This is a genomic window from Streptomyces sp. NPDC001709, assembly GCF_053596375.1.
The window spans coordinates 342,389-442,298 of the sequence record NZ_JBSFGB010000003.1 but is presented as its reverse complement, the minus strand read 5'-3'; the positions used below and the strand labels follow the sequence as shown (position 1 = coordinate 442,298).

The 99,910-nt window shown below is 71.3% G+C and carries 94 protein-coding genes, 2 tRNA genes, 1 pseudogene and 1 riboswitch (1 of these 98 only partly in view); of the genes and pseudogenes, 56 read left to right on the top strand and 41 right to left on the bottom strand.

Annotated features, from left to right (window positions below; all coding sequences use genetic code 11):
- Positions 1 to 154: 154 nt before the first annotated feature.
- The 3 genes from ACWC0C_RS07135 to ACWC0C_RS07125 all read left to right on the top strand — a co-directional run bounded on the left by ACWC0C_RS07135 (position 155) and on the right by ACWC0C_RS07125 (position 2,267).
- The gene (locus tag ACWC0C_RS07135; RefSeq protein ID WP_450862257.1) at positions 155 to 1,132 is read left to right on the top strand and encodes a tyrosine-type recombinase/integrase; all 978 of its coding nucleotides are present in this window, start codon (positions 155 to 157) and stop codon (positions 1,130 to 1,132) included.
- A gap of 89 nt (positions 1,133 to 1,221) precedes the next feature.
- Positions 1,222 to 1,830: a hypothetical protein gene (locus ACWC0C_RS07130; RefSeq protein WP_450862256.1), complete on the top strand. Its 609-nt coding sequence runs from the start codon at positions 1,222 to 1,224 to the stop codon at positions 1,828 to 1,830.
- Positions 1,827 to 2,267, top strand: coding sequence for a type II toxin-antitoxin system VapC family toxin (locus ACWC0C_RS07125; RefSeq protein ID WP_450862255.1), 441 nt, complete (start codon positions 1,827 to 1,829; stop codon positions 2,265 to 2,267). Before ACWC0C_RS07130 ends, ACWC0C_RS07125 begins: the two co-directional genes overlap by 4 nt.
- 478 nt (positions 2,268 to 2,745) lie before the next feature.
- Here ACWC0C_RS07125 and ACWC0C_RS07120 read toward each other — a convergent pair whose 3' ends face one another.
- The 10 genes from ACWC0C_RS07120 to ACWC0C_RS07075 all read right to left on the bottom strand — a co-directional run bounded on the left by ACWC0C_RS07120 (position 2,746) and on the right by ACWC0C_RS07075 (position 14,499).
- Positions 2,746 to 2,904, bottom strand: a complete 159-nt coding sequence (locus tag ACWC0C_RS07120; protein ID WP_450862254.1) for a hypothetical protein — start codon at positions 2,902 to 2,904, stop codon at positions 2,746 to 2,748.
- 91 nt (positions 2,905 to 2,995) lie between these two features.
- Complete coding sequence (locus ACWC0C_RS07115; RefSeq protein WP_450862252.1) at positions 2,996 to 3,235, bottom strand: hypothetical protein; 240 nt, start codon at positions 3,233 to 3,235, stop codon at positions 2,996 to 2,998.
- A gap of 98 nt (positions 3,236 to 3,333) precedes the next feature.
- The gene (locus tag ACWC0C_RS07110) at positions 3,334 to 5,022 is read right to left on the bottom strand and encodes a hypothetical protein (RefSeq protein ID WP_450862250.1); all 1,689 of its coding nucleotides are present in this window, start codon (positions 5,020 to 5,022) and stop codon (positions 3,334 to 3,336) included.
- Positions 5,023 to 5,103: 81 nt separating this feature from the next.
- Positions 5,104 to 5,442 (bottom strand): hypothetical protein, encoded by a 339-nt coding sequence (locus ACWC0C_RS07105; protein WP_450862248.1) that lies wholly within the window; start codon positions 5,440 to 5,442, stop codon positions 5,104 to 5,106.
- A gap of 80 nt (positions 5,443 to 5,522) precedes the next feature.
- Positions 5,523 to 6,134, bottom strand: a complete 612-nt coding sequence (locus ACWC0C_RS07100) for a hypothetical protein (RefSeq protein WP_450862246.1) — start codon at positions 6,132 to 6,134, stop codon at positions 5,523 to 5,525.
- Between the two features lie 66 nt (positions 6,135 to 6,200).
- Positions 6,201 to 7,247 (bottom strand): hypothetical protein, encoded by a 1,047-nt coding sequence (locus tag ACWC0C_RS07095; RefSeq protein ID WP_450862244.1) that lies wholly within the window; start codon positions 7,245 to 7,247, stop codon positions 6,201 to 6,203.
- Between the two features lie 229 nt (positions 7,248 to 7,476).
- Positions 7,477 to 13,383: a hypothetical protein gene (locus ACWC0C_RS07090; RefSeq protein WP_450862242.1), complete on the bottom strand. Its 5,907-nt coding sequence runs from the start codon at positions 13,381 to 13,383 to the stop codon at positions 7,477 to 7,479.
- Entirely contained in the window at positions 13,380 to 13,547 is a 168-nt protein-coding gene (locus ACWC0C_RS07085) for a hypothetical protein (protein ID WP_450862240.1), read from the bottom strand. The genes ACWC0C_RS07090 and ACWC0C_RS07085 overlap by 4 nt, the downstream gene beginning before the upstream one ends.
- Positions 13,544 to 13,855, bottom strand: a complete 312-nt coding sequence (locus ACWC0C_RS07080) for a hypothetical protein (RefSeq protein ID WP_450862238.1) — start codon at positions 13,853 to 13,855, stop codon at positions 13,544 to 13,546. Before ACWC0C_RS07080 ends, ACWC0C_RS07085 begins: the two co-directional genes overlap by 4 nt.
- Positions 13,856 to 14,157: 302 nt before the next feature.
- The gene (locus tag ACWC0C_RS07075; RefSeq protein ID WP_450862236.1) at positions 14,158 to 14,499 is read right to left on the bottom strand and encodes a hypothetical protein; all 342 of its coding nucleotides are present in this window, start codon (positions 14,497 to 14,499) and stop codon (positions 14,158 to 14,160) included.
- Positions 14,500 to 14,717: 218 nt separating this feature from the next.
- Here ACWC0C_RS07075 and ACWC0C_RS07070 point away from each other — a divergent pair, with 218 nt between their 5' ends.
- The 4 genes from ACWC0C_RS07070 to ACWC0C_RS07055 all read left to right on the top strand — a co-directional run bounded on the left by ACWC0C_RS07070 (position 14,718) and on the right by ACWC0C_RS07055 (position 18,455).
- A complete protein-coding gene (locus ACWC0C_RS07070) occupies positions 14,718 to 15,881 on the top strand; it encodes a tyrosine-type recombinase/integrase (protein ID WP_450862234.1) in 1,164 nt (387 codons plus the stop codon).
- 218 nt (positions 15,882 to 16,099) lie between these two features.
- A complete protein-coding gene (locus ACWC0C_RS07065; protein ID WP_450862232.1) occupies positions 16,100 to 16,477 on the top strand; it encodes a hypothetical protein in 378 nt (125 codons plus the stop codon).
- A complete protein-coding gene (locus ACWC0C_RS07060; RefSeq protein WP_450862230.1) occupies positions 16,470 to 17,318 on the top strand; it encodes a terminase large subunit domain-containing protein in 849 nt (282 codons plus the stop codon). Before ACWC0C_RS07065 ends, ACWC0C_RS07060 begins: the two co-directional genes overlap by 8 nt.
- 3 nt (positions 17,319 to 17,321) lie before the next feature.
- Positions 17,322 to 18,455 (top strand): hypothetical protein, encoded by a 1,134-nt coding sequence (locus ACWC0C_RS07055; RefSeq protein ID WP_450862228.1) that lies wholly within the window; start codon positions 17,322 to 17,324, stop codon positions 18,453 to 18,455.
- Between the two features lie 233 nt (positions 18,456 to 18,688).
- Here ACWC0C_RS07055 and ACWC0C_RS07050 read toward each other — a convergent pair whose 3' ends face one another.
- The 12 genes from ACWC0C_RS07050 to ACWC0C_RS06995 all read right to left on the bottom strand — a co-directional run bounded on the left by ACWC0C_RS07050 (position 18,689) and on the right by ACWC0C_RS06995 (position 24,306).
- Positions 18,689 to 18,844, bottom strand: a complete 156-nt coding sequence (locus tag ACWC0C_RS07050) for a DUF6953 family protein (RefSeq protein ID WP_450862283.1) — start codon at positions 18,842 to 18,844, stop codon at positions 18,689 to 18,691.
- Positions 18,841 to 18,966 (bottom strand): hypothetical protein, encoded by a 126-nt coding sequence (locus ACWC0C_RS07045; protein ID WP_450862286.1) that lies wholly within the window; start codon positions 18,964 to 18,966, stop codon positions 18,841 to 18,843. The genes ACWC0C_RS07050 and ACWC0C_RS07045 overlap by 4 nt, the downstream gene beginning before the upstream one ends.
- Before the next feature lie 108 nt (positions 18,967 to 19,074).
- A complete protein-coding gene (locus ACWC0C_RS07040; protein WP_450862226.1) occupies positions 19,075 to 19,362 on the bottom strand; it encodes a hypothetical protein in 288 nt (95 codons plus the stop codon).
- Positions 19,363 to 19,483: 121 nt separating this feature from the next.
- Positions 19,484 to 19,675: a hypothetical protein gene (locus ACWC0C_RS07035; protein ID WP_450862224.1), complete on the bottom strand. Its 192-nt coding sequence runs from the start codon at positions 19,673 to 19,675 to the stop codon at positions 19,484 to 19,486.
- Positions 19,676 to 19,771: 96 nt separating this feature from the next.
- Positions 19,772 to 20,107 carry a hypothetical protein gene (locus ACWC0C_RS07030; RefSeq protein ID WP_450862222.1) on the bottom strand — a complete coding sequence of 112 codons (336 nt, stop codon included), beginning with the start codon at positions 20,105 to 20,107 and terminating at the stop codon, positions 19,772 to 19,774.
- Positions 20,108 to 20,259: 152 nt separating this feature from the next.
- Positions 20,260 to 21,054 carry a hypothetical protein gene (locus tag ACWC0C_RS07025; protein ID WP_450862220.1) on the bottom strand — a complete coding sequence of 265 codons (795 nt, stop codon included), beginning with the start codon at positions 21,052 to 21,054 and terminating at the stop codon, positions 20,260 to 20,262.
- Positions 21,044 to 21,544 (bottom strand): hypothetical protein, encoded by a 501-nt coding sequence (locus ACWC0C_RS07020; protein WP_450862218.1) that lies wholly within the window; start codon positions 21,542 to 21,544, stop codon positions 21,044 to 21,046. Before ACWC0C_RS07020 ends, ACWC0C_RS07025 begins: the two co-directional genes overlap by 11 nt.
- On the bottom strand, positions 21,544 to 22,038 hold the full coding sequence (locus ACWC0C_RS07015; protein WP_450862216.1) for a hypothetical protein: 495 nt from the start codon (positions 22,036 to 22,038) through the stop codon (positions 21,544 to 21,546). The genes ACWC0C_RS07020 and ACWC0C_RS07015 overlap by 1 nt, the downstream gene beginning before the upstream one ends.
- Before the next feature lie 317 nt (positions 22,039 to 22,355).
- Complete coding sequence (locus ACWC0C_RS07010; protein WP_450862281.1) at positions 22,356 to 23,822, bottom strand: DUF2637 domain-containing protein; 1,467 nt, start codon at positions 23,820 to 23,822, stop codon at positions 22,356 to 22,358.
- A gap of 75 nt (positions 23,823 to 23,897) precedes the next feature.
- Positions 23,898 to 23,975 (bottom strand) — tRNA-Leu (locus ACWC0C_RS07005).
- Positions 23,976 to 24,022: 47 nt separating this feature from the next.
- Entirely contained in the window at positions 24,023 to 24,175 is a 153-nt protein-coding gene (locus ACWC0C_RS07000) for a hypothetical protein (protein ID WP_450862215.1), read from the bottom strand.
- On the bottom strand, positions 24,175 to 24,306 hold the full coding sequence (locus tag ACWC0C_RS06995; RefSeq protein WP_450862214.1) for a hypothetical protein: 132 nt from the start codon (positions 24,304 to 24,306) through the stop codon (positions 24,175 to 24,177). The genes ACWC0C_RS07000 and ACWC0C_RS06995 overlap by 1 nt, the downstream gene beginning before the upstream one ends.
- A 513-nt stretch (positions 24,307 to 24,819) precedes the next feature.
- On the opposite strand from ACWC0C_RS06995, the gene ACWC0C_RS06990 reads away from it, so the two are divergent.
- Positions 24,820 to 25,227, top strand: a complete 408-nt coding sequence (locus tag ACWC0C_RS06990) for a hypothetical protein (RefSeq protein WP_450862213.1) — start codon at positions 24,820 to 24,822, stop codon at positions 25,225 to 25,227.
- A gap of 67 nt (positions 25,228 to 25,294) precedes the next feature.
- Here the strand turns inward: ACWC0C_RS06990 and ACWC0C_RS06985 are convergent, their stop codons facing one another.
- The 3 genes from ACWC0C_RS06985 to ACWC0C_RS06975 are packed head-to-tail and all read right to left on the bottom strand — an operon-like array spanning position 25,295 to position 27,585.
- The gene (locus tag ACWC0C_RS06985; protein ID WP_450862212.1) at positions 25,295 to 25,564 is read right to left on the bottom strand and encodes a hypothetical protein; all 270 of its coding nucleotides are present in this window, start codon (positions 25,562 to 25,564) and stop codon (positions 25,295 to 25,297) included.
- Between the two features lie 19 nt (positions 25,565 to 25,583).
- A complete protein-coding gene (locus tag ACWC0C_RS06980; protein WP_450862210.1) occupies positions 25,584 to 25,835 on the bottom strand; it encodes a hypothetical protein in 252 nt (83 codons plus the stop codon).
- A gap of 19 nt (positions 25,836 to 25,854) precedes the next feature.
- Positions 25,855 to 27,585, bottom strand: coding sequence for a hypothetical protein (locus ACWC0C_RS06975; protein WP_450862208.1), 1,731 nt, complete (start codon positions 27,583 to 27,585; stop codon positions 25,855 to 25,857).
- 561 nt (positions 27,586 to 28,146) lie between these two features.
- Between ACWC0C_RS06975 and ACWC0C_RS06970 the strand changes: the two genes are divergently transcribed.
- The 3 genes from ACWC0C_RS06970 to ACWC0C_RS06960 are packed head-to-tail and all read left to right on the top strand — an operon-like array spanning position 28,147 to position 31,077.
- Positions 28,147 to 29,622: an amino acid permease gene (locus tag ACWC0C_RS06970; protein ID WP_450862206.1), complete on the top strand. Its 1,476-nt coding sequence runs from the start codon at positions 28,147 to 28,149 to the stop codon at positions 29,620 to 29,622.
- 52 nt (positions 29,623 to 29,674) lie between these two features.
- Complete coding sequence (locus ACWC0C_RS06965) at positions 29,675 to 30,163, top strand: macro domain-containing protein (RefSeq protein WP_450862205.1); 489 nt, start codon at positions 29,675 to 29,677, stop codon at positions 30,161 to 30,163.
- The gene (locus ACWC0C_RS06960) at positions 30,160 to 31,077 is read left to right on the top strand and encodes an adenosine kinase (protein WP_450862203.1); all 918 of its coding nucleotides are present in this window, start codon (positions 30,160 to 30,162) and stop codon (positions 31,075 to 31,077) included. Before ACWC0C_RS06965 ends, ACWC0C_RS06960 begins: the two co-directional genes overlap by 4 nt.
- Positions 31,078 to 31,089: 12 nt before the next feature.
- On the opposite strand, the gene ACWC0C_RS06955 is transcribed toward ACWC0C_RS06960, so the two are convergent.
- Positions 31,090 to 32,592 (bottom strand): M1 family metallopeptidase, encoded by a 1,503-nt coding sequence (locus ACWC0C_RS06955; RefSeq protein ID WP_450862201.1) that lies wholly within the window; start codon positions 32,590 to 32,592, stop codon positions 31,090 to 31,092.
- A 198-nt stretch (positions 32,593 to 32,790) separates the two neighbouring features.
- On the opposite strand from ACWC0C_RS06955, the gene ACWC0C_RS06950 reads away from it, so the two are divergent.
- A complete protein-coding gene (locus tag ACWC0C_RS06950; protein WP_450862200.1) occupies positions 32,791 to 34,770 on the top strand; it encodes a Xaa-Pro dipeptidyl-peptidase in 1,980 nt (659 codons plus the stop codon).
- Positions 34,771 to 34,917: 147 nt separating this feature from the next.
- On the opposite strand, the gene ACWC0C_RS06945 is transcribed toward ACWC0C_RS06950, so the two are convergent.
- Positions 34,918 to 35,832, bottom strand: coding sequence for an FAD-dependent oxidoreductase (locus tag ACWC0C_RS06945; RefSeq protein WP_450862279.1), 915 nt, complete (start codon positions 35,830 to 35,832; stop codon positions 34,918 to 34,920).
- Positions 35,833 to 35,933: 101 nt separating this feature from the next.
- Here ACWC0C_RS06945 and ACWC0C_RS06940 point away from each other — a divergent pair, with 101 nt between their 5' ends.
- Entirely contained in the window at positions 35,934 to 36,965 is a 1,032-nt protein-coding gene (locus ACWC0C_RS06940) for an oxidoreductase (protein WP_450862198.1), read from the top strand.
- Positions 36,966 to 37,000: 35 nt separating this feature from the next.
- Positions 37,001 to 38,641, top strand: coding sequence for an ABC-F family ATP-binding cassette domain-containing protein (locus tag ACWC0C_RS06935; RefSeq protein WP_450862196.1), 1,641 nt, complete (start codon positions 37,001 to 37,003; stop codon positions 38,639 to 38,641).
- 132 nt (positions 38,642 to 38,773) lie between these two features.
- On the opposite strand, the gene ACWC0C_RS06930 is transcribed toward ACWC0C_RS06935, so the two are convergent.
- A complete protein-coding gene (locus ACWC0C_RS06930; RefSeq protein WP_450862194.1) occupies positions 38,774 to 41,179 on the bottom strand; it encodes a Tex family protein in 2,406 nt (801 codons plus the stop codon).
- A gap of 219 nt (positions 41,180 to 41,398) precedes the next feature.
- Between ACWC0C_RS06930 and ACWC0C_RS06925 the strand changes: the two genes are divergently transcribed.
- Complete coding sequence (locus ACWC0C_RS06925) at positions 41,399 to 42,358, top strand: GlxA family transcriptional regulator (protein WP_450862192.1); 960 nt, start codon at positions 41,399 to 41,401, stop codon at positions 42,356 to 42,358.
- A gap of 625 nt (positions 42,359 to 42,983) precedes the next feature.
- On the top strand, positions 42,984 to 43,619 hold the full coding sequence (locus ACWC0C_RS06920) for a DJ-1/PfpI family protein (RefSeq protein WP_450862277.1): 636 nt from the start codon (positions 42,984 to 42,986) through the stop codon (positions 43,617 to 43,619).
- Here ACWC0C_RS06920 and ACWC0C_RS06915 read toward each other — a convergent pair.
- The gene (locus tag ACWC0C_RS06915) at positions 43,606 to 44,361 is read right to left on the bottom strand and encodes an enoyl-CoA hydratase/isomerase family protein (protein ID WP_450862190.1); all 756 of its coding nucleotides are present in this window, start codon (positions 44,359 to 44,361) and stop codon (positions 43,606 to 43,608) included. The genes ACWC0C_RS06920 and ACWC0C_RS06915 overlap by 14 nt on opposite strands.
- 131 nt (positions 44,362 to 44,492) lie before the next feature.
- Between ACWC0C_RS06915 and ACWC0C_RS06910 the strand changes: the two genes are divergently transcribed.
- Together ACWC0C_RS06910 and ACWC0C_RS06905 are read left to right on the top strand one after the other, a co-directional pair.
- Positions 44,493 to 45,092, top strand: coding sequence for an HdeD family acid-resistance protein (locus ACWC0C_RS06910; RefSeq protein WP_450862188.1), 600 nt, complete (start codon positions 44,493 to 44,495; stop codon positions 45,090 to 45,092).
- A 174-nt stretch (positions 45,093 to 45,266) separates the two neighbouring features.
- Positions 45,267 to 45,761: an ATP-binding protein gene (locus tag ACWC0C_RS06905; RefSeq protein WP_449199627.1), complete on the top strand. Its 495-nt coding sequence runs from the start codon at positions 45,267 to 45,269 to the stop codon at positions 45,759 to 45,761.
- Between the two features lie 267 nt (positions 45,762 to 46,028).
- On the opposite strand, the gene idi is transcribed toward ACWC0C_RS06905, so the two are convergent.
- From idi to galE, 3 genes are all read right to left on the bottom strand, one after another.
- Positions 46,029 to 46,622: an isopentenyl-diphosphate Delta-isomerase gene (idi, locus tag ACWC0C_RS06900; protein ID WP_449199606.1), complete on the bottom strand. Its 594-nt coding sequence runs from the start codon at positions 46,620 to 46,622 to the stop codon at positions 46,029 to 46,031.
- A 183-nt stretch (positions 46,623 to 46,805) separates the two neighbouring features.
- Entirely contained in the window at positions 46,806 to 47,747 is a 942-nt protein-coding gene (locus tag ACWC0C_RS06895) for a cation diffusion facilitator family transporter (RefSeq protein ID WP_450862186.1), read from the bottom strand.
- A 384-nt stretch (positions 47,748 to 48,131) separates the two neighbouring features.
- A complete protein-coding gene (gene galE / locus ACWC0C_RS06890) occupies positions 48,132 to 49,103 on the bottom strand; it encodes a UDP-glucose 4-epimerase GalE (RefSeq protein ID WP_450862185.1) in 972 nt (323 codons plus the stop codon).
- Positions 49,104 to 49,470: 367 nt separating this feature from the next.
- On the opposite strand from galE, the gene ACWC0C_RS06885 reads away from it, so the two are divergent.
- The 18 genes from ACWC0C_RS06885 to ACWC0C_RS06800 all read left to right on the top strand — a co-directional run bounded on the left by ACWC0C_RS06885 (position 49,471) and on the right by ACWC0C_RS06800 (position 69,780).
- Complete coding sequence (locus ACWC0C_RS06885) at positions 49,471 to 51,276, top strand: DUF5941 domain-containing protein (protein WP_450862183.1); 1,806 nt, start codon at positions 49,471 to 49,473, stop codon at positions 51,274 to 51,276.
- On the top strand, positions 51,273 to 52,025 hold the full coding sequence (locus ACWC0C_RS06880) for a phosphocholine cytidylyltransferase family protein (RefSeq protein ID WP_449199610.1): 753 nt from the start codon (positions 51,273 to 51,275) through the stop codon (positions 52,023 to 52,025). The genes ACWC0C_RS06885 and ACWC0C_RS06880 overlap by 4 nt, the downstream gene beginning before the upstream one ends.
- The gene (locus ACWC0C_RS06875) at positions 52,013 to 53,074 is read left to right on the top strand and encodes an iron-containing alcohol dehydrogenase family protein (RefSeq protein ID WP_449199611.1); all 1,062 of its coding nucleotides are present in this window, start codon (positions 52,013 to 52,015) and stop codon (positions 53,072 to 53,074) included. Before ACWC0C_RS06880 ends, ACWC0C_RS06875 begins: the two co-directional genes overlap by 13 nt.
- A complete protein-coding gene (locus ACWC0C_RS06870) occupies positions 53,052 to 53,831 on the top strand; it encodes a CDP-alcohol phosphatidyltransferase family protein (protein ID WP_449199612.1) in 780 nt (259 codons plus the stop codon). Before ACWC0C_RS06875 ends, ACWC0C_RS06870 begins: the two co-directional genes overlap by 23 nt.
- A 5-nt stretch (positions 53,832 to 53,836) precedes the next feature.
- On the top strand, positions 53,837 to 54,709 hold the full coding sequence (locus ACWC0C_RS06865; RefSeq protein WP_450862274.1) for a glycosyltransferase family 2 protein: 873 nt from the start codon (positions 53,837 to 53,839) through the stop codon (positions 54,707 to 54,709).
- A gap of 61 nt (positions 54,710 to 54,770) precedes the next feature.
- Positions 54,771 to 55,700, top strand: coding sequence for an ABC transporter permease (locus ACWC0C_RS06860; protein WP_449199613.1), 930 nt, complete (start codon positions 54,771 to 54,773; stop codon positions 55,698 to 55,700).
- A complete protein-coding gene (locus tag ACWC0C_RS06855; RefSeq protein WP_449199614.1) occupies positions 55,693 to 56,502 on the top strand; it encodes an ABC transporter ATP-binding protein in 810 nt (269 codons plus the stop codon). The genes ACWC0C_RS06860 and ACWC0C_RS06855 overlap by 8 nt, the downstream gene beginning before the upstream one ends.
- Positions 56,503 to 56,861: 359 nt before the next feature.
- Positions 56,862 to 57,758 carry a squalene synthase HpnC gene (gene hpnC, locus ACWC0C_RS06850; protein ID WP_450862181.1) on the top strand — a complete coding sequence of 299 codons (897 nt, stop codon included), beginning with the start codon at positions 56,862 to 56,864 and terminating at the stop codon, positions 57,756 to 57,758.
- Positions 57,755 to 58,717, top strand: coding sequence for a presqualene diphosphate synthase HpnD (hpnD, locus tag ACWC0C_RS06845; RefSeq protein ID WP_449199616.1), 963 nt, complete (start codon positions 57,755 to 57,757; stop codon positions 58,715 to 58,717). The genes hpnC and hpnD overlap by 4 nt, the downstream gene beginning before the upstream one ends.
- Positions 58,717 to 58,944: a DUF6380 family protein gene (locus tag ACWC0C_RS06840; protein WP_450862179.1), complete on the top strand. Its 228-nt coding sequence runs from the start codon at positions 58,717 to 58,719 to the stop codon at positions 58,942 to 58,944. The genes hpnD and ACWC0C_RS06840 overlap by 1 nt, the downstream gene beginning before the upstream one ends.
- Positions 58,941 to 60,374 carry a hydroxysqualene dehydroxylase HpnE gene (gene hpnE, locus ACWC0C_RS06835; protein ID WP_450862177.1) on the top strand — a complete coding sequence of 478 codons (1,434 nt, stop codon included), beginning with the start codon at positions 58,941 to 58,943 and terminating at the stop codon, positions 60,372 to 60,374. The genes ACWC0C_RS06840 and hpnE overlap by 4 nt, the downstream gene beginning before the upstream one ends.
- 68 nt (positions 60,375 to 60,442) lie before the next feature.
- On the top strand, positions 60,443 to 61,507 hold the full coding sequence (locus ACWC0C_RS06830) for a polyprenyl synthetase family protein (protein ID WP_450862273.1): 1,065 nt from the start codon (positions 60,443 to 60,445) through the stop codon (positions 61,505 to 61,507).
- 121 nt (positions 61,508 to 61,628) lie between these two features.
- Positions 61,629 to 63,653, top strand: coding sequence for a squalene--hopene cyclase (gene shc / locus ACWC0C_RS06825; protein ID WP_450862175.1), 2,025 nt, complete (start codon positions 61,629 to 61,631; stop codon positions 63,651 to 63,653).
- A 1-nt stretch (position 63,654) separates the two neighbouring features.
- Positions 63,655 to 64,296: a phosphorylase family protein gene (locus ACWC0C_RS06820; RefSeq protein WP_449199620.1), complete on the top strand. Its 642-nt coding sequence runs from the start codon at positions 63,655 to 63,657 to the stop codon at positions 64,294 to 64,296.
- Between the two features lie 5 nt (positions 64,297 to 64,301).
- Positions 64,302 to 65,327: an adenosyl-hopene transferase HpnH gene (hpnH, locus tag ACWC0C_RS06815; protein WP_450862172.1), complete on the top strand. Its 1,026-nt coding sequence runs from the start codon at positions 64,302 to 64,304 to the stop codon at positions 65,325 to 65,327.
- A 4-nt stretch (positions 65,328 to 65,331) separates the two neighbouring features.
- The gene (gene ispG / locus ACWC0C_RS06810; RefSeq protein WP_450862170.1) at positions 65,332 to 66,465 is read left to right on the top strand and encodes a flavodoxin-dependent (E)-4-hydroxy-3-methylbut-2-enyl-diphosphate synthase; all 1,134 of its coding nucleotides are present in this window, start codon (positions 65,332 to 65,334) and stop codon (positions 66,463 to 66,465) included.
- Positions 66,466 to 66,499: 34 nt separating this feature from the next.
- The gene (gene dxs / locus ACWC0C_RS06805; RefSeq protein ID WP_450862168.1) at positions 66,500 to 68,398 is read left to right on the top strand and encodes a 1-deoxy-D-xylulose-5-phosphate synthase; all 1,899 of its coding nucleotides are present in this window, start codon (positions 66,500 to 66,502) and stop codon (positions 68,396 to 68,398) included.
- Positions 68,395 to 69,780, top strand: a complete 1,386-nt coding sequence (locus ACWC0C_RS06800; protein ID WP_450862166.1) for an aspartate aminotransferase family protein — start codon at positions 68,395 to 68,397, stop codon at positions 69,778 to 69,780. Before dxs ends, ACWC0C_RS06800 begins: the two co-directional genes overlap by 4 nt.
- Before the next feature lie 7 nt (positions 69,781 to 69,787).
- On the opposite strand, the gene ACWC0C_RS06795 is transcribed toward ACWC0C_RS06800, so the two are convergent.
- Complete coding sequence (locus ACWC0C_RS06795) at positions 69,788 to 70,075, bottom strand: hypothetical protein (protein ID WP_449202204.1); 288 nt, start codon at positions 70,073 to 70,075, stop codon at positions 69,788 to 69,790.
- Between the two features lie 155 nt (positions 70,076 to 70,230).
- On the opposite strand from ACWC0C_RS06795, the gene ACWC0C_RS06790 reads away from it, so the two are divergent.
- Both ACWC0C_RS06790 and ACWC0C_RS06785 read left to right on the top strand, forming a co-directional pair.
- Positions 70,231 to 70,854, top strand: coding sequence for a helix-turn-helix domain-containing protein (locus tag ACWC0C_RS06790; RefSeq protein ID WP_450862164.1), 624 nt, complete (start codon positions 70,231 to 70,233; stop codon positions 70,852 to 70,854).
- Positions 70,851 to 70,973, top strand: coding sequence for a DUF6126 family protein (locus ACWC0C_RS06785; protein ID WP_450862162.1), 123 nt, complete (start codon positions 70,851 to 70,853; stop codon positions 70,971 to 70,973). The genes ACWC0C_RS06790 and ACWC0C_RS06785 overlap by 4 nt, the downstream gene beginning before the upstream one ends.
- Positions 70,974 to 71,011: 38 nt before the next feature.
- On the opposite strand, the gene ACWC0C_RS06780 is transcribed toward ACWC0C_RS06785, so the two are convergent.
- Positions 71,012 to 71,809: a tyrosine-protein phosphatase gene (locus ACWC0C_RS06780; protein ID WP_450862160.1), complete on the bottom strand. Its 798-nt coding sequence runs from the start codon at positions 71,807 to 71,809 to the stop codon at positions 71,012 to 71,014.
- A gap of 174 nt (positions 71,810 to 71,983) precedes the next feature.
- On the opposite strand from ACWC0C_RS06780, the gene ACWC0C_RS06775 reads away from it, so the two are divergent.
- The 3 genes from ACWC0C_RS06775 (at position 71,984) to ACWC0C_RS06765 (ending at position 76,371) form a co-directional block, all read left to right on the top strand.
- Positions 71,984 to 74,056, top strand: a complete 2,073-nt coding sequence (locus ACWC0C_RS06775; protein ID WP_450862158.1) for an alpha-galactosidase — start codon at positions 71,984 to 71,986, stop codon at positions 74,054 to 74,056.
- Between the two features lie 309 nt (positions 74,057 to 74,365).
- A riboswitch (cyclic di-AMP (ydaO/yuaA leader) is annotated at positions 74,366 to 74,518 on the top strand.
- 3 nt (positions 74,519 to 74,521) lie between these two features.
- A complete protein-coding gene (locus ACWC0C_RS06770; protein ID WP_450862156.1) occupies positions 74,522 to 75,418 on the top strand; it encodes a M23 family metallopeptidase in 897 nt (298 codons plus the stop codon).
- Between the two features lie 167 nt (positions 75,419 to 75,585).
- Positions 75,586 to 76,371: an SGNH/GDSL hydrolase family protein gene (locus ACWC0C_RS06765; RefSeq protein WP_449202208.1), complete on the top strand. Its 786-nt coding sequence runs from the start codon at positions 75,586 to 75,588 to the stop codon at positions 76,369 to 76,371.
- 397 nt (positions 76,372 to 76,768) lie between these two features.
- Here ACWC0C_RS06765 and ACWC0C_RS06760 read toward each other — a convergent pair whose 3' ends face one another.
- Together ACWC0C_RS06760 and ACWC0C_RS06755 are read right to left on the bottom strand one after the other, a co-directional pair.
- On the bottom strand, positions 76,769 to 77,383 hold the full coding sequence (locus ACWC0C_RS06760; protein WP_449199073.1) for a TetR/AcrR family transcriptional regulator: 615 nt from the start codon (positions 77,381 to 77,383) through the stop codon (positions 76,769 to 76,771).
- Positions 77,384 to 77,464: 81 nt separating this feature from the next.
- Positions 77,465 to 78,649 (bottom strand): Glu/Leu/Phe/Val dehydrogenase dimerization domain-containing protein, encoded by a 1,185-nt coding sequence (locus ACWC0C_RS06755; RefSeq protein WP_450862154.1) that lies wholly within the window; start codon positions 78,647 to 78,649, stop codon positions 77,465 to 77,467.
- A gap of 234 nt (positions 78,650 to 78,883) precedes the next feature.
- On the opposite strand from ACWC0C_RS06755, the gene ACWC0C_RS06750 reads away from it, so the two are divergent.
- Complete coding sequence (locus ACWC0C_RS06750; protein ID WP_449199075.1) at positions 78,884 to 80,068, top strand: MBL fold metallo-hydrolase; 1,185 nt, start codon at positions 78,884 to 78,886, stop codon at positions 80,066 to 80,068.
- Between the two features lie 27 nt (positions 80,069 to 80,095).
- On the opposite strand, the gene ACWC0C_RS06745 is transcribed toward ACWC0C_RS06750, so the two are convergent.
- Positions 80,096 to 80,629: an NTPase gene (locus ACWC0C_RS06745; protein WP_450862152.1), complete on the bottom strand. Its 534-nt coding sequence runs from the start codon at positions 80,627 to 80,629 to the stop codon at positions 80,096 to 80,098.
- Positions 80,630 to 80,818: 189 nt separating this feature from the next.
- Positions 80,819 to 83,395 carry a hypothetical protein gene (locus ACWC0C_RS06740; protein ID WP_450862150.1) on the bottom strand — a complete coding sequence of 859 codons (2,577 nt, stop codon included), beginning with the start codon at positions 83,393 to 83,395 and terminating at the stop codon, positions 80,819 to 80,821.
- 801 nt (positions 83,396 to 84,196) lie between these two features.
- On the opposite strand from ACWC0C_RS06740, the gene ACWC0C_RS06735 reads away from it, so the two are divergent.
- The 13 genes and pseudogenes from ACWC0C_RS06735 to ACWC0C_RS06675 all read left to right on the top strand — a co-directional run bounded on the left by ACWC0C_RS06735 (position 84,197) and on the right by ACWC0C_RS06675 (position 97,141).
- Positions 84,197 to 85,807, top strand: a complete 1,611-nt coding sequence (locus tag ACWC0C_RS06735) for an alpha/beta hydrolase (RefSeq protein WP_450862148.1) — start codon at positions 84,197 to 84,199, stop codon at positions 85,805 to 85,807.
- Positions 85,808 to 86,324: 517 nt separating this feature from the next.
- Positions 86,325 to 88,724: pseudogene (locus ACWC0C_RS06730) on the top strand (ATP-binding protein); the annotation flags it as partial.
- Between the two features lie 87 nt (positions 88,725 to 88,811).
- Positions 88,812 to 89,246, top strand: a complete 435-nt coding sequence (locus ACWC0C_RS06725; RefSeq protein WP_449199080.1) for a roadblock/LC7 domain-containing protein — start codon at positions 88,812 to 88,814, stop codon at positions 89,244 to 89,246.
- Positions 89,247 to 89,248: 2 nt separating this feature from the next.
- A complete protein-coding gene (locus ACWC0C_RS06720; RefSeq protein WP_449199081.1) occupies positions 89,249 to 89,620 on the top strand; it encodes a DUF742 domain-containing protein in 372 nt (123 codons plus the stop codon).
- Positions 89,598 to 90,197: a GTP-binding protein gene (locus ACWC0C_RS06715; protein ID WP_449199082.1), complete on the top strand. Its 600-nt coding sequence runs from the start codon at positions 89,598 to 89,600 to the stop codon at positions 90,195 to 90,197. Before ACWC0C_RS06720 ends, ACWC0C_RS06715 begins: the two co-directional genes overlap by 23 nt.
- A 61-nt stretch (positions 90,198 to 90,258) precedes the next feature.
- The gene (locus ACWC0C_RS06710; protein ID WP_449199083.1) at positions 90,259 to 90,834 is read left to right on the top strand and encodes a GAF domain-containing protein; all 576 of its coding nucleotides are present in this window, start codon (positions 90,259 to 90,261) and stop codon (positions 90,832 to 90,834) included.
- A 190-nt stretch (positions 90,835 to 91,024) separates the two neighbouring features.
- Entirely contained in the window at positions 91,025 to 92,053 is a 1,029-nt protein-coding gene (gene tdh, locus ACWC0C_RS06705) for an L-threonine 3-dehydrogenase (protein WP_450862145.1), read from the top strand.
- A gap of 54 nt (positions 92,054 to 92,107) precedes the next feature.
- Complete coding sequence (locus ACWC0C_RS06700; protein WP_450862143.1) at positions 92,108 to 93,301, top strand: glycine C-acetyltransferase; 1,194 nt, start codon at positions 92,108 to 92,110, stop codon at positions 93,299 to 93,301.
- Between the two features lie 31 nt (positions 93,302 to 93,332).
- The gene (locus tag ACWC0C_RS06695) at positions 93,333 to 94,238 is read left to right on the top strand and encodes a LysR family transcriptional regulator (protein WP_450862141.1); all 906 of its coding nucleotides are present in this window, start codon (positions 93,333 to 93,335) and stop codon (positions 94,236 to 94,238) included.
- Positions 94,239 to 94,284: 46 nt separating this feature from the next.
- The gene (locus ACWC0C_RS06690; protein WP_450862139.1) at positions 94,285 to 94,854 is read left to right on the top strand and encodes a helix-turn-helix domain-containing protein; all 570 of its coding nucleotides are present in this window, start codon (positions 94,285 to 94,287) and stop codon (positions 94,852 to 94,854) included.
- Positions 94,855 to 94,856: 2 nt separating this feature from the next.
- Positions 94,857 to 95,372, top strand: a complete 516-nt coding sequence (locus ACWC0C_RS06685) for an N-acetyltransferase family protein (RefSeq protein WP_450862271.1) — start codon at positions 94,857 to 94,859, stop codon at positions 95,370 to 95,372.
- A 30-nt stretch (positions 95,373 to 95,402) separates the two neighbouring features.
- Entirely contained in the window at positions 95,403 to 95,762 is a 360-nt protein-coding gene (locus ACWC0C_RS06680; RefSeq protein ID WP_449199088.1) for an MmcQ/YjbR family DNA-binding protein, read from the top strand.
- Positions 95,763 to 95,857: 95 nt separating this feature from the next.
- On the top strand, positions 95,858 to 97,141 hold the full coding sequence (locus tag ACWC0C_RS06675; protein WP_450862137.1) for an MFS transporter: 1,284 nt from the start codon (positions 95,858 to 95,860) through the stop codon (positions 97,139 to 97,141).
- A gap of 56 nt (positions 97,142 to 97,197) precedes the next feature.
- Here the strand turns inward: ACWC0C_RS06675 and ACWC0C_RS06670 are convergent, their stop codons facing one another.
- Together ACWC0C_RS06670 and ACWC0C_RS06665 are read right to left on the bottom strand one after the other, a co-directional pair.
- Complete coding sequence (locus tag ACWC0C_RS06670; protein WP_450862136.1) at positions 97,198 to 98,112, bottom strand: transketolase family protein; 915 nt, start codon at positions 98,110 to 98,112, stop codon at positions 97,198 to 97,200.
- Between the two features lie 31 nt (positions 98,113 to 98,143).
- Positions 98,144 to 98,851, bottom strand: a complete 708-nt coding sequence (locus ACWC0C_RS06665) for a transketolase (RefSeq protein ID WP_450862135.1) — start codon at positions 98,849 to 98,851, stop codon at positions 98,144 to 98,146.
- A gap of 125 nt (positions 98,852 to 98,976) precedes the next feature.
- Here ACWC0C_RS06665 and ACWC0C_RS06660 point away from each other — a divergent pair.
- A tRNA-Pro gene (locus ACWC0C_RS06660) sits at positions 98,977 to 99,053 on the top strand.
- 28 nt (positions 99,054 to 99,081) lie between these two features.
- Here the strand turns inward: ACWC0C_RS06660 and ACWC0C_RS06655 are convergent.
- Positions 99,082 to 99,910: the 3' portion of an MASE1 domain-containing protein gene (locus tag ACWC0C_RS06655; protein ID WP_450862133.1), read on the bottom strand. The gene runs 194 nt beyond the window's last position; the window shows 829 of its 1,023 coding nt (coding positions 195-1,023); its start codon lies off the right edge, out of view; it ends in the stop codon at positions 99,082 to 99,084.

Genomic DNA, 99,910 nt, shown 5'->3' with positions numbered 1-99,910 from the left:
GAAAGGGCCAGAAAGAAAGCCGTCAGTAGTGGCCATCCGACGCCCTACGCCAACTACCAGTGTGAATGTGGCGCCAAAAAGCTCTGAAGGTCACAGCCACGCCAGCGCGGCCGGTACGCGAAGCGTGCTTGTTATCTGTAGCAAGGGGGATCCCGTGTCCGTCGTCACCGAACTGCGGCCCAGAACCGGCGGAACGGTTCACACCGTCCGGGGTGCCGCTGACTCGTTCCTCGACGCCCAGCGCAACGCCAACACCCGCCGGAACTACGGCTATGCCCTCGAAAAGGTTTCCGCCGTTCTCGGCGACGATCGGCCGCTTCACGCCGTCGAAGACGACGAGATCGGCCAGGCCCTAGAGCAGTCGTGGGGCGAGTCGGCGAACGGCACATGGAACGCCCGCCGCGGCGCCGTCGGCGGCTGGCTCAACTGGTGCGCCGAACACGGCATCGACCACCCGTCCATCCCGCCATGGTGCAAGGCCGCGCCCGCCACGCCGTCCGAGACGCCTGTACGATCCCGGTCCGCGATCGACCGGCTCATCCGCCGGCGTGACGTCGACCTGAGAGAGAAGACGTTCTATCGGATGCTCTACGAGACGTCGGCCCGCGCTGACGAGATCCTCGGCGTGAACATCGAGGAGTTGGACCAGCCCGGCCGTACCTGCTGGGTGCGCGCCAAGGGTGCCCAGCCTAAGACCCGTCGTCGCGGCGCAACCCGCGCTGAATACGCGCTCGAACAGGTCTGGTGGGACGCTGGTACCGCCCGACTCCTGCCCCGCCTGATCGGCGACCGCACCAGCGGACCACTGTTCATCACCCACCGTCGACCGGGCCCCGGGAAGAAGGTCGACGCCTGCGACGTATGCCCCGACACCGGACTAGCGCGTCTCGGCTACGGCCAGGCACGCGCCCTGCTCGACCGGCACACCTGCATCGGTGGCGAGGAAGGAACCGGCTGGGACCTCCACGAGTTCCGGCACTCCAGCCTCACGCACCTTGGAGAGTCCGGCGTCTCCGAAATGCTGTTCATGGCCAAGTCACGCCACAAGAACCCCCGCCACGCCCGCCGCTACTTCAAGCCCAGCGCCACCACCATGCGCGAGGTGACCGCTCGCCTGGGGCCCGAGGCCTGACCGGTGCCCGCTTCGAGCCCCGCCTTCGTCCGGCGGGGCGTCCCTTTCTCCAGATGTATCACCCATTGGTACATGTGTATGGTTGGTACATGGCGATGAAGCGAACGAATGTGTACGCCGACCCGGAAGACCTCGAACTGATCAAGAAGGGCGCCGAGCGTCTCGGTGTGCCGGAGGCGGAGATCATCCGGCGCGGGATTCACATGGCGGCGCTGTCGGTGCAGACCTGGGACACCCCTGCGGTGTCCCGCAAGTTCCGCGGTAGCGGGAAGACCGTTACCAGGGACCAGGTACGCAGGGCCGTCGCTGGGGAAGCGCCCGAGAGCGGCTCAGGCAATGACGCCACCGTGCCGGCTGTGGACGCGGCGATCCGGGATGGGTGGCTTGCGGCAGTAGTCGAGCGCGGCCGTTCGGTGAGGGAGGGTATCTCGGGCCGGGACCTGTGGCTTGACGCGCTGCACCGACGTCCTCTCGATGAGGCGTCGTCTGCTGCTTTGGGGCTGGTGGCCGTCCTGGAGGAGGCCCACGCGTGCAGGGCAACGGATGCGGCACAGGTGCGCCGGGAGCAGCGGCGGGCGCTGCTGGAGTTCCTCAATGGTCGGCGGGCGCCTTCCGAGGAGACTGTCAGGGGGCTCGTGGAGATGCTGGCCGAAGCGGCGGAAGACGCTGTTGCCAGCAGGGGAGGGACGCAGGCTTGAGCTTGATCGTCGTTGCTGACACATGCGCCGTCATTGCGGCGTACGACGAGACGCACCCCGAGGGGGAAGCCTGTTCCAAGGTGCTCGACTCCGCCGCCGTCGTGATCTTCTCGCCGCTGGTCCTGGACGAGGTCGACCACATCGCGCGCGGCGAGTTCGGGTATGAGGCATCGTGTGTCATCGCCGACGAGATCCGCGGCCATGTAGCGTCACAGCGGTACGTGGTCCCTGAGATCACGAGCGAGATCCTCGGGCAGGCCGGTTACCTGCGTAAGCGCTATGCGGCGCAGAGACTGGATCTGTCGGATGCGGTCACCATGGCTTTGGCGAATCAGTACGCAACGGATGCGATCCTGACGCTTGACCGGCGCGACTTCCGGGCGGTCAGTCCGCTGTCCAGTCACCCCGCGTTCCGGCTGCTCCCCGACGACCTGTAGCGTCCCCTCGCTCTACCCGCGCCCCGCTCGTCTCCGGACTGGCGGGGCGCCGTCCTACGCACAGCCCGCGCCCGGGTGCGATCCGCCGGCGGAACCGCGGTCGTCTTCACGGGCATCACCGTCCTGGTACCGGTGATCGACGCGCCCGCGCTACCCGCGCTCCCCGGCCCCGGTGTCCTCTGACCCACGGTGCAAAGTAGCCACCCGCGGTGTCTCTCCCGCTGCGCTGCTTGAGCAGCGGAGTCAGTGCCGATTTTCGAGCCGTCCGATAGGTGCGACGCGCAGCCACCCGCGCGTTCGCTCTTCTGCGCCCGTACGACAGTCGCGCAGCAGCAACCTTCGGGCGGGCCCGCTTTCCTCGATGTCCACCACCTCGGACAGTCCGCCGCGCCACCGGAAGATGTCACCCACGACGAGGTCACCAACCGAGAACAGTCTCCGAGGGGGGAACTCTGTCTCGTCCATGAGTGACAGCTCTCTACTTGTCTCCCCAGGCCTTTCCTTGCTGCTCTCGCTTCGCCTGCTCGTCAGCGCGCCGCTTGGCCTCTTCCCGCTCTTCCTGGGCGCGCCGTTCACGTTCGGCGCGTTCCTGCTCAGCGTGCTTCTGGGCGTTGAAGATCTCTTGTGGGTCAGACATGGAGACCCCTCCTTTCGCTCCTCCTTCCACACTTCACCCATTTGGTGCCATTCGCGAACGGACCTGGAACGGCGGGAGACACCGCGGGTGGCTACTTTGCACCGTGGGTCAGAGATAGGACACCGGGGCCCTGTACAGCGGCGAGCACGAACGCGGCCCCACTCCCGGCCTTCCACCGGTACGGATCGGTGCCCGGACGATGATCGATCTCCACGGCTCCGCCGTCGGTGACGCTGAGGGTGCCGACCGTCTGTGTGCCGATGCGTATCGTCCACGCGAGTGCGGTTGTCCGCCAGATCGCGGCCACGTTGAGTACGCCGGGGCTGCTCATCCTCGGCCGCCTCCCTATCCTTCTGGTCCTCGTTGTCTTCTTCCTACCCGCAACCCGCTTCCGCCGCCTGGTCCCCGTTGTCGTCCCGCTCGCGCCGGTCACACCTGCGGCCGGATTCCTACCCGCATACCTGGTGCGCCGTCGTCCGGCCCGACCGCCCCGAGGGTGCCGAACAGGTCGACGGCCGGGACTGGCGCGGACAGGACGGCGCCTGGTACCGCCGGGCGGGCGGCCATGCGTACCGCGTCCAGGACGGCCGCCGCGCGCTCCCGCAGTCCGGCCGCCGCTCCGCGTGCTACCCGCACCACCCGGTACAGCCACTTGTGATCGGTGCTGTTCCAGCGGCGTTCCCACCGGTAGCCCCCGTCGATGCGCCCGAGGCGCGCTTTGATGATCAGACCGAACGCGCGGTGTCCGATGCGCCGGTCGGCACGCTCGGGCCGCTCGGCGGCGCCGGGGCGGGGGATAAGGTCCTGGCACTCCTTCACGATCTCGGACGCGGTCAGCCACTCGCGGCCGGTCTTCTCCTTCACGGTCGCGTGCAGGGCGTGTGCGGCCTCGCCCAGGTGTGCCCAGTCCGCGCCCTCTTGGTCCATGTCCGCGAGTACGGCGTCACGCTCCTGCCACAGACCCGGGTAGCCGATCCATTCGGTGAGCCCGGCCGCCGCGCGTACCCACGGCGTGAACTGCCGCATGGCGATGTCGTCCGCGCCGAGCGGTGCGCCGGCGAGTACCCAGCCGCGGGCGAGGGTGCCCAGAGCCCACGCCACGGCGGCATCGTCGTACGCGCGGGTGTGCGGGGTGCGGTCGCCGAGCCGGACCACCAGGAAGCGGGAGGCATTGTCACCCCCCAGGGAGGCCGCGTTACCCGTGCAGGCGATCATGGGCCGGTCGATCCCGGCTAGGTCCACTTGAGATCCAGTGCACACGGCCCGCTCCGTGAACCTCTCGGCCGTCAGCAGCGAGGACACCCCGGGGTGGTCGAGCGTCCCGCCGTTGGGCATGTTGTCCAGGCACAACACGCTGAGGTATCCGGCCTGTTGCATGGTGGTGGTGAGCTGACGGCCAAGCATGTACGCGCTCGTCGCGGCCGACACCATCCGGCCCCCGAACGCCCGCGTCATCACCTCCGCCCCGTAGCTCTTGCCCGAACTCGGCGAACTCGCGGTGATCATCACGCCGGGGGCGAGTGATCCGGCGTACAGCCTGATCACGGGATCACAGAGCATGGCGAGCATCCCGGCGGCGTCACTGGCCGCCGTGAACGTCCAGCCCGCCATGAGGTCGGCTATCACGGTGCGCGCTTCGTCCAGTTCCGCCGCCGTGGGCTCCTCGCTCACGGGCATGTGATCGACGGCCGGGGCGATCCAGTACCCGGACACGGCATCGTGCCCGGCGCCCTGGGCGAGGGTGCCGTCAGGCCGCAGGAACAGGTGTGTGCGGATACCGGTGATCTCCGGGAGGGTTCCCGGCTGCGGCTCTAGCGCCATCTCGGCGAGCACGCCCGGCACGGTCCTCGCGCTGGTGCCGTTCGACGTCTCCTTGCCCGGCTGCAAGCGCAGCGCGGCCCACGTCTTGACCTCCTTCGCCGTGGCGGGTCGTGGCTGGCCCGTGGCGGGGTCCAGGCGCCACGCACGGCCACCCTGCCGGTACCAGTCGCCGGACGCACCCATGTGGGCCCACAGCGACCACACAGCCTCGCCCGGGTCGGTGACGTCCAGAGCCGGGCGCGCGGGCCGGGCCGTGGTGCCGGCGGGAACGGGCGGGGTAGCGGTTGGGATGCTCATGCTCGGGTCTCCTCAGTCGTCGTACCGCAGAGCACCGCGCCCCCGCCGGTCGGGCGGGGGCGCGATACACCGGGCACGGCGTCAGCGGGAGTTCGCCTCACGCATCCACGGGCGCACTGTGACCGGCGCGGCAGCGACGCGGCCCCGGCATTCGCGGCAGAAGCGGCACGGGTCCGGGTCACTGTCGGTGGCCTGCGCGGCCTCCCACAGCTCGTAGCCCTCGGGGTCGACGGCGCGCCACTCGCCGAGCATCTCGGCCAGGCGCACGGCGTGTTCGGCGCGCTCGTGCTCGCTGTACTCGACCGGTACCGGCCGCGAGGGGCCGTGGGGATAGGTGTTGTACACGCTGCCCGGCGTGACTGCGTACAGGTAGTAGCGCAGCGACATTGCGATGGTCTGGGAGGTTCGGCGGAGCGTCATAGGGTGGGTTCCTCTCGGGTCTCTCTCGGTCTCGGGATGAGCGGCCCCGGGGCATGCACCGCCCCGGGGCCGCGTGCGTGTCAGGGGCGGGCGTTGGCGGGGATGTGCGAGGGGTACCGGAGTGCGTACACCGCCCGCTCAGGGTCGACATGGGAGCGGACCAGCACGCTGCACGTCGGGCCGCCCCATACCGTCCACCGGTCGCCCCCGAGCTGCGGGGACCATGTGAGCGCGTACCGCGACCCGTCCGACAGGGTGACGTCCCACCAGCCCCTTTGCTGCCGCGCCTCGACCGTGGCGCCGGGGATCGCGGGGGGTACGGGCAGCGGGCCGAACCGCCGCGCCACGTATGACAGGTAGCGGTGCGTGGGTTCAATGGCGACCGTCACGATGTCCCGCCGGTCGGGGTGCTGGACCCAGTAGGCGCCGCCGACGAGTCGGAAACCTGCCTCGCGGACCTTGGTCGCGCCCACGGTGGTGGCGGCGTACTCGGGGCTCCGGTACACGCCGCCGAGGTTGATCGGCTCGCGGTTGCTGCCGCCGTCCGCGCTGACCAGCGTCAGGCTGGCGCGCCCGGATATGGGGCTGACGTACACGTGCGCGCTGACCGGGCGCGTGCGCTCCTCTGCGCGCCGGTCGCGGTCCAGTGCGCGTTCCTGGTCGTCGCCGCTCTTGTCCATGCTGAGTGTCATCGTGTGTGCCTCTCGGGTGGGTAGGGGCCGCCGCCGGTCGACGGCGGCCGTCGTACGGGGGGGGGGTCAGAACAGCGGGCCGAGGTCGAGGAGTTCGGCGAGCGCGGGCACGGGGGACGATGCGATGCGCTCCGTGCGCTCCGTCGCCTCGACCTCGGCGCGGGCACGGGCGATCCGCGCCGCAGCGCTGCGGGACCGGCGCGGCGTACGGGTCTTGGGGGCCAGACCGGCACTCTCGGCAAGCCGCTTGACCGCGCGTCGGTCGTCCGCGTCTAGATCCGTGCCGTCGTCCGGCGCCGTGGCGGAGGCGTCGTATCCGGCCCGGTACGCGGACTCACCGGCGGCCGTGATCCGGAACAGCGAACCCGTGCGGGTGACGAGTCCGGCCCGCTCGCACGCCTCCATTGCGCGCAGCGTCGCGCCCTTCGTGCCGTCGACCCAGTGAGGGCGCTCCGCGTCCCAGGTACCGGCCGGGACGTTCGGGAAGCTGGCAGCGGTGGTGAAGAAGCCTTCCAGCGCGCGCCACATGGCCGCACCGACGCGCGGCGGACGGGTCTTGGGTGCGGGCGCCGGACGGGACTTGGCGGCCGTCTCAACGGCCACGGAGCGGGTCTGCTCGGCCGTCTCGACGGCCTCCGCCGCGTCCTCGACCGGCGCGGGCTCCGGCTCCTGTCCGAGCGTGCCGCCGTGGCCGTTCCTGTACTCGGCGGGGGCGGGCGCCTGCACTGGCGCGCCGGTCAACCGCTCGACCGCAGCCACGCGGGCGGCCTTGCCCCGGAACGGGCAGCCGGTGTGACCGGCTCCCCTGCGAATGTGGCTCGGGTACTGGGCAAGGTCTTCCGCTCCGCAGAGCGCGCATGCGAGCCGGGTGCGGTGTTCCGAACCGGCATATCCGGAGTGCACGCCGCTGCACCTGGTCTTGGTGCAGTCGTCGGTACCGGCCTCCTCGGCCTGCATGGGGATGTAGCCGTATGCGGCGCACTGGGCGAAGAACCGGGCCGCTCCCTCGGCGTTGCGGGGGGTGTTGCGATCGGCGAGCGGGCCACCCAGGAACGGGGCGGGTGTGGCGGCGAGCGCCTTGCGGGCGGCCTCGGTCGTCCATTCGGTGGTCATGTCGTGCTCTCTCCTTGGGGTTTGCCGTGGCTGTGTGGCCAGAGCTGGACCGGCGGGGACCGGTCGACACGACGCCATACTAGAGCGAGTGAAGCGAATAGAGCGAGAATTGGACAGTGGGGTACGTCACATCACGCAGAGCTCTCCCGGGGAGTGCCCTTCGCCGGCGGAACGTCACCACGCCCGAGCGGGGCGACCGGCCGACCGGCCGCCCCCAGAGGAGCCCGGCTCAGCCGGTCACGGCCGACCACGCCCCCGACAGACGCGCCCACTCCGCATCGAACCCGGCGAGGAGGCCGCCGGGCGTGGCGGGGTCGGCCCCGATTGGCAGAGCAACCGGCACCGTGCGCGGGGCCGGGATGGCCACCCGCAGCCGGGCCGCCGGGCGCCGCACCACTGGCCGACGACGTACCGGCCGCACCGCAGCCACACGCACCCGCACCGAACTGGCAACGGGCGCGGGCTCCGTGCCCTCGACCCAGAGCGCGGCCGGGTCGACATAGCCCGCGCCGCCGTCGTCCCACCGCACGTAGGCCCCGGAACCGATCCGGCTGTGCGCGGTCCGACCGGCACGCCCGGCAAGGGTGACGCGCTCGCACGGCTCCCACCACGCGCGGCCCGTGACCGGCCGACCGGCGGGAAGCGCCAGCCCGTCCCACAGCGGGAGTCCGGCCGCGTGCCGGTCCCGGCAGTCCCCGCACCGGGCCTCAACCGGGTACACCCCGGCGCACTCACGGCAGTACGCCCGCTCAGCTTCCCGGGCCGACTCCTCCGCCGCCGCCCACATGTCGTGTGCGTCCTGCGCGTCCCGCATGGCCTGCTCCCGCTCCGCGCGCGCCTGCCGTTCCAGGGACTCGCGCCCCCACTGCTCGGACAGGCGCCGGGCGCCTTCGCGCCGGTCGCGTTCGGTCTCGCCACCCGGCAGCAGGGGGAGCGCGTTGGCTTCCTGCCCGGCGGGGCTGTCCCACTGGCGGGCGCGCTTGGCCTTCCTGACGGCCGCCATCGCGTCCCGCTCGCTGAGGAGTGCGCCGGGGTTGGCGTCCAAGATGCGGAGCGCTTCCACCCCGTCCGGCGTGGCGTGGACCATGCCGGTGGGCGCGGTGTACAGGAACCCGGCGCCGGTCAGCAGACGCACCCGCTCAGCCTTCACCGGGCGCCCCTTCTTGCCCACGGCGCCGATGGTGCGGAACGTCTGCCCGTCGTCCTCCGTGAACAGGTGGGAGCGGTCGGCCGCCCGCACCACATCGGCGAACGGCTTGCACCAGCGCAGCGCAGCGGCGCGGCGGGTGTCGTGCTCGGCGTCCTGGCGCCCGATCACCTCGGCGTACGCCTTCGCGTACTCGCCGCCGGTCAGCTCCAGCCGACGCGGCGCGGCTTCGATTGCAAGGGGCGTCACGGTCTCAGCCGTCACGGTTTCCGGCTCCGGCTCATGCCCATAGAGCGTCTCGACGTACTCACGCGTCGGGGCCTCCCACGGCCGCCCGATCGCCCGGCCGATCACCGCCGCCGCCGTCGGCGTGGCGACGACGTCGGCCGCGCGCTGTGCCTTGTTGCGGATGCCTTCACCCCGGCCGACGTGCTGCATGGGGAAGGTGCCGGGGAACCCGACGGCGCGGTTGATGTCCGCCTGGGTCATGCGCTCACCCGTGGCACTGTTCGTCCACCCGTAAGAGGTGGCCGTGATGCACGTGGACACCTTCCACGCGGGGAAGCTGCCGCCGCCCTTCAGCTTGCCCGTCTTGGGGTTGATGCCACGCTGACCCCGCGTGTTCACGGTCACCGACTCATCCCAGCCGGTCAGCTTCGCAAAGGACGTCTGCGGCATGGGCCGCTCCGGGTACAGGGACACGGCCGGGGACACGTCGCCCAGGAACGCCAGGACGAACAGCCGCTTCCTGTGTGAGGCCGCGCCGTGCACGGTGGCGTCCAGGGTCTCGGTCTCGATCGTGCGGAAGCCCAGCAGCCGCAGCGCGTCGCACAGATCGTGCAGGATCGGGGCGGGCAGCCGGTCGGACTGCTCCATTGCGATCCAGCGGAGATCCCCGCCACCGGCGATCATCCCGGCCGCCCACACCACGACTTCCACCATGAGCCCGGGGCGCGGGTCGTCCAGGGTTTCCAGGTCTTCCCGCAGCTCTGCCCATGACTGGCCGGAGGTCTGCATACCGGCGTACACGCCGTGCGCGTCGACCGTGGGCTGAAGTCCGATCACCCCGGGAACCTGCCGGATCACGCCGCAGATGGTCTCCACCGCGTGAGCGGTGCGGCCCTTACCCAGACCGGCGCCGGTGAACCCCTGGCACGGCGGGGAAGGCACCTGCCCCGTGCAGTGCTTCAACGCGGGGTGCTCAGGGTCAAGGGCGCTCATGTCGCCGTGCACGCACTCGAACCCGGCCGCGTGCGCGGTCGCCACGGCGCCCGGCTCCAGGTCGATGCCGACAATGTCCACATCGGTGGCGCGCAGGACGTGACGGATCCCGTACGACCAGCCGCCCGGCCCGTGAAACGGGATCAGGACACGCTCAGACTCCGGCGTCGGCCGGGGGAACAGCCACCGCACCGGGTAGGGAGCGGCATGCTCGGTCAGCAGCGCGCGCACGTCTTCGGGGAGCGCCTCGAACGCGGCCGGGCTGTACACCCAGCCCGCGTCGACCAGCGCGCCCACGACCCCGGCCGCGACGTCCCGACGTGCCTCCCACGCGTGGCGCTCGGCGTCCTGGTCGTCGCCGTCCTCCAGTGACAGGCCGATGATCCCGGTCCGCTCAACCGCCGTGTACGACCAGTCGGCCGACTCATCGCACCCGAGCGCGTCGGCTATCTGCTCGGTCACCGTGACCGCCCACAGGCAATCCAACACCCGCGCATCGTCCGCGTACGGGGCGAGCGTCTCGCGGTCCTGCGCGGGCAGGATCGCAGGCCACGCCTCCGGCTCCGGCCGGACAGGGAACCCGTCGACGCCGGGCAGTGCCAGTCCGGCCGTGCCCTGGTCACGGATTGCCGGCGGTGAGAGCTCTACGTCATCCCCGGTCGGCTGGTCGTCGTCCTGGACGTGGTGACGGTTCCACGTGTACAGCCGCGCCGTGCCCTCCTCATGCGCCGCCCGCACCCGATCGGCTTCCGACCGGTACGGGTAGCGCACCAACACGCCGCACGGGCAGATCACGTCATACCCGTACGCGTCCGGGCCCGTCGCCGGTACGACCGTCGCCGGGTGCTCCCACGGGATCCACTCCGCTTCCGGCGTCCCGCACCCGTCGCACCGACCGGCCCGCACTTCGAAGCAACGGCATTCAGGGCAGTACGTCACCGGCACTACCGGGGCCGAAGCGACCGGCGCGGCCGGAGCGACCGGCGCGGCCGTCTCCTCCGCCGGAGCGACCGGCGCGCCCGCGTCGCTCCCGTCGTTGGCGAACCCCGGGCACACCGCCCCCATGTCGCCCGGCGCGGCGGCCGTCTGCCCCACCGTCTTGAGCACCGACGCCACCCGGCCGGAGATCCATTTCGTGTTGACCACGGCACCCGTGCGGACGTCGTCCGCGTGCCCGTCACGGAACACGGCCACGCACTCACCCTGACGGCCCGTGCTGGTCTGCCCGGCCGCCCGCACGATGATCGTGCCGCCGTGGCGGCGTTCCATCGCGACAGACCAGCCGTTACCGGCGGCCGTGTCAGCGATCAACGATGCGGCGGCCGGGATCCACACCCCGCCATCCGTACGCGTCTCCGCTACGCACCACTCAGCGTCCGACCACTGTTCGGCCTGTTCGATCGTGAGCGGCTCACCCGTGCTCTTGAGCTTCGGGCCCTTCCACACCGACACCAGCGGACGCGACGCGCGCCCGATCGCCGCCTTCACTGCCGACCCCGGCCCGCGCCCCTGGTGCTTCTTTGTGGGCACACCCGTGCTCTTGGGAACCTTGCCCGCGTCCCGCACCGCGACCGCATCGAACAGACACGCCTGCCACGCCTTGTGGAACCGCTCATCATCCGGGGTGGCGAACTCATCGCGCCCGGCGATCACGTACGCGCCGCGCCCGTCCGCCGACCGAATCAGCGTCGCCCCCTCCGGCACCTCCCCACGGTCCAGGACGCGCGCAGCGTGCTCCCTGGCAGCGTCCAACCGCGCCCGCGACTCATCCCAATCACGCGTGACCTGATCAGCGTGGATCCGCACCGACCGGGACCGGTCCCGCGCGGCACGGGCCTGCGATCCGGCCCGCTCCCACAGGTCATGCACCCGCGCCGTGTCGTCCGGGCCGTCGATCTCACCCGCTTTGATCGCACGCATGAGATCCGACATATTGGCGTCCCACTCGCGCCGGTCCGCTTCGATCACCCGCGCCCGTTCAACGGCCGCCCGCGCAGCCTCAACACGCCACGCGTTCGACACCAGCACCGTGCCCGCGTACGGGCCACGGCGTCCGATCACCGGCCGGAACACCTGACCCGCGCAGATCACCCCGGAGTCCGGCACCGGTCCGTACGCGAGCACCGGAGCGACCGGCCCGGCCGTGTCGTCACGGATTGCCGGCGGAGAGAGCTCTGTGTCACCCCCACCGGCCGGGCCGTCACCACCGGCCGGAGCGACCGGCGCGCCCCCGTCGCCCCCGTCCGTGTCGTCGTCCCCGTCCGCTTCCGGGGTGAGCGGCACGGGCCGGGCAGTCTTGGCAGCGCGCTCCCAGTCCGCCAGCGTCACGTACGCGGACAGCTCCCGGTCCCCCTGCTGACCCGCGCTGCGCTCACGATCGAACGTCCACCGGCCGCCGTCCGTGCGCTGTACCCACATGAGCGACAGGACCGTAAGGGACTGCCCGCCCGCATGGTTGTCGTGCACCATGCCCGTGCACTCCACTTCCCAGACACCGACGGACGTGTCCTCACCGGTCACGTGCATGCCCGCCCGCAGCGCCACCGTCCACCCGGCCGCTTCCGCCATGCGAGCGAAGCGGACGGCCGCCGCCGCCACGCCCTTACCGCCGACCGTGGCCGTAGTCCATTGCCCGTAGGCGCCGTGCCACCAGTCACGGCGGCCGGGCAGGGTGAGCGCGACCGGCGTAACGGCCGCCTGCCACGACGGCACCGACTCACCGGCCGCCGGAGCATCGGCCGGAGCGTCCGCGACCGGCGCGACCGGAGCGACGGCCGCCACACGCAACGCGTGTTCCCGGGCCTCCTCCGAACGGTGCGCGTCGTACGCGGCCACCGCCTCCCGCGCCGACCGCAGCGCGGGCAGGATCTCCGCCCGGACACGCTCCCCCGACCCCGCGAGCCCGTACCAACCGGCCGCCCGCGACATGAGCGGCTGAACATCGGCCGCCGCAGCGTCCGCCACTTCCCGCGCCGTGGCGTTGCCGTGCGGGACGTCGGCGCGCTCCATACGGTCCACGGACCGCATACGGGCCACGTCGTCGCGCAGCGCGCGGCACTCGGCGAGCGCAGCGTCATACGCGGCCGTTTCGTCGTCGTCCGACTCGCCCTCACCGGCCGACACCGGTTCGGCCACGACCGGCGCCGGAGCGTCCGCCACGACCGGCATGCCCGGGGTGCGCGCGGCGGCCGTCTCGCCGACCGAATCGGCCACGGACTCACCCGGCATGATCACGGACGCCACGGCGTGCGACGACGGCACCGTGCCCCACTCCACACCGTGCGACCGGTCAAGGGCCCATGCGAGCACGTGAGTTCCCCGGCGGCCGTCCGTGACCAGCGTGAAACCCGCGCCCCCCAAATCGGCACCCCACACCGACGTACGGCACCGGTCGCACTCGATACCCGTGCCGTGCGTGTTGTGCCGGTACGACCCCCCGCACGTGACGTACGACGAACGGCCGTACTGGGAACGGGAGACGCGCTTACCACAGCGCGCGGGCTCCATCACCCGCATGCCTTCCGGCCGCAGCGTGGCCACGTTCGTGCGCACGTACCGGGTGACCGGGCCGCGCGACCGGTACCCGTCCGTGCCCGGGATGATCCACCGGCCGTCCAGGGTCATCACGCTGTACCGCTCCGTCGCCGGGCAGAACACGGCGTACGCGGCGGCCACACCGGCGCCGTCAACGATCACCACGGCGTCCGTGAGACCGTGCCCCGCCATGGCGTTGCGGGCCGGGGTCGTGATCATGGTCTGAGCGGTCATCGTTCGGTCCCCTTGCTGATCAGTTCGGTCATGTCCCAGTGCCGCGCCGCCGTATCGGCCACGGTCCCTACGGCGTCCGCCACGGGCCCCCAGTGGCCAGGCAGGACGTTGCTGACGGCGTCGGCGACCATGCCGACGGCGTCCGCGAGCTGTGCGAGCGTCATGCGGCCACCGCCGCCCGGACCGTGCCGACCGGCCGGAGCGCCACGCCCACCCGCTCACCGGCACGCCGCACCGACCGGCGCACCCGCTCACGGACCGGCGTCCGGTGGACGGCCGGAGCGACCGGCGCCACTGCCACGGGAGCCAGGAACGTGCGACCGGCGACCACGGCGTACCGGGCCGCAGCGACCGCGAGCGCGGTTGTCTCGGCTCGCTCTGCCTCGGTGTCCGCCATGGCCTCCCACAGCGCCGTGCGGAGCGTGCGGAGATCCGCAGCGATTCGCTCGAACTCTCGTGCCGTGGCGTCCATCGGTGCGCTCCCTGGGGTGTCGGTCGGTGTGGTCCGACCCTAGCGCGAATAGAGCGAGTAGAGCGAGAAAAGGGAGCGAATAGAGCGTGATGTTAGTCACATTGAGAGTGGCAAATCAGGACAGAGCGGGTGACAGTACGTCACGTTCGGGCATGACGACGCAGTTAGGAACGAATCGCCTCGCGCGCCCCCGGGAGGGGTTCCCCCCTCCACAGGCTCACGCCAGCGACTGTGTTTGACATGCCCTCGACATGTGACGGAGCCCCCCGCCGGTCAGGCAGGGGGCTCCGTCGGGGGGCTCGTTAGGCGGCTGCGGGGTAGTTGAGTGGCACCAGAGCCACGATGGCGCGGTCGTAGCGCGGGTCTGCGACCAGGGCGGCCGTGGGACCCTTGGGGTCCTCGCACCGCCTGACAATCTCTGACCGGGATCGACGGGCGGCGTCGGCGGAATAGGTATCGGTGGCGATCGGGTGCTGCTTGCGCACCGCCTCGAACTCGGCCGGAGGCATCAGCTTGCAGGTGGGGCGTCCGCGGTCGGTCACGATCTGCGTCACGCCGGCGCGAGCGGGCAGCACGACCGACTTCGTCCACTCAGTGTTGATCTTGCTGATGGGGACGGTCGGCGGTTCCTGGGTCTCGGGCATGGCGGCCACTCTACGAATAGAGCGAATGGAGCGCAAGCCCTCGGAGTGGCGCCCATCGGTCACCCATTCGGCCGCGTGACGCTTTGATCTTGTCTGATCTGCGCTTTTCATGGGTGGTGGCCGCTCGAAGCCCCGTTTCGTCACTGGCGAGAGGGATTGTCATGTACGGGATGACTGAGGGCGGCGGGGAATGTCGGGATCCCGTGACCTTCTCTGCCGTGAGCGGCCACGTCCAGGAGGCCATTAGCCCGGACGGCTTCGCAGAGCACCTGGCCGCCCAGGGCTACCGCTCCGAGACGATCCGCACCTACCGGCGGCACGTGACGGACTGGATCGCGTACGCGCATCAACGGCGGTTCGACGTCCTCGGGCCGCCGCTTGATGAGGTGGCCTGGTACATCAACGTCCGGCACGCCAAGAACCCTGACGGCCTGCGGATCCTCAAGCCCTCTGCCGGACTGCGCCGTACCCGTCGGCAGGCTCTTGCCGCGTACGGGATCTATCTGCGGTACATCGGCCTGTCGCAGGGATACCCGACGTCCCTGGTTCGGCTGGAGCGGGCGAAGGTGCGCGAGGTGGCATCGGCGCGGACGCTGCGGCCGGACGAGATCGCGGCCGTCTTGGAGGCGTCACGCGGCTTCGGGATGGGCGCGTACACCGTAATGCGGCTGTTGTGCGACCTGGGACCGCGTGCTCATGAGATGGCGAAGGCGCGGCGCCGGTCGTGGGTTCCGTGGAATGCCCCGCCGCTTCTCCAGCTCGGCGACGAGGGCCGCGGCTCGCTCTCGCGGCGAGAGGTCGATCCCTCCACGGCAAGCGCGCTGAGCGAATACCTGCAATGGCTCGATGCGGTGATGCCGAGAGTGGACCGCAGCCGGGAGGCGCCGCTTCTGCTGTTGCCGGTGAGGCAGTGGGATACGCCGATCCCGTTGACAGAAAGGCGGCTTGAGCGTCTGGTGCTGAAGGTCGTTCGGGCCTCCGGGGTTGATCCCGAGGGGGTGTGTCCGCGCGCGTTCCGGTGTGCGTGGATCCGTCAGGCGCTGGCCGCGTTCCCCCTGGCCGAGGTGTCGCGGGCGATCGGGCACCGGCACATCACGAGCACGCTCAGGTATTGCCCGGCTGGAACGGTTCCGGTGTTCGGCGCGGCGGCTCAGGTACGCGAAGTGTGCGGCGGGTCGGTGACGCGGGGCGTCCTTCTGATGCGGGCGCTCGACGGCGGCGAGGAGCAGCCGGCGCTTATGGAGCTGTGGCGGCGCAAGGAAAAGGTCGCACGGCTTCAGACAGAGTCGCGGCTTCTGCGTGATCTCGAAGGGACTCAGGCGCATATCGAGGCGCTTGAGCGTGAGATCGCCGACTTGCGGGCCCGGGTGGGGGCGGCGTGATGGGGCGGCGCCAGGACGTCACGCCGGGGTGTCTGGTGTGTCCGCGCCGGTCTCGGGGGGCGATCGAGCGGGACCTAGAAACGGGCCGGTTCACGGTTGCCGGCGCCGCGGCGGCGTATGCGGTGCCGGAGGGTGATCTTCTTCGGCATATCGAGCAGTGCGGGGCCACGGTGTGGGACGCGGGCCGGGCCGGGCCGATGGACTCGCCACAGTCGATCATGGCGACAGTTCAGTACGTCAGCCGGGCCCTTCTGGACGAGGTGGAGTCGGCGGCCGGTAAGCCGCTCAACTTGACGCGGGCGGCCGACAGCCTCTTTCGGTACCTGGAACTTAGGGCGCGGGTGCTGGGGCTGCTCAACCAGGACCAGGCGGGCGCGAACGTGGGGGCGTTGCTGGCGGTGGAGTCGTTCCAGGTCTTTGCCCAGGCTGTGAGCACGGAGCTTGGGGATCAGCCGCCGGAGGTGCGGGAACGGCTTCTTCGGGCGTTGGAGTCGGCTGAGCCGGGGCCGGAGGTGCCGCCGCCGGTTCCGGGCTACGTGGGGTCGTCTGCGCCGGCGTGGGTGCGTGCCGAGCAGGGCGGGGGCAGTGATGGATAACCGGCGGCTGCTTCGGTGGCTGATCGATCCGGCCGCGATGATGCGGGATTCCGGGGCCGAACCGGACCCGTACCAGTGCGAGGTGTTGCGGGAGACACCTCAGCCCGGGTTCCGCGGGTTGCTCTTGAGCTGTCGCCAGGCCGGAAAGTCCACCGTGCTGGCCTCGTTGGCATTGTGGTGGGCGTTGTTCCGGCCTCGGTATGACTGTCTGATCTTGTCGCCGACCCAGAGGCAGGCATCGGAGATCATCCAGAAGATCAGGGTGTTGTGTCAGGTGCTCGGGGTGCCGTTGTCGGCGGATGCGGCTACGAAGGTGGTTGTCGCGGGTTCTGGGGGCCGGGTCATCGCGCTTGCGGCGTCGGGGTCGATCCGTGGCATGACGGGCGGGTTGATCTTGGTGGACGAAGGCGCATTCGTGCCGGATTCAGCTATCCAGGCGGGGGTGTTGCCGATGCTTTCGGCGGTACCTGGCGGGGGATCGTTCCTGTCGGCCACCACTCCTTTTGGCCCGCGTGGCTGGTTCCACGCCTGGTGGGTGTCGGACTCGGACCGCTACCGGCGGTGGAAAGTCGACTGGACCACGGTTCCGCGGATCACGCAGGAGTATCACGACGAGTACAAGGCGCGGGTTCCTCGGTTCGTGTACGCGTCTGAGCTGCTGGTGGAGTTCGCCGAGTCCGGCGGTGGCATCTACGCGCCCGAGCTGATCGAAGCCATGTTCGTGAAGCGCGAAGAGTTCCCGTTCTTTATGCCGAAGCCTGCGCCGGCGCCATGGGACCGAACCGAGACAAGTGGGGCTGCGGTGTCGTCGGCACCGTGGGCGTCCGCGTTGGGAGAGTGACCAGTGACCGGAAACGAGACTGGCGAGCGGCCTGACCGATACGTGATGGTGGTGGACCGGGGGTCGGGTACGCGGCCGACAGGGATTCTGCTGGCCGCTGTCTACGGCGAGGCGCACGAAGAGGGCGCCATGGTCGTGGTGTTCGACATGGCGGAGGCTGACGCCACCCTGACCGGCAAGCAGGTGGGCCGGAACATTGCCGATTCGATCTGCGAGCAGATGGATCCGGGTATTCCACTGAGTCTGATGATCGGCACGACGGTAGGCGGGATGAAGCCGGTGAAGTGGGTAGTCCTTCCGGCTGTCCGACGTCGGCTGAGGGACATTCAGGCGTGGGCGCAAGGCGAAGGGCGCGAGGACATCGCGCGGCGTGCCGGGGAGGAGTTCACGCACGATCTGTACTGCGCGAATGTTGCCGGTGCTCCGCGTGACGTCGGACGGAAGATCACGGTTCATCAGCGGGTCGGGGAGCTGACCACGGCTCTGGAGCTGGGGCGGCTGCGGATCCTCGGGGACGTGCCGCTGTTCGAGGACGTGACGAACGCGTTGCGCTCGTTCGATCCGGGCGAGCGGTCGAAGGAGGGCAAAGATCTCTGGGACTCGGGGAGTCGGGAGGGGATCATCACGGCCTTGACGGTGGTGTCGATGGCGCACGCTCCAGCCCGGGTGTTCCATGCGCGCACGGACGCACAGGGGCGAGTGCGGATGGTCAACGTGGTGAGTCCTGACAGCGGGTACGGGACGGCTCCGGCGGCGTATGTGGCCGGGGATGGGGTGTTCGGCGTGGACGGCACCGTACCGGGGCGCGGCGCGTTCGGGATGCGAGCTGATCATCTGACCGGCCTGGTGCCGGGTGACGTCTCCTCGGGGAGCCGGTTGAAGGCGTTGGGGCGGGCGGTGACCTCGTGGCGGAACGGGACGGGGGCGGTCACGGCGGACGGCGGGGAGGAATCGGATGCGCTGCGCCGGTCGGTGCAGCGGGCCCGGGATCATGTGGCGGCCGGATTCCCCCTGCCGGTGAAGACGCCGACGTATGCGGGGCAGGGTGAACCGTGGGGCGCTGCGGGGGGCGTGACGACGGGGTTGAACGAGGCGACGGCGGCATACGAAGAACGCCGGTCGACGGGGCAGCGATGATCGGGCTTCGGTGGCTGCGGCGTGTGCTGCGCGGCGGGCCGCGTGAAGAGGGGCCTGTGATCGAGCCGGTGGCGTTCGCGCCGGCTAGTCCTGCGCCGCCGACGGCACGCGTGGTCGTCCCGGATCACGTCTGGGGAGAGAGCGGGACGCGCCTGGGAGCCCGGTACCACGCATCACCGTACGGAGATGACGAAGCGGGAGTCTGGTTCCGGTGGTGAGGCAGCATGTGCGGCCTAGTCCACTTGCCTGCCCTCGGGGTCGGAGGGCTTGCGCAGTCGCCAGCATCGCCAAGTCCGGTCCCATACGACCGTTTCGGCACTGATCCGGCGGAAGGCGGTCAGGACCGGTCGGCTGATCGCCCGGTTGCCTTTGTCGTTGAAGTAGGTCAGATCGGCGTCGAAGTGCCGTGCGAGGTGTTCGGCGGCGTCCTCCTGTCCAGCTCGCGGGAAGGCTTGTTGTTGATCTGCGCCAGCATCCACTGTGCTGCGGCTTCCGCGTCTGTATCGCTCATGGGCCGACGGTATCGATCAGTTGTCCCGTCGTGACGATGCCGCGTCGATCCGGACATGCGGAAGGCCCGCACCCCCTTGAGTGTGGGTGCGGGCCTTCGTGATGCGGGTCAGTCAGTGGGGAGCCAGCGGGCGCGCTCGGAGGCGAGGGCGGCGACGGGGTCCGGTGGCAGGAAGCCGACCGGCATGCGCACTGGCCAGCCCTTACGGATCACGACGTGGTACTCGACCGCGCCCGCGAACTCCTCGGACGGCTGGACGAGTCCGATCACCTTGCCGGCGTGGAGGACGTCCACACGCCCCGCGGCGGGGCGCCAGGTGATACCGCTGCGGGCCCACTCGTCCACGATTTCCGGGCCGGAAGCGGGTGCGGGGACCGGGCTCGGGATGCTGGCCACCTTGACCGGCGGTCCGGCGGTGCAGGGGCAGCGTCCTCGCCCCATAGCCCCCAGGGCCCCCACTGGCCCGGTCCGCTCGCGCCGAGGACCGGCGCACCCTTCGCGCGATGTGGGCCGGGGATCACTGCTGCCCCCACAGGACCCGGGCGCGCATCGCGAGGCAGAGCCGCGCCCGCCAGTACGCGGCGTCATCTGCCGGCGGGATCTCACGGCCGTGGGTGGTGGCCATCATGCGCGCGTCGGCCAGGGCCTGGACGTCGGCGGCGCGGCCGAGGAGATCGAGGGCCGCGCACCGGTCAGGGGGTTGAGGCATGGCGGGGGTGTCCTTCCGCGTGGGTGGTGATGGTGCACCGCCGCACTGACACCCGGCCCGCGCTCCGGAGTGGGGGGCGCGGGCAGCCGTGGCGGGTCAGTGGGCCGGTGGGAGTGGAGCTGTTGCCCGGGTCAGGGCCTCTTCGGCGAGTTCGAGGTAGCCGGCGGCTTCGCGGTATGCGGGGTCTCGGTGAGCAAGGTCATCGACCTCCAGGCGGGCGCGGTGGGTGAGTTCCGCTGGTCCGTCGAAGGGGTCGGGGGTTCCGTTCCGCTTCTGCACGAGGGCTTTGATCGCGTAGTGACTGGCGACGGCGGCCACGGTGGCGCAGGTGCCGACGGCGGGATGGATGAGCCACAGGCCTCCGATGGCGGCGCCTATGGCGGCGTAGATGGCGAGGGCCTTCGCCTTGCCGATGTCCAACAGGTCTTCCAACGGGTCCTCCTCAACGCGGTGTTGAGGGGAGGGTGTCACGTTGAGGCGCTGGCCGGGAGCCCCTTTCGGCGGTGGGCCGAAAGGGGCGGTAGGCGGTAGGTAGGCGCAGGGGGTAGGCCGTTGACCTGCCGGTTTGTGTCTACCGGTGGTGGCTACCGGTCGGCAGGGGAGGGGGTAGGAGAGGGGTCAGGAGAGGGGTTGTTGATCTTGGAGAGGTTGACGGTGTGGGGGTCGGGTGTGAGGTCGTTGACGAGGTTGGAGGGCAGGCGCGGGGCGTGGCCGAGGGCTTTGGTCAGCTCGTCGGCGCGTACGCCTCGCTGGTTGACCTGGCGGCCGTTGATGGTCATCTTCAGCTGTTCGGCGACCGGGATTTTCGCGGCGAGGAGTTCCACGTGGAGGTCGCGGAGCTGATGCTTTGTGGGGTCTTCCACTTGCGGGTGTATGCGCCGGTAGAGGTCGGCAAGGTGGATGCCGGAGCGTCCGGCGGCGACGGCTTCGGCTACGGCGTGTTCGGTGGCTTCGGTGACGTCGGTGGTGCTGGTCTCCCCCGCCGGTTTTTCTTGATCGTTTTCGGTGGGGTCCTTCGGCTGGCCGCCGTTGGCCAGTGCGGCCAGGACGAAGGTGCCGGCGCCGATGGCGGCGAGCGGATGCCACAGGTAGGCGGCTCCGGCGGCCAGGGCCAGCGGGAGCCACCGGAACGAGGGTTCCTCGGCGACCCATGCGACCGTGCGTCGGCCGAGTTCGATGCCGCCCCGGATGATCCGGCCGAGGACGGCTATCGCGACGTCGAGACTCCGGGCGCCGATCCAGGTCAGGCCGTCGGCGATGACCTGCGGAGCTCCCCGGAACAGTTCGCGGATCTCGCGGAAGGCGGAGGGACCGCGCTCGGCGGCGGCCTCCTCCGGGATCTCTTCCGCTGTCTCCTCGGGCTGGGTGTCAGGCTGCATGGAAGAGGTGTCCGATCGTGTGCAGGCCAGCGCTGTTGACCAGGGGGATCAGGGTGTATCCGCCGATGAGCGGGCCGACGCCGATGCCGCCCCAGACGCCGCCCTGAATGTCCTTCAGGGCCGGTTTCTTGATCTTCTTCCAGCCGCCGATCAGGGCGGCGATGGCGAGGATCAGCAGGGTCGCTCCCCACTGGTCCAGGACGCCGAAGGCGGCACCGGTGCGGGCTGTGGCGGTGTGGGCGCCCGTGACGCCGGTCAAGGTCGCGTTACCGATCTGCTCCTGACCCTGGGCGCCGAGGTGCCAGGCCCAGCCGATCAGGCCGCCGGTGCAGGCGGAGGCGACGATCGACAGGGCGACACCGACGGCCAGCGGGATCAGCTCCTTCCAGTTGCGTTTCCCGGGGGCGGTGCCTGCCCACCAGCGGCCGAGGCGCCATGCGAGGTACGCGGCTCCGGCGATGAACATGCCGAGGCTGACGGAGTGGGTCATCAGTGGACTCCTGTGCCGAGGTTGACGATGCCGAGGCCGACGGGCAGGCAGAGAGCGGTGCCGGTGAGGGTGGCCCAGCGCAGGACGCGGGAGAGGATCCGGCGGATGACGAAGGTGAGTTTCCCGGCGGGCCGGGCGGCCTGGAGGTCGCCGGGGTCGATGTTCCAGGCGAGGACGATCCCGGCGACGGACACGACCCCGGCCACGATCTGGGCTCCCCGGTCCTCGCTGGTGATGCCGAGAACGATGAGCAGGTGGGTCCACGACGTGGTGAGGGTGCCCCACGAGCTGAACGGGCAGAACCAGCCGAGCAGTGCGCAGGTGGCGGACTTCGCGAACGCGGTGCCGGCGCCGTCCTCGAACCATCCGCGGTCGCGTTCGGGCTGCTCGGCCGGTTCGGGCGCGGGGTAGAAGTAGACCGGCTCGACCGGCGCATACGGCCGGGGCTGCTGCTGGGCGCGCCACCAGTCGGGAGACTCGTGCGCGTCAGCCACGACGGCCGTCCGGGGTGCGCGTCCAGGCGCCGGGGCGGCACATGGCGGCGATCATGAGGGCGTGTACGCGGCGCTCGTCGGCGCCGGGGCACGTCTGCATGGCGTTCTCCTCGGGGGTCGGGTTCCCACGCCCCCGCTCGGCGAGCGGCCCAAGGTCGCGCGTGTACGCGCGGGTGAGAGTACGTGCGTTCGAATGCGTGGCGCTAGAGCTGTGCGAGATCATGTCTGCGCTCCTGTCGCTGTCATGGCTGGGGCAGCGCACCCCGGGCCGGGCCTCGACAACTCGGGCCCGGGGTGCGCGTGACGGGTCGCGCCGGTCAGTCGCTGACCGCGCGGAGTTGCGCCCGCTTCTGCTCGGCGAGGCGCTCGGCGTGACGGTCGATGGCGTTGCGCACCGTGCCGTCGGAGACGTTGAACCGTGCGGCCAGCGTCCGGAATGACGGCTGCGGATCCTCGTTGCGCGCCGCGTAGATCTGCGCGTCGAACTGCTCTTGTTGCGCGCCGGTCCTTCGTGCTGCGCGCTGCGCAGTTGTGCTTGCCTCGTTGCGCGCTGCTCGGGTCTGCTTGGGGCGTTCCGTCTTCGTGGTGCGCGGCTTGCGGTGGGAGGGGGGCTTACGCGGGGTGTCCTGCTGGTCTGTCGATTTGTCGGCAGGGTTCGGCGCGGGCTGCTCGCCTTCCTCTTGCTCGCCGTTGCGCGCGTCCTGCTCGCCCGGGGGCTGCTCGTCCTGTGCACGCTGCGCAGGTTCTTCGGCGGCCTCCTGCGCACTGGGCTGCGCGCCTTGCTGCGCAGCTTCCGACGGCTCATCCTGCGCATTGGGTTGCGCGGGGTCGGGGTGCGTAGCCGGGTGCGTAGTTGCGCGCCGGGCGCCGGTGCGCAGGGTGGGCCAGGGAAGGTCTTCGGGGCCGGGGTGCGCATGCCGTGCGGGCGGCGGGGTGGCGGCCGGGAGAGCGGCCGGACGGTCGGCGGGGCGGGGGGCTGTTATCCCGATCGCGGTGTCCGCGTGCCGGTCGAGTCCGCTCGGGTCGGCATCTGCCGGCGCTTCGACCGCGGGGGTGCGCACGGGCTCGCCGGGGTAGGTGGCGCGGCCGGTCCATGAGGTGGGGTCGATCCCGGCCGCCGCGAGACCGGCGGGGGCGGTCTGGGCGAGGGGTACGCCGTGGCGGGCCAGGCGGAGCGGCATCACGGATTCGACGGGTGCCTTCCGGCGCCAGGCGCGGCCGAACCGGGAGCGTAGGAGGGCCTGGTACACGAGCCGCTCTTGTTCCAGTTTGATGATCTGTTCGTAGGAACGGACCTCCCACATCTGCATCTTGCGCCACAGGCGGAAGGTGGGGAACGGGGAGAGGAGCCAGCGGGCGACGCGGACGCCTTCCATGTGCTTGTCGGCGGTGATGTCGGCGATCCGGCCGATGGCGTGCCGGGAGGCCTCTACCGCGACGACGAACAGGACGGGGATGACCGCGTGCATGCCGACGCCGAGGGGATCGGGCCAGGCGGCGGCACCATTGAAGGCGATGGTCGCCATGGTGAGGAGCCACGCGACGTGACGCAGGAGCGGGAAAGGGATCCGGATCCACGTCAGAAGGAGATCCAGGGCCAGGAGGACGACGATCCCGGCGTCGATGCCGACGGGGAACACATAGGCGAACGTCCCGAAGCCCTCGGTGACGGCGAGGGCCTTGACTGCGTGATAGGAGCCGTAGAAGCCGATCCCGGCGATGATCGTGACGCCGGTGACGACGGCGGCGGCGATCCAGCGGATGGGGCCGGTGAGCTGGGGGATGTGGGGTGGTGGCTTTCGGTGTGTCACGGGTCGGGCTCCTGGTACTGCCGGGTTGGGGTGGGGGTGGATCGGAGGTCCTCCCGGCCGGACTTGAACCGGCACGTACGCGTCGCCTTCTAAGGGGCGGCGGCCTCTGCATTGGGCTACGGGAGGGAAAGGGGGCGCCCCGGCGTTGCGGCCGGGGCGCCGTGGGGCGGGGGTTACTGGGACTTGGGCCAGCGCGCGGGGCGCTTGTGGCCGGTGGGGTTGGTGCCCGCGGATCGGGTCCAGACGCCGCCCTTGTCGAGGGCGCGGAGGGCTGCGGCTTCGCGGACCTTGGTCGTCTTGCTGCGGCGTTTGCCGATGCCGAGCATCAGCCGTCCATCCGGCCGTTGCGCTGGGCGGGGGCGGGGACCGGCTTGCCCTCGACGGGCTTCCTGCGCGACTCGGCGAGCCTGTCATTCAGCTTCTGCTGTCCGCTCTGTGACTTCGCTCCCCAGGCCATCAGTGGGCCCCCCGCTGCTGCTCGATGTGCTCGATCTGCTTGCGGGCGGCCTCGGTGGCTTCGGCCGACTTCTCGACTCGGGCCATGCGCCGACGGACGTCTTCGATATGGTTCTGCATGCTTCGCTCCAGGTGACTCGCTGTCTGGCTGGTGCGTGGTGCTTGTTGGCCCTGCCGGTGTGTCCGCACTGGCGGGGCCGCTCCTTTTCCCGGTGTCTTCCGCCGTGGTGGCCGGTGGCTATGCCGAGATGTGCCGTTAATCAGGCGTTACGCCCTGTTTGGTGTGGTCTTTCGACCTACATGTGAGCCTCCTTTCTCCCCGCGCTTCCGGATGCCGTCCGGGAGGTGTCGGGGTGACCTCGTCCGCTGTTGAGTTCTCAAGAAACAGAGCCTTGGGCGCCAACTGCTCGCCCAGGTCACGCCGTTGGAGTCCCTTTGCGGGGTTCCTCCGGCGTTATGAACCTTACGATGTCGGAAGGTTCATTGGCAACAACCTTACGACGCCGTACACTCCGTGACCATGACCACCGATTCGCCGGCGCCGGAAAGCGCCCCGTATGCGCGGACGCTTCCGGTGCACCAGCTCCGGACCTCATGGCAGGCCTGTGTACGTGCGGCTGAGATGGGCGCGCACCAGCTTGTGACGTACCGAGGCGCCGAACGCTGTGCCCTGGTGCCGCACCGGTGGTACATGCAGGCCCGCAAAGCGGTCGCGGCGCCAGAGGCAACCGTGATGCCGTCGGCGCCTGCCCGTGACGGCATCTCTGGTGTCACGCGTGACGTTGCGGCCGGTGCCCATGTGCTGGTCACGGTGGACGGATACGAGCGGCTTGCCGTGGTGCCCGTCCAGTGGCGCGCGGAAGCCGTGGCGGCCGTCCCTCCCGAACCACTGAGCGGTGATCTGCCTCCGCTGAAGTCCTGACCGGGCCCCCGCTGAGCGGGGGCCTTCGTCGTTCCGGGGCCTATGCCCGCAGAATTGCCGGCGCGGTTCACGCGTCGTCCTGGTCGTGGACGTACCAGACGGACCGGAGCTGGCCTCTGCTGTGCTGGTGTTCGTTCCTGACCATGCGTTCCCGTACCTCCGGGCAGGCGGTGAGGCGCTGGAACAGGGCTTGCATGAGGGACGGCCCGACGCGGTCCACGCTGGCAACAAGACGGCCGATCTCCGTGGTGGTCGCCCCTGGGCCGAGCTGGGTGACGGCGGCGATCAATGCGGTGTCGGGGACGTGGGCGAGGGGTCGGCCGGTCCGGGCGGGCATCGTGGTGTCTCCTCTCGGGTCAGGCGGCCGTGCGGCCGGTCAGGGTGGCGCTGATCTTGACGGCGCGGGCGGAGTAGGAGCAGGTCGGGCACGGGTCGCGGTGGGCGCGGACGGTTGCCCAGGTGGCGGAGATGTTCTTCCGGCCGCATCTGACGCAGTCGCAGGGCCACGGGTCGTCGTCGCGGCCGGGGTGGGGGCCGTGCGGTATGAGTCCGGCAGCGCGCATGCGGGCGGTGACGCGCGCAAGGTCGCGGGCGGTGAGGCGGGGCATGGTGGGGTCTCCTTCGGTGTCAGGCGATGCGGGTTGCCGTGGTCGGTTCGGGTGGTTCGGGGTGGTGGCTGTCCCAGGTGCGCATGTGGTGTGCGAGCCAGGCGCTCAGGGCGACGCCGGTGAAGCCGCGTTCGGTGAGATCGGTGTGGATGGCGTCGCGGGCCTGGTCTCGGGCGGTCTGCCATGCGGTGTGGCGCTGGTGGGCGACATCGAGTGCCGCGCGGCGGGCGGCGGAGGCTGGGGCTTCGGCTGCGAGGCGGGCGGCGACGGCGGCGCAGGCGGCGGCGGGGTCGATGCCGTCGGCGAGGCGCTCGCGCCGGTCGTGTTCGGCCTGGTCGCGGGCGGCGCTTTCCTGGCGGACGGTGAGGGCGCGGGCGGGGAGCTGGGCGCGGAGCCAGCCGAGGGGGTTGGTGATGTAGCTGCGTCCGGCGCCGGGGTCGGTGAGGGTCATGGGTGCGAAGCGGCCGGTCAGGCGTTCAGCGAGGCTGACGGCGTCCCATTGCCACATGTCCAGGCATGCGGCGACGTCACGGGCGGCGGTGTCCTGCTGGCCGGGGGTCATAGCCTCGAACAGGCCGGGCAGCGCGGCGCGGATCTCGGTGGGGATGTGCTGGAGATGCGGGGCGGGGGTCTTTGTCTCCGCCCGGAGGGCGCCGGGCCCCTTCGCGCGCTCGTGCGCATAGCCGCCGTCGTGGCTCAGCCTCGATGCGCCTTCGGCGGAAGAACCACGAGAGACCTCAGCCTGACCATCAAGATCAGCCTTAGATGCGTGTACTGCGTGGTACTCCTCCGTCCAGTACGGGGGCTCAATCTCGGGGTTACCGGCGTCCTGGGTGCCTGTGACCTGGGTGTTTCCGGTGCCTTCGGGGGAGCTACCCCTAACCTCCGCTGAGTACGGGGGCCGAAAATCCGGCTTCACGGCTTCGAGGCGGGCGGTGCGGTGGGCGGCGGCCGGGATACGCAGGAGGGTGCGGCCGGTCGCGCCGGTCGCCGCGTCGGTGACGTCCTCGCGGGTGAAGTCGGCCTCTTCGAGACGGCCGAGCACCTTGGCGGCGCCGTCCGCGCTCATGCGCAGGAGCGGGGCCAGGGTGGCGGCGTTGCGGCCCTGGTGGTGGTCGAGGTGGCCGCCGGTCATGCGTACGGTGCCGTCCAGGCGGGCCCTGAGGACCAGGTGGAGGGCGGCGAGGCGTTCGGTGGTGGCACCGCGGCCGGTCCGGGCGGCGAGCAATCCGCCGGCGGGATCGGTGATCGTGGTCAGGAGCCGGTGGAAGACGGCCAGCTCCGGGCGGCCGAGCCGGGCAAGGGGATGGCGGCGGCTGGGGTTGGGGACGATCAGGCGGATGTCGACGCCGACGACTTCCCGGCCGCCGTCCTCGGTGGTCTGGTAGCGCCTGCGGGTCTCCAGGGCGCCCGCCTTGCGGCCTTCGGCGAGGAGCTTTTCCGTGGCGCTGGGGGAGAGGCCCAGGTGACGGGCGAGGAACGGGGCGTCGGTGCGTACCCATCGGTCACCGTCGGCGGGAGTCTTCGCCAGGACGAGCGCCGCGAGGGCCCGGGTGCCGGTGCCGCACCGGGCTGCGGGGCCTTCGAGAGTGAGCCAGTCGACAGCGTCACGAATTCGCTGTTGAGTGTGATGGTGGAGGCGTTCGAATACCCGAGTGCCGGAATTGCCGGATTCCGTATTGGTCCGGGCGGCCGGAATTCTCGCTCGGTCGGTGAGGCCGACTTGATTAACGGCCCATTGATCGGGCACGCTTAGGGCGTTGGCGGTCAAGGTGAGTGGTCGATTCACTCGCCGGATCACCGAGGGTGTTGGTAGCACCCGAGGAACCCGGAAACGGGCGGTCCCCGCCACGAGGCTCGATGGCCCGTCTGAGCGTTGGTCTGCCGGAACTTCCGATCCCGGCGGTTGACGAGTGCTCAGGCGGGCCTCGCCGCGTCTAGGCGAGGGTTTCCGCAGCCCGGCATGATCGCCGAGGCATGGGCGGGACCTTGCCCCTCAACTCCCGCTCAGTGCAAGCCCCGTGTCTCCTGGCCGTACAGTCCGTGACAGTCCGGCACAGTCCCTCGTTTGTCTCTACGCACGCCGTAGCGCGGTCTCACCATGGGTGTAAAACCTCGGGTGAACGTCGTGTGGCCCCTGAGTGGATCGTGTGAGAAGTAACGCTGTGTGACATGGGCCACCGCGTACCGGCGGATCTTTCTGGGAAGCTGCTGCACTGGTCTGTGCCGCGACCCGACAGGGTGGTGCGGGCCGAGACCTGCACGACCCCCGGGCCCACAAGGTCCGGGCGCACCAGGAAGTGGTACCCCCGTGAGCAAGGACGCCGTGGAATCGGCACAGGCCGTCACCAGCCCCCAGACGGCCCAGACGCCCGCGGACGCGGGCGACGCCGGTTACAGCAAGGACCTCAAGGCCCGCCACGTCAACATGATCGCCATCGGTGGCGCCATCGGCACCGGACTCCTCCTGGGCGCCGGCGGCCGACTGCACAACGCGGGCCCGGCGCTCGCCCTGGCCTACCTGGTCTGCGGCGTCTTCGCCTTCTTCGTCGTCCGGGCCCTGGGCGAGCTGGTCCTGTACCGGCCGTCGTCCGGGTCCTTCGTGTCCTACGCACGCGAGTTCCTCGGCGAGAAGGGCGCCTACGTCGCCGGCTGGATGTACTTCCTGAACTGGTCGACGACCGGCATCGCCGACATCACCGCGATCGCGCTCTACACGCACTACTGGAGCATGTTCACCACCATTCCCCAGTGGGTGCTCGCCCTGATCGCCCTCGCGGTGGTCCTGGCGGTGAACCTGATCTCGGTGAAGATCTTCGGCGAGATGGAGTTCTGGTTCGCGATCATCAAGGTCGCCACCATCGTCGGCTTCATGCTGATCGGCATCTTCCTGCTCGCCACCCAGCACAAGGTCGGCGGCCACACCCCCGGCCTGAGCGTCATCAACGACCACGGCGGCCTCTTCCCGCACGGCGCGATGCCGGTCGTCCTGGTCATGCAGGGCGTGATCTTCGCCTACGCCGCCCTGGAGCTGGTCGGTGTGGCGGCCGGCGAGACCGCCGAGCCCGAGAAGGTCGTCCCGCGCGCGGTGAACTCGATCATGTGGCGTGTCGGCCTGTTCTACGTCGGCTCGGTCGTGCTGCTCGCCCTGCTGCTGCCCGGCTCGGTGTACTCCGCCGACCAGAGCCCGTTCGTGACCGTGCTGTCCAAGATCGGCGTTCCGGCGGCCGGTGACGTGATGAACCTCGTCGTGCTGACCGCCGCCATGTCCTCGCTGAACTCCGGCCTGTACTCCACCGGCCGCATCCTGCGCTCCATGGCCATGGCGGGCTCCGCCCCGAAGTTCACCGCCCGCATGAACCGCAGCCAGGTGCCCTACGGCGGCATCCTGCTGACCTGCGCGGTCTGTGTGCTCGGCGTCGGCCTGAACTACCTGATGCCCAGCCAGGCCTTCGAGATCGTGCTGAACGTGGCCTCCCTCGGCATCATCAGCACCTGGGTGATCATCATGATCTGCCACATGGTCTTCGTCCGCCGCGCCCGCGCCGGCCTGGCGACCCGGCCGCACTTCCAGCTGAAGTTCAGCCCGGTCACCGAGATCGCCACGATCGTGTTCCTGCTGGTCTGCCTCGGCATGATGTGGAACGACCCCGAAGTCGGCCGGAAGACGATCCTGCTGATTCCGGTGATCGCCGTCATGCTGGTCGCCGGCTGGTTCGGCGTGCGCCGCCGGGTGTCGAAGAACACCGACCGGGAGCTGTCGGAGATGTCGCGCTCCACGAACTAGCGGCTGAGGAGGACTCAGCGGCACTGTCAGTGGCATCACCTACGGTGGCGTCATGTCGGAGATCATGTATGTCCGGGGTGACGCCACCGTGCCGTCGGTCAAGGGCACCAAGGTCATCGCCCATGTCTGCAACGACATCGGAGGCTGGGGGAAGGGCTTCGTCCTCGCGCTCTCGCGCCGCTGGCCGGAGCCGGAGCGGGCCTACCGCGCCTGGCACCGCGACCGCGCGCACAACGACTTCGCGCTGGGCGCGGTCCAACTGGTCCGTGTCGAGCCGTACGTGTGGGTCGCCAACATGGTCGGCCAGCGCGGCATCCGCAGGGGCAGCAAGGGTGTCCCCGTCCGCTACGAGGCGATCGACACCGCCCTCGCCCGCCTCGCCGACGAAGTGACCGAACTCGGCGCGTCCGTGCACATGCCCCGCATAGGCTGCGGCCTGGCGGGCGGCACATGGTCCCGCATAGAGCCGCTCATCACCGAGCGACTGGTGAAGCGGGCGATCCCCGTGACGGTCTACGACCACGGAGAGGGCGGCGGATGAGTGCACACACCCCCGCGACGGACGTCCTGGTGCTGGGCGGAGCCGGCGTGGACACGATCATCCCGGTCCCCGCACTGCCCCTCCCGTACGCCGACAGCTACATGATCGACTCCGGGATCCGCACCCGGGCCGGGCAGACCGGCGACTTCGTCGCGCTGGGCCTTACCGCACTCGGCCTGCGCACCCACCACCTCGACCTCGTCGGCGACGACCCCGAGGGCGACCTGGTCCGCGCCCTGCACCGCGAGCACGGCATCGGACTGACCGCCCTCCCACAGCCCGCCGGCACCAGGCGGGCGGTCAACCTCGTCGGCCCGGACGGCCGCCGTCTGTCCCTCTACGACACCAGCCGCGCCCGCCCCGGCGATCGCTTCCCGCCGCAGACGCTGCGCACGCTGGCCGGGGCGAGCCGGCATGTGCACGTGACGATCACCCAGCCCTGCGCCGAGGCCCTGCCGGTGCTGACCGCGATGGGCGTACCCCTGTCCACGGATCTGCACGACTGGGACGGGGAGAACGGATACCACGAACCGTTCGCGTACGCGGCGGACGTCGTCTTCCTGTCGGCCGCCGCGCTGACCGACCCCGAGCGGACCATGCGGCGCATCGCCGAGCAGGGCCGCGCCGGCACCGTCGTCGCCACCGCGGGCGCCGAGGGCGCGTATCTGCTGGCCGACGGGGAGCTGACCCGGGTGCCCGCGGCGCTGCCGCCCGCGCCGGTGGTCGACTCCAACGGCGCGGGCGACGCCTTCGTCGCCGCGTTCCTGTACGGCCGGCTCAGCGGCGAGCCGCCCGAGACCTGCGCGCGCTACGGCGCGGTCGCGGGCGCGTACGCCTGCACGGTCCCGGCCTCCCGAGCGGAGTCGATAGGCCGGGACGAACTGCTCGGGCGGACGGCCGGGCCGAGACCTTAGGCCGCCCCCGGGTCAGTGCCCGTGCGCGTCGTGGATGTCGTTCGTCGCCTCGATCCTCTTCCACGACTTCGGCTGGGCCACCGCCGTGTCCGCCTTCGCCAGGGACGCGGCGCGGGCCGCCGGCGCGGCCGGCTTCGACGGCTGGAACAGCCAGGTGTCGAAGAACGCCGCGAGGGGCTTGCCGGACACCTGCTCGGCGTACCTCTGGAAGTCGGCCACCGAGGCGTTGCCGTAGGCGTGCTCCTGCGGCCAGCCCTTCAGGACCCGGAAGAACGCGTCGTCACCGATCTCGTTGCGCAGCGCCTGGATGGCGAGCGCTCCGCGGTCGTAGACGGCGATGTCGAACTGGCCGTCCGGGCCCGGGTCGCCGGGCTTGACCGTCCAGAACGCGTCGTCGGCCGGGTGGGAGTTGTACACATAGTCGGCGAGTTCCTGCGTCGTGCCCTCGCCCTCGTGCTCCGACCACAGCCACTGCGCGTACCGGGCGAAGCCCTCGTTGATCCAGATGTCCTTCCAGCCCTTCAGCGACACGTCGTCGCCGTACCACTGGTGGGCCAGCTCGTGCACGACCACCGAGGTGTTGGAGCCGTTCGCGAACTGCTTGGGGCTGTAGTAGACGCGGGTCTGGGTCTCCAGCGCGTACCCGGTGGTGGTGTTCGGCACGTATCCGCCGGCGGTGCTGAACGGATACGGTCCGAAGTAGCCGCTCAGCCAGTCGACGATCTCCCCGGTGCGCTCCACGCTCGCCCGCGCGGCCCCGTCGGTGTCGCCGAGGTCCTTGCTGTAGGCGTTGATGATGGGCACCCCGCCGTCGGAGGTGCCGGTCGTGATGTCGAACTTGCCGATGGCGAGGGTGGCCAGATAGGTCGCCTGCGGCTTGTTCTGGCGCCAGTTGTAGCGGGTCCAGCCCAGCTTCGAACTGGTCGACTGGAGTGTGCCGTTGGAGATGGCCTGGGTGCCGTCCGGCACGGCCACCGACACGTCGTAGGTGGCCTTGTCACTCGGATGGTCGTTGCTCGGGAACCACCACCAGGCGGCCTCGGGCTCGTCGGCCGCGATCGCGCCGTCGGGCGTGCGGTGCCAGGTGCTGAAGCCGTACGCGCTCTTCGCCGACGGCACCCCGCCGTAGCGGACGACGACGGTGATCGGCGTGCCCTTGGCCAGCGGGGTCTTCGGCGTGACGACCAGCTCGTGCTGCCCGGAGGTGGTGAAGGAGGCCTTGGCGCCGTTGACCCGTACCTCGCTCACGTTCAGCAGGAAGTCCAGGTCGAAGCTGGACAGGTCCTGCGTGGTCTTCGCCAGGATCGTCGCCGTGCCCTGCAGCTGGTCCGTCGTCGGCTGGTACTGCAGCCTCAGGTCGTAGTGGGAGACGTCGTAGCCGCCGTTGCCGTAGTCGGGGTAGTAGGGGTCGCCGATGCCCGGCGCGCCGGGGGAGTAGCTCGCGGCCGATGCCGGGATCGCCAGCAGGAGGGAGGCCGCCGCGAGTGCGCCCGGCGCGATGATTCTGCGGTGCACGTCAGCTCCAAGTCGTCGGGACGTCAGGTCCGTTCGGAAGGTCCTTCGGTGGACTGTGTTCGGAGCCTATTCAGTCCCTTTGGCCCCTGACCTGTCCATGGTCCCCGCTGTCACACGATCGCCATTCAGCCGACATGAGCACGCGGATCGCCGTAAAGCCCCCTTCTGCACGGGAGTTCACCGGAGTACCGTCCGCGCATGCCGATTCGCACTCTCATCCGCACGCGCTTCACGATCTGGAGAGCGCTCGCGACCGTGGTCGCCGCCATCCTGACGGCCGCGTTCCTCACCCCGTCCGCCGCGCAGGCCGCCACCCGCGAGAGCCGGCCCACCCGCGAGAGCCGGCCCGTCTACTCCTACGCCCACGCCGTCCGCGAGTCCGTATGGGTGGACACGGGGCTCGACGCGGACGGCGACGGCAAGGCCGACCGCGTCGCCGCCGACATCGTCCGGCCCGCCGAACCCGCCCGCCAGGGCCGCAAGGTGCCCGTCATCATGGACGCCAGCCCCTACTACTCCTGCTGCGGACGCGGCAACGAGAGCCAGGTCAAGACGTACGACACGCAGGGGCATGTCGTCCAGATGCCGCTGTTCTACGACAACTACTTCGTGCCCCGCGGCTACGCTTTCGTCGGCGTCGACCTCGCCGGCACCAACCGCTCCGACGGCTGCGTCGACGTCGGCGGCCGCTCCGACATCCAGTCCGCGAAGGCCGTCATCGACTGGCTGAACGGCCGCGCCACGGCGTACACGAGCCGCACCGGCGCACAGACCGTCAAAGCCACCTGGACCAACGGCGAGACGGGCATGATCGGCAAGAGCTGGGACGGCACGATCGCCAACGGCGTCGCCGCCACCGGCGTCAAGGGCCTGAAGACCATCGTCCCGATCAGCGGCATCTCCTCCTGGTACGACTACTACTTCGCGCAGGGCGCCCCGCTGTACGACGGCGGCCCCGACGAACTGGCCGGTTACGTCGAGAGCGATGGGGCGAAGGCCCACTGCGCGGCCGTACAGAGGAAACTCGCCGACGGCAGCCCGCGCAGCGGCGACTGGACCCCGCTGTGGACCGAGCGGGACTACGTCAAGGACGCGGCCAAGGTGCGCGCCAGCGTGTTCCTGGTACACGGTATGCAGGACCTCAACGTCCGCACCAAGCACTTCGGCCAGTGGTGGGACGCCCTCGCCCGGCACGGCGTGCAGCGCAAGATCTGGCTGTCCCAGACCGGGCACGTCGACCCCTTCGACTACCGGCGCGGCGCCTGGGTCGACACCCTGCACCGCTGGTTCGACCACGAACTCCTCGGCTACGACAACGGCATCGACCGCGAGCCGATGGCCGACATCGAACGCCACCCCGACCAGTGGGTCACCTCCCGCGTCTGGCCGCCGCAGACCACCCGTACCACCGTTGTGCACCCGGCCCCCGGCACCCAGGCCGGCGTCGGCACGCTCGGCCTGCGCCCGGGCACCGGCACCGAGACCTTCACCGACGACCCGAAGCTGACCGAGACCGACTGGGCCGCGCACCTGACCACGCCCACCTCCGAGAAGGCCGGCTTCCTCACCTCGCCGCTCACCCATGACCTGCGCCTGTCCGGCTCCTCCACGGTGACGGTCACCGCCACCCCGACCACCACCTCGGCCCACCTGTCCGCCGTCCTGGTCGACCTCGGCCCGGACACGATCCGCGACTACGCGGACGCCGCGGAGGGCATCACCACCCTCACCGACCGCACCTGCTGGGGGGAGAGCACGGCCGGGGACAGCGCCTGCTTCAAGGCGACCGAGGCCAAGACGGCCAAGGTCGACTACACCGTGTTCAGCCGCGGCTGGGCCGACCTCGGCCACTACGCCTCCCTCACCAAGGGCGTCCCGCTCACACCGGGCAAGGCGTACACGATGACCCTTCGTCTCGCGGCAACCGACCATGTCGTCCCCAAGGGGCACCGGCTGGCCCTGATCATCGCGGGCACGGACAAGGACCTCATCGACCCGCCGTCCACGAAGCCGGCCCTCACGGTGTCCCTGTCGGGTACGACGGCCGACCTCCCGCTGGTCGGCGGTGCGTCCGCGTTCGCCCGCGCCACGTCCGGCAGCGCGGCGACGGCGCCCGCGCCCGGCACGCTGGAGGGGGTCCGCGCACCCCACGCGGCCCGGCACATCCCGTTGAACTGACGGGGGTGCGCCGTGGGCGGTATCTGACCGTCGCCGGGTGCGGGTCCGTCGTGGCTGACCGCGCAGTTCCCCGCGCCCCTCAGGGGGCTGCCGTGCCGTCGGCTTCGACGGCGCAGCAGCCCCCCGCAAGCGCGGGCAAGCGCCCCTTCAGGCGGCCGGGAACGCCAGCCCGGCCGCCTCCCGCGCGCACCCCCACGCCACCGTGACCCCGGCCCCGCCGTGGCCGTAGTTGTGCACCAGTACGCGGCCGTCCGGCAGCGCCCGGCGTTCCAGCCGTACCGCGTCCCGGGCCGGACGCAGGCCCACCCGGTGGGCGAGGACCCGCGCGCCGGCGATCTCCGGGCGGACCCGCGCACACCGGGCCACGATCGCCGCGGCCGTGGCCGGGTCCGGCTCCAGGGACCAGTCGTCCTCCTCCGCCGTACCGCCGAGCAGCAGTCCGCCCGGCTGGGGGATGAAATACGTGGAGTCGGCGCAGGAGTGGTCGACGGAGGTGAACCAGGTCGTGATCCCCGGGTTCTCCACGACCACCAGTAGCCCGCGCACCGGACGTACCGCCGGGTCCGGCACCAGCGAACGCGCGCCCAGACCCGTGCAGTTGACCACGACCGGTGCCGGCACGGCGGCGAGGTCGGTCACCTCGTGCGCCTCCACCACGCCTTGGGCCTTCGCGAGCCGCTCGCGCAGCCACGCCAGATACACCGGCATGTCGATCACCGGCAGCCGCGCCGCAAGACCGCCGGCCACGGGCCGCAGCCCGGCGACCCGGCCCGCCCAGTCGCCCAGTTCGTCCAGCCGCATCCCGCGGTGTACGCCGTCGACCAGGCGTACGCCCGTCTCCTCCGGCCGGTCCGCCAGCTCCTCGTACCGGGCGAGGGACTCGAGCGCCCAGGCACCGACCAGCTGTTCGGGCTCGATGCGGTACGGCCACCACAGGCCGCCGGCGACCGCCGAGGTCGTATGCCCGGCGGGCTCCCGCGCCCACACCCGTACCCGGCGCCCGGACTCCGCCAGCACCACGGCCGTCGTCAGCCCGGCGACCCCGCTCCCGACCACGATCACTTCGTCACTCGGCTCGCTGTCCACGCCAGGACGATAGGCCTTGTCCGGACGACTCTGTCATGCTGCGCTCACATCCGTGCCGGTGTGGGGATACTCACAACATGTCTGCCGCATACGCGACCTTCGGCCTGGCACCGGCGATCCGCGCCGGCGGTGTGTTCGCCGACGGCGGCTACCAGGTTCACCGCGACTTCGTGGACTTCGTGGTGGACGGCCGTCCGCTGCTGTTCCGGCTGTCCGACCTGGACGCCGTCTCCCCGCTCGCCTCGGACATCCCGCCCGCCATCTTCACCGAGCAGGTGCGCGCGCTGCTGCTGGAGGCGGATCCTCCGCTCCCGGACGGCCGGTTCGTCATCTACGGCTGCCCCGAGTGCGCGGACCTGGCCTGTGGAGCGGTCACTGCCGTCATCGAGCGCGACGGCGAGGACTACATCTGGCGGGACTTCGCCTGGCAGACGGACGAGCACGCCGACCTGGAGCTCAACGGCTACCACGGCATAGGGCCCTTCCGCTTCCAGGGCGCCGAGTACCGCACGGCACTCGGCGCCCTGATGGAGGGCTCCGCCGCGCCCCGCCGGCGGGTGCTGCTGATCGGCGCCCGGGTCGCGGTCCTGGCCAGGCTGGCCGCCGCGCTGCGCACCATCGGCATCGGTGCCGACATCACCCAGGACGCCCGGGCCGTCCCCGCCGAGGAACTGCGCGGCTACGGCGCGGTCGCCTTCGGCCGCGCGGTCGGCGAGCCGGAGCGCGCCGCCGTACTGCAGGCCTTCGAGCGCGCCGGCGTCGAGGTGGCCCGGGTGGACGGCCTGGCCCCGATCGTGCCGCTGCTCGTCGCCCAGATCGAGCACGCCCTGGACCGCAGCCCGCTCCCGCGGCGCCGGCTCACCGCACTGGCCGCCGGCAAGGACGCCGCGGACGTCGAGGTGACCTCCGCGTGCCGGGTACGGATCACCGCGTACCGCCTCGACCGGCTCTACCGCACCCACACCCGCGAGCTGTTCGACGGCGTCCTGGAACCCGGCCGGCACCGCCTCCCGCTGGACCCGCGGGCGGTCAAGGGGGAGGCGTACGTCGTCGCCCGCACGACCGGTGGCGTGCTCGCGGCACCTGTCACCGGCGGAAAGGGCGGCTGAGACACGGGTGCCGGGCCATTAGGATCGGCGTCCTGATGACTGCCACCCTCGTCGCCAAGAACCTCGCCGCCGGGCACGGCGACCGTTCCCTCTTCGCCGGGCTCGACCTCGTCGTCGCGCCCGGCGACGTGATCGGTCTCGTCGGTGCCAACGGCGCGGGCAAGTCCACCCTGCTGAAGCTGCTCGCCGGACTCACCCCGCCCGAGCAGGGCGAGCTCAGGCTGTCCCCGCCGGCCGCGACCGTCGGCCATCTGCCGCAGGAGCCGGAGCGCAGGCCGGGGGAGACCGTCCGGGAGTTCCTGGCCCGCCGCACCGGCGTCGCCGAGGCGCAGCGGGTCATGGACGAGGCCACCCAGGCCCTGGTCGACGGCGCGGCCGGCGCCGACGACGCCTACGCGACCGCCCTGGAGCGCTGGCTGGGCCTCGGCGGCGCCGATCTGGAGGAGCGCGCGGAGGACGTCGCCGACACCCTCGGCCTCGCCGTCGACCTGGACCAGCCGATGACCGCCCTCTCCGGCGGCCAGGCGGCCCGCGCCGGACTCGCCTCCCTCCTGCTGTCCCGCTACGACGTCTTCCTCCTGGACGAGCCCACCAACGACCTCGACCTCGACGGACTGGAGCGCCTGGAACGCTTCGTCACCGGCCTGCGTGCGGGCACGGTCGTCGTCAGCCACGACCGCGAGTTCCTCACCCGCACGGTCACCAAGGTCCTCGAACTCGACCTGGCCCAGCAGCAGATCCACCTCTACGGCGGCGGCTACGACGCCTACCTGGAGGAACGCGAGGTCGCCCGCCGGCACGCCCGCGAGGACTACGAGGAGTACGCCGACAAGAAGACCGCCCTCCAGGAGCGCGCGCAGATGCAGCGGGCCTGGATGGACAAGGGCGTGAAGAACGCCCGGCGCAAGGCCGGCAACGACAACGACAAGATCGGCCGCAAGTTCCGCAGCGAGGCCAGCGAGAAGCAGGCCGCCAAGGCACGGCAGACCCAGCGCATGATCGAGCGCCTGGACGTGGTCGAGGAGCCGCGCAAGGAGTGGGAACTGCGCATGGAGATCGCCGCCGCCCCGCGTTCCGGCGCGGTCGTGGCGACCCTGCGGGACGCCGAGGTACGGCGCGGCGACTTCACCTTCGGCCCGGTCTCCCTGCAGATCGACTGGGCGGACCGGGTCGCGGTCACCGGGGCCAACGGTGCCGGCAAGTCGACCCTGCTCGGCGCGCTGCTCGGACGGATCCCGCTCGACTCCGGACACGCGGCCCTCGGCTCGGGTGTCCTGGTCGGCGAGGTCGACCAGGCCCGCAAGGTGTTCCACGGCCCCGAGACCCTGCTCGACGCCTTCTGCGCGGCCGTACCCGACACCGAGCCGGTCGACGTGCGCACCCTGCTCGCCAAGTTCGGCCTGAAGTCCGCCCATGTGCTGCGCCCGGCCGCGACGCTCTCCCCGGGCGAACGCACCCGCGCCGCCCTGGCCCTCCTCCAGGGCCGAGGCGTCAACCTCCTGGTGCTGGACGAGCCGACGAACCACCTCGACCTGCCCGCCATCGAGCAGCTCGAACAGGCCCTTGACAGCTACGAGGGCACGCTGCTGCTGGTCACCCACGACCGCCGCATGCTGGACGCGGTCCGGGTGACCCGCCGCCTGGAGGTGGCGGACGGGAAGATGACGGAGCGTTAGCCCCCCGTTGGACTACGTCGCGGGCCTTCCGGGACGCACGAAGGCGCCCTCCGGGGCGGAGGGCGCCTTGTCAGCCGACCGAGACCGGTGGGCGGGTGGGAAAGCCCGCCCCCCGGCCGAAGCCCCGCAGGGTCAGCGCTTCTTCGGGTCGAGCAGGCCCGCGCGGCGCAGTGCGTCGGCCATCGCGCTGTTGGAGGGCGGCGGGGCCTGGCGGCCGCCCCGGTCGCCACCGCCACCGCCACGGCCCTCGCGCCGGCCCTGACCCTGGCCGCCCTGCCGCTGCTGGGGCGGACGGCCGCCGCCGCGCTGCTGCCGGCCGCCGCCCTGGCCGCCCTGCGGGGCCGCCTCGTCGTCCAGGCGCAGGGTCAGCGCGATCCGCTTGCGCGGGATGTCCACGTCGAGGACCTTCACCTTGACGATGTCACCGGGCTTGGCGACATCGCGCGGGTCCTTGACGAACGTCCTGGACATCGCCGAGACGTGCACCAGGCCGTCCTGGTGGACGCCGATGTCCACGAACGCGCCGAAGGCGGCCACGTTCGTCACCACGCCCTCCAGGATCATCCCGGCGGACAGGTCCGAGATCTTCTCCACGCCCTCCTTGAAGCTGGCCGTCTTGAAGGCGGGACGCGGGTCGCGACCCGGCTTCTCCAGCTCCTTCAGAATGTCCGTCACCGTCGGCAGGCCGAACGTGTCGTCCACGAAGTCGGAGGGCTTCAGCGAGCGCAGCACAGCGGTGTTGCCGATGAGGGAGGCCACCTCCTGGCCGGTGGTCTTCACCATGCGGCGGACCACCGGGTAGGCCTCGGGGTGCACGCTGGAGGCGTCCAGCGGGTCGCCGCCGCGGATGCGGAGGAAGCCCGCGCACTGCTCGTACGCCTTCGGACCGAGCCGCGCCACCTTCTTCAGCTCCCCGCGGGACGTGAACGGGCCGTTGGCGTCCCGGTGCGCCACGATGTTCTCGGCGAGGCCGGAGGAGATGCCCGACACGCGCGAAAGCAACGGCACGGACGCGGTGTTGACGTCCACGCCGACGCCGTTCACACAGTCCTCGACCACCGCGTCCAGCGAGCGGGACAGCTTCACCTCGGACAGGTCGTGCTGGTACTGGCCGACACCGATGGACTTCGGGTCGATCTTCACCAGCTCGGCCAGCGGGTCCTGCAGCCGCCGGGCGATGGAGACCGCGCCGCGCAGCGACACGTCCATGTCGGGCAGCTCCTGCGAGGCGTACTGCGACGCCGAGTACACCGACGCGCCCGCCTCCGACACCATCACCTTGGTGAGCTTCAACTCCGGGTGCTTGGCGATCAGTTCACCGGCGAGCTTGTCGGTCTCGCGGGACGCCGTGCCGTTGCCGATCGCGATGAGGTCGACCGCGTGCTCCTTGGCGAGCCGGGCCAGCTTGGCGAGGGCCTCGTCCCACTTGTTGGCCGGGACGTGCGGATAGATCACGTCCGTGGCGACGACCTTGCCGGTCGCGTCGACCACGGCGACCTTCACGCCCGTACGGAAACCGGGGTCCAGGCCCAGCGTCGCGCGCGTGCCGGCCGGGGCGGCCAGCAGCAGGTCGCGCAGGTTCGCCGCGAACACGTTCACCGCCTCGTCCTCGGCGGCCGTACGCAGCCTGAGGCGCAGGTCGATGCCGAGGCGCACGAGGATGCGGGTGCGCCAGGCCCAGCGGACCGTGTCCGTCAGCCACTTGTCGGCGGGCCGGCCCCGGTCGGCGATCCCGAACCGGTGCGCCACGATCCCCTCGTACGACGACGGGACCGAGGGGGACTCGGCGGCCTCCTCCGGCTCCAGGACGAGGTCGAGGACCTCCTCCTTCTCGCCGCGCAGCATCGCGAGGATGCGGTGCGAGGGTAGCTCGGTGAACGGCTCGGCGAAGTCGAAGTAGTCGGCGAACTTGGCGCCGGCCTCCTCCTTGCCCTCCCGCACCTTCGCGGCCAGCCGCCCGCGCACCCACATGCGCTCGCGCAGCTCGCCGATCAGGTCGGCGTCCTCCGAGAACCGCTCGGCGAGGATCGCCCGCGCGCCGTCCAGGGCGGCCTGCGGATCGGCGACGCCCTTGTCGGCGTCCACGAACGCGGCCGCGGCCGCCAGCGGCTCCACCGTCGGGTCGCCCAGCAGGCCCTCCGCCAGCGGCTCCAGACCGGCCTCGCGGGCGATCTGCGCCTTGGTGCGCCGCTTGGGCTTGTACGGGAGGTAGATGTCCTCCAGCCGCGCCTTGGTCTCGGCGCCGCGGATCCGGGCCTCCAGCTCGTCGGTGAGCTTGCCCTGCTCGCGCACCGACTCCAGGATCGCGGTCCGCCGCTCCTCCAGCTCCCGTAGATAGCGCAGCCGCTCCTCGATCGTGCGCAGCTGCGCGTCGTCGAGCATCTCGGTCGCTTCCTTGCGGTAGCGGGCGATGAAGGGCACCGTGGAACCGCCGTCCAGCAGTTCCACCGCGGCCTTCACCTGCCGCTCCCGTACGCCGAGTTCCTCGGCGATCCTGCCTTCGATGGATCCTGCTTCGATGGATCCGGGTGTCGTCACGATCCCGTACCGCCTTCTCCACTGAGGTTGCGCGGCAATTGTGGCAGGTGACACCGACAACCGGGGATCAGGCCCCGCCGGTCTGCCGCAGTACGTCCGCGAGGGCACGGCGCGTACCCCGGCACGCCCGCGCCATGTCCGTGCCGGCGCCCGGCGATGGCAGAAAAGGTGGGAAACACGTCATTGCGGCCACGCGCGGCTCGGCGAAGAATCGGGGACATGCCGCAGCGCACGCTCCTCTTCGTCCTCTTCGACGGCGTCCAGAGTCTCGATGTCACCGGGCCGCTCGAGGTGTTCGCCGGAGCCGAGAAGCACACGCCGGGCACCTACCGGGTGCGTACGGCCTCCCTGGACGGCCGCCCGGTGCGCACCTCGAGCGGACTGACCCTCGTACCGGACGAGGCGCTCTCCGAGGCCGCCGACCCGCACACCCTGCTGGTCCCCGGCGGCCAGGGCACGCGCGAGCCCGACCCGCGGCTGATCGCCTGGCTGCGCGCCCGCGGGCCGCGCGCGGCGCGGCTGGTCTCGGTGTGCACGGGCGCCGTCCTCGTCGCCGCCGCCGGTCTCCTCGACGGCCGCCGGGCGACGACCCACTGGGCGTACTGCGGCAAACTCGCTCGCGACCACCCGGCCGTCGCCGTGGATCCGGAGCCCATCTACGTCCGGGACGGGCACGTGGCCACCTCGGCCGGGGTGACCTCGGGCATCGACCTGGCCCTCGCCCTGGTCGAGGAGGACCTGGACCGGGACGTGGCGCTGGCCGTCGCCCGGCACCTGGTGGTCTTCCTGCGCCGTCCCGGCAACCAGGCGCAGTTCAGCGCCCAGCTCGCCGCGCAGACCGCCCAGCGGGCGCCGCTGCGCGAGGTTCAGCACTGGATCACCGAGCACCCGGCCGGCGACCTCACGGTCGAGTCGCTCGCCGCCCGCGCCCGGCTGTCACCGCGCCACTTCGCGCGTGCCTTCCGGGAGGAGACCGGTATGACACCCGGCCGCTACGTCGACCGGGTCCGCCTGGAACACGCCCGCCGCCTGCTGGAGGACACCCCCGACAACATCGAGGAGATCGCCCGCGCCAGCGGCTACGGCACCACGGAGGCCATGCGCCGCGCGTTCGTCAGGACACTCGGCACGGCCCCGGCCGAGTACCGCCGCCGCTTCCGCCCCGCCACGACAGGCTGAGCCACGCCACGCCACCCGGATGCGCCCGCGCCCGCGACCGCCCGCATGGCCCGGCCACACGAGGGCGCGCGCGGTGAGCGTCGGCTGGTCCCGCTGAGCGATCGCGGGCCGAAGCACCACCAACCGCCGAGCCCGGCCACCGGCCCCGACTCTTTCACGGATCACCCGGCCGTTGAGCTTTGCTATGGCCCGCTGACGGATTCGCCCGCCACTGCCCCTGAGCCCTGCTACAGCCCGCCGATGGATTCGCCGTTGATCGCCCGCTGAGCTCTGCCACAGCTGCCGATGGATTCCGCCCGTGACCGCCCCTGAGCTCTGCTATGGCCCGCTGATGGAGTCGCCCGCCACCGTCCGCTGATCCCTGCTTTAGCCCGCTGACGGATTCGTCCGCTACCGCCTGCCGAGCCCTGCGACAGCCCGCCGATGGATTCGCCCGTGACCGCCTGCCGAGCCCTGCGACAGCCCGCCGATGGATTCGCCCGCCACCGCCCGCCGACCCCCGCCACCGCCCCCCGACGCCCTCTCCCGCCACGCCCCCGAGCCCGGCCACCGGTCCTCGTCGTATCCGCCCGCCACCACCACCGACCCCCAGAACCCACCCACACCACCCCTGAAGGGACACGCCGTGCAGATCGCCATCCTTGTCTACGACCGTTTCACCGCCCTCGACGCCATCGGCCCCTACGAGATCCTCTCCCGGCTCCCCGGCGCCGAGACCGTGTTCGTCGCCGAGCGCACCGGTCCGGTCCGCACCGACACCCGAGCGCTCGGAGTGGTCGCCGACCGGTCGCTGAGCGAGGTCGCGCGGCCGGACATCGTGGTCGTGCCGGGCGGTCCGGGGCAGAACGACCTGATGGAGCACCGGCCCCTGCTGGACTGGCTGCGCGCCGTCGATGCGGCCAGCACCTGGACGACCTCGGTGTGCACGGGTTCGCTGCTGCTCGCCGCGGCCGGACTCCTGGCGGGCCGCCGCGCGACCTCGCACTGGCTGGCCCTCGACCAGCTGACCCGGTTCGGCGCCGAACCGGCGCAGGAGCGGGTGGTGGCGGACGGCAAGTACGTCACCGCCGCGGGCGTCTCCGCCGGCATCGACATGGCCCTCACCCTGTCCGGCCGCATCGCCGGTGATGAGCACGCCCAGGCGGTCCAGCTCGCCACGGAGTACGACCCGCAGCCGCCCTACGCCGCCGGTTCCCCGCGCAAGGCTCCCGCCCGGCTCGTCGAGGCGCTGCGCGCCCGCAGCCGTTTCATCCTGACGTAGACGCGCTCCAGGTGAAGTGCGGCGGCCGGCGCTCCAGGAACGCGGTGACCCCTTCCGCGGTGTCGGGGTTGCCGCGGGCCCGCTCGGCCCAGTGGGCATCCCGATCGGTCCGGCCGGCCGCGAACTCCTTCGCCGCGGCCTGGGTCAGCTGCGAACGGGAGACCAGGACCCGGGTCAACTCCGCGACCCGCTTGTCCAGTTCGCCCTCCGGCAGCACCTCGTCCACCAGACCGGTGGCAAGCGCCCGCCCGGAGTCGATCAACTCGGCCGTGAACAGCAGGTACTTGGCGGTGGCCGGGCCGACCAGCGACACCAGCCGCCGGGTGGATGAGGCCGGGTAGACGATGCCGAGCCGCGCCGGGGTCACCCCGAACAGCGTGCCCTCCTCGGCGAGTCGCAGATCGCAGGCCGCCGCGAGCTGCGCCCCGCCGCCCACGCAGTGCCCGCGCACGGCGGCCACGGTCGGTTTGGGGAACGTCGCCAGGGCCTCCTCCGCCGCCACCGCGAGTCTCTGCGCTTCCTCCGGCGAGCCCTGCAGCGTGCTGATGTCGGCACCCGCGCAGAAGGTCCCGCCCTCACCGGTGAGCACCAGAGCCCGGACACCCGGGTCACGCGCCAACACCTCCAGCAGCGGCGGCAGCGAACGCCACATCGCGGCGGTCATGGCGTTGCGCTTGGCCGGGTGGCGGATGACTACGGTGGCGACAGCGTCGTTGATCCGGTGCGACAGCTCGGGCTCCATGTGCGGATCGTATCGGGGGGTCCTGCTGGTACGGCGACCGCGGCCCGGTGGGGTCGGTGAGTTACGGAGACCCGTACAAGGGGGACATAAAGGAAGGGGGTGGCGAAACGGTCGGGATCGAGGAGGTGGCGATGACCAAGGCCGGTAAGCGCAGCGACAGCGCGACCAAACTCCACCGTGGCTTCGGCCTGCTCGCCGTGCTCGGCGTCGTCCTCGTCCTCGCCGGCCTCGTCGGACTCGTCTACACCGCCACAGCCACGCTCACCTCGATGCTGCTGTTCGGCTGGCTGCTGCTGATCGGCGGGATCGTCGGTCTGCTGCACGCGGTCCAGGCCCGCGGCACCAGTTTCTTCTGGCTCGGCGTCATCGTGGCCGCCCTGAACATCGCGGCCGGCATCGTCGTCATCCGCCTGCCGCACGCGGCGGCCGCCGCGCTCACCATGTTCGCCGCGCTGCTGTTCCTCTCCGCGGGGATCTTCCGGCTGGTCGGCGGGCTGGTCGTGCGCGGACCGCAGCTCGGCTGGACCCTGCTGCTCGGCGCCTTCGACCTGCTGCTCGGGATCCTGGTCCTCGGCTCCTGGCCGAGCAGCAGCCAGTACGTGATCGGCACCTTCTTCTCGCTCGCCCTGCTCTTCGACGGCCTCGGCCTCGTGGCCACCGGCTACGGCGGGCGCCGTATCGTCGGGCTCGTGTCGGACCAGCAGCAGGCCAAACCCGTACCACCCGATTAGTTCGCGAACCGGCGTCCGGGCGACAGGAACAGTCCCACACGTGACCGTGTCATACGCACTCGGTCAGAAACCGCTCGATACCCGCTGACTTGTGTTCAGGCACGCGGACCGGTGCGCATCGTTACCAACACTCGACGTGTGGTGACAATCGAGCGCGAGGGTGGCGACCGGACGATGGACAACCACGGGCGCGGGGACGACCCGCGCCCAGCGGGGGGCGCCGAGCGGCCGCCCGATCCACTGCCGTACGAGGGCGTCTGGCGGTTCACCGCCGCCGCGGTGGACGCCTCGGTCCCGCAGGCCCGGCACGCCGTACGGGACCTGCTGCTGCGCCAGGGCGTGCCGGTCTCCGACGAGCTGGTGTACGGCCTGCTGCTGATCGTCTCCGAGCTGGTCACCAACGCGGTCCGGCACGCGGCGCTGCTCTCGCCGATGCTGGCCGTGGAGGTCGCCGTCGGGGCGGAATGGGTGCGGGTGTCCGTGGAGGACAACCACCCCTACCGCCCGACCGCGCTGGAGGCCGACCACGGCCGGACCGGCGGCCGGGGCCTGCTCCTGGTCCGCGAGGTGGCGCGGGAGGCGGGCGGGACGGTGGACGTGGAGCACACCGCGAGCGGCGGCAAGGTGATCTGGGCCGCCCTGCCGCTCAAGCCACCGGCGCTGCCGTAGCACCGCGGCCGGCGACGCTGCCGTAGAGCCACGGGCCTCCGACACTGCCGTAGAGCCACGGGCCTCCGACACTGCCGTGGAGCCACGGGCCCGCGACACTGCCGGAACACCGTGGGCCCGCGGCGCGGTCGCAGCGCCGCCGGCTCCCGGGAGCACCGCCGACCCCCTGCACTACCGTCGGCTCCCGGTACTGCCGTCGGCTCCCGGTACTGCCGCGGGCCCCCGGTGCTGCCGAACCGAGGGCCCGCGCGTGCGCTGTGGAACCGCTCACCAGCCCGCGGACGCGCCCGTCAGCTCTCTGATCGCCGGGCGGGCCGCGTCCAGGACGGTCATGAACCAGGCCGAGAACGGGTCGCGGTCGTGCCGCTCGGACAGTTCGGCCGCCGTCACGAAGGCGGTCGAGGCGACCTCCTCCGGGTCCGGCGCGAGCGGCGCCTGCACCAGGCCGACGAACAGGTGGTTGAACTCCTGCTCGACCAGGCCCGAGGCCGGATCCGGGTGGTTGTAGCGGACCGTGCCCGCCTCCGCCAGCAGGGAGGGGGACACGCCCAGTTCCTCGGACGTGCGCCGGGCCGCGGCGGCGAACGGCGCCTCGCCCGGGTACGGGTGGCCGCAGCAGGTGTTGGACCACACGCCGGGGGAGTGGTACTTGCCGAGCGCTCGCTGCTGGAGCAGCAGGCGGCCCTGTTCATCGAAGAGGAATACCGAGAACGCGCGGTGCAGCTGTCCCGGCGGCTGGTGGGCAGCGAGCTTCTCCGCCGTACCGATCGTCACGCCCTTCTCGTCGACCAGTTCCAGCAAAATCGCCTCTGCGGTGCCATTCGACGAGCTGTGCGTCGCGGTGGCAGGTGTGATCGGCATACCCATCCTTCGCCTCGGTCTTCGCACCCCAAGTCTGCCGTACGAATCCGGCACTCCCGGCGCTTCCCGGCATCTGCGCGCGCGGCGCGGCGCGGCGCCGGAAGTCGGACCCGGTAGATCATCGTGCCCGGTCAGGGGATCACGGAACCGCCCGGGGCGGGTGTCGAACGTCCGTGCGTGCCGTCAGTGGCACAGCCGTGCCTCGTGCTCGGCGTGCCCGCTCGGCTCCAGCTGGAAGGTGCAGTGCTCCACGTCGAAGTGGTCGCCGAGGCAGCCCTGCAGCTCGTGCAGCAGCTTCTCGTGGCCGATGGCGCTGAGCACGTCGGAGCGGACCACCACGTGCGCCGACAGCACCGGCATCCCCGAGGTGATCGTCCAGGCGTGCAGATCGTGTACGTCCTCCACGCCGTCCAGCGCCAGGATGTGCGTCCGTACCTCGGCCATGTCGACGTTCTTCGGGGCCGCCTCCAGCAGCACGTCCAGCGTCTCGCGCAGCAGCTTCAGCGTCCTCGGCACGATCATCAGGCCGATGACCAGCGAGGCGACCGGGTCGGCGGCCTGCCAGCCGGTGGTCAGGATCACCGTCGCCGAGATCAGCACCGCGACCGAGCCCAGCGCGTCCGCGGCGACCTCCAGGAAGGCGCCGCGCACGTTCAGGCTCTCCTTCTGGCCGCGCATCAGCAGGGTCAGCGAGACCGAGTTCGCGACCAGGCCGATCAGACCGAACACGATCATCAGGCCGCCGTGGGTCTCCGCGGGCGCCACGAAGCGGTTGACCGCCTCGTACAGGACGTATCCGCCGACCCCGAGCAGCAGCAGGCAGTTGGCGAGGGCGGCCAGGATCTCGGCGCGCGCGTAGCCGAAGGTGCGGTTGGCGCTCGGCGGGCGGTTCGCGAAGTGGATCGCCAGCAGGGACATGCCGAGGCCCACCGCGTCGGTCGCCATGTGCGCCGCGTCCGCGATCAGCGCCAGCGAGTCCGCGACCAGGCCGCCGACGATCTCCACCACCATGATCGTGAGCGTGATGCCCAGCGCGATCCGCAACCGGCCCCGGTACGCGGCCGCGGCCGTACCCGTGGCCGGCGCATGGCTGTGCGCATGCCCGTGGTCGTGCCCTGCCCCCATGACAACCGCCCTTCCGTGTTCCGTCCGGCACGGCCCAGTCAACTACGGGTGGGGGGTATCGGGCAAAGCGGTACTGAACACCGTTGTCATGTGCCCTGACCTGCGGAAACGTTCCGCAGGTCAGGGCGGGTGGGGGATCGGGGCGGGCGGCTGCTCCTGGTGCCGGTTGGGCGGGTGGAGGGAGCGGGGTGGCCGGCGCCGGTGGCGGCGGGCGGATGGAGGCGGGGTGGCTGGTGTCGGTGGCCGCGGGTGGGTGGAGCGGGGTGGTGGGTGGGTGAGGCGGTGGTGCTGGGCGCGCCAGGCCGACTGGAGGTGACTGGTGGGCGACCAGGCATAGGGCGTTGGTCGCCGGCCGTGCGTCCAGTGCCGGACGGTGTGTGTGGCTCAGTGGGCGTGGTGTAGTTGCCAGCCCTGCCAGGCCGACTCCACCATCTCGCGTACGCCGCGCCGGGCCCGCCAGTCCAGCCGCTCGGCGGCCCGCTCGGCCGAGGCGACCGCACGCGGCGCGTCCCCGGGCCTGCGCCCCTCCACCAGCGGGTCCCGGCGGTCCCCGGTGACCTCCCCGATGACCGAGATCAGCTCCCGCACCGAGACGCCCTCGCCCCGCCCGATGTTCAGCGTCAGATCGCCGGACAGGTCCCCGTCGGCGAGCCTGCGTGCCGCCGCGAGATGGGCCTCGGCGAGGTCGGCCACATGGATGTAGTCCCGGATGCAGGTGCCGTCCGGCGTCGGATAGTCGTCGCCGAAGATCCGCGGGGCCTCGCCGCGGGTGAGCCGGTCGAAGACCATCGGCACGATGTTGAACACGCCCGTGTCCGCCAGCTCCGGCGCCGCCGCGCCCGCCACGTTGAAATAACGCAGGCACACCGTGGAGATCCCGTGCGCCCGCCCGGCCGCCCGCACCAGCCACTCCCCGGCCAGCTTGGTCTCGCCGTAGGGGTTGACCGGCGCGCACGGGGTGTCCTCGGTGATCAGGTCCACGTCCGGGTTGCCGTACACGGCCGCCGACGAGGAGAACAGCAGCCGGCGGATGCCTGCCTCGGCGACCGCGTCCAGGAACGTGGCCAGCCCGCCGACGTTCTCCCGGTAGTAACGGGTGGGCTGCGCCACCGACTCCGCCACCTGCTTGCGCGCCGCGAGGTGGACGACGCCCGTGACGTCGTACTCGGCGAAGACCCGCTTCAGCAGCTCACCGTCCAGCGTCGAGCCCCGGACGAGCGGGACGTCCGCCGGGAGCCGCGCGGGCACCGCCGCCGACAGGTCGTCCAGCGCCACGACGCTCTCCCCGGCGCCGGTCATGGCCCGCGCCACATGCGCCCCGATGTATCCGGCACCGCCGGTGATCAGCCACGTCATGGTCGTCCACCCTATGCGGAGCAGAACCCGGTGTGTGGCTGGTCACTCCCGCAAGCTCCCGGCTTCGCTCGAACCCGGGGGGACCCCCATCGCGGCGGTAGCCGCACATCGGCACAGCCCCGTGCCCCTACGGGCGCTTCTGCCCGCATCTGCGCCGACGGGTTTGTGGGGCGGGCCCCGGATCACCGATGATGATCGCGGCAAAGGCCGGGGCAGTCCCCGAGGGCCGGGCCGTGAACGGCCGGTGAACAAGGGCTCCCGCCCATCCGATAGCCTCTGCCGACATGCCGCCCGGGTGCCGCAGGCAGGGCGCCCCATCACGTGACAGACCGGCGTCCGCGCGCCGGCACCCAGGGAGTGAGTTCGGTTGCCGACCGCCATCGTCACCGGTCAGCCGGTCCCCGGATCGTCCCTCGAGAACGATCTGCGGGCGCTCGGCTTCGACGTCCGGGTGGCAGTGGACGCCGCCGAGGCCGAGACCCTGCTCGCCGCCGCTTCCGCGGGCGACCGCGTGGCCCTGGTCGACGCCCGCTTCGTCGGTCATGTGCACGCGCTGCGCCTCGGCCTGACCGACCCGCGCTTCCCGCTCTCCGCCGTCCCCGGTGCCGTCACCGCCCAGCCGGCCGCCCGGCAGGCGCTGACCCGGGCCGTGGCCCGCGAGACCTCCGCCGGCGGTGGTACCGCGCTGGCCGTGGACAGCCTCGCCGACCGCATCGTCACCGCCCTCGACGCCGACGGCTGCGAGGTGCACCGGCCGGAGCTGGGCAGCCTGGTCGCCGCCGTCCCCGCCGACCCGCAGGCCCGCAACGAGGCACGCCAGGCCGTCGCCGCCGTCGACGACGAGGCCGTACGCCTGAAGTCGGCCGTGAAGTCCCGGGACGGCTTCTTCACCACGTTCTTCATCAGCCCGTACTCGCGCTACATCGCCCGCTGGTGTGCCCGCCACGGCCTGACCCCGAACCAGGTCACCACGGCCTCGCTGCTCACCGCCCTGATCGCGGCGGGCTGCGCGGCGACCGGCACCCGTGGCGGCTTCATCGCGGCCGGTGTGCTGCTGATCGCCTCGTTCGTCCTGGACTGCACCGACGGCCAGCTCGCCCGCTACGCCCTGAAGTACTCCACGCTCGGCGCCTGGCTGGACGCCACCTTCGACCGGGCCAAGGAGTACGCCTACTACGCCGGGCTCGCCCTCGGCGCGGCCCGCGGCGGGGGCCATGACGACGTATGGGCCCTCGCGCTCGGCGCGATGGTCCTGCAGACCTGCCGGCACGTGGTCGACTTCTCCTTCACCGAGGCCAACCACGACGCCACCGCCAACACCAGCCCCACCGCCGCCCTCTCCGACAAGCTGGACAGCGTCGGCTGGACGGTGTGGGTGCGCCGGATGATCGTCCTGCCGATCGGCGAGCGCTGGGCGCTGATAGCGATCCTGACAGCCGCCACGACCCCGCGGATCACCTTCTGCGTCCTGCTGATCGGCTGCGCCTTCGCGGCGACCTACACCACGGCGGGCCGCGTGCTGCGCTCCCTGACCCGCAAGGCCCGGCGCACCGACCGGGCCGCCGGAGCGCTGGCGGACCTCGCCGACTCCGGACCACTGGCGGACGCCCTTAAGCGGATCGCCCGGCGCGGCCTGCCGGGCCTCGCCGTCCCCGCACTCGCCCTGCTCGGCGGCGCCGCGGTCGTCGTCTGCTCGGCCCTGACCGGCTACGGCTCGGTGCTGCCGGTGATCGGCGCCCTGGTCTACGTCCTCACCTCGGCCCTCGCCGTCGCCCGTCCCCTCAAGGGCGCCCTCGACTGGCTGGTCCCGCCCTTCTTCCGGGCCGCCGAGTACGGCACCGTCCTCGCCCTCGCCGGTAAAGCAGCGGTAAACGGTGCTCTTCCTGCGGCTTTCGGCCTGGTGGCCGCCGTCGCCTACCATCACTACGACACGGTGTACCGCATCCGCGGCAACGCCGGAGCACCCCCGGCGTGGCTGGTACGCGCCATCGGGGGGCACGAAGGGCGGACGCTGCTCGTCACCGTCCTGGCCGCGGTACTCACCGCCTCGCAGTTCACGGTCGCGCTCACGGTCCTCGCCGTGGCCGTTGCCCTCGTGGTGCTCGTCGAGAGCATCCGCTTCTGGGTGTCCGCAGGGGCACCCGCCGTACACGACGAAGGAGAACCCGCATGATCGGCCTCGTGCTGGCGGCCGGCGCCGGACGGCGTCTGCGCCCCTACACCGACACCCTGCCCAAGGCGTTGGTGCCGGTGGGGCCCGCGGGCGTAGAGGGTGAGCCGACGGTCCTGGACCTCACCCTCGCCAACTTCGCCGAGGTCGGCCTGACGGAGGTCGCGATCATCGTCGGCTACCGCAAGGAGGCCGTCTACGAGCGCAAGGCGGCCCTGGAGGCCAAGTACGGCCTGAAGCTCACCCTGATCGACAACGACAAGGCCGAGGAGTGGAACAACGCCTACTCCCTGTGGTGCGGCCGTGACGCCCTCAAGGACGGCGTGATCCTCGCCAACGGCGACACCGTGCACCCGGTCTCCGTCGAGAAGACCCTGCTCGCCGCGCGTGGCGAGGGCAAGAAGATCATCCTCGCGCTGGACACGGTGAAGAGCCTGGCCGACGAGGAGATGAAGGTCGTCGTCGACCCCGCCAAGGGCATGACGAAGATCACCAAGCTGATGGACCCCGCCGAGGCGACCGGTGAGTACATCGGCGTGACGCTGATCGAGGGCGACGCCGCCCCCGAGCTGGCCGACGCGCTGAAGGCGGTCTGGGAGACCGACCCGCAGCAGTTCTACGAGCACGGGTACCAGGAGCTGGTCAACCGCGGCTTCCGGATCGACGTGGCGCCGATCGGCGACGTCAAGTGGGTCGAGATCGACAACCACGACGACCTCGCCAAGGGACGGGAGATCGCGTGCCACTGCTGACCCGGCTCATTCCCTCTCCGGTCGTCGTGGACATCCGCCCGGGTGCCCTGGACGACCTGGGGACGGTGCTCGCAGACGAGCGCATCGCCCAGTCCGGCCGGCTCGCCGTCGCCGTCAGCGGCGGCTCCGGCTCGAAGCTGCGCGAGCGCATCGCCCCCTCGCTGCCCGGCGCGACCTGGTACGAGGTCGGCGGCGGCACCCTGGACGACGCGATCCGGCTGGCCGGTGAGATGAAGTCCGGCCACTACGACGCGGTGGTCGGGCTCGGCGGCGGCAAGATCATCGACTGCGCCAAGTTCGCCGCGGCCCGCGTCGGCCTGCCGCTGGTCGCCGTGCCGACGAACCTCGCGCACGACGGCCTGTGCTCGCCGGTCGCCACGCTCGACAACGACGCGGGACGCGGCTCCTACGGTGTGCCGAACCCGATCGCGGTCGTCATCGACCTGGACGTGATCCGCGAGGCACCGGCCCGCTTCGTGCGGGCCGGCATCGGCGACGCGATCTCCAACATCAACGCGGTCGCGGACTGGGAGCTGTCCAACCGCGTCAACGGCGAGAAGATCGACGGCCTCGCCGCGGCCATGGCCCGCCAGGCCGGCGAGGCGGTGCTGCGCCACCCCGGCGGCATCGGCGACAACGACTTCCTGCAGGTGCTCGCCGAGGCGCTGGTCCTCAGCGGCATCTCGATGTCGATCTCCGGTGACTCCCGACCGTCCTCCGGTTCCTGCCACGAGATCAACCACGCCTTCGACCTGCTGTTCCCCAAGCGGGCGGCCGCCCACGGCGAACAGTGCGGGCTCGGCGCGGCCTTCGCGATGTATCTGCGCGGGGCGCACGAGGAGGCGGTCCACACGGCCGAGGTGCTGCGCCGGCACGGGCTTCCGGTGCTGCCGGACGAGATCGGCTTCACCCTGGACGAGTTCGTCCGCGCGGTGGAGTTCGCCCCGGAGACCCGCCCCGGCCGCTACACGATCCTCGAACACCTCGACCTCAAGACGAACCAGATCAAGGACATCTACGCCGACTATGTCAAGGCCATCGGTAGCTGAACTCCGTCCGGTCGTCCACCCCGCGGGGGTGAAGGACCGGCGCAGCGGTGAGCACTGGGCGGGACGCCTCTACATGCGCGAGGTGTCCCTGCGCATCGACCGCTACCTGGTGAACACCAGGGTCACGCCCAACCAGCTCACGTACCTGATGACCGTCTGCGGCGTGCTCGCGGCCCCGGCCCTGCTGGTGCCGGGGATCGCGGGCGCCGTGCTCGGCGTGGTCGCCACCCAGCTGTATCTGCTGCTGGACTGCGTCGACGGCGAGATCGCCCGCTGGAAGAAGCAGTACTCGCTGAACGGCGTCTACCTGGACCGCGTCGGCGCCTACCTGACCGACGCCGCCGTCCTGGTGGGCCTCGGGCTGCGTGCCGCCGACCTGTGGGGCAGCGGCCGTATCGACTGGCTGTGGGCCTTCCTGGGCACCCTGGCCGCGCTCGGCGCCATCCTGATCAAGGCCGAGACCGACCTGGTCGGCGTCGCCCGGCACCAGGCGGGCAAGCCGCCGGTCAAGGAGGCCGCCGCCGAGCTGCGCTCCTCCGGCATGGCGCTGGCCCGCCGGGCCGCCTCGGCGCTGAAGTTCCACCGCCTCATCCTCGGCATCGAGGCCTCGCTGCTGATCCTGCTCCTCGCGATCGTGGACCAGGCCCGCGGCGACCTGTTCTTCACCCGGCTCGGTACGGCCGTCCTGGCCGGCATCGCCCTGCTGCAGACCCTGCTGCACCTGGTGTCCATCCTCGCCTCCAGCAGGCTGAAGTGAGTGCCGTGAAGGTCGGCGCCGTCATCATCACCATGGGCAACCGGCCCGAGGAGCTGCGGGCCCTCATCGACTCGGTCGCCAAGCAGGACGGCGACCCGGTCGAGGTGGTCGTCGTCGGCAACGGCTCGCCCGTCCCGGACGTCCCCGACGGCGTACGGACGATGGAACTGCCCGAGAACCTGGGCATCCCCGGCGGCCGCAACGTCGGCATAGAGGCCTTCGGGCCCAGCGGCCGCGATGTCGACATACTGCTCTTCCTCGACGACGACGGCCTACTCGCCCGCCACGACACCGCCGAGCTGTGCCGCGAGGCGTTCGAGGCCGACCCGAAGCTCGGCATCGTCAGCTTCCGCATCGCCGACCCGGAGACCGGCGAGACCCAGCGCCGCCACGTGCCCCGGCTGCGCGCCTCCGACCCGATGCGCTCCTCCCGGGTCACCACCTTCCTCGGCGGCGCCAACGCCGTCCGCACCCGGGTCTTCGCCGAGGTCGGCGGCCTGCCGGACGAGTTCTTCTACGCCCACGAGGAGACCGACCTGGCCTGGCGGGCCCTCGACGCGGGCTGGATGATCGACTACCGGTCGGACATGGTGCTGCACCACCCGACGACGGCGCCCTCACGGCACGCGGTCTACCACCGCATGGTCGCCCGCAACCGCGTGTGGCTGGCCCGCCGTAACCTCCCCGCGCCCCTGGTCCCCGTCTATCTCGGCGTCTGGATGCTGCTCACGCTGCTGCGCCGCCCCTCGCGTCCGGCGCTGAGGGCGTGGTTCGGCGGGTTCCGGGAAGGCTGGACGACTCCGTGCGGCCCGCGCCGTCCCATGCGCTGGCGCACGGTGTGGCGGCTGACCCGGCTGGGCCGGCCCCCGGTGATCTGAGAAGCTTGCTCTTACCTGAAGAGAGCAAGCTTCTTACTAAGAGAGTTCCGGATTTCCACTCGTGAGTCAGACAACGCATGACGACGGTGTCGCGGTGAGCGCGATACCGTCGCCCGACGAGGGACTGACGGCGTCGCAGCTCGCCGCCAGGTACGGGCTCGCCGTGAGCGGCGCCCGTCCCTCGCTTCCCGAGTACGTCCGCCAGCTGTGGGGGCGGCGCCACTTCATCCTCGCCTTCTCCCAGGCGAAGCTGACGGCGCAGTACAGCCAGGCCAAGCTGGGCCAGCTGTGGCAGGTGGCGACACCGCTGCTCAACGCGGGCGTGTACTACTTCATCTTCGGTGTGATCCTGCACGCGAGCCGCGGCCTGTCCCAGGATGTGTACATCCCGTTCCTGGTCACGGGTGTGTTCGTGTTCACGTTCACGCAGAGCTCGGTGATGTCGGGTGTCCGTGCGATCTCGGGCAATCTGGGCCTGGTGCGCGCCCTGCACTTCCCGCGCGCCTCGCTGCCCATCTCCTTCTCGCTGCAGCAGCTCCAGCAGCTGCTCTTCTCGATGATCGTGATGTTCGTCGTGGCGATCGGCTTCGGCAGCTACCCGAGCCCCGCCTGGCTGCTGATCGTGCCGGTCCTGCTGCTGCAGTTCCTGTTCAACACCGGGCTCGCGCTGATCGTGGCCCGTATGGGTGCCAAGACCCCGGACCTCGCCCAGCTGATGCCGTTCGTCCTGCGTACGTGGATGTACACCTCGGGCGTCATGTTCTCCATCAACAAGATGATGGAGGGCCGCTCGGAGCTCGCGGTCCGGCTGCTCCAGGTCAACCCGGCCGCCATCTACATGGACCTGATGCGCTACGCGCTGATCGACGGCTACGGCGCCTCGAACCTGCCGCCGCATGTGTGGGCCATCGCGCTGTTCTGGGCCGTGGTCGTCTTCGCGGGCGGGTTCGTGTACTTCTGGAAGGCGGAGGAGAGGTACGGCCGTGGCTGAGCAGAACGCCGAGCACAACGACCGGGCCCGCGGGGAAAGCCGCCCGACGGTCATCGCGGACGAGCTGCACATCGTCTACCGCGTCAACGGCGCCAAGACCGGGAAGGGCAGCGCTACGGCCGCGCTCAGCCGCATCCTGAAGCGAGGCTCCGGCGACGCCGCGCGCGGGGTGCGCAAGGTGCACGCCGTGCGTGGTGTGTCCTTCGTCGCCTACCGCGGCGAGGCCATCGGCCTGATCGGCTCCAACGGCTCCGGCAAGTCCACCCTGCTGCGCGCCATCGCCGGTCTGCTCCCCGCCGAGAGGGGCAAGGTCTACACCGACGGCCAGCCGTCCCTGCTGGGCGTGAACGCGGCGCTGATGAACGACCTGACCGGCGAGCGGAACGTCGTCCTGGGCGGTCTGGCCATGGGGATGTCCCGGGAGCAGATCAAGGAGCGCTACCAGGAGATCGTCGACTTCTCGGGCATCAACGAGAAGGGCGACTTCATCACCCTGCCGATGCGTACGTACTCCTCCGGCATGGCGGCCCGGCTCCGGTTCTCCATCGCCGCCGCCAAGGACCACGACGTCCTCATGATCGACGAGGCCCTCGCCACCGGTGACCGCAAGTTCCAGAAGCGCTCCGAGGATCGCATCCGGGAACTGCGCAAGGAGGCCGGCACGGTGTTTCTGGTCAGTCACAACAACAAGTCCATCCGCGACACCTGCAACCGCGTCCTGTGGCTGGAGCGCGGCGAGCTGCGCATGGACGGGCCGACCGAAGAGGTCTTGAAGGAGTACGAGAAGTTCACGGGCAAGTGACCCGTCCCGGCCGGGGCCCCGCCGGAAGCCCTCCGGCGGGCTCGACGTGTGTAAAGGAACCGTCAACTCCGGCTGGCGGTAGGAATCTTGGAACCAATCGGTGTGTTGTTGTGATGTGCAGGACACCCCGACGGACCTTGCTGCGTTGTACAACGTAAGCTGTACCAGTGCCGGAAAGCGGCAAGTGGGGCGATAATGCACGACACCCCGCGCCAGGGCGGCCCCGCGCATTGCCGGGCGGCGTGTCCGAAATAGTGTGTATTGGGTCGGCGGTGTAGAACGGGAGATGTGACGGCAATGGCTACGGAAACTCCCCAGCTCAACGCAGCACGTGCCGTCCCCGCCGCGGGCAGCACCCGATGACGGCGACCGAGACGGCGCCGGGCCCGGAACGCGCCACCCTTGACAAGGCCACGAGCGAGAACTTTCCCGTGGCCCCCTTCTTCCTGCCCAAGTCCTGGCGCGACGACCTCATGGCCGTCTACGGCTTCGCCCGCCTGGTCGACGACATCGGCGACGGCGACCTCGCCCCCGGTGGAGCCGACGCCCGGCTGCTCGGCGTGTCGGCCACCGAGGCCGAGGACCGGCTGCTCCTCCTCGACGCCTTCGAGACCGACCTGCGCCGTGTCTTCGACGGCACCCCGTACCATCCGCTGCTGCGCCGGCTGCAACCCGCCGTCCGCCGCCGCGGCCTCACCCCCGAGCCCTTCCTCGGTCTGATCGCCGCCAACCGCCAGGACCAGCTCGTCACCCGCTACGAGACCTACGACGACCTCCTCGCCTACTGCGAACTGTCCGCCAACCCCGTCGGCCGCCTCGTCCTCGCCGTCACCGGCACCTCGACCCCCGAGCGGATCCGGCTGTCCGACGCGATCTGCACCGCGCTGCAGATCGTGGAACACCTCCAGGACGTCGCCGAGGACCTCGGCCGGGACCGGATCTACCTCCCGGCCGAGGACATGAAGCGCTTTCACGTCCAGGAAACGGATCTCGCCGCGAAAACCGCGAGCGCATCGGTGCGCGCCCTGGTTGCATACGAAGCGCAACGCGCCCGCGTTCTGCTGAATGAAGGCGCCCCCCTCGTGGGTAGCGTCCACGGCAGACTCAAGCTGCTGCTCGCGGGGTTCGTGGCGGGGGGAAGGGCGGCGATCCACGCGATCGCCGCCGCCGAATACGACGTACTTCCCGGCCCGCCCAGACCCGGCAAGGTCCAGTTGCTGCGTGAGGCGGGCGTGATCCTGCGAGGAGAGGGGTGATCCGGACCGTGGATTCTCCGTCACACGTGTCCGCACCGGTACTCGCCGCCTACAGCTACTGCGAGACCGTCACCGGGCAGCAGGCCCGTAACTTCGCCTACGGCATCCGGCTGCTGCCCACGCCCAAGCGCCGCGCCATGTCGGCGCTGTACGCGTTCTCCCGCCGCGTGGACGACATCGGTGACGGCGACCTGGCCGGCGAGGTGAAGCTGAAGCGGCTGGAGGACACCAGGGCGCTGCTCACCCGGGTCCGCGAGGGTGAGGTCGAGGAGGACGACACCGACCCGGTCGCGGTCGCCCTCGCCCACGCAGCACGCGCTTTCCCGATCCCGCTCGGCGGGCTGGACGAGCTGATCGACGGCGTCCAGATGGACGTACGCGGCGAGACCTACGAGACCTGGGACGACCTGAAGGTCTACTGCCGGTGTGTCGCCGGTGCCATCGGCCGGCTCTCGCTCGGCGTGTTCGGCACCGAGCCGGGAGCGCGCGGCGCCGAACGCGCGTCCGAGTACGCCGACACGCTCGGCCTCGCCCTGCAGCTGACCAACATCCTCAGAGACGTCCGCGAGGACGCGGCCGGCGGCCGTACCTATCTGCCCGCCGACGACCTCGCCAAATTCGGCTGTTCGGCCGGGTTCGACGGGCCGACGCCACCGGAGGGCTCCGACTTCGCGGGTCTCGTGCACTTCGAAGTGCGACGGGCCCGCGCCCTTTTCGCCGAGGGCTACCGGCTGCTCCCCATGCTCGACCGGCGCAGCGGCGCCTGCGTGGCCGCCATGGCCGGTATCTACCGCCGGCTGCTGGACCGCATCGAGCGCGACCCGGAGGCCGTGCTGCGCGGCCGGGTCTCGCTGCCCGGACGAGAGAAGGCCTACGTCGCCGTGCGCGGCCTGTCCGGTCTGGACACCCGGCATGTGACCCGCCATGTCTCGCCACGGTCCGTCAGGAGGCGCGCCTGATGGATCTCGCCGAACCAGGCGACATGCGACAGGCAACCCCGCGCTGCGGCGTGGCGTCCCTGACTGCGACGGCGGAGCGTGCACCGTTCACTCTGTACGCCGAGCAGGTCTGCGGCGCCCCGAAGGGGCGCGGGGAACTGCGCGACCAGCCACGACGAAGCCGCAGACGAAGGACGGCACATCCCGGCCCCACTCGCGGAGCGCTCGCACGGAAGGACGCACGATGAGCGACGGCTCACGCCCCGCACAGTCGCACGGCACCGCGGAACCCGAGGGCGCGGCGGGTCGCAGCGCCGTGGTGGTCGGCGGTGGACTCGCCGGGGTCACCGCGGCGCTCGCACTCGCCGACGCGGGCGTCCGCGTCACCCTGCTCGAAGGCAGGCCCAGGCTGGGCGGCCTCGCCTTCTCCTTCCAGCGCGGCGAACTGACCGTCGACAACGGCCAGCACGTGTACCTGCGCTGCTGCACCGCCTACCGCTGGTTCCTGGACCGGATCCAGGGCGCGGCGCTGGCACCGCTGCAGGACCGCCTGGACGTGCCCGTCGTCGACGTCGCCAAGCCCGAGGGCAGACGGCTCGGCCGGCTGCGGCGCGACCCGCTGCCCGTCCCCCTCCACCTGGGGCGCAGCCTGGCCGCCTACCCGCACCTCTCGCTCGCCGAACGCGCCGCGGTCGGGCGGGCCGCGCTCGCGCTGAAGGGGCTCGACCTCGCCGATCCGACCCTGGACACCCAGGACTTCGGCAGCTGGCTGGCCGCGCACGGCCAGTCGGCGCGCGCTGTCGAGGCCCTGTGGGACCTGGTCGGGGTCGCCACCCTCAACGCGGTCGCGGGCGACGCCTCGCTGGGGCTCGCCGCGATGGTGTTCAAGACCGGTCTGCTGTCCGACCCGGGCGCGGCCGACATCGGCTGGGCCCACGTCCCGCTGGGCGAACTGCACGACCGGCTGGCCCGCAAGGCGCTCGACTCCGCGGGCGTCCGTACCGAGGTCCGTACACGCGTCACCTCCGTCTCCATCAACGAGAACGGCACCTGGAGCGTTCAGGTTCCCGGCGAGCGACTCGAAACCGACGCCGTCGTCCTCGCCGTACCCCAGCGCGAGGCCCACGCCCTGCTGCCGCCCGGCGCCCTCGACGCCCCCGAGCAGCTGCTGCGCATCGGCACCGCGCCGATCCTCAACGTCCATGTCGTCTACGACCGCAAGGTGCTCGCGCGCCCCTTCTTCGCCGCCCTCGGCACCCCGGTGCAGTGGGTCTTCGACCGCACGGACGCCTCCGGACTGACCGAGGGTCAGTACCTGGCGCTGTCCCAGTCGGCCGCGCAGGACGAGATCGACCTGCCGGTCGCCGAACTGCGTGAGCGCTATCTGCCCGAGTTGGAGCGGCTGATTCCGGGTACGCGTGGCGCGGTGGTGAAGGACTTCTTCGTGACCCGGGAGCGCACGGCCACGTTCGCCCCCACCCCCGGCGTCGGGCAGCTGCGGCCCGGCGCCCGCACCAAGGCACCCGGCCTGTACCTGGCCGGAGCGTGGACCGCCACCGGGTGGCCCGCGACCATGGAGAGTGCGGTCCGCAGTGGCGTGAGCGCGGCCGACGCCGCCCTCAGTGCCCTGGGCCGGCCCCGCCCCCGCCACCTCTTCGAGTTCGAGGAGGCGGCCTGATGCCCGATCGGCATGCGGCAGGCCCCCGCACCCCCGGTACCGCAACAAGAGGAGAGACTGTGCCCACTGTGCCCCCGGCCTCGACGCCCGCCCCACGGGCCGCGGTGGACGTGACCGCGTTGCTGGAGCGCGGCCGGACCCTGGCCACTCCGGTCCTGCGTGCGGCCGTAGACCGGCTGGCGCCTCCCATGGACACCGTCGCCGCCTACCACTTCGGCTGGATCGACGCCGCCGGCAACCCGGCCGACGGCGACGGCGGCAAGGCCGTGCGTCCCGCGCTCGCCGTGCTCTCCGCCGAGGTCACCGGCGCCGCGCCCGAGGTGGGCATCCCCGGTGCCGTCGCCGTCGAACTCGTCCACAACTTCTCGCTGCTGCACGACGACCTGATGGACGGCGACGAGCAGCGCCGGCACCGCGACACCGTCTGGAAGGTGCACGGCCCCGCCCAGGCGATCCTGGTCGGCGACGCCCTGTTCGCCCTCGCCAACGAGGTCCTGCTGGAGCTCGGCACCGTCGAGGCCGGCCGCGCCACCCGCAGGCTGACCACCGCCTCCCGCGCCCTGATCGACGGTCAGGCGCAGGACATCTCCTACGAGCACCGCGACCGGGTCAGCGTCGAGGAGTGCCTGGAGATGGAGGGCAACAAGACCGGCGCGCTGCTCGCCGCCTCCAGCTCCATCGGCGCGGTCCTCGGCGGCGCGGACGACGCCACCGCCGACGCGCTGGAGCGGTACGGCTACCACCTCGGCCTCGCCTTCCAGGCGATCGACGACCTGCTCGGCATCTGGGGCGACCCGGAGGCCACCGGCAAGCAGACCTGGAGCGATCTGCGCCAGCGCAAGAAGTCCCTGCCGGTCGTCGCCGCGCTCGCGGCCGGCGGCTCCGCCTCCGAGCGGCTCGGCGAGATCCTCGCGGCGGACGCCAAGAGCAGCGACTTCGAGAACTTCTCCGAGGAGGAGTTCGCGGCCCGCGCGGCCCTCATCGAGGAGGCCGGCGGCCGGGACTGGACGGCCGAGGAAGCGCGCCGTCAGCACACCATCGCCATCGAAGCCCTCGACGCCGTCGACATGCCCGGCCGGGTACGGGACTCCTTCACGGCGCTCGCCGACTTCGTCGTCGTACGGAAGAGATGATCACTATCGGCCGAACACGCCTCGCGTAGTCGCCGGCCGGTGTCCCAGGATCGACATGAGGACACCGGCCGACGGCGGACCCACAGCAGCACGACTCGCACGACTGCACGAAGGGGAAGCCATGACAGCGACGACCGACGGAAGCACCGGGGCGACTGTGCCGTCCCGCGCTGCCGCGGCCAGCGACACCACCCTCACCACCCCCGAGACGGCCGGGGTGCACGAAGCCGCCGCCCGCGCCGCACGGCGCGCCACCGACCTCCTGCTCGCGCGGCAGGACGCCCAGGGCTGGTGGAAAGGCGACCTGGAGACCAACGTCACCATGGACGCCGAGGACCTGCTGCTCCGTCAGTTCCTCGGCATCCGGGACGAGAAGACCACGCAGGCCGCGGCCCGGTTCATCCGCGGCGAGCAGCGCGAGGACGGAACCTGGGCCACCTTCTACGGCGGGCCCGGCGAACTGTCCACCACCATCGAGGCGTACGTCGCCCTGCGGCTGGCCGGTGACGCGCCCGAGGCCGCGCACATGGCGAGGGCCTCCGCCTGGATCCGCGAGCGCGGCGGTATCGCCGCCTCCCGTGTGTTCACCCGGATCTGGCTCGCCCTGTTCGGCTGGTGGAAGTGGGAGGACCTGCCCGAACTCCCGCCGGAACTCATCTACTTCCCCACCTGGTTCCCGCTCAACATCTACGACTTCGGCTGCTGGGCCCGGCAGACGATCGTGCCGCTCACCATCGTCTCCGCGAAGCGCCCGGTGCGCCCCGCGCCCTTCCCGCTGGACGAGCTGCACACCGACCCCGCCCACCCGAACCCGCCGCGGCCGCTCGCGCCGGCGGTGAGCTGGGAGGGGCTGTTCCAGCGGCTCGACAAGGTTGTCCGCGGCTACCGCAAGGTCGCCGTGCGCAGACTCCGCAAGGCCGCGATGAACTCGGCGGCCCGCTGGATCATCGAACGGCAGGAGAACGACGGCTGCTGGGGCGGCATCCAGCCCCCGGCCGTGTACTCGGTCATCGCCCTGCACCTGCTCGGCTACGACCTGCAGCACCCGGTGCTGCGCGAGGGCCTCGCCTCGCTGGACCGTTTCGCCGTGTGGCGAAAGGACGGGTCCCGGATGATCGAGGCCTGCCAGTCCCCCGTGTGGGACACCTGCCTCGCCACCATCGCACTCGTCGACGCGGGGCTCCCCGCCGACCATCCGCAGCTGGTCAAGGCGGCCGACTGGATGCTGGGCGAGGAGATCGTCCGGCCCGGTGACTGGGCCGTACAGCGCCCCGGGCTCCCGCCGGGGGGCTGGGCGTTCGAGTTCCACAACGACAACTACCCCGACATCGACGACACCGCCGAGGTCTGCCTGGCGCTGCGCCGGGTCAGGCATCACGACCCCGAGCGCGTGGACCGGGCCATCGGGCGCGCGGTGCGCTGGAACCTGGGGATGCAGTCGAAGAACGGCGCGTGGGGCGCCTTCGACGTCGACAACACCAGCCCGTTCCCGAACCGGCTGCCGTTCTGCGACTTCGGCGAGGTCATCGACCCGCCGTCCGCCGACGTCACCGCGCATGTCGTGGAGATGCTCGCCGCCGAGGGACTCGCGCACGACCCGCGCACCCGCCGGGGCATCGAGTGGCTGCTCGCCGAACAGGAGCCGGACGGCTCGTGGTTCGGCCGCTGGGGCGTCAACTACATCTACGGCACCGGGTCGGTGGTCCCCGCGCTGACCGCCGCCGGGCTGCCCGGCTCCCATCCGGCGATCCGGCGGGCGGTGGCCTGGCTGGAGAGCGTGCAGAACGACGACGGCGGCTGGGGCGAGGACCTGCGCTCCTACAAGTACGTCAAGGAATGGAGCGGCCGGGGCGCCTCCACCGCCTCGCAGACCGCGTGGGCGCTGATGGCCCTGCTCACGGCGGGGGAGCAGGCCTCCAAGGCCGTCGAGCGCGGCGTCCGGTGGCTGGCCGACACCCAGCGCGAGGACGGCTCCTGGGACGAGCCGTACTTCACCGGCACCGGCTTCCCCTGGGACTTCTCCATCAACTACCACCTGTACCGGCAGGTCTTCCCGCTCACCGCCCTGGGCCGGTACCTGCACGGCGACCCCTTCGAGCGCGGCCTCCTCGCCGGGAAACCGTTGTCCGAGGCGAAGGGGAGCTGACTTGACCACCCAGCCCGCACCCGCCCCGCTGCTGATCGCCTGCGCGCTCGGCATCGAGCACCTGGCCCTGCGCACGGGCGACAGGAGCGGGGCGGACGGGCCGGTCGGCTTCGTCCGCACGGGCATGGGCCCCCGCGCGGCGGAACGGTCCGTCACCCGGCAGCTCGCGGACCCCGCGCTGGCCGACGCGGCCGTGCTGGCCACCGGCTTCTGCGCCGGACTCGCCCCCGGCATGCACCCCGGTGACCTCGTGGTCGCCGAGCAGACCCGGGACCCGCGCGGGACCGTCGCCTGCGTGGGTACCGAACTGCTCGTCAAGGAACTCGTGCGCCTGCTGCCCGCGCGCACGGTCCACACCGGCCCGCTCACCGGCTCCGACCACGTCGTGCGCGGTCACGAGCGCTCCGACCTGCTCGCGACCGGCGCGATCGCGGTCGACATGGAGTCGGCGGCCACGCTGCTGACCGCCGTCCGCATCGGTGAGCGCCCGGTGGCGGCCGTGCGGGTGGTCGTGGACGCTCCCGAACATGAGCTCGTCCGGATCGGCACAGTACGCGGTGGGATATCAGCCTTTCGCGTTCTTCGATCCGTTGTTCCCGCTTTTTTTGAATGGCACCGTTCTTTGCTGCTTCCCCGGAGGTGAGCCAGATGGCCATGCCGTTGCGTCAGTCCATCAAGGTCGCTACATACCTGTTCGAGCAGAAGCTCAAGAAGAGGGACAAGTTCGCGCTGCTCGTGGAGTTGGAGCCGCTGTTCGCGTGCAATCTCAAGTGCGAGGGCTGCGGCAAGATCCAGCACCCGGCGGGGGTCCTCAAGCAGCGTATGCCCGTGGCCCAGGCCGTGGGCGCGGTGCTGGAATCCGGTGCGCCGATGGTGTCCATCGCCGGTGGCGAACCGTTGATGCACCCTCAGATCGACGAAATCGTACGGCAGTTGGTGGCCAGGAGGAAGTTCGTCTTCCTGTGCACCAACGCGCTGCTGATGCGCAAGAAGATGGACAAGTTCAAGCCCTCGCCGTACTTCGCGTGGGCCGTGCACATCGACGGGCTGCGGGAGCGGCACGACGCCTCGGTGGCCAAGGAGGGCACCTTCGACGAGGCGGTCGAGGCCATCAAGGAGGCCAAGCGGCGCGGCTTCCGGGTGACCACCAACTCGACCTTCTTCAACACCGACACCCCGCAGACCGTCGTCGAGGTGCTGAACTACCTCAATGACGACCTGAAGGTGGACGAGATGATGCTCTCGCCCGCCTACGCCTACGAGAAGGCGCCGGACCAGGAGCACTTCCTCGGCGTGCAGCAGACCCGCGAGCTGTTCAAGAAGGCGTTCTCGGGCGGCAACCGCAAGCGGTGGCGGCTCAACCAGAGCCCGCTCTTCCTGGACTTCCTGGAGGGCAAGGTCGACTTCCCGTGCACGGCGTGGGCGATCCCGAGCTACTCGCTCTTCGGCTGGCAGAAGCCCTGCTACCTGATGAGCGACGGCTATGTGGCCACGTACCGCGAACTCGTCGAGAAGACCGACTGGGACAAGTACGGCCGCGGCAAGGACCCGCGCTGCGCCAACTGCATGGCGCACTGCGGCTACGAGCCGACCGCCGTGCTCGCCACCATGGGCTCCCTGAAGGAGTCCCTGCGGGCCGCGCGCGAGACGATGACGAGCGGAAAGCAGGACTGACGCCATGACCGCCATTCCCTTGGGCGTTCCCGAGGTACCGGCCCGTCCGGTCGCACCGCGGCGGCAGTCGCGGCAGATCCACGTCGGGCCGGTGGCGGTCGGGGGCGGAGCCCCGGTGTCGGTGCAGTCGATGACGACGACCCGTACGTCGGACATCGGCGCCACCCTGCAGCAGATCGCGGAACTCACCGCATCCGGCTGCCAGATCGTCCGCGTCGCCTGCCCCACGCAGGACGACGCGGACGCCCTCGCCACCATCGCCCGCAAGTCGCAGATCCCGGTGATCGCGGACATCCACTTCCAGCCGAAGTACGTCTTCGCGGCCATCGAGGCCGGCTGTGCGGCGGTCCGGGTGAACCCGGGCAACATCAAGAAGTTCGACGACCAGGTCAAGGAGATCGCGCGCGCCGCCAAGGACCACGGCACGCCGATCCGCATCGGCGTGAACGCCGGCTCCCTGGACCGGCGCCTGCTCCAGAAGTACGGCAAGGCGACCCCCGAGGCCCTGGTCGAGTCGGCCCTGTGGGAGGCGTCCCTCTTCGAGGAGCACGACTTCCGGGACATCAAGATCTCCGTCAAGCACAACGACCCGGTCGTGATGATCGAGGCGTACCGGCAGCTCGCCGAGAGCTGCGCCTACCCGCTGCACCTCGGCGTCACCGAGGCGGGCCCGGCGTTCCAGGGCACGATCAAGTCGGCGGTGGCCTTCGGGGCCCTCCTGTCCCGGGGCATCGGCGACACGATCCGCGTCTCGCTGAGCGCCCCGCCGGTGGAGGAGGTCAAGGTCGGCATCCAGATCCTCCAGTCACTGGGCCTCAGGCAGCGGCGGCTGGAGATCGTCTCCTGCCCGTCCTGCGGCCGGGCCCAGGTGGACGTCTACAAGCTCGCCGAGGAGGTCACCGCGGGCCTCGACGGCATGGAAGTACCGCTCAGGGTCGCGGTGATGGGGTGTGTGGTCAACGGTCCGGGCGAGGCGCGCGAGGCCGACCTCGGAGTTGCCTCGGGCAACGGCAAGGGGCAGATCTTCGTGAAGGGCGAGGTCATCAAGACCGTACCCGAGTCGAAGATCGTCGAGACCCTCATCGAAGAGGCCATGAAGCTCGCCGAGCGGACGAGCCCCGCAGACGAAGTGAGTTGAGCACAGCACGGCACGGACCGAGAGGGGGCCCAGCGTGACCATTCTGGAGACCATCCGGGGACCACGCGACCTGAAGGCGCTGTCCGAGGCGGAACTCGGTGAACTGTCCGAGGAAATACGTGAGTTCCTGGTGCACGCGGTGTCGCGGACCGGCGGTCACCTCGGGCCCAATCTGGGCGTGGTGGAACTGGCCGTCGCACTCCACCGGGTCTTCGAGTCACCGGTCGACCGCATCCTGTGGGACACCGGACACCAGTCCTACGTCCACAAGCTGCTGACCGGGCGTCAGGACTTCTCCAAGCTGCGCGGCAAGGGCGGACTGTCCGGCTACCCCTCGCGCGAGGAGTCCGAGCACGACGTCATCGAGAACAGTCACGCCTCCACCGCGCTCGGCTGGGCGGACGGCCTCGCCAAGGCCAACCAGGTGCAGGGGGAGAGGGGCCATGTGGTCGCCGTCATCGGCGACGGCGCGCTGACCGGCGGCATGGCCTGGGAGGCGCTGAACAACATCGCGGCCGCCAAGGACCGCCCGCTGATCATCGTCGTCAACGACAACGAACGCTCCTACGCCCCGACCATCGGCGGCCTCGCCAACCACCTCGCCACCCTGCGCACGACGGACGGCTACGAGAAGGTCCTCGCCTGGGGCAAGGACGTGCTGCTGCGCACCCCGGTCGTCGGGACCACGATCTACGAGTCCCTGCACGGCGCGAAGAAGGGCTTCAAGGACGCCTTCGCCCCGCAGGGCATGTTCGAGGACCTGGGCCTGAAGTACGTCGGCCCGATCGACGGCCACGACATCAAGGCCGTCGAGTCGGCGCTGCGCCGCGCGAAACGATTCCACGGCCCGGTCCTGGTCCACTGCCTCACGGAGAAGGGCCGTGGCTACGAGCCCGCCCTCCTCCACGAGGAGGACCACTTCCACACCGTCGGCGTGATGGACCCGCTCACCTGTGAACCGCTCGCGCCGTCGGGCGGGCCGTCCTGGACCTCGGTGTTCGGCGACGAGATCGTACGGATCGGCGAGGAGCGGGAGGACGTCGTGGCGATCACGGCGGCCATGCTGCACCCGGTGGGCCTCGGCAGGTTCGCCGAGCGCTTCCCCGACCGGGTGTGGGACGTGGGCATCGCCGAGCAGCACGCGGCCGTCTCCGCGGCGGGCCTCGCCACCGGGGGGCTGCACCCGGTCGTCGCCGTCTACGCCACCTTCCTCAACCGCGCCTTCGACCAGCTGCTGATGGACGTCGCCCTGCACCGCTGCGGGGTCACCTTCGTCCTCGACCGGGCCGGCGTCACCGGCGTCGACGGGGCCTCCCACAACGGCATGTGGGACATGTCGATCCTCCAGGTCGTCCCCGGCCTCAGGATCGCCGCCCCGCGCGACGCCGGACAGCTGCGCGCCCAGCTGCGCGAGGCCGTCGCCGTGGACGACGCGCCCACCCTGGTCCGCTTCCCGAAGGAGTCGGTCGGCCCGGACATCCCGGCCATCGGCCATGTCGGTGGCATGGACGTCCTGCACCGCGCCGAACGCCCCGAGGTGCTGCTGGTGGCCGTCGGTGTGATGGCCCCGGTGTGCCTCCAGGCCGCCGACCTGCTTCAGGCACGCGGCATCAACTGCACGGTGGTGGACCCCCGTTGGGTCAAGCCCGTCGACCCGGCGCTGCCGGGCTTCGCCGCCGAGCACCGGCTGGTGGCCGTGGTGGAGGACAACAGCCGTGCCGCGGGCGTCGGTTCGGCCGTCGCGCTGGCCCTCGGCGACGCCGACGTGGACGTGCCGGTACGGCGGTTCGGCATCCCGGAGCAGTTCCTCGCCCACGCCAAGCGCGGCGAGGTGCTGGCCGACATCGGTCTCACGCCCGTCGAGATCGCCGGGCGGATCAGTGCGAGCCTGGCCGTCGAGGACGCGGGCGGCACAGCCAAGGAGAGTGAATGAGAACGGAGTTCGACCTCGGCGCCCTGCTCGCCGAGCGCGGCGCCGAACGCTACGAGCTGCACACGAGGCACCTCAACCCGCAGCTCCCGCGCATGCTGCACACCATCGGCTTCGACAAGGTCTACGAGCGCGCCGAGGGCGCCCACTTCTTCGACGCGGACGGCAACGACTACCTGGACATGCTCGCCGGGTTCGGGGTGATGGGCCTCGGCCGCCACCACCCGGTCGTCCGCAAGGCGCTGCACGACGTGCTCGACCTGGACCTGGCCGACCTCACCCGCTTCGACTGCCAGCCGCTGCCCGGCCTCCTCGCCGAACGGCTCCTCGCCCACAGCCCCCACCTGGACCGGGTGTTCTTCGGCAACAGTGGCACGGAGGCCGTCGAGACGGCCCTGAAGTTCGCCCGGTACGCCACCGGCAAGCCCAGGACCCTCTACTGCGACCACGCCTTCCACGGCCTGACCACCGGCTCCCTGTCGGTCAACGGCGAGCGCGGCTTCCGCGACGGCTTCGCCCCGCTGCTGCCCGACACCGCCGTACCCCTCGGTGATCTCGACGCCCTGGCCCGGGAGTTGAAGCAGGGCGACGTGGCCGCCCTGATCGTGGAGCCGATCCAGGGCAAGGGGGTGCACGAGGCCCCGCCCGGCTATCTGCGCGCGGCCCAGGAGCTGCTGCACCAGCACAAGGCGCTGCTCATCGCCGACGAGGTGCAGACCGGCCTCGGCCGCACCGGCGACTTCTACGCCTACCAGCACGAGGACGGCGTCGAACCGGACCTGGTGTGCGTGGCCAAGGCGCTGTCCGGCGGGTACGTCCCGGTCGGCGCCACGCTCGGCAAGGAGTGGATCTTCAAGAAGGTCTACTCGACCATGGACCGCGTACTGGTTCACTCGGCGAGCTTCGGCTCCAATGCCCAGGCGATGGCGTGCGGCCTCGCCGTGCTGTCGGCCATGGAGAACGAGCAGATCGTCGCGGGCGTACGCAGGACCGGCGAGCTGCTGAAGTCCCGGCTGAGCGCGCTGATCGACAAGTACGAGCTGCTCGCCGACGTCCGTGGCCGGGGCCTGATGATCGGCATCGAGTTCGGCAAGCCGTCCTCGCTGAAGCTGCGCAGCCGCTGGGCCATGCTCCAGGCCGCCCGCAAGGGCCTGTTCGCGCAGATGGTCGTCGTACCGCTGCTGCAGCGGCACCGGATCCTCACCCAGGTCTCCGGTGACCACCTGGAGGTGATCAAGCTGATCCCGCCGCTGATCATCGACGAGGCGGACGTGGACCGGTTCGTGGCGGCGTTCATCGCCGTGATGGACGACGCACACAGCGGTGGCGGCCTGATGTGGGACTTCGGCAAGACGCTGATCAAGCAGGCGGTGGCCAACCGCTGACCGGTCCCTAGCCGGGAAGCGCCACGAAGAGGAGGAAGAGGTCGGCGAGTCCGACGGCGCCCAGGACCGTCGCTGTGACCGCGGTCCACAGCCGGCCGATGCCGCACGCGGCGTAGTGGACGGCCATGGCGCCGAAGGTGACCGCGAAGCCGCCCGCGAGGAGCGACCAGGGGAACAGGAAGAACGTGAGGGTGGGCCACGCACTGGTGGCGGCGACGATCCCGAAGAAGAGAGCGAGCGGGCCGAGTGCGACGGCGGGTGAGTCGCTCGGGTTGGGCGAGCCGGATGCGGCCATGATGCGGTCCCCCTGCTTTTGAACGTGTTCAACTCTTGAGGGGAGTGTAGCAGGGAGGGGGCGCCGGACGAGCGAGGCGTGGGTTCCGAGGCATTGGTTTTTGCCTCAGAGGCAAGAAAATTGCCCCACGGGCAATACCGGGGCTGAATGGAGGCATGAACGCCTCAGACGCCGGCCCGTCGGCGGGCCCGGGCGACGAGCTGCCCGCCGTCGCACCGCAGTTGCGGGCACTGCGCCGGCGCGCCGGCCTCACCCTGGAAGCCGCGGCCCGCGCCGCCGGGCTCTCACCGGCCCATCTGTCCCGGCTGGAGACGGGACGGCGGCAGCCCTCGCTGCCGATGCTGCTGGCCCTCGCCCGCATCTACGGTACGACCGTCTCCGAAGTGCTGGGCGAGACGGTCGCCGACCGGGACGCGATCGTGCGGGCCGGCGACATGGAGCCGACCCGGGCGGGCGGCTGGACGTACTTCCAGGCCGGGGTGCCCGGCCGCGGCATGCAGGCCCTGCGCGTGCGCGTGCCGTACGGCTCGCAGGGCGACATCGTGCGCGTCCACCCCGGCGAGGAGTGGCTCTACGTCCTCAGGGGCCGGCTGCGGCTGCGCCTCGGTGACACCGCGCACCTGCTCGCGCCCGGCGACAGCGCGCACTTCGACTCCCTGACCCCGCACCGGCTCGCCGCCGAGGACCACGACGGCGTCGAGCTGCTGTTCGTCCACACCCTGCTGCAGAGCCCCACGGCCACGCTGTGCCTGGGGCCGCTGACCGGAGAGCTGTCATGAGCAACCCCGAGACGAAGTTTCCCCGTGCCCTGTGGATCCGGCTGATCATCTACATCGCGCTCGGCCATGTCCTGGCCGCGTTCCTGTACTTGCTGTTCGCGGTGGGCGCCAAGGGCTGACAGGCGGGCCGGAACCGCTGCCGGGCCCGGGGAACGGGTCAGTCCAGCAGGCGTTCGCGCAGCCGGTCCCGGGCCGCCGGGGCGAGGCCGAGGCCCTGCTGCAGGTAGGCGTCCACCCCGCCCCAGGACTCCTCGATGGTCTCGAACGCCGCCTGGAGATACTCGGCACGCGCGTCGAACAGCGGGCTCAGCAGCTCCATCACCTCCGGGGTGTACGCGGTCTCCGCGCTGCCGCTGCGGCGGACCTTGTAGCGCCGGTGCTTGGCGTTGGACTCCAGGTAGTCGGTGACGATCGCCTCGCGCTCCACGCCCAGCGCGAGGAGCGTCACGGCTATGGAGATGCCCGCGCGGTCCTTGCCCGCCGCGCAGTGCATCAGGGCGGGCACGCTGTCCTCGGCGAGCGCCCGCAGCACCCGGGAGTGCTCGGCGGTGCGCTCCTTGACGATCGACCGGTACGAGGCGATCATCCGGGCCGCCCCCTTGCCGTCGGCGAGGATCCCGCGCAGCTGGTCGAGGTCGCCGTCGCGGACCATCGTCCAGAACTCGGCGCCGTCCGCCGGGTCGCTCAGCGGCAGGTTCACGTTCCGCACGCCGGGCAGTTCGACGTCCGGGCCTTCCAGCCTCTGGTCGGCCGCGTTGCGGAAGTCGAAGATCGTGTGCAGGCCCAGGGAGGCGAGGAAGGCCGCGTCGTCCTCGGTCGCGTGCGCCAGATGGCCGCTGCGGAACAGCACGCCGTGCCGCACCCGCCGTCCGTCCTCGGTCGGCAGTCCGCCCACGTCGCGGAAATTACGGACTCCGGCCAGCTCCGGCTCGGTCGACGGGACCTGCTGCGTCACGGGGGGCTCCTCCCGGGTCGGGGCCCCGCCGCCGCGTCTCGCCGGCGGGCACTCCGTCGACGATACGACATCGGTTTCCTCGGGCAAGGAGTTGTCCACAGGCATTGTCACCAGGTGCCGCGCCCCCGATGATGTTGGCACTTGAGCGGATCTGTTGGCACCTGTGAGGTCTTAGTGGTGGACATCGCCGAAGACGGTCGTACCTGGCTCCTCTCGGGGCCCACCAGTAGTTATGCCCTGCATCTCACCGACACGGACGAGCTGCTCCACCTGCACTGGGGGCCGCGCATCGCCCTCGCGGACGCGGAGGCCCTGGCCGCGGACCCGCTGCCCGGGTACTGGCCCTTCGAGTCCCCGCTCGACGGCCGTGAGGAGTACCCCGTCGAGGGCGGCCCCCGCTTCGCCCGCCCCGCCCTGTCCGTGCGCACCGACGAGCGCCGCGGCACGGAGTGGAGCTTCGGGGCGTACGAGACGGAGGGCGACGAGCTGCGCCTGCGCTTCGACGACGACGGCCTTGCCGTCACCCTGCACTACCGGATGCGCGGTGACGTCGTCGAGCGCTGGGTCACCGTGGCGAACGGCTCCCACGCGCGCGTGGAGCTGCTGCGGGCCGACGCGGCCACCTGGACCCTGCCCGACCGCGACGGCTGGCGGCTGTCCCAGCTGCACGGCCGCTGGGCCGCCGAGTCCCGCCTGACCGCCGCCCCGCTCACCTACGGCGAGAAGGTCATCGGCAGCCGCCGCGGCCACACCGGCCACCAGCACCTGCCCTGGGTGGCCCTCGACACCGACGCCACCGAGGAGCGCGGCGAGGTCTACGGCTGCGCGCTCGGCTGGTCCGGCTCCTGGCGCATCGCGGTCGCCCAACTCCCGGACGCACGCGTGCAGATCACCGGCGGCGCCGGCTACGACGACTCGGGCCTGCTGCTCCTCCAGCCGGGGGAGTCGTACACCACCCCGGTCTTCGCGGGCCTGTGGAGCGACGGCGGCTTCGGCGGCGCGAGCCGCGCCTGGCACGCCTACCAGCGCGCGTACGTCATCCCGGACGCCGAGCGGGACCGGCCGGTGCTCTTCAACTCCTGGGAGGCGACGAACTTCGACATCTCCGAGGACCAGCAGCTCGCGCTCGCCCGCCGGGCCGCCGGGATCGGGGTCGAGCTGTTCGTGGTGGACGACGGCTGGTTCGGCGCCCGCACCAGCGACCGCGCCGGGCTCGGCGACTGGACCCCGAACCCCGGCCGCTTCCCGCAGGGGCTCAAGCCCCTCGCCGACCAGGTGCACGGCCTGGGGATGCGGTTCGGCATCTGGGTCGAGCCCGAGATGGTCAACCCGGACAGCGACCTGTACCGCGCGCACCCCGACTGGGTGCAGTACCAACCAGGACGGAAGCGGACGGAACTGCGCAATCAGCTCGTCCTCAACCTCGCCCGCGAGGACGTCCAGGAGTACCTCTGGGAGCAGCTGGACACCCTGCTCTCCAGCGCCCCGATCGACTATGTGAAGTGGGACTTCAACCGCTGCTTCACCGACGCCGGCTGGCCCGGTGAGCCATATCCGCAGCGCCTGTGGGTGGACCACGTCCGCGCCCTGTACGCCCTGCTGGACCGGCTCCGCGCGGCTCACCCGGGGGTCGCCTTCGAGTCCTGCTCGGGCGGTGGCGGCCGGATCGACCTGGGTGTGCTCGGTCGCACCGACCAGGTGTGGACCTCCGACAACACCGACCCGCTGGACCGGCTCGCCATCCAGCACGGCTTCAGCCAGATCCACCCGGCCCGGGTCATGGCCGCCTGGGTCACGGACAGCCCGAACACCCAGCTCAACGGCCGGGTCAGCACCCTGCGGTTCCGTTTCGTCAGCGCCATGGCGGGGGTCCTCGGGGTCGGTGGCGACCTCACCGAGTGGACCGGTGAGGAGCTGGCCGAGGCCCGGCAGTGGGTCGAGCTCTACAAAGAGATCCGGACCGTCGTCCAGCACGGCGAGCTGTACCGGCTGCGGCCCCCGGCCGGCGGCCTCAGCGCGGTCCAGTACGTCCGCGGGGAGGAGGCGGTGGTCCTGGCCTGGCTCCAGGCGCAGAGCCACGGCGAGCCGGTCCCGGCGCTGCGTCTGCGCGGACTCGACCCGACGGCATCGTACGAATGCCGCGAAACGGGTGAAGTTCATCGGGGTGCCGTCCTGTTGCACCACGGTCTGCGCACCGGACTCAAGGGCGACCTTGATGCGATGGTTCTCCGGCTGCGCCGCATCTGAGCTTTCTGCCCGAATTGGCGCCTTCGTTGCAACTCGCTGTGGAATGAGGGGTCGTGGTGGAAGAGCGGGTGAGGAGCGTCATATTCATGACCGTGCGTCGCGCGTCATGTTCACGTAATTTTCATGCTGAAAAGGGGAATTGAAAGGTGTCGGCGGGCGGGAATTCACGGAGGGTGATCGTGAATTCCCGCATTCGATCTTCGGGAATCGGAACGGCGGGAACCGGCCGCTTGTTTCCGTGCGTCTTGCTCGCTTACGTTCCCCACCAATCCGGACGGAACGCCGAGTCCTGCCGCCGCCCGGAGTCCCACACTTGACCCGCGTTCGGCAGGAGCGGGGGACCCACCAGGTACGACTGCCTGTCCGGTCTCCGCGACAGGCTAGGGGTGAAGTCGCCACGGCGGCCGGGCCGCTCCAGCCCGAACCCGACAGCTGACCTCGCAGGCGTCGGAGAGGAAATGCGCCATGCCCGCGAAGGGTAAGCACCGACGTCCCAAGCCCCCGCGTTTCTCCCGCTCGATCGCCGTCGCCGGAACCGGTGGCGCCGCCCTGGCCCTCCCCCTCATCGGAACCACCGGAGCCCACGCCGCCACCGGCACGCAGCCCCTTTCCGTAAAAGCCGCGCAGTCCCCTCAGTCACCGGTGAAGAAGGCGGCCGCGCAGGCGAATCCGGGTGTGCACACCTACACGGTGAAGTCCGGCGACTGCCTTTCGGTGATCGCCGACGAACAGCACGTCTCCGGCGGCTGGCACCGCCTCTACGACGACAACCGGCGGGCCGTCGGCGACGACCCGTCGCTCATCCACCCGGGCCTGAAGCTCGCGCTCGACCGGCAGTCGGCGCACACCCACGGCGAGTCCGCGGCCCCGAGCCGGCCGTCGGCCGAGTCGCACTCCTCGGCGTCCCAGGCGGCACCGGCACCCCAGTCCTCCGGTGCCACCACGACCACCACCGGCTTCACCCTCCCGGTGACCGGCGCCGTCGTCGGCACCGGCTACCACGTGGCCGGCAGCATGTGGTCCAGCGGCTACCACACCGGCGTCGACTTCGTCGTACCGACCGGCACCACGGTGAAGTCCGTCGCCGCGGGCACGGTCGTCTCCGCCGGCTGGGGCGGCGCGTACGGCAACCAGGTCGTCATCAGGCTGAACGACGGCTACTACGCGCAGTACGCCCACCTCTCGCAGCTCTCCGTCTCGGCCGGGCAGACCGTGACCGAGGGCCAGCAGATCGGCCTGTCCGGCGCGACCGGCAACGTCACCGGCCCGCACCTGCACTTCGAGATCCGCACCACGCCGAACTACGGCTCGGACGTCGACCCCGTCGGCTACCTCCGCCGGCATGGCGTCCCCGTCGGCTGAGTCACACCGTCAACCCGTCCGGGATCAGCCCTATTCCTGGATTGGCAAATTATTTAAGGGTGTCTCATCTCACCGTTCGTCAACCCCTCCTTACGGTCGCGTAGGTCACATCGGAAGGGGAATCATGGTCCGACGTGGCAGACGATTCGAAGAATGACAACAGATCAGTGATCGGGTCGTACGTGGCGGTGGGGGACAGCTTCACCGAGGGCGTCGGCGACCCCGGGCCCGACGGGGCGTTCGTCGGTTGGGCCGACCGGTTCGCGGTACTGCTCGCCGACCGGCGGCCCGAAGGCGACTTCAAGTACACCAATCTCGCGGTCCGCGGGAAGCTGCTCGACCAGATCGTGCAGGACCAGCTCCCGCAGGCCGTCGAACTGGCCCCGGACCTCGTCTCCTTCTGCGCGGGCGGCAACGACATCATCCGGCCCGGCACCGACCCGGACGAGGTGGCCGAGCGCTTCGAGCGGGCCGTGGCCCGGCTGGCCGAAGCCGCGGGCACGGTGCTGGTGACGACCGGCTTCGACACCCGGGGCGTCCCGGTGCTCAAGCACCTGCGGGGCAAGATCGCCACGTACAACGGCCATGTCCGCGCCATCGCGGACCGGTACGGCTGTCCCGTGCTCGACCTGTGGTCCCTGAAGTCCGTGCAGGACCGCAGGGCCTGGGACAGCGACCGGCTCCACCTCTCGCCCGAGGGGCACACGCGCGTGGCGCTGCGCGCCGGCCAGGCCCTCGGCCTGCCGATCCCGGCCGACCCCGAGCAGCCGTGGCCGCCGCTGCCGCCCCGGGGCACCCTGGACATCCGGCGCGACGACGTCCACTGGGCCCGTGAGTACCTCGTCCCGTGGATCGGCCGCCGCCTGCGCGGCGAGTCCTCCGGCGACCACGTCACGGCGAAGGGCACCCTGTCGCCCGACGACATCAAGATGCGGATCGCCTCGGTGGCCTGACCCCCACCGACGTGCCTCGCACCGTGCGGCCTGCGGTGCGGGGCGCGGTTGTCCGGGGCGGGGCGCCTTGGCCTGGGATGCGGTGCGGGCGGTGGCTCGTCACCGTGGCGCCGGGCCCGCCGGCGCAGCCCGGACAGGCCCTGGGCCCTGTCGTTTGGATCATCCCGGCGTCGCGGGGTCTGGCACGCACATCTGCGGCGTTGTCGTCGGTTGCCAACTCCCCCACGCTCGGCTTCTCCCCCACGCTCGGCTTCGCTCGCGCGGGGGGACCCCCATCGCGGGGGGACCCCCATCGCGTTGGCGCCCTCCTCCGCCTTGCAGCTGCACGCACCAGACCCCGCTCGGGTCGGTTGGAAGGCGCCGTGACCTACAGCCGGCCTGATCCAAACGACAGGCCCTAGCGCTCGGTCAACGCACTGCGCTCCAGGCCCAGTTCGCGGGCCAGCGCGTCGTCGGCCCACTCCTGCGCGCGCGCCCGTGGCACCGCTCCCGGGTACGACGTCAGCTGCACCGCCAGCCCGTCCAGCAGCGCGGTCAGCCGCAGCGCGGCGCCGGCCGGGTCGGCGCAGGCGAACTCGCCCGCCGCCACGCCCTCGGCGATGACCTCGGTGATCGCGGCCTTCCACCGCTGGTCCAGGTCCCGGGTGACCTGCCGTAGGGCGGGCTCGCGCAGCGCCACGGCCCAGCCCTCGATCCACAGCCGCCAGCCCTTGGCCTGTCCGGTCGGCGCGTACCAGCGCACCGCGGCCCGCAGCCGGCGCAGCGCGGACGTCCGCCGGCCCAGCAGCTTGCGCAGATGTGCGAGATCGTCCTCCGCCGCGTAGGTGAACGCCGCCGCGACCAGCTTCTCCTTCGTCGAGAAGTGGTACAGCACCAGCGCGTTGCTCACCCCGAGCACCGCGGCCACGTCGGCGATCCTGACCGCCGCCACGCCCCGCGCCTCGATCTGCCCGATGGCGGCCCGCAGCAGCTCCTCCCGCCGCTCGGCCACGCTCAACCGCACTCTCGCCACGCGGTCACCCTAATCCGTCGTCAAGGGCGGCGCCGAAAGGGCCAGGTCCTCCAGGCTGTTCGAAGAGCGCGTCCGGGGTCGTCACCGGTACCACCCGAAGCGGTCCGCGATCTCCGGCAGCCGGTCGGTCACCACGGCGTGCGCGGCCGCGCGCGGGGTCGTACCGTCGGCGTCCGCACGGTCCAGCACCAGCCCGACCAGGGTGCGCATGGAGCGCCGGATGTGCGCGAACGCCTGCTCGGCATCGGCGCCGATGTCACCGAACAGGGTCCACCACCACCAGGCGTTCGTACCGGAGTTGACCACCACGTCCGGCAGCACGGTCACCCCGCGCGCGGCCAGCAGCTCCTCCGCCTCCGGCAGCACGGGCATGTTGGCGGCCTCCACGATCCAGCGGGCGCCGATCCGTTCCTGGTCGGCGGTGTCGATCGCGTACGACACGGCCGCCGGCACCAGCACCTCGGCGTCGGCGGACAGCCAGGCGTCGCCGGGCAGTTCGCGGTCGCCGGGGCGCAGTACCCGGCGGTCGACGGTGCCGTAACCGTCCCGCGCGGCCAGCAGCGCCTCGACGTCGAGCCCCGCCGGATTGGCGATCGTGCCCTTGATGTCGGCGACCGCCACCACCGTCAGCCCCGCGCGCGCGAGGAACCGCGCGGTTGCCCCGCCCATCGTGCCGAGCCCCTGTACGGCCACGCGTGTACCCGCGTACGGCACGCCCGCCCGGTCCAGCGCCGCGAGCACCGACTCGGCGACCCCGCAGCCGCCGGCCAGCTCGTCCAGGCCGATGCCGTCCACCTCGACCGCGAAGGCGTCCGCGAGCCGCTTGCGGGCCGCCGCCTCGTCGTCCAGCAGCGGGTACACCGCCTGGACGGACGAGACCAGGCCCGCCTCGGCCGCCGCACGGTCGACCAGGTCCTGGGTGAGGCCGAGGTCCTCGCCGGTGGTCCAGCAGCTCTCGATGTACGGCCGCATGGCGCGCAGGTAGCGCACCAGCAGCCCGTGCGCCCGTGGGTCCTGGGGATCGCAGTCGATGCCGCCCTTGGCGCCGCCGAGAGGGACGTAACGGGCCTCGGGGTCGTAGTGCAGGGCCTCCTTCATCGTCATGCCGCGGGCCAGCCCCGCCACCTCCGCCAGGGTGCAGCCCGGGCGCATCCGCAGCCCCCCGCTGGCCACGCCGCGCACCAGCCGGTCCACGACGAGGAAGCCCTGGCGGCCGGTGACGTGGTCGGTCCAGACGAGCGACATCAGGGGAGCGGGGGCGGTCATGGGGTCTCCTCGGGGACGGTGGTCAGGGTGGGACCACAGCGGCCGATACTGCGCCGCGCGCCCGCTCCTCTACTGAATCGCGAGTCAGTATCTGGAGCCGGTCGGCCCCCTGTCAACGTGCTGAACGAAGGTTCAGTAGCGCGCGTCACGTCCGCGGAGGGGGCCCCGCCGTTCCCGGGCTGTCGGAGGGGCCGACCATAATGGGGAGCCTCACCCACTCCACCGGGAGGTACCGTGACCGGACTGCGCTCCTCGAGCTCCGGGCTCCGCGCGCTGCGGCCCGCGGCCTTCGGCGCGGATCCGGGAGGTGAGCGCCTGGCACGCATCCGCCGCTCCCCCCACTTCAAGGACGGCGTCTTCCAGAACCCGGGTGGTGCGGCACGCACCCGGCCCTCCGGCTCCACGCTGGACCTCGCGAAGGTGTTCCTCGACAAGGACACCCGGCCCCTGCGCGCCCCGAGAGGCACCGTCCCGGTGCATCCCACGACCTTCGCCGACCTGGCCAAGCAGCCCGTCACGGGACTGCGACTGACCTGGATGGGCCACTCCAGCGTCCTCGCGGAGATCGACGGCCACAGGGTGCTGTTCGACCCCGTCTGGGGCGAGCGCTGCTCCCCGTTCCCCTTCGTCGGGCCCAAGCGGCTGCACCCCGTGCCGCTGCCGCTGGCCGCGCTCGGCGAGGTCGACGTCGTCGTGATCTCGCACGACCACTACGATCACCTGGACCTGCCCACCATCAAGGCGCTGGCCGGCACGGACACCGTGTTCGCCGTGCCGCTCGGCGTCGGTGCCCATCTCGAGCACTGGGGTGTCTCCCCGGACCGGCTGCGCGAGCTGGACTGGCACGAGTCGACCCGGGTCGGCGGCCTCACCCTCACCGCGACGCCCGCCCGCCACTTCTGCGGCCGCGGCCTGCGCAACACCCAGCACACGCTCTGGGCGTCCTGGGCCGTCGCCGGCGAGGAGAACCGGATCTTCCACAGCGGGGACACGGGCTATTTCGACGGCTTCAGGGACATCGGCGCGGCCCACGGGCCGTTCGACGCCACGATGATCCAGATCGGGGCCTACAGCGAGTTCTGGCCCGACATCCACATGACCCCCGAGGAGGGCCTGCGCGCCCACCTCGACCTGCAGGGCGGTGCCCCGCACGGCGCGCTGCTCCCGATCCACTGGGGCACCTTCAATCTCGCCCCGCACCCCTGGGCCGAGCCGGGCGAGTGGACGCTGGCCGCAGCCGAGGCGGTCGGGCAGGCGGTGGCCGTCCCTGTTCCGGGCCGGCCCTTCGAGCCCGCTGGAGTCCTCCCCACGCACCCCTGGTGGCGGGATGTGTCCCAGCCGCTGGACCGCAAGTGGCCCGTTCCGGAGATCATGCCGGTGGCCCCTCGTGACGACCTCGACCTTGTGGGCGAGGGCTGAGCGTGGCGAGCTGAGGCGCGTGACGCGTCATGGCTTTTCGAGCCGGGCTGCCAGCTCCTCGGGGAGCGTGTCCCGGTTGGTTCGGGTCACTTGGAGCAGGGTGATGCCAGGGCGCTGCTTGAGGCCGTCGGTGAACGGGTCACGGTGTGCGTGGACGGTGGCGACGATGTCGATGTCGGACTCGAACAGGCTCCGGACCGTGTCCTGGAACGCGGTACATGCCAGCTCCATACGCCCGAGCTCGTCGATCAGCACGAGATCTCCAGCAGCAGGATCCGCTGCCGCCGACCTGAGCGGCGGCAGCGCGAGCTGCTCCATGACGCCCAGATCGACGCCGTAGCGGCCCACCCGGGGTGGACCGGGGAAGTCGACATGGGCGAGCACGGCTCGGTGACCGCCCTCCAGTGTCTCCAGCGCGAAGCCGCTGCGGGTTCCGCCGTGCCGGATCTCCTCTGTGGTGAAGCCGATGACCCTGCGGGTGCGCAGGAGCGTGGCCAACCGGCGGACAAGGGTCGTCTTGCCCGTGCCGGGGCGTCCTTCGAGCAGGATTCTCGTCGGCATCGTGTGTTCTCCCTGGCAGGCCCGTATGACGGATTCCCGGTGCGGTGGCCGGGTTGCTCGGCCAATGGAGTGGCCCTGGCACGCGGCAACGACGCCGACCACCGCCGCGGACGTGGGGGGAGATGCCTGGTGCGGCCGTCCGGCCGGTCCGGCCGACGCCGTCGGTGCGCGCCGGCCGGACCGGTCGGCTCACCTGCTCAGGCTGAGCCTCCACAGACCACGGCCGTGTGTCGCGGCGACCACCGCGTCACCCGAGGGCAGGAGGGTGATGTCGGTCGTCACCGAGCTGGGCAGGCCGTGGCCGAGCCGGGACCAACGGGTCGGAGACCTGACGTCGGCGACGTAGACGAGGTGGTCGGTGGCGAGGATCAACTGTCCCTTCGCGATGACCATCGCGTCCGCCGGGACGTCCGGCAGATTGCCGCTGATGTCCCTCCAGGTCGCCCCGCCGTCCAGCGACTCGAAGACGTGCCCGACGCCGCCACCCGGGATCCACTTGCGAGAGTACGCGCCGTAAACGGCGTAGACGTGGGCGGGATGAGCCGGGTCGCTGACGATCCGGGTGACGTAGCGGTTCGGCAGGTTCGGTGCGGTGACGGTGTGCCAGGTGCCCCCGTAGTTGGTGGCGATGCCGCTCTTGAAGCCGTTTCCGTCCTCGTCCGAGGGCACGCACGGACCGCACCAGCCGACATAGTCGACGCCGTTGTCGGCTTCGACCGCGGTGGTCGAGGCGGTCTCGCCGAGGTCGTGGACAGGCTGCCAGTCGCATGTCCCGGCGGCCTTCGCGCAGACTGTGCCGAAACCCTTCCGGGTCTCCCATACGTACCGGCCCGAGATCACCCAGCGGTCGCCGTTCGCCCTGTCGGCGGTGAACGGGGCGATGAACTGCATCTTCGGATCACAGCCGGCGATCGGCGCACCGATCTGGCAGCTGGGGCTGATCTCCCGGAATGCCGCGGCCGTGCCGTCGGAACGACCGCCGACGGTGGTCACCGCGATGTCGCCGTAGGTGTATTCGACGGCCGCGCGGTCGGCGTCGTCCGGGTCCACGATGACATCGCCGCCGTCACCGGCGAACGGCTGGATCACGTCGTGGGAGTTGCCGCGCACCAGGGTTGCGCCGTTGTCCTGCAGACCTCCCCACAATGCTGTTCCGCCCTGAGGGTCGCGCCCTGCGCCGACGTAGAAGTACTGGAGCGTGTGCAGGCCGGCGTTGAGGTCGGCCCAGCCTGCCGTGGCGTGGTCGGTCGTCAGCCGGGTCCACACGCCGCCGTCGCTGCCCACGTACAACCGGCCCTCGTCGTTGATCGCGATGGCGTGCTGGTCCGTGTGGACGGTGGGCGGGCAGCCCGTGGCGGTGCCGTAGCAGGGCAGTGTGTAGTTCCAGAAGGGTGCGATCGTCGTCCAACTCGCGCCGCCGTCGCGGGATTCGTAGATCTCCTCCAGGCCGAGGTAGAGGTGTTGCGGGTCGCGTGGGTCGACCTTGACGTACTGGTTGTACCAGGAGCCCACCCCCGGCTCGTAGGTGGACGGGAACGACTGGGCGGATCCGGAGCTGCCCAGCGTCCCGGCGTCCGCGACGAGCGTCCACGGCCCGTTCGGATCGCCGTTCGCCGACTTGTACACGCCCTTGAGCGAGGTCGACTGCATCGGCGAGGGTCGCTTGCCGGCGGAGTAGGCCGGCGACTGGATCACCGCGTACAGGGCGCTGCCGTCGGGGGCGTAGGCGAGGCTGGTGCGGCCGATGTCGGAGTCGTCGATCCCGGCGGGCCGTATCCGCTGGAAGGTACCCGGCGCGCCGCCCTTCGTGGAGAGGTAGAGCCCGTCGTAGGGGGTGCCGTTGCGGAAGCCGAGTGCGGCCAGCACCGTGGCGCCGTGACTGCCCGGCCGGACGGTGACGCTGGAGATGATGGAAGTCCGAGCGGGGTCCTTGTCCGGGTTGGGGTCGGGGCTGAGCACGCGTCGCCACGGGGTGTCCAGCGGACCGGAGAGCGGGCGGCGCCACAGGCCGTGGCTCGTCGCCGCGAACACATACGAGTCGTTCGTCGCCAACGCGGCGACTTGGGCGTTGAGTAGCTCGGAGCCGCCGACCCGCTGGAAGGTCCGGCCGTGGTCGGCGGAGCGGTAGACGCCCTGGCCGGTGTAGTTGTCGGCGCTGGTGTTGGCCTCACCGGTGCCGACCCACAGGGAGTGGTCGGCGGGATTCACCCACAGCGAGCCGATCGACTCGGTGGACGCGTGCTGGAACCCGGGGGTCCAGGTCCGGCCCGTGTCCTTGGACCGCCAGACGCCGCCGTCCGCGAACCCGGCGTACACCCATGGGCCGTCCGTGGCGAGCGCGGACGCCCTGCCGGTCACCAGGCCCCAGCCGGAGCCGTAGTCGGAGAAGGACGGGTCGGCATAACCGGGGGTCTCGCTGCCGGCCGAACCACTGGTCACCTCGGACCAGGTGCCGCCACGCACCGGAAGCCGGTCGCCGGCGGCCGTTCCCGCAGCGAGGGCGGCGCCGGAAACCGTGGCGGACGGGGCCGTACGTGCCGTGGCGAACTGGAGGGTTCCGGCGACCGGGTCGTCAGGATCACCGCCGTCGTCGTCGGCCGGTTGCATGCCGCCGGTGTTGCTCAGGCGCACCTGCCGGGCGAGCGCGGCGAACTGACGGTCGGCGGACGGATGGTGGGTTCGGGGGACGGCAACGCCGGGTGTGCCGCCGGTGAGAACCGCCGTGGCCACCATGGCGGCCACGAGCAGGCTGGCGCGAGGGAGCATCACATGCCTCCTGGGCATCGGAGCGCGAGTTGTGTCGCACGGTGCTCCCGCCACCACAGGACGCGGGTGAGCGTAAAGGATCAGTCCACGGCTCGCATAGCCTCAATTCGGTTTCGTGCGGATGGGATTGCCGTGGGACAGGCATCGCCCACTGCGCTGCGCTCGGGATCGGGGGCCATCCGCCAGGTCCCGATCCCGGTCCCGGTCGCGCCGGGAAGAAGGTCCGCAATCCGTGCCTTCGATGCGCGGCCACTGGTGATGACCTGCGGGAACACGGCTTGCGGTGTGGCTGCTTGGGGTCAGCCGACGCTGCCGGAAGAGGCCGGTCACCCATCGGCGGCGGCCGTCCACCGGGGCTTCTCGACTCACCGTCCATAACGCCGAGTTATGGATGGGTGACGTCTCCCCGGCGGCACACAAGCGGCCGAATACTTCTCCTCACGCACACCACCCATCGCCAAGTGCGCGGCCTACCAGGCCAGGCTTCCCGTCCGGACGACCAGCTCCCGCCATGCCGCCCGGGCGGGAACCACGGCCCATGACCGCGGCGCGGCCGCTGCCGCTGCTGTTCGAGCCGTGACGCGCCTTTGCGCCCGCCCTCACGTTCGACGTGCCCGCCCGCGCGTGCCCGACCGCCGGTCCTTCCCTGTGGGTAGGGGAATCGAGCGCACGCACGATGGGCCATCGTCATCGCAGCCGCCTTCGACCGCACCGACGCGATCACCTGCCCGGCGAGTCACAGTTGAGTAACGCCCACTCGGAAGGTGGTATGTGATATTGCACATGGCACATGATGCCTCCATGACAAAAGCCAGAGTCCTGTTATCGGTCGTCGCCGTCATCGGCGGAGTCTGCGCGGGCATCACCCCTGCTTCGGCTTCCTCGACCGCGCCAGAGGGCACGGGTCAGGGGAAGCTCGCCTGGAGCTCCTGCCGCGACGCGGCCACTCCCGCGCTGCAGTGCGCCATGCTCGAAGTGCCGCTGGACTACACCCAGCCGAACGGCACCAAGATCAAGATCAAGGTGAACCGGCTCCCGGCCACCGCGCCCAAGAGTGAACGGCAGGGGCCCATCCTTCTGAACCCCGGCGGCCCCGGCGACTCCGGCCTGTGGATGCCCGCCTACATCTCCGGGAAGATTCCCCAGGACGTCGCCTCGACCTACGACTGGATCGGCTTCGACCCGCGCGGCACCAACGCCAGCGAACCCCACGTCACGTGCGACGCACACTACTTCGACGCCGAGCGGCCGGACTATCAAGTCGGCCAGGGCACTTCGCAGGCGTGGCTGGAGAAGTCGGCCAGGTACGCCGCCGACTGCGCGGCGAACTGGAGCTGGTTCCTGCCGCACATGACCACCGTCGACAACGCGCGCGACATGGACAGCATCCGGCGGGCGCTCGGCGTTCAGAAGATCAACTTCTACGGTGGTTCGTGGGGCACCTCGCTGGGCTCGACGTACGGCCAGCTCTTCCCGTCGCACGTGCGCCGGATGGTGCTGGACAGCATCGTCGGCCCGACCATCAGCTGGTACGACCACAACATCCTGCAGGACAAGGAGCACCAGCGCCGCTTCGACGCCTTCGCGGCATGGACCGCCAAGGCCGACTCGGTCTACCACCTGGGTACTGACGCTGCCGCCGTGGAGCAGAAGTACTACCAGGTCGAGGCCGCGTTGCGGACCAGCCCGGTGGCTGCCGCTCCGGCCCCCGGCAAGATCGGCCCCGCGGAGTTCGAAGACACCTTCTACGGTGGCGGCTACAACTTCCTGCGCTGGCCGCAGATGGCAACCGTGCTGTCGGCCTACCTCACCAAGAACGACACCCGCCCGCTGCAGAGCGCCTACAACCGCTATGCGGCCCCGGGTGCCGACGACGGCGCGTTCCCCGCGTACAACGCGGTCCAGTGCACCGAGAACCGCTGGCCGCGCGACTGGGAGTTCTGGAAGAAAGACCAAGCCAAGGTCAACGCGGTCGCTCCCTTCTACACCTACAACAACATGTGGTACAACGCCGCCTGCATGTTCTGGCCCTACCAGGGCAACCCGGCCGGCCGGCTGAAGATCACCGGCAAGGGACTGCCGCCCGTCCTGCTCTTCCAGGCCACCGAGGACGCCGCCACCCCCTACCCGGGTGCCCTCGCCATGCACAAGGCACTGCCCGGATCCAAACTGGTCGTCCAGAACGGCGGCAGCTTCCACGAGATCCTCTTCCACGGCAACGCCTGCCTGGACGACACCTTTGCCGACTACCTGCGCGACGGCCGCCTCCCCGCAGGCAAAGGTGTCATCGCCAAGACGTGCGCACCCGAACCCGACCCCACCCCGGTCTATGTGACGCCGCCCCCCGCCACCGTGAAAGCCGAGCCCGCCCTGCCGGTCACGGATCCCCAGGCCATCCACGGCGCCAGGTAACGCAACGCTCCCGCTGGGATGGGAGGGTCGGGCAGCCCGGGGCAATGGCACCCCCGGGCTGCCCGCGGCTTTGGTGGCGGCATGTACCTCCTCGCGCCGCCAATCCCAGGCCAAGGCCGACACTCTGAGTGACATTCCGTGGGTGCTGTTGATGGTGGAAGCGGAGTGGTGGTGGGGAGCGCCGGAGGGCGCCGGGGTGGTGGGCCGGTGTGGGGTCACCGCCCCACGACTTTTCCTTCTGATCGGATTTGACCAGGCCGTATCGGTCTCTTTCGGCTCGATCTCGGATGCCCGGCCGGGTTATCGGTCTGTCGTACGACGCTTCATACCAGAGTGGGACGCTCCTCGGGGGAGTTTGTCAACTGCCCGCCGCACATGATGCGCAAGCAACTACTGTGAGTGCCCGCCGCGTCGCGCGGCCGGGTTCTCCGGTTCCGCAGGCCGACGTCGCGATGACGCATGCCCGCCTCGCGCACCGCGTGAGGAACAGGCCCGACGGACCAGTACGAGGACGCAGATGTCTCACCTCCGAGCACCGGCCACCCGTGCCGACCGCCGGGAGGGCGGTCGGCACGGGCGACCGGTCGCCCGACCCGCTCCCGCACTGCCCGAAACGCACATACGGCCTCAGCTCATGCGGCTCGCCGTGCTGCCGCCGCTCGCGGTCGCGCTCGGCGCCACCGCGGCGGTGCTGTTCAGCATCCGCGCCACCGGCGCCCGTACCGGCCCCACGCTCTGGGCCGTGCTCGCCGGAGCGGTCACCGTGACCGTCGCCGGGATCCTCATCGCCGCCGTCGCCGCCGACCGGGCCGCCCGCTCGGTCTCCGACCGCGTCGACGCGCTGCGCCAGGCCGCCGCACGCGGCGAGGCCGACCTGCACGCGCTGGTCGACGCGCTGCGCCAGGGGGAGACCCCGTCGCCGCGTGCGCAGCGCCGCCGACCGCCGGAGGACGCCGACGACTTCGAACTGCTCGCCGCCGACCTGGCCCGAGCGCACGACGGCGCCGTCGCCGCCGTCGTGCGCGCAGCCCAGCTCTCCAGCCAGACGGGCAGCGAGCAGAAGCTGGAGGTCTTCGTCAACCTCGCGCGCCGGCTTCAGTCGCTCGTGCACCGGGAGATCTCGATCCTCGACGAGCTGGAGAACGAGATCGAGGACCCCGACCTGCTCAAGGGCCTGTTCCACGTGGACCACCTGGCCACCCGCATCCGGCGCCACGCCGAGAACCTCGCGGTGCTCGGCGGCGCCGTCTCCCGGCGCCAGTGGAGCAACCCGGTCAGCATGACCGAGGTACTGCGCTCCGCCATCGCCGAGGTCGAGCAGTACTCCAGGGTCAAGCTGGTACCGCCGATCGACGGCGAACTGCGCGGCCACGCCGTCGCCGACGTCATCCATCTACTGGCCGAACTCATCGAGAACGCCTCGGTGTTCTCCGCGCCGCACACCCAGGTGCTGCTGCGCGCCAACCTCGTCACCTCCGGGCTCGCCGTGGAGGTCGAGGACCGCGGGCTCGGCATGCCCGTCGGCGAACAGAACCGGATGAACGCCCTGCTCGCCGACCCCGACCAGGTCAACGTCGCCAGCCTGCTGGCCGATGGCCGCATCGGCCTCTACGTGGTCTCCCAGCTCGCCCGCCGGCACGGCATTCACGTGCGGCTGCAGACCAATATCTACGGCGGTGTGCAGGCCGTACTCGTCGTCCCGCAGGTGTTGTTGGGTACGGCGCCCGGGGCGGCCGACGCGGGTGCCGGTGCCGGCGCCGGCGCTGGGGCGGGCGTACCCCGGCCGCAGCGGCCGACGGACACCGGTGCGTCGCCGCAGGTGCGGATGCCGGGGCAGGGCGGTGGGCATGGCCCGGGTCAGGGTCAGGGCCATGCCGGTGTGCATGGCCAGGGGCTTGGGCCGGGGCACGGGACGCACGGGCCGGGGCAGGTGCGGGGGCCTGTCCCGGCGCCGGTTCCCGCACCAGCGGCGGGAGTGCGGTCCGGGGGCGTGGGCCCCGCGTACGGCGGTACCGGGCACGAGACCGGGTCCCTCTCCGACTCGGGGGCCGAGGCGGTCTGCGGGGGCGAGGTCGGCTCCGGGCACGACGTCGACTCCCGAGGCGAGGACGGCCCTGGAGCCGGACCGGCTCCGGCGACCGGTCGCCGACGGCACGCCCAGCGCGGCAGCGGACGGCGCGGCGCCGAAAGCGGGGCCGGGCGGGGTGACGGCGGGCCGGGCGAAGGTGCCTTGGCACCGCTTCCCGTGCGCGGCGCCCGGCAGGACCGGCCGAACCCCGCCGAGGCCCTGCCCGGCATCAGCACCGAGGACCGGGCGGCGGTCGAGGCGCACGCGGGCGTCCTGCCCACGCCCCGCGTCGGCGGCGCCGTACGCGGCACCATGGGCAAGCCCCAACTACCCCGCCGCCGCGCCCAGGAGCACATCGTCCCCCAGCTGCGCGGCGGCCCCGCACCCCGCCCGGACGACGATACCGTCCCGGGCCACGACCCGGGGCTGATGGCGGCCTTCCGGCGCGGTATCGGACTCGCCGAGGCGCAGCAGCACCTGGAGAGCCAGGAGCCCAGCCACCGGGATGCCGGCCACCCGGACTCCGGTCACTTCGTCTCCGGCCCGCTGGAATCCATGCGCCTGGGCTCAACTCACATGGACGCGGCCCACATGGACCCGGCACACATGGACGCGGCCCATATGGAGCCCGTCCATAGAGACACCGCCGCTCACCTGTCGGGACATCACATCGTGCCCGCCGTAAGCGAGTTCAGCGATCCAGCGCGTGCGCGGACCGACCACATGGGCCCGGACCACATGGGCCCGGACCACATGGATCCGCCCCCCATACCCCAGGGGCGCGCCCACGCGCCCGTATCCGACGGTGTCCGTGGCACCGGCCGACCCGACGGGAGCGCCCCGGCCGGCTGACCACCCGCACCGCACCCACCCCCACCACCTACACCCACCCCCAAAACCCGCGCTCCCGCACATACCCCAAGGAGTCGATCCACCATGGCGAGCGACGCGCCGACCGCCCACGCATCCGACCTCGACTGGCTGCTGAGCGGCCTCGTGCAGCGCGTACCGCACACCACCAGCGCGGTGCTCCTGTCCTGCGACGGACTGGTGAAGTCCCTGCACGGCCTCGACATCGACAGCGCCGACCACATGGCGGCCCTGGCCTCCGGCCTGTACTCGCTCGGCCGCAGCGCGGGCGTCCGGTTCGGCGACGGCGGGGACGTCCGCCAGGTCGTCGTCGAGCTCGACTCGACCCTGCTGTTCGTCACCACCGCCGGATCCGGCACGTGTCTCGCCGTGCTCGCGGGCCGCGAGGCCGACGCCGCCGTGCTGGGCTACGAGATGGCGATGCTCGTCAAGAGCGTCCGCCCCTACCTGGTGACCGCGCCCCGCCAGCACGCCGTCGAACCCACGGCGACGAGGCCTTGAGCGTGGCCGCAGCCGGCGACGGGCCCTGGCTGGACGACGCGGCCGGACGGCTGGTGCGCCCGTTCACCGTCAGCAACGGACGCACCGAGCCCAGCATCGCCCTGGACCTGATGTCGCAGGTGATGGCCACCGGCGTCACCCCGCTCGGCTATCTCGGCCCCGAGCACGCCCAGGCGCTCGACCTGTGCCGGGGGCCCGTCTCGGTCGCCGAGGTCGCCGCGTATCTGAAACTGCCCGCCGTGGTCACCAAGGTGCTGCTCTCGGACCTCGTCGACTGCGGGGCGCTGACCACCAAGCCGCCCGTCTTCCACACCACACCCACTGACCGGTCTCTGCTGGAGGCAGTGCTCGATGGACTACGACGACAGCTCTGACCCGTTCCCCACCGCACTGAAGATCCTGGTGGCCGGCGGCTTCGGGGTCGGCAAGACGACCTTCGTGGGCGCGGTCAGCGAGATCGCGCCGCTCAGCACGGAGGAGTTGCTCACCACGGTCAGCGTCGGCACCGACAGTCTCGACGGCGTCGAGAACAAGATGGAGACGACGGTCGCCATGGACTTCGGCCGGATCACCCTCGATCCGGACCATGTGCTGTACCTGTTCGGCACGCCGGGGCAGGAGCGGTTCTGGTTCATGTGGGACGAGCTGTCCGAGGGCGCGCTGGGCGCGGTGATCCTCGCCGACACCCGCCGGCTGCAGGACTGCTTCGCCGCCGTGGACTTCTTCGAGGAACGCGGACTCGCCTTCATCATCGCCGTCAACGAGTTCGACGGCTCCTACCGCTACGACCCCGACGAGGTGCGCGCCGCCATCGACCTCGACCCCGAGGTCCCCGTCGTCCGCTGCGACGCCCGGATCTCCAGCTCCGGCGTGCAGACCCTGCTCACCCTGGTACGCCACCTGCTCGCCCACGCCCCGGCGACCGCGCCGAGCCATCGTGCCCACATGTGATCCCGCACTACCGTCCACGGAGCCGCCCTATGAGATACGCCCACAGCGCTGGAGCCCGGCCATGACGTACGAGCCGCCCCGACCGGTCCGGGGTCTGCTGCTCACCCCCGAGGACAGGGAGGCTCCCGCCCGCGTCCACCGGTTGCGCCTGCTCGGCCTGGTGGACGGTCCCGACCCGGCGCTGGACGCCTTCGCGGACCATCTCGCCGGGCTCACCGGCGCACCGTACGCCATGGTCAACTTCATCGGCGAGGATCACCAGTTCTTCGCGGGCCTCAGCGTCCCCGTCACGGCGCCGGTCCTGCGGGAGGACGGCAGCAGGCCGGAGTTCGGCCGGCTCCTGCCGCGCGACCACGGGTTCTGCCCCCATGTGGTGGTCCGCCGCAAGGCTTTGGTGCTCGAGGACGTCCGCGACTATCCGCGGTTCGCCGGGAACCCGGTCGTGGACGAGTACGGCATCCGCTCCTATCTCGGCGCCCCGCTCATCGACAGCTCCGGCATGGCGCTCGGCACCGTGTGCGCGGCCGACACCGAGCCCCGGGCCTGGGGGAGAACGGGTCTGGAGACCATCAAGGCGCTGGCCGCCGACCTCGTCGTACGCCTCGAACGAAGCGCCGACGACGGTCTTCCCCTGTGATGGATCACAGTGGCCCCGCAGCCTGGGACACCTGGGGTGTGAAGCAATTCTGCGGCGGTGGTTAAGAAAAGCTCGATGGACCCGCGGCCCGCGCATACGGCAGATTGCGGGGTGATTCCACCCCTCTGACCCGGTGCGGGCTTCTTACGTCTGTCCGCGGGCCGGGACCTCACCCACAGGAGCCGTACGCGTGAAGGCGCTGGTCAAGGAGAAGGCGGAGCCGGGGCTCTGGCTGACGGACGTCCCGGAGCCGGAGATCGGCCCCGGTGACGTACTGATCAAGGTCATGCGGACCGGTATCTGCGGCACCGACCTGCACATCCGGTCCTGGGACGGCTGGGCGCAGCAGGCGATCCGCACCCCGCTCGTGGTCGGGCACGAGTTCGTCGGACAGGTCGTCGAGGTCGGCCGGGACGTGACCGAGATCCGCATAGGAGACCGGGTCAGCGGCGAGGGCCATCTGGTGTGCGGCAAGTGCCGCAACTGCCTGGCCGGCCGCCGTCATCTGTGCCGGGCCACCGTCGGCCTCGGCGTCGGGCGTGACGGCGCCTTCGCCGAGTACGTCGCCCTGCCCGCGGGCAACGTCTGGGTGCACCGCGTGCCGGTCGATCTGGACATCGCCGCGATCTTCGACCCGTTCGGCAACGCCGTGCACACCGCGCTGTCCTTCCCGCTGGTCGGCGAGGATGTCCTGATCACCGGTGCGGGCCCGATCGGCCTGATGGCCGCCGCCGTCGCCCGGCACGCCGGCGCCCGCAACGTTGTCATCACCGACGTCAGCGAGGAGCGCCTGGAACTGGCCCGCAAGATAGGGGTGAGCCTCGCCCTGAACGTCGCCGAGTCCAGCATCGCCGACGGCCAGCGGGAGCTGGGCCTGCGCGAGGGCTTCGACATCGGCCTGGAGATGTCCGGCCGCCCCGAGGCCATGCGGGACATGATCGCCAACATGACGCACGGCGGCCGGATCGCGATGCTCGGCCTGCCGGCGCAGGAGTTCCCGGTGGACTGGGCCCGGATCGTCACCTCGATGATCACGATCAAGGGCATCTACGGCCGCGAGATGTTCGAGACCTGGTACGCGATGTCGGTGCTGCTGGAGGGCGGCCTGGACCTCGCTCCCGTGATCACCGGCCGGTACGGCTACCGCGACTTCGAGGCGGCCTTCGCCGACGCCGCGAGCGGCAAGGGCGGCAAGGTCATCCTCGACTGGACCGCGTAGGCCGTAAAACGCGCAACCGCCCTTCACCGCAAGCACCTTCAGGAGAGCCCCCTCATGTTCGACACCGTCCGCGACGACCTGCGCGCCACCCTCGACGAGATCCGTGCCGCCGGACTGCACAAGCCCGAGCGGGTCATCGGCACCCCGCAGTCCGCGACCGTCGGCGTCACCGCCGGCGGCCGCCCCGGCGAGGTCCTCAACTTCTGTGCCAACAACTACCTCGGCCTCGCCGACCACCCCGAGGTGATCGCCGCCGCCCACCAGGCGCTGGACCGCTGGGGCTACGGCATGGCCTCCGTGCGCTTCATCTGCGGCACCCAGGAGGTGCACAAGGAGCTGGAGGGCCGGCTGTCGGCCTTCCTCGGCCAGGAGGACACGATCCTGTACTCCTCCTGCTTCGACGCCAACGGCGGTGTCTTCGAGACCCTGCTCGGCGAGGAGGACGCGGTGATCTCCGACGCCCTCAACCACGCCTCCATCATCGACGGCATCCGCCTGTCCAAGGCCCGCCGCTTCCGCTACGCCAACCGCGACCTCGCCGACCTGGAAACGAAGCTGAAGGAGGCGTCCGACGCGCGGCGCCGGCTGATCGTCACCGACGGCGTCTTCTCCATGGACGGTTACGTGGCGCCCTTGAAGGACATCTGCGACCTCGCCGACCGCTACGACGCGATGGTCATGGTCGACGACTCGCACGCCGTCGGCTTCGTCGGCCCGAGCGGCCGCGGCACCCCCGAGCTGCACGGCGTCATGGACCGCGTCGACATCATCACCGGCACCCTCGGCAAGGCGCTCGGCGGCGCTTCCGGCGGCTATGTCGCCGCCCGCGCCGAGATCGTCGCCCTGCTGCGCCAGCGCTCCCGCCCGTACCTGTTCTCCAACACCCTCGCCCCGGTGATCGCCGCCGCCTCCCTGAAGGTCCTCGACCTGCTGGAGTCCGCCGACGACCTGCGCGTCCGGCTGGGCGAGAACACCGCGCTGTTCCGCCGCCGGATGACCGAGGAGGGCTTCGACATCCTCCCCGGCGACCACGCCATCGCCCCCGTCATGATCGGCGACGCGGCCGAGGCGGGCCGCATGGCCGAGCTGCTGCTGGAGCGGGGCGTGTACGTGATCGGCTTCTCCTACCCGGTCGTCCCGCAGGGCCAGGCCCGCATCCGCGTCCAGCTGTCCGCCGCGCACTCCACGGACGACGTCAACCGAGCGGTCGACGCGTTCGTCGCGGCGCGCGCCGAGCTGGCGGCCTGACCAGCGCGGATCGCTTGCGATAATTGACGGCATGATCGAGGCACGGCGGCTCCACATCCTCCGTGCGGTGGCCGACCACCGCACGGTCACCGCGGCGGCCGCCGCCCTCTATCTCACCCCCTCGGCCGTCTCCCAGCAGCTCACGGCCCTGGAGCAGGAGACCGGCCACCGGCTGGTCGAGCGCAGCGCCAAGGGTGTACGGCTCACCCCGGCCGGCGAGATCCTGCTCAGCCACACCAACGCGGTCCTCGCCCAGCTGGAGCGGGCCGAGGCCGAGCTGGCCGCCTATGGTTCGGGAGAGGCGGGCACGGTCACCGTCGCCGCCTTCGCCACCGGCATCGCCCAGGTCGTGGCCCCGGCCGTGGCCCGGCTCGCGAACACCGCGCCCGGCATACACATCCGCGTCCAGGACGCCGAGGGCGATGCGAGCCTGCCCATGGTGCTGGACCGGCAGGTCGATGTCGCGGTCGCCGTGGAGTACCGCGGTGCCCCGCCCGCCGACGACCCCCGGCTCACCCATGTCCCGCTCTACGCCGAGCCGTTCGACGCGGTCGTACCCCTCGGCCACCGCCTCGCCGACGCCGTCGAGGTGCCCCTCGCCGAGCTGGCCAAGGACCCCTGGATCGGCCCGTACCCCGGCAACCCCTGCCACGACGTGGTCGTCCTCGCCTGCGAGAACGCCGGATTCCAGCCCCGTCTGGAGCATTCCTCCGACGACTTCCGCGCCGTCGTCGCCCTCGCCTCGGCCGGTGCGGGCGTGGCGCTCGTACCGCGCTCCGCACTGAACGGCATGGACCTCACCGGGGTCGTCGTACGCCCCGTCGACGGCGTGGCCCCGACCCGCCGGGTCTTCGCCGCCGTACGGCGCGGAGCCGAGGAGCACCCGCTGATCCGGCCGGTGCTGGAGGCGCTGACGCGGGCGGCGCGGGAGGCGTGAGGCTCGCGTAACCCGCTTGTCTCATATCCGGGATAGCGTCCCGGATATGAGAAGCCCAGAGGATCCCCTCGACACCCGCATCGGCGCCCGGCTGACCGAACTGCGCGCCCAGCACGGCTGGTCCCTGGGGGAGCTGGCCGAGCGCAGCGGGGTGAGCCGGTCGACCCTGTCACGCGCCGAACGCGCGGAGACCAGCCCCACCGCCGCCCTGCTGAACCGGCTCTGCCATGTCTACGGCCGCACCATGTCCCAACTGCTCAGCGAGGTCGAGGCCGAACCCGCGCCGCTGGTGCGCGCCGCCGACCAGCAGATCTGGGAGGACCGGGGTTCCGGCTTCGTCCGGCGCTCCGTCTCCCCGCCGCACGCCGGCCTGCGCGGCGAACTGGTCGAGGGCCGGCTCGCGCCCGGCGCCGACATCGCCTACGACCGCCCGCCCGTGACCGGCCTCGAACAGCATCTCTGGGTGCTCGACGGCGCCCTGGAGGTGACCGACGGGCAGCAGGTCCACCACCTCGACCCGGGCGACTGCCTGCGGATGCGGGTCTTCGGCCCGACCCGGTTCCGCTGCGCCGGACCCGTCGAGGCGCGCTATGTGCTTGCGGTGGTGCGACCGTGAGGGTGGAACGCTGGAGCGCCGCACAAGTACGGCAGCGGGCACGGGAGTTGGCGGAGCTGCTGGCCGACACCGTGGCCGGCGGTGCCTCGGTCGGCTTCCTGGCACCGCTCGCCCACGACGACGCCGTCACCTGGTGGCGGGAGCGGGCGGAGGCTACGGCGGCGGGGCGGCTCGCCGTATGGGCGGCCCTCGACGACACCGGCCGGCCGGCCGGCACCGTGAGCCTCGCCCACCCTGACAAGCAGAACAGCCGCCACCGCGCGGAACTGGTGAAGCTGATGGTCCACCGCTCCGCGCGCGGACAAGGACTCGGCCGCCGCCTCCTCACCACCGCCGAGGACGCGGCCGCTGCCGCCGGGATCACCCTGCTCCACCTCGACACCGAGACCGGCAGCCCCGCCGAGCACCTCTACCGCTCGGCCGGCTGGACCCCGGCCGGCACCATCCCCGACTACGCGGCTTCTCCCACGGGGGAGCTGCGGCCGACGACGCTGTATTTCAAGCGGCTTCGAGGGTGACTGTCAGTGCCGGGAGCTACGGTGCGTTGCATGCCGGATGCTGAAGACGTACGCCGTATCGCCCTGTCCCTGCCGGACACCACGGAGAAGATCGCCTGGAGCATGCCCACGTTCCGGGTGGCCGGGAAGATGTTCGCGACCCTGCCCGAGGACGAGACGTCCATCGCCGTGCGCTGCCCCAAGGAGGAGCGCGACGAACTGGTGCAGGCCGAGCCGGGGAAGTTCTGGATCGCCGATCACGAGGCCCAGTTCGCCTGGGTGAGAGCGAGACTCGCCGCACTGGAGGACGAGGACGAGCTGCGGGACATCCTCGCCGACTCCTGGCGCCAGGCGGCCCCGCCCCGACTCCTCGACGCCTACCCCGAGTTGGGGCTGCCGCCCGGGAAGTGAAAATGCCCCCTGCGCGCGAGCCGGGCATGGCATGATCCCGCGCGGCGCGGCCGGGACGGGCCACCGCAGGGGGCGGCGGGGAGGGAGCATCCGCGATGACGGGAACGGACTCACGGGACGGCATCACCACGCGGGGGGCAGCCGGCGTCGGGACCGGCGGGCAGGGCGTCTGGTCACGTGACTTCGCGCTGTTCTTCGTGGCCAGGGCCGTCGCCCGGCTCGGCGACACCATGCTGCCCGTGGCCCTCGCCGCCGGCCTGCTGGAGCACGGGTACGGCGCGGGCGCGGTCGGCCTCGCCATGGCCTCGACGGCGGCCGCGTTCGCCGGTCTCGTCGTCTTCGGCGGGGTCATCGCCGACCGGTTCAGCACCCGCAGGCTGATGATCGGCGCCGACCTGGTCCGGCTCGTCACCCAGTCCCTCGCCGCGGGCCTGTTCTTCGCCGGGCACGTGGTGCTGTGGCAGATCTGCGCGATCGGCGTCGTGGGCGGTGTGGCAGGCGCGGTCTTCCAGCCGGGCGTGGCCAGTACGGTGCCCCGGCTGGCCGCCGACGTCCAAGGTGCGAACGGCGCGATCCGCATCGCCGAGTCCGCGGCCCAGCTCGCCGGCCCGGCCGTCGCCGGCCTCCTGGTCGGCTTCGCCTCGCCCGGCGGGGTGTTCGCCGCGCACGCCGCCACCTACGCGGTCAGCGCCCTGTGCCTGCTGCTGCTCCGGCTGCCACCGCTGCCCGCGGGCACCCGTGCCGCCACCGCCCGCGGGATGCGTGCCTTCCGGGCCGATCTGGTCCAGGGCTGGCGGGAGTTCCGGTCCCGGCCCTGGCTGTGGGGCGTGATCGCGGTCTGGTGCCTGTACATGATCGCGGTCTGGGGCCCGAGCGTCCCGCTCGTGGCCACGGAGGTCGTCCAGCAGCACGGCGCGAGAGCCTACGGCCTGGTCAACTCCGCGCTGGGCGCGGGCACGGTCGTCGGCGGCCTGCTCGCCCTCCGGCTCCGGCCCCGCCGCATGCTCCGCGCGGGCGCGCTCTCCCTGTTCGCCTTCTTCGGCTTCCCGGCGGCCGTCGGCGCGGGCCTCGGCGTGCCGGCGATGGCGGCCGGGGCGGCCGTGGCCGGCGCGGGGATGTCGTTCTGGGGCGTGATGTGGGCGACCAGCGTCCAGACCCAGGTCCCGCCCGATGTCCTCAACCGCATCCACGCCTACGACGTGGCGGGCTCCCTCGCCATGATGCCGGTGGGCCAGGCCCTCGCGGGCCCGGCGGCCGACGCGCTCGGTGCCGGTCACGTCCTGCTGATCTCCGCCGCGACCAGCCTGGCCGTGGCCACGGCGCTGCTCGCGGTTCCGGCGATACGCGACCTGGTCCGGGCGGATGCGCAGGCGCCCTGAAGGGGCGTGGGGAACTGCGCGATCAGCCCCCACGCGCCCGCAGTCGCGCACGGCGCTCATCCGGCCCGGCGGGTGGGCGCCGCGAACCGTACGATCTGCTCGCGCAAGGCCGCCGGGTCCAGCCCGTGCGCGATCATGTGTTCCTCGATGGTGCCGTAGCGGCGCAGCTCGCGGCGGCCCACGCCGAGGCCCAGGACGCGGTGCGGTACGTCCGTGAGGGCCTCGCTCACCGCCGCCGTCGAGGTGCCCGCGAGATACGGTTCGACCAGGACGACATCGGCGCCCGCCGACTCCGTGGCCCGGCGCAGCCCTGCCGCGTCGAAGGGCCGTACCGTCGTCGCGTACAGCACGGTCACGTCCAGGCCCTCCGTTGCGGCGAGGACCGGGTCCAGCAGCGGTCCCACGGCGACGACCACACCGCGCCGGCCCTCGCGGACCGTGACGAGGCGGTTGCCGTCGACCACCCGCCCCTGCCGGTTGGACTGCACGGACAGCCGTACGTAGACCTTGTCGTCGCCCGCCGCGACCGCGTGGTGCAGCAGTGTCTCGGCCTCGTCCGGATGCCCGGGCACATGCACGGTCCAGCCGTCCAGGGTGTCGAGGAGCGCCACGTCACCCGGGGCCATGTGCGTGTAGCCGCCGGCCGGCCAGTCGAAGGAGGCCGCCGCGCTCACCAGCACCGCCCCGGTGTCCTGGTGCCCGAGGTCCAGCTTGACCTGCTCGAACGGCCGCTCCACCAGGAAGCTGGCGAAGGTGTGCACCACGGGCCGCAGCCCGGTCAGCGCCAGCCCTGCCGCCGCCCCGACCAGCAACTGCTCGCGGATGCCGACATTGATCACCCGGTCGGGATGCCGGGCCATGGCCTCGCGGAAGCCGTCCTTGCCGATCTCGGCGAGGACCACCGCGAGGCGCGGGTCCTCGTCCAGCAGCCGGGAGACGACGGGGGCGAAACGGTCACGCATGGTGTCCATGAAGCTGTGCCCTTTCCAGGAGCGGTGAGAGTCAGACGGTCTTCGGCTCGACCCGGGCCACGACGACGTGCGGCCGTCCGGGATGGGGAGCGGTGAACGCGGCGTACAGGGCCTCGTGATCACGCCCGTCGACCGTCACCGCCGACCAGCCCGCCGCCTCGAACCGGGCGGCGATCCCGCCGGGCCGGGCATGGCTGGCGGAGGAGTTGTCGACCACGATCGTGTGCAGCCGCTCCAGGCCGGCGGGCCCGGCGAAGGCGATCGCCTCGTGGTTGCTGCCCTCGTCCAGCTCGGCGTCCCCGATCAGCACCCAGACCGCCGGATCGCGCAGCCCCTGCGCCCGCAGCCCCAGCGCGCTGCCCACCGCGATCGGCAGCCCGTGCCCGAGCGACCCGCTGCCGATCTCGGCGCCCGGCACCAGCACCCGGTCCGGGTGATGCCCGAGCGGGGAGCCGTACGACCCGAATCCGGGCAGCCACTCCACCGGCACGAACCCCTTCGCGGCCAGCACCGCGTAGTACGCCATGGGTCCGTGCCCCTTGCTCAGCAGGAACCGGTCCCGGACCGGATCGTCCCGCCGCTCGGGCGTCACCCGGAGCACCCGGTCGTACAGCACCCACAGCACGTCGAGGGTGGAGGTGGCCGCCGGGCCGTGCTTCTCGTCGCCGGTCATGAGACTCATCAGCCCGGGCAGGTCGTCGTACCCGTACGTGCGGCTTTCGTCCGCTGTGATCGTCATGCTGAAGAGCGTGTAACCTCAACCAAGCTTGAGGTCAACCGGGAAAGTGATGCGCGACCACCGAGCGGAGTGCGGTATTGTTTCCCTGCACGTTTCGACCAGGGAAACCCCAGGTCAAACGGCACCGGGACGTGGCGCAGCTTGGTAGCGCACTTGACTGGGGGTCAAGGGGTCGCAGGTTCAAATCCTGTCGTCCCGACCAGCTTTGATGCCGGTCGGAGGCCGTCTTCTCAGGGATGAGGAGACGGCCTTTGTCGTGTCCGCGGGTCGTCCTGCGCCCCCTGTGTGTCGGGGAGCGCCGGGCGGCGGTCGCCGGCGGCGATCTTGGCCGCCATCGAGGCGAGCTGCCCGCAGGCCCGCGCGATCTCGCGCTGGGTCTGGTTCCGCTCGCTGACGACCGCCGCGAGCAGGAGCGCGGTCAGCGCGGCGGAACCGTTGAAGGCCTGCAGGGTGATCATCCTGGTGAGCAGGTCGTGACCGGCGAACGGGCCTGATCTCTCGGCCCCGGCGATGATCGCGAAGGTCGACGTGGCGAGCGCGCAGGGCGCGGCGCCGGCCAGCTGGAAGCGGAAGGCCGCCCAGATCAGCAGCGGGAACCCGAGGAACAGCAGGGGAGCGTGACTGATGACGAGGAATCCCACACCGGCCGTGGCCGTCACAAGCAGCAGGGACTCCGCCCACCGGGACGGCGGCGCCTTCCCCGGCAGGCGTGCCGAGCGCAGGACCAGCAGGACCGGCGTGACCACTAGGACGCCCATCGCGTCGCCGGTCCACCAGACCGACCACGTCGGCCAGAAGTCGCCGGTGCTCAGCACCCCGGCGAGGACCAGGGTCCCGCTGCCCGTCGTCGCGCTGACCAGCATCCCCGTGAACCCACCGAGAAAGATCAGTGCGAGCGCGTCCCGCAGCCGGTCCAGTTCCGCACGGAATCCCGTACGGCGCAGCAGCAGGTAGGAGCAGACGGGCGCGAGGGTGTTGCCCGCCACGATGCCGAGTACGGCCGGGAGCGAGGGCCCCAGCGAGAAGTTGACCAGGAACGCGCCCAGTGCGATACCGGGC

Excerpts from the sequence above, each read along its gene's own strand:
- ACWC0C_RS07130 (WP_450862256.1), top strand. The coding sequence starts at position 1,222 with ATGGCGATGAAGCGAACGAATGTGTACGCCGACCCGGAAGACCTCGAA.
- ACWC0C_RS07120 (WP_450862254.1), bottom strand. The coding sequence starts at position 2,904 with ATGTCTGACCCACAAGAGATCTTCAACGCCCAGAAGCACGCTGAGCAG.
- ACWC0C_RS07115 (WP_450862252.1), bottom strand. The coding sequence starts at position 3,235 with ATGAGCAGCCCCGGCGTACTCAACGTGGCCGCGATCTGGCGGACAACC.
- ACWC0C_RS07110 (WP_450862250.1), bottom strand. The coding sequence starts at position 5,022 with ATGAGCATCCCAACCGCTACCCCGCCCGTTCCCGCCGGCACCACGGCC.
- ACWC0C_RS07105 (WP_450862248.1), bottom strand. The coding sequence starts at position 5,442 with ATGACGCTCCGCCGAACCTCCCAGACCATCGCAATGTCGCTGCGCTAC.
- ACWC0C_RS07100 (WP_450862246.1), bottom strand. The coding sequence starts at position 6,134 with ATGACACTCAGCATGGACAAGAGCGGCGACGACCAGGAACGCGCACTG.
- ACWC0C_RS07095 (WP_450862244.1), bottom strand. The coding sequence starts at position 7,247 with ATGACCACCGAATGGACGACCGAGGCCGCCCGCAAGGCGCTCGCCGCC.
- ACWC0C_RS07090 (WP_450862242.1), bottom strand. The coding sequence starts at position 13,383 with ATGACCGCTCAGACCATGATCACGACCCCGGCCCGCAACGCCATGGCG.
- ACWC0C_RS07085 (WP_450862240.1), bottom strand. The coding sequence starts at position 13,547 with ATGACGCTCGCACAGCTCGCGGACGCCGTCGGCATGGTCGCCGACGCC.
- ACWC0C_RS07080 (WP_450862238.1), bottom strand. The coding sequence starts at position 13,855 with ATGGACGCCACGGCACGAGAGTTCGAGCGAATCGCTGCGGATCTCCGC.
- ACWC0C_RS07075 (WP_450862236.1), bottom strand. The coding sequence starts at position 14,499 with ATGCCCGAGACCCAGGAACCGCCGACCGTCCCCATCAGCAAGATCAAC.
- ACWC0C_RS07065 (WP_450862232.1), top strand. The coding sequence starts at position 16,100 with ATGGCGACAGTTCAGTACGTCAGCCGGGCCCTTCTGGACGAGGTGGAG.
- ACWC0C_RS07060 (WP_450862230.1), top strand. The coding sequence starts at position 16,470 with ATGGATAACCGGCGGCTGCTTCGGTGGCTGATCGATCCGGCCGCGATG.
- ACWC0C_RS07045 (WP_450862286.1), bottom strand. The coding sequence starts at position 18,966 with ATGAGCGATACAGACGCGGAAGCCGCAGCACAGTGGATGCTGGCGCAG.
- ACWC0C_RS07035 (WP_450862224.1), bottom strand. The coding sequence starts at position 19,675 with ATGCCTCAACCCCCTGACCGGTGCGCGGCCCTCGATCTCCTCGGCCGC.
- ACWC0C_RS07025 (WP_450862220.1), bottom strand. The coding sequence starts at position 21,054 with ATGCAGCCTGACACCCAGCCCGAGGAGACAGCGGAAGAGATCCCGGAG.
- ACWC0C_RS07020 (WP_450862218.1), bottom strand. The coding sequence starts at position 21,544 with ATGACCCACTCCGTCAGCCTCGGCATGTTCATCGCCGGAGCCGCGTAC.
- ACWC0C_RS07000 (WP_450862215.1), bottom strand. The coding sequence starts at position 24,175 with ATGCTCGGCATCGGCAAACGCCGCAGCAAGACGACCAAGGTCCGCGAA.
- ACWC0C_RS06995 (WP_450862214.1), bottom strand. The coding sequence starts at position 24,306 with ATGGCCTGGGGAGCGAAGTCACAGAGCGGACAGCAGAAGCTGAATGAC.
- ACWC0C_RS06985 (WP_450862212.1), bottom strand. The coding sequence starts at position 25,564 with ATGCCCGCCCGGACCGGCCGACCCCTCGCCCACGTCCCCGACACCGCA.
- ACWC0C_RS06980 (WP_450862210.1), bottom strand. The coding sequence starts at position 25,835 with ATGCCCCGCCTCACCGCCCGCGACCTTGCGCGCGTCACCGCCCGCATG.
- ACWC0C_RS06965 (WP_450862205.1), top strand. The coding sequence starts at position 29,675 with ATGTCGGAGATCATGTATGTCCGGGGTGACGCCACCGTGCCGTCGGTC.
- ACWC0C_RS06960 (WP_450862203.1), top strand. The coding sequence starts at position 30,160 with ATGAGTGCACACACCCCCGCGACGGACGTCCTGGTGCTGGGCGGAGCC.
- ACWC0C_RS06950 (WP_450862200.1), top strand. The coding sequence starts at position 32,791 with ATGCCGATTCGCACTCTCATCCGCACGCGCTTCACGATCTGGAGAGCG.
- ACWC0C_RS06940 (WP_450862198.1), top strand. The coding sequence starts at position 35,934 with ATGTCTGCCGCATACGCGACCTTCGGCCTGGCACCGGCGATCCGCGCC.
- ACWC0C_RS06935 (WP_450862196.1), top strand. The coding sequence starts at position 37,001 with ATGACTGCCACCCTCGTCGCCAAGAACCTCGCCGCCGGGCACGGCGAC.
- ACWC0C_RS06925 (WP_450862192.1), top strand. The coding sequence starts at position 41,399 with ATGCCGCAGCGCACGCTCCTCTTCGTCCTCTTCGACGGCGTCCAGAGT.
- ACWC0C_RS06915 (WP_450862190.1), bottom strand. The coding sequence starts at position 44,361 with ATGGAGCCCGAGCTGTCGCACCGGATCAACGACGCTGTCGCCACCGTA.
- ACWC0C_RS06910 (WP_450862188.1), top strand. The coding sequence starts at position 44,493 with ATGACCAAGGCCGGTAAGCGCAGCGACAGCGCGACCAAACTCCACCGT.
- ACWC0C_RS06905 (WP_449199627.1), top strand. The coding sequence starts at position 45,267 with ATGGACAACCACGGGCGCGGGGACGACCCGCGCCCAGCGGGGGGCGCC.
- idi (WP_449199606.1), bottom strand. The coding sequence starts at position 46,622 with ATGCCGATCACACCTGCCACCGCGACGCACAGCTCGTCGAATGGCACC.
- ACWC0C_RS06895 (WP_450862186.1), bottom strand. The coding sequence starts at position 47,747 with ATGGGGGCAGGGCACGACCACGGGCATGCGCACAGCCATGCGCCGGCC.
- galE (WP_450862185.1), bottom strand. The coding sequence starts at position 49,103 with ATGACGTGGCTGATCACCGGCGGTGCCGGATACATCGGGGCGCATGTG.
- ACWC0C_RS06880 (WP_449199610.1), top strand. The coding sequence starts at position 51,273 with ATGATCGGCCTCGTGCTGGCGGCCGGCGCCGGACGGCGTCTGCGCCCC.
- ACWC0C_RS06870 (WP_449199612.1), top strand. The coding sequence starts at position 53,052 with ATGTCAAGGCCATCGGTAGCTGAACTCCGTCCGGTCGTCCACCCCGCG.
- hpnC (WP_450862181.1), top strand. The coding sequence starts at position 56,862 with ATGACGGCGACCGAGACGGCGCCGGGCCCGGAACGCGCCACCCTTGAC.
- ACWC0C_RS06840 (WP_450862179.1), top strand. The coding sequence starts at position 58,717 with ATGGATCTCGCCGAACCAGGCGACATGCGACAGGCAACCCCGCGCTGC.
- hpnE (WP_450862177.1), top strand. The coding sequence starts at position 58,941 with ATGAGCGACGGCTCACGCCCCGCACAGTCGCACGGCACCGCGGAACCC.
- shc (WP_450862175.1), top strand. The coding sequence starts at position 61,629 with ATGACAGCGACGACCGACGGAAGCACCGGGGCGACTGTGCCGTCCCGC.
- hpnH (WP_450862172.1), top strand. The coding sequence starts at position 64,302 with ATGGCCATGCCGTTGCGTCAGTCCATCAAGGTCGCTACATACCTGTTC.
- ispG (WP_450862170.1), top strand. The coding sequence starts at position 65,332 with ATGACCGCCATTCCCTTGGGCGTTCCCGAGGTACCGGCCCGTCCGGTC.
- ACWC0C_RS06800 (WP_450862166.1), top strand. The coding sequence starts at position 68,395 with ATGAGAACGGAGTTCGACCTCGGCGCCCTGCTCGCCGAGCGCGGCGCC.
- ACWC0C_RS06795 (WP_449202204.1), bottom strand. The coding sequence starts at position 70,075 with ATGGCCGCATCCGGCTCGCCCAACCCGAGCGACTCACCCGCCGTCGCA.
- ACWC0C_RS06790 (WP_450862164.1), top strand. The coding sequence starts at position 70,231 with ATGAACGCCTCAGACGCCGGCCCGTCGGCGGGCCCGGGCGACGAGCTG.
- ACWC0C_RS06785 (WP_450862162.1), top strand. The coding sequence starts at position 70,851 with ATGAGCAACCCCGAGACGAAGTTTCCCCGTGCCCTGTGGATCCGGCTG.
- ACWC0C_RS06770 (WP_450862156.1), top strand. The coding sequence starts at position 74,522 with ATGCCCGCGAAGGGTAAGCACCGACGTCCCAAGCCCCCGCGTTTCTCC.
- ACWC0C_RS06755 (WP_450862154.1), bottom strand. The coding sequence starts at position 78,649 with ATGACCGCCCCCGCTCCCCTGATGTCGCTCGTCTGGACCGACCACGTC.
- ACWC0C_RS06745 (WP_450862152.1), bottom strand. The coding sequence starts at position 80,629 with ATGCCGACGAGAATCCTGCTCGAAGGACGCCCCGGCACGGGCAAGACG.
- ACWC0C_RS06740 (WP_450862150.1), bottom strand. The coding sequence starts at position 83,395 with ATGCTCCCTCGCGCCAGCCTGCTCGTGGCCGCCATGGTGGCCACGGCG.
- ACWC0C_RS06735 (WP_450862148.1), top strand. The coding sequence starts at position 84,197 with ATGACAAAAGCCAGAGTCCTGTTATCGGTCGTCGCCGTCATCGGCGGA.
- ACWC0C_RS06725 (WP_449199080.1), top strand. The coding sequence starts at position 88,812 with ATGGCGAGCGACGCGCCGACCGCCCACGCATCCGACCTCGACTGGCTG.
- ACWC0C_RS06715 (WP_449199082.1), top strand. The coding sequence starts at position 89,598 with ATGGACTACGACGACAGCTCTGACCCGTTCCCCACCGCACTGAAGATC.
- ACWC0C_RS06710 (WP_449199083.1), top strand. The coding sequence starts at position 90,259 with ATGACGTACGAGCCGCCCCGACCGGTCCGGGGTCTGCTGCTCACCCCC.
- ACWC0C_RS06700 (WP_450862143.1), top strand. The coding sequence starts at position 92,108 with ATGTTCGACACCGTCCGCGACGACCTGCGCGCCACCCTCGACGAGATC.
- ACWC0C_RS06695 (WP_450862141.1), top strand. The coding sequence starts at position 93,333 with ATGATCGAGGCACGGCGGCTCCACATCCTCCGTGCGGTGGCCGACCAC.
- ACWC0C_RS06690 (WP_450862139.1), top strand. The coding sequence starts at position 94,285 with ATGAGAAGCCCAGAGGATCCCCTCGACACCCGCATCGGCGCCCGGCTG.
- ACWC0C_RS06680 (WP_449199088.1), top strand. The coding sequence starts at position 95,403 with ATGCCGGATGCTGAAGACGTACGCCGTATCGCCCTGTCCCTGCCGGAC.
- ACWC0C_RS06675 (WP_450862137.1), top strand. The coding sequence starts at position 95,858 with ATGACGGGAACGGACTCACGGGACGGCATCACCACGCGGGGGGCAGCC.
- ACWC0C_RS06670 (WP_450862136.1), bottom strand. The coding sequence starts at position 98,112 with ATGGACACCATGCGTGACCGTTTCGCCCCCGTCGTCTCCCGGCTGCTG.
- ACWC0C_RS06665 (WP_450862135.1), bottom strand. The coding sequence starts at position 98,851 with ATGACGATCACAGCGGACGAAAGCCGCACGTACGGGTACGACGACCTG.